Source organism: Pseudomonas sp. GD03903 (genome assembly GCF_029840045.1).
GTDB lineage: Bacteria > Pseudomonadota > Gammaproteobacteria > Pseudomonadales > Pseudomonadaceae > Pseudomonas > Pseudomonas pseudonitroreducens.
This window is the reverse complement of record NZ_JAOCBT010000008.1, coordinates 111612-224511: the sequence shown is the minus strand read 5'-3', so window position 1 is coordinate 224511 and position 112900 is coordinate 111612. Positions and strand designations below refer to the sequence as shown.

The window sequence follows — 112900 nt, the reverse complement described above, 5'->3', positions numbered from 1 at the left end:
GGGCTGGGTCTGGAAGGCGACACCGTGGACTGGGTGAACGACGGCGTGGCCGCCGAGCAGGCCCTGGCGACGGACGAGTTCGACCTGCTGGTGCTCGACCTCGGCCTACCGCGCAAGGACGGCCTGGAAGTACTTCGCGGCCTGCGCCGCCGCGGCAACCTGACCCCGGTGCTGATCCTCACCGCCCGCGACAAGGTGGCCGATCGCGTGGCCGGCCTGGACGCCGGCGCCGATGATTACCTGACCAAACCCTTCGACCTCGACGAACTGCTCGCCCGCGTCCGCGCTCTGACCCGTCGCCATACCGGCCGCGCCGCGCCGCTGCTGCAGCATGGCGAGCTGGCGCTGGACCCGGCCACCCACCAGGTCAGCCTGGCCGGAGCACCGGTGGACCTGGCACCGCGCGAATACGCGCTGCTGCGGCTGCTGCTGGAGCAGCGCGGCAAGGTGCTGTCCCGTGCCCGCCTGGTGGAAGCACTCTATGGCTGGGATGGCGACCTGGAAAGCAACGCCATCGAAGTCCACATCCATCACCTGCGGCGCAAGCTGGGCAACAGCCTGATCCGCACTGTGCGCGGCATCGGCTACGGTATCGACCGCCCCGAAGGCGCTACACAATCTTGAGTGGCAGCGTGCGCCGCGCCGGCTCCATCAGCCGTCGTCTGCTGCTGATGCTGATCGGCGGCGTGTCACTGCTCTGGCTGGTGGCCGGTCTGTTTACCTACCACCTGACGCGCGAGCAGGTGAACCGCCTCTACGACCAGGACATGATCGACTTCGGCCAGGCCGCCCTGAGCCTGGTGGACATCGCCGACGCCATCGACCCACAATCCAGCGATGCCATGGAAGTCCTCGCCCGCAGCCGCAAGGCCATCGAAGGGCTGCCGCTGATACGCCGCGAAGCCACGCTCGGTTACGCCATCTGGTACCGCGGCCAGCCCCTGCTGGCCATCCACAAACCGCCCAAGGGTATCGAGGCCCAGCCTCCAGGGTTTTCCGACCTGCCCAGTGGTGGAGTCAACTGGCGCGTACTGCAGATGACCACGTCGGGCGCCGATGAAGTGCGCATCTGGGTCTTCGAAGACCTCCACTACCGCCACAAGACCCTGCATCTGCTGTTGTTCAGCGCCCTCTTCCCACTGTTGCTGGCGTTGCCGCTGTTTGCCGTCCTGGTGTGGTTCGGCGTGCGCCAGGGCCTGGCGCCCCTGCGCGGGCTGATCGAGCAGGTGCACCAGCGCAGCGCCCGCAGTCTGCATCCGCTAGCGCTGAGCCGGGCGCCGGTGGAAGTCCACAGCCTGGTCAATGAACTCAACCTGCTGCTGGAGCGCCTGAACCTGGCAATGGAGGCCGAACGCCGCCTGACCAGCGATGCCGCCCACGAAATCCGTACACCGCTGGCCAGCTTGCGCACCCACGCCCAGGTGGCGCTGCGCTCCTCCGACCCGGCCGCCCACGCCCACGGCCTGCAGCAGGTCAGCCGCAGCGTCGAGCGGATCAGCGCACTGATGGAGCAGATACTCCTGCTGGCACGGCTCGACGCCGAAGAGTTGCACGAGATATTCGCTCCGGTGGACCTGCGCCTGCTGGCCGAAGACACCATCGCCGACCTTGCACCGCAGGCCATCGACAAGCGGATCGAACTGACCCTGGACAGCCAGGATGCCACCCTGAAAGGCGTCGCCGCCTGGCTCGGGCTGATGCTCACCAACCTGGTCGGCAACGCCTTGCGCTACACCCCCGAGGGCGGCCGCGTGGCCGTCAGCCTGGAGAACAATGGCGACCGGCTGACCCTCTGGGTGCGCGACGACGGCCCCGGGGTGGCGCCGGCCGAACAAGCGGCGATCTTCACCCGTTTCTATCGCAGCCCCAGCGTCGCCAGCAGCAACGGCAGCGGGCTGGGGCTACCCATCGTCAAGCGCATCGTGGAAATCCACCGCGGCCGCATCTCCCTGCACGAAGGGCTGGACGGTGCCGGCCTGGGCGTTTGCGTCGAACTCCCGAGCACCGCCGGGCCGATTCCCTGAACCCCGCGCAAATCAACGCAGTCCACCCTGTACGGCCCGCCATTACGGTCCGCAACAACGATCAAGTTGACAGGAGTACTGCCATGAAACGTGCCGCCCTGTTCATCACCGCCGCGCTGTTGGCCTCGCCGGCGTTTGCCGCCGACCTGTGCAGCGACAACCTGCAGAAAGTCGACGATGCAGTAAAGACCGTCACCAACAACACCCAGGCCCAGGAACAGGCCATGCGCCTGCAGGAAAAGGCCGCCCAGGCCCAGGCCGCAGGTAACACCAAGGCCTGCATCGCGCAGACCGAAAAAGCCCTGCAGCTGCTGAAGAAAAACGCCGGCGACGGCGGAGCCAACGGGTGATGCCCGATGCGGCGGCCGGCTACCTGCCCGGTCGCCGCCCATAAGAACGGCGAAGCCTCTGGCATTCGCAAGGTCGCAGTTCATTCCCCCGCCCCACCCGCTCCCTAAGATGTAGCGATTGCCGACCAGAACAATCACAACCGGAATCGCCATGCCTGTGTCCCGCCTGCTCATCGCCAACCGTGGCGAGATCACCATCCGCATTGCCCGCGCCGCCGCCGAGTTGGGTATCCAGACGCTGGCCATCTACGCCGAGGACGATGCCACCTCGCTGCACACGCGCCAGACCGACCAGGCTGCGGCACTGCAAGGGCGGGGCGCCAGCGCCTACCTCGATCAGCAACAGCTCATCGCTATCGCCCTGGCCCAAGGCTGCGACGCGGTGCATCCGGGTTACGGCTTCCTCTCCGAGAACGCAGAGTTCGCCCGCCGCTGCGACGCTGCCGGGCTGACCTTCGTCGGGCCGGCCGCAGAGATTCTCGACGTCTTCGGCGACAAGGCCCGCGCGCGCGAACTCGCCCGCGACCATGGCGTGGCGCTGGCCGCCGGCAGCAGCCGCGCCACTTCGCTGGAAGACGCCGTACGCTTCTTCGGCGAACTGCCCGCCGGTTCCGGCATGATGATCAAGGCCCTCGCCGGCGGCGGCGGTCGCGGCATGCGCGCGGTGCGCAGCACCGATGAAATTGCCGAGGCCTATGCCCGCTGCCAGGCCGAAGCCCGTGCGGCCTTCGGCGATGATCGGCTCTACGTCGAACGCCTGATCCAGCGCGCCCGCCACATCGAGGTACAGGTGATCGGCGACGGCCGTGCCGTCAGTCACTTGTGGGAACGCGACTGCACCCTGCAGCGGCGCAACCAAAAACTGCTGGAAATCGCCCCCAGCCCCAACCTGCATCCACGCCTGCGCGGCGCCATTCTCGCCGCCGCCGTACGCCTGGCCGAAGCGGTGAACTATCGCGGCCTGGGCACCTTCGAGTTCCTGCTGGACGAGGACAGCGGCGACTTCGTGTTCATGGAAGCCAATCCGCGCGTGCAGGTGGAACACACCATCACCGAAGCCGTGACCGGCATCGACCTGGTGCAGGCGCAACTGCGCATCGCCGCCGGCGCCAGCCTCGCCGAGCTGAACCTGACCCAGGCCGAGATTCCCGCGCCGCGCGGCCACGCGCTGCAACTGCGGATCAACCTGGAGAGCCTCGCCAGCGACGGCACGCCCCACCTGGCTTGCGGCACCCTCAGTGCCTACGAACCACCCAGCGGCCCCGGTCTGCGCGTGGACGGCTACGGCTACGCGGGCTACCGCAACAGCGCAGGCTACGATTCGCTGCTGGCCAAGCTGATCGTCCACGGCAACGGTGGTTATCCACAGCTGGTACAGCGCGCCTATCGCGCCCTCTGCGAATTCCGCCTTGAAGGCGTGGCGAGCAACATCCCGCTGCTGCTCAATCTGCTGCGCCAGCCGGCGGTGGCGGACAACCAGGTGACGACCCGCTTTATCGAAGAACACCTGCCGGCCCTGCTTGGCGCACAGGATCACGCCCACCCGCACCGCTTCTTCAGCCATGCCGGCGCGGCAGCGCAAGCCCTGCGTGCGAGCGCAACACCGGCTGGCTGCACCCCGCTGGCCACACCCGGCGCCGGCGTGCTGGTCAGCCTGAACGTTGCCGCCGGCGATGCGGTAGCCCAGGGCCAGACCATCGCCGTGATCGAAGCGATGAAGATGGAGTTCGAGGTGAAAGCCAGCGCCAGCGGCATCGTCCACAGCCTTGCGGCCGCGCCGGGAACCAGCCTGGGCGAGGGCGAAGCACTGCTGTTCATCGAACCGGCAGACATCCAGGCGCAGGACAACCAGAGCGAGGCCGCCATTGATCTGGACGCGATCCGCGCCGACCTCGCCGAAGTCCTCGAGCGCCATGCCATCGGCCTCGACGAGCGCCGCCCGGAGGCAGTTGCCAAGCGCCACAGGCTCGGCAAGCGCACCACCCGCGAGAATCTCGCCGACCTGCTCGATGACGGCAGCTTCATCGAATACGGCGCCCTGGCCATCGCCGCGCAGCGCCGGCGCCGCAGCGTCGAGGAACTGATCGCCAGCAGCCCGGCGGATGGACTGGTCAGCGGCCTGGGCAGCATCAACGCCGCGCAGTTCGGCGACGAGAAGGCGCGCTGCCTGGTGCTGGCCTACGACTACAGCGTGTTCGCCGGCACCCAGGGCGTGATGAACCACAAGAAGACCGACCGCATGTTGCATCTGGCCGAGCAATGGCGCATTCCGCTGGTGCTCTACGCCGAAGGCGGCGGCGGCCGACCCGGCGACACCGATTTCGTTGGCGTGGCCGGACTGGACAACATGAGCTTCGTCGGCCTGGCGCGGCTGTCCGGGCTGGTGCCGCTGGTGGGCGTGGTGTCCGGCCGCTGCTTCGCCGGCAACGCGGCGCTGCTGGGCTGCTGCGACGTGATCATCGCCACCCGCGACACCAGCCTGGGCATGGCCGGCCCGGCGATGATCGAAGGCGGCGGCCTGGGCAGGTTCACCCCCGAAGAGGTCGGCCCCAGTGACGTGCAGAGCGCCAATGGAGTCATCGATGTGCTGGTGGAGGATGAAACCGAAGCCACCCGTATCGCCCGCCAGTACCTCGCCTACTTCCAGGGCGACACCGCCGACTGGCAGTGCGCCGACCAGCGCCTGCTGCGCCATGCAGTGCCGGAGAACCGTCTGCGCGTCTACGACATCCGCCAGGTCATCGAACAACTGGCGGACAGTGGCTCGGTGCTGGAACTGCGCCGTGGTTTCGCCGCCGGCATGATCACCGCGCTGGTGCGCATCGAGGGCAAGCCTTTCGGCCTGATCGCCAACAACCCCATGCATCTGGGCGGCGCCATCGATGCCGAAGCCGGTGACAAGGCCGCGCGCTTCATGCAGCTGTGCGACGCCTTCGACCTGCCGATCATCTCCCTGTGCGACACCCCCGGCTTCATGGTCGGCCCGGAGGCGGAGAAGACCGGCACCGTACGCCACGTCTCGCGCATGTTCGTCACCGCCGCCAGCCTCAGCGTGCCCTTCTTCACCGTGGTGCTGCGCAAGGGCTACGGCCTGGGTGCGCAGGCAATGGCGGCGGGCAGCTTCCACGCCGCAGTGTTCACCGTCGCCTGGCCCAGCGGCGAGTTCGGCGCCATGGGCCTGGAAGGTGCGATCCGTCTCGGCTACGCCAAGGAGCTGGCCGCCGTGGAAGACGCGCAGGAACGCCAGGCGCTGTTCGACAAACTGGTCGCCGCTGCCTATCGCAACGGCAAGGGACTGAACATGGCGAGCTATCTGGAGATCGACGACGTCATCGACCCGGCCGACACCCGTCGCTGGTTGCTGCGTGGCCTGGCATCGACGCCGAAGCCCGCACCGCGCCAGGGGAAAAAGCGTCCACTGATCGATACCTGGTAGTTCATGGCTTGAGCTGCTCGCCCGATCCGCTAGAATGCGCGGCGTCATTGGGGAGTAGCCGACCGTTTTCGTGAACGGGGGCGACGTCAACACACTTGGCCCGCAGGCCATGGCGTCGTCAGCAGCTTTGCCTGGCAAGACCTTTGACCACGTGATCTCCGCAACGGCCGGGGAGATGCGTGGTCATGGGTACTACACCGGCCGGGAGCTTCACCGTGATGCACCACCCCACTCTTCGCTCCACCTGTCTGGAGCTGCACGCATGCTGACCTTCATCCTCGAACTGCTCGGCATGCTGCTGGTGATCCTGATCGCCGCCGAACTCTTCACCAACGCCCTCGAACACTTCGGCGAACGTCTGGGCATCTCCGAAGGCGTCACCGGCTCGCTGTTCGCCGCCGTCGGCACCGCCCTGCCGGAAACCCTGATTCCGCTGCTCGCCCTGTTCGCCGGTACCAGCAACGTCAGCCTCAACGAGGAAGTCGGCGTCGGCGCCATCCTCGGCGCGCCGCTGATGCTCTCCACCCTCTCTACCTGCCTGATGGCCCTCGCCGCCTGGCGCGCTCGCGGCCTGCTCGGCCGCATCCGCCCCGAGCGTACGGGCATGCAGCGCGACCTGAACTTCTTCCTGGTCGCATTCAGCTTCGCCACCATCGCCATGTTCGTGCCCGCCGAGATGCGCTCCGTACGCATCGGTCTCAGTGTGCTGCTGGTACTCACCTACGTCGGCTACATCACCCTGACCCTGCGTGCATCGCGGAGCCTGGTGGACGACGGCCACGGCACCGAGGCTGACCACCACATGTACCTTTCGCGCATCGGCCTGCCGACCAACCTCGCCACCATCCTGCTGCAACTCCTGCTGGGCCTGGCACTGCTGGTACTGGGCGCCAAGGGTTTCATCCACGGCGTGGAGGGCCTGTCGCACATCCTGGGGATTTCCGCGCTGCTGCTGTCGCTGCTGATCATCCCCATCGCCACCGAACTGCCGGAGAAGATCAACAGCATCCTCTGGGTACGCCGCGGCAAGGACACCCTGGCCTTCGGCAACATCAGCGGCGCCATGGTCTTCCAGGGCACCCTGCTGCCCGCCATCGGCATCCTCCTCACCCCCTGGCAGCCGCGCATCGAAGTACTCACCGGCGTGCTGATCACCCTCGGCGCCGCGTTCTGGTTGCGGATCAACGCCCAGCGCGGCGGCGGCCTGCCGATCTGGGTGCTGATGCTCAACGGTGTGCTGTACGCCGCCTATCTGGGCATCACTTTGTCGCGCTGACGCACTCGGCTGATTGCCTACACTGACAGTCCGGGCTGCCGTTTCGGCGGCAGCCGCACGACTAGCGATACGCCGAAGGAGTGAGCATGAAAATCCTGGTAGTCCTGACCTCCCACGACCAGCTCGGCAGCACCGGCAAGAAGACCGGCTTCTGGCTCGAGGAGTTCGCCGCACCCTACTACGTGTTCAAGGATGCTGGCGCCAGCCTGACCCTGGCCTCACCCAAGGGTGGCCAGCCGCCGCTGGACCCCAAGAGCGACGAGGAAGACGCCCAGACCCCGGCCACCCTGCGCTTCCGCCAGGACAGCGCAGCCCAGGCCGAGCTGGCCAATACCGTGAAGCTCAGCGAAGTGAAGGCCGACGACTACGATGCCGTGTTCTACCCCGGCGGCCACGGGCCCCTCTGGGACCTGGCCGAGGACCGCACATCCGTGGCGCTGATCGAAGCCTTCCACTCCAGCGGCAAGACAGTCTCCGCCGTCTGCCATGCCCCCGCCGTGTTCCGCCATCCCCGCGGGCTCGACGGCCGCCCGCTGGTACAGGGCCGGCACGTCACCGGCTTCTCCAACAGCGAAGAGGACGCCGTGGGCCTCACTGACGTAGTGCCCTTCCTCGTCCAGGACATGCTCAAGGCCAACGGCGCCCGCTACAGCAAGGGCCCGGACTGGCAGAGCCACGTCGAGGTCGACCGCGGCCTGATCACCGGACAGAACCCGGCCTCCTCCGAGGCGGTGGCCGCCGCCGTGCTGAAATTCCTGAGCTGACAAGCCTTTACACCGCCCCGGTGGCTATCGGGGCGGCTTTCCCGTAGAATGAATCCCGACCTTGAAAGGTTTTGGGGCCGATTAGGATTCGACGCCGGTAACAAAACTCGAGGGGCATGCCGAGTAGGTGACAGTTCTCGTAAATCAGCTGCCACAACTTTATAGTTGCCAACGACGACAACTACGCCCTAGCAGCCTAAGTGCCGCTAGCAGACCCTAGGGGATGCCTGTAAACCCGAAGATTAGGTCTGTCATATAGAACAGGATCGCCGCCAAGTTCGCTGTAGACGTAACGGCTAAAACTCATACAGCTCGCTCCAAGCGCCCTGCCACTCGGGCCGCAAGGAGTTAACCTAATAGAGATGGCTAAGCATGTAGAACCGACAGCGGAGAACTGGCGGACGGGGGTTCAAATCCCCCCGGCTCCACCAAATAATCATCTAAAGACGTCCTCGGACGTCTTTTTTTGTGCCTAAAACCCAGTAAATACGGGGCCTCCAGCGTCATCACGATCCGATAGCGTCCAGCAGGATCCATGAGATTCGGTATTCCAAGTGGTATTCCAAGCCATCCGCTGGTAATTTTTGGAATACCGAAACCGTTCTTGGAATACCCCATGTGCGCCCAAGCCACCCGCCTCTCGGACCTCAAGGTCAAAGCCGCCAAGCCTCAAGAGAAGGACTATGTCCTGAGCGATGGTGACGGCCTGCAGATGCGAGTGAGAAGCAATGGCTCCAAGCTCTGGAACTTCAACTACCGGCACCCGGTGACGAAGAACCGGATCAACATGGGCCTCGGGACCTTCCCCGAAGTTTCATTGGCGCAAGCCCGCAAGCGCACTGTTGAGGCACGTGAGCTCCTCGCCCACGGTATCGATCCCAAAGAGAAACGGGACGCCGTGCAGCAAGCCAAGAAAGCAGCGACTGAACACACCTTCCAGAATGTGGCGACGTCTTGGTATGAGCTGAAAAAGGATGCGGTTACACAAGCCTACGCCGAGGACATCTGGCGCTCCCTCACGCTGCACGTCTTCCCCGACTTGGGCACCACTCCGATCTCCGCCATCAACGCTCCCAAGGTCATCAACCTGCTCCGGCCACTTGAAACCAAGGGCAGCCTGGAAACCGTTAAACGGCTGACACAGCGACTCAACGAGATCATGACCTACGGGGTCAACTCGGGGCTGATTCATGCGAACCCGCTCAGCGGGATTCGCTCCGTTTTCAAGAAGCCAAAGAAAAAGAACATGGCGGCGCTCCCCCCCGATGAGCTGAAAGAGCTCATGGTGGCGATCGCCAATGCCAGCATCAAAAGAACAACTCGTTGCCTGATCGAATGGCAGCTTCACACCATGACTCGGCCAGCCGAGGCAGCAACTGCTCGCTGGGCGGACATCGACATCGAGAAGAAGATCTGGACGATTCCCGCTGAACGCATGAAGAAACGCCGTACTCATATCGTCCCGCTCACGGAACAGGCTCTCGCGCTCCTGGAGGCGATCAAACCCTACAGTGGACACCGGGAATATGTGTTCCCTGCAGACCGGAACCCACGCACCCACTGCAATAGTCAGACCGCCAACATGGCGCTAAAACGCATGGGCTTCGAAGGGCGCCTGGTCAGCCACGGCATGCGCTCGATGGCAAGCACCATCCTCAACGAGCATGGCTGGGATCCAGAATTGATTGAGGTGGCGCTTGCCCACGTAGATAAAGACGAAGTCCGTAGCGCCTACAACCGGGCGGACTACATCGAGCGCAGACGGCCGATGATGAGTTGGTGGAGCGAGCACATTCAGGAGGCAGCTACTGGCAACCTGTCGGTGTCAGCTATCAAAGAGAATCGGGATAGAAAAGTCGTTTCGATACGCTGATCAACGGGCTACTACCAACCAAGAGCAGTCATCGAACCCCAGGCCCTACTAGCTAGGCAGCGGTACTAAAACTGAGGGTAGATCAACCGTGATCTACTCCTAGCCCCTGGCCGGCATCAATGCCCAGTGGATAACGCGAGTAAGCGACACTGTCCATAACCCAAGCCCGGCACATCCCTTGGAACGGCCAACAATTAGCATCAACAGGGCATCGGTATTCAGCTTGGAGCCCGAGAGAATCTTGCGCATGGCAGCATCATCTAGATTGGACGCACCGGGTCGATCTTCGGCGTGCGTGTGCCACTCCCCCAGGTAGATCAGCCCCCTCTCACTTTGCTGTTCAATTGCCCGCTGAGCTGCTGCGGGATCAGACCGGTAGCGGTATCGACTACGTTCATCTCCAGGATATGGCCCCGAGGCAGCAAGGACATGCACCCTATCTGGCAAAATAGTCCCGAATAGCTGTCCGCCAGCCTCCTTTGCCCACATTGCAGCCTGGCGATGGCTGCGGACATGGTCGAGCACCACGGGGGTTATCAAGATATCTTGACCCACGCCCTCTAATCGCCCCAGAACACCACCAGCAGCACCATCCTCTCGAAGCCCACTCACCACGCGTACTCTTGAACAGTATTGGCCTTGTCGAAAGCCGCTCTGAGCGTGCCCCCTAGGGGCTCTACACGCTCCCGGCTTCCCATCCAGACTCTTCGGCAGGAGTTCGGGACTCGCCCCAGTAAAGCGTCCAAGGCCAGCCCTGCAGCCATACCAATTGTAGGATGCAGATCCACAGCACCATGCGGCTGGAAAACATTCCCACATCCTGCCTCGACGACGATCGCCCCCGATTCATCCGGCCAGTCAGTGAGCCGAAAAGACGGGCGTTCATCAACGTCGAATTGAGACATTAGCCTTTCAGGACCGTATAGCAACACAGCATGCCCAGCCATCGCGTAGGCCTCCGCCCAGGCACTCAAGTATGCAGGGGGACAGGGCAGTGAAGCGCGCCACGCATCGAGAGCCGCCTCGCCCTCCAAATCGAGACCTGCGGCAATGATCAGATCCGCATCTGCGATTCTGGCTAAGTGCTGAACTGGAAGCCGCTCAAAGCGAGATGGATACGCGTGGTCGAATGTCAAATGAGGAAACTTGCGAGCCAAAGCCCTGGCGAGTCCTGTCACCTTGTCAACACGCAGGCTATCTACTCCAAGAAAATGGCGAGACGCATTGGCCGAGTGAATCTCATCACCATCCACAAATATCAGCTCACCCACCCCCGCCTGGGCAAGAAGATTGGCAACGGCCGATCCAATAGCGCCGCACCCCACCACCACCACCCGCCGGCGGTTGAGCTCAAGGAAGTCCGAAGAATGGTCCCGGCCATGTATCCAGGGTCCGTCCACTCTATTAACCACGACACGTTCGATGGCACGCCCCTTGAACCACCCTCTGATGCGGTCACCCGGCACATGTGTGATGTTACGAAACCCTCTTGTGAGAGCATCTATAGCCCCGCTCTTGTAGATAACGGCCACAAAGGCGGGCCCAGTCGGAGTATGAGCCTCAAGAATGAACAACGGTCTGCGCCCGGGCACCAAGCTTCGCCTCAGCACGTCATCCGTGAGCTCTTGTACCAAGTCCCCCCCTGAGCGTGGGAATTGTGCGGGAGTCAATGGACGGGACAGTTTCAGGAGGGTCGCAGGCAGAATGTCCTTGTCACCAGCATTTACCCCGCAATTGCGGAGCCAGTCCTTGAGCTGCGTCTTATCGTCAGCAACCACGCACTTCCCCGCACGATAATCAAAGTACTGATAGATCGTTCGGGCCTCCCCGCCCGGCTTAAGCAAACTCAGGATCTGTGGGCTGCTACTAGCGCTGACTGCCTGCTGCGCCCAATACGCCAAAAACTCCCTTTCGAACTCTGCCTGACACTCGGTTGCCGAGTAGGTAAGCAGCTCTAAGGCATCAGCAAGGTGCACCCCAATGCGATCAGCCACATCAGCAAACAGGGAGGTCGGACGCAGGCACAATAGGCCGAAGCGCTCCACATGTGGCCACCGAAAATCGCTGCCAGCACCTGGCGCAAACACCCGCGGTTGTGAGTTGGGGAAAGCAGCGTCAATAACGAAGAGCAAGTGGTCCACACCGGCAATGCTCACCTCTCCCGCCTGCAAATCAACCCGCCACCCTGAACGAAACGCCCACAGGAAATCGGCCGAAAGCTCCTGGGCAGTCAGGCGACGCCATGTATCCGGCCTGCACTCCTGCAGGCCGCGCTCGACGAGATCAAATGGAGACGCCACTCAGCCGAACCTACCACCGCCGTCATTGCGACGAGCAGTCTCAACCGAAGTCACCGATAGCGCTGCGTTTGAGGCTTTCGACCGCCCCTCGTCGCCGTCATCAGGTTGGTCCGTGAAGAACGACGTATCGAATACCTCATCCCACGCCTCTCGTGCCTCCTTACGAGCGCAGTCATGCTTGTCCAATACCTTGAGAGTATCTAGTGCCTCCCCCAAGCAATCCCTGAAGAACTCGACCGGACCATCGCCGGCCTCAGCAATGTTGCTCGTCACTACAGGGTGCTTAATTTCGGTCGACCACAGCAGCTTGCTGTGAATCTTCTTCCAGGTCTCCCTGAGCGACACGTCATCACGTTCAGCTTTGCTGACGAAGTGGTCGACGACCAGCTTGGTAATCGCGATGCCGCTGGTGGTTTTGGATTTCCACTTGGCCCTGCGTGCGAATTTCTTGCTGAGCTTCGTCACCCGGCGCATTTGGCTGCCGTCCGCCTCACCGGCATTGAGCTCGCCAACCAAACCGTTGAACCACCGAGTTACTGCTCGCGCATCCGACTCAACCCACTCATCACCGCTGGCCAACTCAAAGCGCTCCTCCTCCTTTCCGAAGAGGTTCGTGGCCTTCACGATACGATAAACCGGCACATCAATGTGATAACCCTCGGCGTATACCTGCCGCACACAATTTCTTTTGACTGTTGCCTCTTGCTTGAATCGACCATCCCACTTCAAGGCATTGCAGACACGTTGGCGGGCAGCCTTGGGAGCTAGAGGCTCTCCGTCGTCATCAGTCAAATCTTCCGAGCGAAAGTAAGCCCCATCATCGATGTCATAGTCGTTGTCATTATCCTGAACCATCGTTCGCATCTGGTAGGAGCCTTGTGACCGAATCTCTTTGGGCTGCGGCTTCTCGGCAGTATCCAGCCCATTTTTCAGACGCGTCCGCCCTGCATCCCGCCGCTTACGCATGTCACCCTGCTGCGCGCTGGATAGCGTGACCTTCTCACGATGAAAGTTGGTCATCTCGCCGTGGCAATCGATGTCGGCCATTTTTATCTCCGGTCAGCTGTTGGCGGAATGTGGCGTGGCTGCTGCAATTGCAGCCTGGAAAGCTTGCATATGAGGATCACGGGCACATGCCGCCCAGGCGTAGTCCACATCAGAGATCGCCTGTCGGGCAAGCGCGTTCAGCACTTTCGGTCTGGCATCGTCCATGTTCGCCAAGTAATTTCTCAACTCGTTCGATGGACATTGGGCCGGTAGACGGAAAGCAAAGCTTCCATCGCCTCGAAGCTGAGCCATCTTGTTCGCCAGGTAGTCGTAGCCCACAGCTTGAGCATTCAGGCTGGCTTCCATGGCCTTAATGCCGAACATCCAACCGAAGGCGTTCCGATTCAAGGAACCTGAGCTGACCTCCTCTCCACCCTGAGAGGGAAGAGTCCCCAGCATGAACAAATGGATAGGGCGTGCCTCTTTTCGATCACTCAGAATCTCAACAGCCTCCATCATTCCGAGCATTCCTGGGTTGTTTGCCCAAAGACCTCCATCAACATATGTGGCCGGGGTAGCTCCGGCGCCTCCCGGCTCTTCGAGCATGGCCATGGAGCGAAGAATCGGCGCGGCAGTAGTAGCCATGCAGATATCAACAAGCTTGCGTGTATTGTCTCGACCATTGAGGCGGGAAAGATGCTGCGTCTTGAAGACCACTGCAGCATGACGATTGAGATCGACCGTTGGGATCGCCAGCGCAATGCCGCGGCCTCGATAAACGCTGTCCACCGTGCGCTCACCGAGCGTCTCCTCCAACGCGGAGCGAAGAGCATCATTGCCCTTCTTCAGGCCGAGCCCTAGAAGCCTGATTGCGTAGCCAGGCAGCGTCTTAGCGCGGAGCCACTGATAGGGGAATATTCTGGGTCCGTTTTCATAGTACAAAGACTGGACCCGCTGTAACGGGACACCAGCAACTAAGGCGCAAGCTACTATGCCACCAGTGCTGGTCCCGACGATGAGGTCGAATGCACTGCCGACATCCAACAAATTACCCACCGTGTCAGCTCGGTTCCGAAGCCGATCCGCGTAGGTTGCAAGGTAGGCAGCTTGGTAAACCCCTCGCATGCCCCCACCATCTAGACATAAAACCCTGAAAGGCTTTTGTTCCTCTTCCATGGTGTCTCCCCCTGATAGCCTTTTGCCCTAGATGGGGTTGTACAGCTGCCATTCAAGTACTTTTCTTCAGTATTTTTGTGCCGCTGCTTGCCCTACAGGGAGCAGCTACTCACCGCTGCCTACTTTCAACCAGTTCCTGCTGATTGTGCCAACAGCTGAAAAATCGGCCATTGAGACCAATACGATTCGAAAAAATCTCAGCCCTACATGACTGCAATGACATCAGCACCAAGGAGGTTAGCCCCATGTCATTGCAGTGCCCTCGCTGTCACTCCCCCAAAGTCGCTTCCTTCCATCACGCCATGAAAGTCGGCGCCGCCATCGGCACCGTGGGTGGTGTTGCGCGCGGCGTCAGCGCTGCCCTGGCAGGTGGCCAGGCTGGCGCAGCTATCGGCGCATTCGCCGGCCCTGTCGGTATCACCCTCGGCTCCGTGTCGGGCGCCATCCTCGGCGGCCTGGCCGGCGGCGTAGGTGGTTGCGCACTCGGTGCTCAGCTGGGTGAGTCGCTCGACCGCCACGTCCTGGCCCACAACCTCTGCCTGCTCTGCGGTCATCGCTTCAATCTGCCGGCCTGATCGCCCCCACACCCTTCTCATTTCAATCGTCCGGTCGGTGCTGCGCCGTGCGCAGCGCTTTATGCCGGCTTACATCCAAAGGAATCACTCTCATGGCACATCTCGTCGAAACCATGGCCTACGCTGGCGCTACCCCGTGGCATGGCTTGGGCAATCAGCTCACTCAGAAACAGCCCATCGAAGTCTGGCAACGCGAAGCCGGCATGGACTGGCAAATCCAGGAAAGCCCGGTGCATTTCAAATCGGACGCCGTCGGCCACCTGGGCGCGATCCATTCGTTCCCCGAGCAAAAGGTGCTCTTCCGCTCAGACACCAAGGCACCGCTCTCGGTGGTCTCGCAGCGCTACCACACCGTGCAGCCAAGGGAAGTGCTCGAGTTTTACCGAGACCTCACCGAAGTCTCCGGCTACGAGCTGGAAACCGCTGGCGTGCTCAAGGGCGGGCGCAAGTTCTGGGCACTGGCGCGTACCGGGCAGGGTGCTGCGCTCAAGGGCAGCGACCAGGTCAACGGCTATCTGCTGTTGGCGACGTCCTGCGACGGCACCCTGGCCACCACGGCAACGCCGACCACCGTGCGGGTGGTCTGCAACAACACCCTGACCATCGCACTGGACGGCACCAGCCGCGCGATCAAGGTGCCGCACAACACCCGCTTCGATCCGAAAGCGGTGAAGAAGCAGCTCGGCATTGCCGTCTCCCAGTGGGACGACTTCATGTACCGCATGCGTGCGCTGGCTGAACGCAAGGTGCTGTGGCATGAGGCCCTGGGCTTCTTTATGTCCGTGATGTGCGAAACCACGCCGACCGCCGCATTGCCGGAGGTACTGCCCAACGAACGTGCCCTGCGCAAAGTCCAAGAGCTGTACGAAGGCCGTGGCCGGGGCAGTCAGCTGGACTCGGCACGTGGCACCGCCTGGGGCCTGCTCAACGCCGTGACCGAGTACGTCGACCACGAACGCCGGGCGCGCAGCAACGAGTACCGCATGGACTCGGCCTGGTTCGGCCAGGGGGCAGTGATCAAGCAACGCGCCCTGGATGCGGCCCTGCAGCTGGTGGCCTGACGGCAATTCCCGCTTCTCGTTATCCCTCTTCGCCCACAGGCTCTGCAGCTAGAGCAGTTGTTCGCAGGTACCGCGGCGTTGGGCGTTCTCTTCCACCCGCCGGGGTTCCGCTCCTGTGGAGTGGGCTCCGGTGTTTCATTGGAGGCCTCTCTCATGGGCTGGCTGTTCTCATCCCGTACCCGGGCAGAGCTGATTCGGGTGCTGACTCAACCTGAAGACCAGGCTCGCGCCCACGTTCGCGTCATCGCCCACACCCTGCGCGGCAACGTGCTGTGGTCGGTCGCCGAAATCACGGCGAAAACCGAAGGCGTTCACCTAGAACTCGCTCCCGGCGAGTCCATGCGCTACATCCGCTGTGATCTGCTGCAACGCAGTGGCGGCACGTGGGGCTACAAAGCCATGGATGAGTCCATGGCGCCGTACTACTACAGCTGTCCGCTGCGCTATCTCGACCTGGCCAAGGAACTCTCGCCCGCCTGGCGCGAGAAGGTTCGTGCCCATCATGCACAGCGACGGCAGTCGCCGACCGCTACAGCCGGTGCTGTAGCCCGGTAAGTGGGGGAGAACCCAGCGCCGCCTGGATGCGTTCCTTCCGTTGATGGCCTGACAGCCATTGCCCACTTCACTCCCCCGATGCCCGGCCGGCTTTGCCGGCCGGGCATTTTTATGTCCGGAGAAAAATCCCCATGACTCATGCCCATTCCACGCCCAACAGGGCACGGCAGCGCCCTGCCCTGCGCCTGGTTGGCACCAAGGACCTGTCTCGCGATGACTGGTTGGCCGTACGCAAGCACGGCATCGGCAGTTCGGACGCCGCTGCCGCGGTCGGCCTCAACCCCTACAAGTCGCAGCTGGAGCTGTGGCTGGAAAAGACCGGCCGCGATGCCGGACTGCCCAAGAGCGATCCCAACGACGAGGACAGCCCGACCTACTGGGGCAACATCCTCGAACCCATTGTCGCCAACCACTACGCCCGGCGTACCGGCAACCGGGTGCGGCGGATCAATGCCGTGCTGCAGCATCCCGATCCGAAGCTGGACTGGATGCTCGCCAATATCGACCGCGAGGTGATCGGCGCCCAGGACGTACAGATCCTCGAATGCAAGACCGCCGGTATCAACGGCGCACGCCTGTGGAAGGACGGTGTTCCGGTCTATGTACAACTGCAGGTAATGCACCAGTTGGCGGTCACCGGAAAGCAGGCGGCCGACGTAGCCGTGCTGCTCGGTGGCCAGCACCTGGAGATCCACCGCATTGAGCGTGATGACGAGCTCATCGCCCGCTTGATCGAGCTGGAGCGCGACTTCTGGGCCTACGTGCAACGCGATACGCCACCGCCGGCGGATGGTTCCGAGTCGGCAGAGCAAGCCCTGCGCTGCCTGTACCCGGAGGACCGCGGTCACATCCTGGACTTCACCCAGGATCTGCCGTTGTCGGCTGCCTTCGACGAGTTGCAGGCCGTCCGCGCCAGCCTGGAGATTCAGGGCAAGCGCGAGGCTGAACTGAAGCAACAACTGCAGCAGGCCATGGGCGATGCCAGCCGGGCCCTATTCGCCAACGGTACGGTGTCCTGGCGCAAGGCCAAGGACAGCGTGGTGCTCGATGTCTCGCGGCTGCTCAAGGAAAAGCCCTACCTGTTGGCGCGCTATCCCACCACAAAGGTCGGCAGCCGGCGCTTCCTGATTACCTGATTTCGATTCCCCCTTGATCACCCCGGCGTATCCCTGTGCCGGGGTGGTCTTTTTTATTCATCCACTGGAGAACCACCATGCTCAAAGGCTTGGCCATTACCCCGCCGGTGCTCGGGCGGATTTCCATCGGCAAGGTCGTCGAGAAGAACGGCAAGCGTCTGCCGGAGAAGGACGATCAATTCACCCTCACCTCGCAGGTCCAGCTCCGCGATGGCTGGCTGGCCCATCCCCTGGACGAGGAGCTACGTAAAGCCCAGGGCGGCAAGATCCGCAGCATTCCGATCCGCCTGTTGTTCAACGCGCCGGAGCTGAACTTCCGTGCCGAGTACTGTCTGTTCGATCGGCAGTCCGGGCGGCCGCTATGTGTCGGCAACGGCGAAACCTGCAAGCGTCGTAGCCAGGACGGCATCACCTCGCTGCCCTGCCCTTCGCCGGATGGCTGTCCGTTGGCCAAGGGCGGTGCCTGCAAGCCCTATGGTCGCCTCAATGTCGCCATCTGCGATGAGGATCCGCTGGGCAGCTTCGTGTTCCGCACCACCGGCTTCAACAGCATCCGCACCCTGGCAGCGCGGCTGCAGTACCTGCAGGCGATCTCGGGCAACCGCCTGGCGTGTCTGCCGCTGGAGCTGCGCCTGCGCGGCAAGTCCACCCGACAGAGCCACGGCTCACCGATCTTCTACGTCGACATCACGGTGCGCAGTGGCCTGTCGATGGAGGAAGCATTGCTGCAGGCCCGGGAGCTCGACGAGGCACGCCAAGCCTCCGGCTTCGACCAAGTGGCACTGGATGCCACTGCGCGGCTGGGCTTTGCCAATGGTGCCTTCGAGGACAACGACGAGGAGACCGGGGCCATCACCGAAGAGTTCTTCCCGGAGCCGGCTCCTGAATCGCCGCCTTCGACCGCGCTAGTAGCGGAACCGCCCACCACACCGAAACCCACCCTGTCGACGCTGCTGAAAGCACGTTCCGAAGCCCGGGCCCAACACGCCGCGGACTGATCCGCGGCATCACCCATCACTCAATCTACGAGGAGGATCGCGCCATGAACCTGGTGCGCTTCATTGGTTTGCTGTTCGTGTTCGTCGGCGTGCTAGCCAGCTGTGCAGTGGCCGTTGCGCTGCTGGTGCTCATGCTGCGCTTTTGGCCGCTGCTCATCATCTTTGGGCTAGCTCTACTGGTACTTCAGCGCGTCATTCGCTCGATTGACGCTCGCCTTAGTCGGCATACCTAAAACGGATCAACAGGACCCAAGGGCTCTTGAACATCCCATTTGAGGATCAGAGGACTCAAACAAGATTAGCGATCAAGCGTCGCGGGCAGCATGAAGACTGGCGAAATGGAGAGGACACGCGCCGATCCATAGCAGAAGCACATTAAGACCGGAGCCTGTCAGCCAAGCGCTCCACTATCTCCATCACCAACTGACGATCCTCTGGAGCCAACGGGGCAAGCAAGTCATGGATCCGTGCCGATTGCTCAGTTGTCCGTGGACTCATCTCCGTCAATAGCTCCGCCAAATCGCATTCGAAAATGCTCGCGAACTCGATTAGGCGCTCGATGTTGGGCTTTCGAAGTCCGCGCTCAATTCGTGAGACCGCTTCATTTCCAATCCCTAACCGAACGCCCACCTCTTCTTGCGTCAGTCCCATTCGTATCCGGTGCTTGGCAATCGCCTTACCAGTGAGCACCGCTAGACGCTTCAAGTCGTTATTGGCCATGAACCCTCCATTCAGCCTGAATGGTTGGCTAACACCCCAATTGACATGAAGAGCCAGAAAAACCGAATATCAACCAACTTGGCCTACAACCAACTCATAGGAGCCTGTAATGCAGGACGCAAAGACCACTATCGAAAGTCCTCTGCTCAACGGAGAGGTAAGGGAGCGTAAAGGCGCCATCGACCAGCAACGAACAACCGTTCTCATCCAACCAGGACGGCAAACCGATGGATCTCATCGTATCTGGCGGAAAGGTGTAGTTCTGCTGTCCGGTCTTGCCATCAACGCCATGGCCACCTGTACCGCACAAGCCGGCACCTACGAATGGACCGCCAGCTACACCCAAGGCGTCGAGGAACACCTGGTCGACGACGGCAACGGCAACCAGTTGAACATCACCTGCCCAGACGATGGAGAAAGCGCGGTCTCCGCCTACGCCACTATCGCCGGCAAGCAGTACTCCTCTGAACATGACGGCTTCGACGTCATCGTCGATGGCACCACCTTCAGCAATCCCTTCTACACCGACTGCGAAGCCTGCAGTGCCAGCTTCCCGGGCTTCTGGGCTGCGCTGCGCAAGGCCAACTCCCTGCAGCTCAGCGTCGGCGGCCAGACGGTGAAGCTCCCAACCCAGAACCTTCCCCAGGTTCTCCAACCCCTGACCAGCAAGAAGAACCTCTGCCGCTCCGGCTGGTAACCCTTCCCACACGACATAGAGACAACACCATGGAACAAGAACACGAATCGACGGACGAGCTGGATGGCCTGCCCGTCAGTCCAGAGGTGATCGGCTGGGGCGTCGCGTCGCTCGTCCTCACCATCATCTTTCTTACCTTCAACACCTCAGCAATGGTGCTGGGCGCCAGCTTCATGCTGAAGCTGCTGGCCGGCCTCGTTGGCCTGATCGCAGGCTGGATCGGCGCCCTGCTCGGCAACGCCATTCGCAAGTTTGCTCAACCCGATGCGATCTACACCAACGGCGGCGCGCTTCACCTGATCTGGTTGAAAGTGTTCTGGCTGATAGGCCCGCAAATCATTGGCCTGATTGTCGGGATCGGCCTCGGCTGCTCCTTGATATTGCGATAAGGACGACAAATGAAGAGCAAGTTCTATCTGGTGCTGGGCCTGCTGGTTCTGGCGGGCTGTTCGGATGACAAGTCCAAGCTACGCGGACAGTTTCTCTCAGGCTGCGTGCAAGGTGGCTCTCCCAAGTCAGTTTGCACATGCGTCTACGACAAGCTGGAAAAGACCTACTCGACCGAGCAGTTGAAGCAGATTCAGGCAGGGCGAAGCCCGCTGGTATCGAACTTCATGCAGGACAGCATCACGTATGCAAAGGCCTGTATAGCGGAGCAGTGACAGCAACCGTGCCGCTCCCGATCACCTCGGAACCGTGAGCACCAACTAACAAGCATCACGCCCCGAACATAACCAACCCCGCACACGGCCATAACTGGCCGTGTGCGGGGCAGGGGTTCTTTTGTTTTTTGAAAACCCAGGAGCTGTCCGTCGAGACACATCCCAGAAGAGCAAAGCACCACAGCCACACACTCAAGGACCTGAACCCATGACCCCGATGTACCGCAAAACCCTGCTCGCCCTGGCGATTTCCGCCAGTGCCCTGCCCCTCGCCGCCCACGCCCTGACGTTGACCAACAGCGGCCTGGATAGCGAAGGCAACACCTACACCGACAGCACCGAAGTCACCGGTGCCTTCACTGGCAGCGACCAGCCCCTTCGTTTCTACAGCGACACCTTCAACCACGACCTGGTGCTCAACGCCCAGGTGCAAGCCACGGGCGATGACCTCAACGGCGTCGACCTGTCCTACGCCGGCGACGAGGACACTCCCTCGCCCATCGGCGCGCCAACCGAGGTGTTCGGCAACCTGCAGAACAAAGGCAGCATTTCGGTGAGCGGCGCGGGCGTCACCGGCCTGCTGATCGATCCGGCCATCATCCACGGCAACCTGGTCAATGAAGGCACCCTGCAGGTGGCCGGCGGTGTCCTCGAGGGCGATGGTATCCGTGGCCTCAAGTTCGCCGGTCAGTCGGTGTTGCAGGGCGACCTGGGCAATGCCGCCAGCGGCAAGATCCTCGCCGATGGCGAAGAAGCCACGGGCATTCAGCTCAAGGGCGGCACCATCGCTGGCAAGCTGATCAACGATGGTCTTATCCAGGTCAGCGGCGCCGGCTCGACGGCAATCCTCGCCACCTATGACGATGACAACGGTGGTCCGGATCGGGTGGACCTCGGCGGGATCGAGAACCATGGCAGCATCCTGGCCAGCGGCGATGATGCAACCGCGCTACGTCTCGATGGCGTGAGCTTTGCCAATGCGCCGGTGCAGATACTCAACACCGGCAGCATCCAGGCTGACGATGCCGCCATCGAGGTGGGGGCCTTCGACATCGACGGTGCGAATGCCAGCAATACCCTGGTCATCCAGAACAGCGGCAATTTGATTTCCCAAGACGAAGCCATCGATGCCTCCCAGGCCAGTGGCGGCGTGCACCTGGTGTGGAATGCCGGCAGCATCACCGGCAACCTGATCGACCTGTCCAACATCGAAGTGAACGGCGACGTGACCTTTAGCGGCACCGACGCCAGCATCGATGGCGCGAACATCCGCCTGAAGGACGGCGGTTGGCTGGATGTCGGCAGCGATGCGGGCAACACGCCGGCACACTTGGAATTCGCTCAGCCGCACACCACCATTCAGGGCAACCTGGATGTGGCCGGCAACTCCTCGCTGGGACTCAACCTGAGCACGGCCACGGATCCGAGCAAGGCCGTGGTCGCGGTATCCGGTACCGCGGAATTCGCCAAGGGCTCGCAGATCCAGCTGGCGACCCAGGGCAGCGACTTCAAGGCCCAGGGCACAACCTACACCTTGGTCCAAGCCGGCACCCTGCAGGATGACGGCGTCAGCGTGACCAGCCGTTCGGCCCTGCTGAACGTCGACACCGTCAGCAGTGGCGACAACCAGATCCTGGCCAAGGTCAGCACCAAGGGCCAGGACGAAGTCGGTGAGGTAATCGGTCAGATTGGCGGTTCAGCCAACGCCCAACGTGCAGGCGCGGCCTTCAGCCAGGTGGTGACCGGTCTGGCGCAGAGCAATCCCAACGATCCGGTGTTCCAGGCTTACGTGAATGCCTCGCAGGATCCGGCAGCGCTGAAGAAGCTGACGGAGCAGCTCGCCCCCGAGGTGAACGGTGGTGCGACCCAGGCGGCCACCAGTGGGCAGACGCTAGTGAGCAACGTCACCGGCAATCGCACCAGCAGCCTGCGCGGTGCGTCCTCGGGTGATGTCCTGCAGAACACCGGCATCTGGGCCCAGGCGTTGTACAGCGATGCCAACCAAGACCTGCGTGATGGCGTGGCTGGTTTCAACGCCTACAGCCGCGGCATCGCCATTGGCGCCGATGGCAAGCTCACCGACCAGTTGACCCTGGGCGTGGCCTACAGCTTCCTGCACTCCAGTGTGAACAGCGACAGCGGCAATACCACCGATGTGGATAGCAATGCCCTCACCCTGTACAGCGGCTTCGAACAGGACAACTACTTCGTCGATGCCAACCTGAGCTATGGCCTCAACGACAACGAGAGCAAGCGCCGTATCGCCGGCACCACGGCCAAGGGTGACTACGACAGCCAGGTCCTGGGGGCCAACGTGGTGGGTGGCTACACCTACCACCTGAACCAGCAGGTCCTGATCGAGCCGCGCCTGGCTGCACGCTATGCCCGCGTCGATATCGATGGCTACCATGAGAAGGGTTCGTCGGCGGCGCTCAAGGTGGATAGCCAGCGCTACGAGGTAGCGGAGCTCGGTGCTGGTGTGCGTGTGGCCGGTGATTTCCAGGTCGGTAACGGCAGCCTGCAGCCGCAGGTCAAGCTGATGGCCTACCATGACTTCGCCGCGGACGAAGCCCAGAGCACCTCGACCTTTACGCTGGGTGGCACGCCCTTCGTGAGCCAAGGTGCCAAGGCAGTCCGCAACAGCTACGAAGCCGGTGTCGGTGCGGACTACCATCTGGGTGCGGTCACGGTTGGTGTCAGCTACGACTACACCGGCAAGACCGACTTCAACGCCGACACCTTCACGGCCAAGGTCCGTTACGACTTCTGATGAGCAACCTCCTTTCCGGCCCACGCACGTGGGCCGGTTTTCTTCGAACCCTATTGGCGCTGCTGGTGGGCGTCCTGCTCGCCGGCTGCCAGTCGCCACGCGAAGCGCTGCAGCAATTGGCGGATGAGCATGGGCGACAACTGGAGATACTGCAGGGGCAGCCGTTCCCGTTGGCAATGCTTCCACCGCAGAGCGCCACGAAAGTCACTCGCCTGCGCGTCTACCTGGAAGGCGATGGTCATGCCTGGGCCACCGCCACGCAACCTAGTCTGGATCCGACTCCGCACAACCTATTGGTGGCGCGGCTGGCCGTGGACGACCCGATGCCAAATGCCTACCTGGCGCGGCCCTGCCAGTTCGTGATGACACAGACCTGCGAACCTGCCCTCTGGACTGATCGGCGCTTTTCCCAGGAAGTGGTCACCAGTCTCGGTCAGGCGCTGGATCAGTTGAAGCAGCGCTATGGCAATCGAGAATTCGAGCTGGTGGGATATTCCGGTGGAGCATCGCTGGCGCTGTTGTTGGCCGCTCAGCGGGATGATGTTGCTCAGGTTCAAACTCTGGCGGGCAACCTCAGCCCGCGGCTTTGGGCAGAACTGAAAGGGCTCTCGCCCCTCAGCGGTTCGCTGGATCCGTTGGACTATCGAGATCAGCTGGCAGCGATACCACAGCGACATCTAGTGGGAGACACAGACGACGTGGTCCCCGCATCGCTGGCTAAGGCCTACCTGGAACAGCTAGGTCCATACGCCTGCAGTCAGGCTGTAATCTCGCCTGCGATAGATCACGAGCAAGGCTGGGAGAGCGCCTGGAAAACATGGCGGGATCTGCCACTGGACTGCAGAAGCGAATAAGTGCAGTGCAGAGTGGACCATTCTATCTATGCTCGACAAAGTTCGAACCACAGATAAACATGCGAGAACTAACTGCCACTGCCTGAACTCACCGCCCTGCCCTTGTGCATAACGCGCCCCTCAAGAAGAGGCAGCGGAGGTAAACGCTCAAACTGCACTATGGGCGGCAAGGTTGCAGTACTGCCCTTTAAAATACAGCAATGGCTGAGTGGCAGCAGCTTCTTGTAAATTCAACGCTTTCACTTCACCAATCACGATCAGGTGATCACCTGCAGCGTGTTCGGCGTGAACTTCGCAATCAAGCCAGTGTAGGCTGCCGACAATAAGTGGATTACCTAGTGGCGATTCCTGCCATTCAACTCCGTGCCACTTGTCTGCGCCTTGCCGAGCGAACTGGTTGGAAATCTTGACCTGCTCGCCTGACAGGATATTGACTGCGAATCGACCGGCCTGACGGATTTTTGGATAGCTGTACGAATTGGACTTTACGCTGAATGACACCAGCGGCGGGCTCATCGACACGCTATAGAACGACTGGCAAGTGAAGCCAATCGGCTCGTCGTCAATGTGAGATGTAATCACCGTGATACCGGATGCATAGTGCCCGAGCGCTTCCCGGAAACTGAATGGCTCGATCGCAGTGCTTGGAATTGACATGGTGGATCCTGAATGTTGGGCGCAGCGTGAACTCTCAAGCAAGTTCAGAAATTGCAGTGCGTTGGAAGGTGCGCGCGGCATATTTCAACAAAGTCAGGGGGCTGGTGTTCAGCCCCCTGAAATGTCTATCGTCTCAGTGTCAGAGCAAAGCTGCTGCGAATTAAGCGGAGAGTTCCCGTCGAACGATTTCTGCGCCAGCACTCAAAGCATTAAGCTTGGCTCTTGCTACTCGACGGGACAGAGGCGCCATGCCGCAGTTGGTGCAGGGGCAGAGCTTGTCTGCGTCGACGAATTGAAGTGCTTTTCGCAGCGTGCTGGCGACTTCCTCTGGCGTCTCGATGATATCGGTTGCCACGTCAATGGCCCCCACCATCACTTTCTTGCCTCGAATGAGCTCTATGAGTTCCATGGGAACACGAGAGTTCTGGCACTCCAGCGAAACGATATCGATATTGGATTTCTGCAGCTTGGGGAAGATCTCTTCATACTGTCTCCACTCCGAGCCAAGCGTCTTTTTCCAATCGGTGTTGGCCTTGATCCCATAGCCGTAGCAGATATGTACTGCGGTTTCGCACTTCAGTCCATCGATTGCCCTTTCCAGCGTGGCGATTCCCCAGTCATTGACCTCGTCAAAGAACACGTTGAATGCAGGTTCATCAAACTGGATGATATCAACGCCGGCAGCTTCCAGTTCCTTCGCCTCCTCGTTGAGGATCTTGGCAAATTCCCAGGCCAGCTTTTCACGGCTTTTGTAATGGGCATCGTAGAGCGTATCGATCATGGTCATCGGGCCAGGCAGGGCCCATTTGATCGGTTGGCTGGTTTGCTGACGGAGGAATTTGGCGTCCTCGACAAACACCGGCTTCTTGCGAGCCACGGCGCCTGCAACCGTGGGGACGCTCGCATCGTAGCGATCACGAATCCGGACGGTCTTGCGGTTCTCGAAGTCCACGCCGTCGAGGTGCTCGATGAATGTAGTGACGAAGTGCTGGCGTGTTTGCTCACCATCGCTGACGATGTCGATGCCCGCTTGCTGCTGCTCCTGCAGAGACAGACGCAAGGCATCCTGTTTGCCATCGCTCAACTCTTCGTCTTGCAGTTTCCAGGGCGACCAGAGTGTTTCGGGCTGGGCCAGCCAGGAGGGCTTGGGGAGACTGCCTGCGGTCGAGGTGGGAAGGATTTTTTTCATAATAAGTATCTTGCACGCCTGGTTCAATTAAAGGGTGTAATTAGCAGACCACTCATCAAGAATGGCTTTATGCGGCTTGATGAACTGCTCTTCGGCAAACTTCCCTTGCTGAATAGCCAGTCGACTGCGCTCCTCTCGATCGTAAACAATTCGAGTGACGGAGTGATCCTGATTCTTCAGATTCGGCTGGTAGCAGTTTCCTGCTACAGCGTTGGCGTTATAGATCTCGGGCCGGTAGATCTTCTGGAAAGTTTCCATCGTGCTGATAGTGCCGATAAGCTCAAGGTTGGTGTAGTCGTTGAGTAAATCGCCAAAGAAGTAGAAGGCCAAAGGTGCAACACTGTTGACCGGCATGAAGTAACGGACCTGCAACCCCATTTTCTTGAAGTAGCCCTCAGTCAAGGACGAGTCACTTGGCTGGTATTCAAAGCCCAATACCGGGTGCTGATTTTCAGTCCGATGATAGGTTTTATTATCCGAAACACTGAGACAGATGACCGGCAGCTTGGCAAAGCTCTGCTTGTAGGCTTCAGATGTCACGAAGTGCTTAAAAATATTCCCATGCAGGTCGCCAAAGTTTTCCGGGATGCTGAAACCTGGCTTGTCCTTGTTGTACTCCAGCAGCAGTACGCTGAAGTCATAATCTCGCACGTAAGAGGAGAAATTGTTCCCAACAATACCTTCGATAGTTTTGTTGGTTTTTTTGTCAAGAATACTTGCTTTCAGTATTTCAATTGCCGGAAAACTACCAGAACCACCTTCGGTCGCGACATTCATCTCGACGGAAACAATTTCAAGCTGGACGGAATAACGGTCCCCAGTGGGATTATCCCAATTCGCCAGCGCATTGAAGCGGTTGTCAATCATCCGCAAGGCATTGCGCAGGTTCTCTTGGCGGCTCTCGCCTCTAGCCAAGTTGGCGAAGTTGGTAGTAGCACGGGTGCTTTCTGCGGGATGATAGTTTTCATCGAAAACAATGCTACTGATCTTAAAGGAGAAATCGTTATTCGTCACAGTCTTGAATCCTGGGCTTGGTGCAACGCCTGAGTTTGTCTCGTACTTTCGGTGTCTTGAAAAACTTTCTTCGAGATTTTTCAGGCAGTAGCTGTGCTGTCTGATATTGAGAGAATTTTATGCCCAAGGGGGACTGTGAAAAAGTTAGATATTCTCACGGGATCATTAGCCAGGCTCATGTTCAGAGGTATGGCTGGGGCCGGCGTTTTAGGTACGCCCCTGATTCCTCAGGGTTCACGGAGTCTCTCCGGCCGAGGATTCAATGGCAAAGGACACGCTCCCTGAAGGTCAATCGGCCTCGATCAGGCGATGACCTATCGTCCGAGATCCAGTCGTCGATTCAGGGCGACTCCAAGGGCTCGATCTTTGCGACCGAAGTTCCTCACTTGCTAGACACGTCGCTGTCAGCCAAAGAAGGGCGCATTCTCCTGCTGGAGTCAGCGACTCAGCGTTGACCGGCCTTGCGTTGAGCCGCACGCTGCCGATGCACGTCGAGACGGATCAAGGTGTCGGTTGGTCTGTCCCGGGCTGAGTGGACACTGACTTAAGGTGGATAATGTCCACCGCAAGGAGTGTTCATGACCCAGACCAGACGACGTTTTCCCGAATCCTTCAAACGCGAGGCGGTAGACCAGGTGCTTGCCGGCACGCCGCTTCGTCATGTAGCCGAGACGCTCGGCATCGCTGAAAGCCTGCTGGGCAAATGGAAGCGCCAGTGCGAGCAGCAAGGTGACGATGCCTTTCCGGGCAACGGCAAGCAGCGTGGTGAGAGCGCGGAGCTGCGTCGTCTACGCCAGCAACTGGCTCAGGTCACCATGGAGCGCGATGTTTTAAAAAAGGCGCTCGCCATCTTCTCGCAGCCCACGAAGTGAAGTTCCGCGCCATCGAGGCGTTGGCTGGTCGCTATCCCGTAGCGCCAATGTGCCGGCTGCTGCGGGTATCCCGCAGCGGCTTCTATGCCTGGCAGCAGCGGCCACCTTCGGCGAGAGAGATGGCGAATCGGCGTCTGAGCAAGGAGATCCGCACCATCCACCATGAGGTGAATGGGATCTATGGCCATCGCCGAATCAAGGCCGAGTTGGCGGCCATGGGGCATGCGTGTGGTCGACATCGGGTTGCTCGACTGATGCGCGAAGCCGGTCTGCGCGTTCGCTCGCGCAAGCGCTGGCGGCTGGTTTCCAGCAGTCGTCATGCTCTGCCGATTGCCCCGAACCACCTGGATCGCCAGTTCGCCTCGGATCGCGCCAATCGGCACTGGGTCTCGGACATGACCTACGTGCGGACGGCCCAAGGTTGGCTGTATCTGGCAGTCGTACTCGATCTCTATTCACGCGCCGTCGTCGGTTGGGCGATGCACCACCGCATGCAGCAGGCTTTGGTACACGCCGCGCTGGAGATGGCCGTTGCACGTCGACAGCCGAAAGAAGAAGTACTGCTGCACTCGGATCGTGGCAGCCAATACTGCGCGTACGACTACCAGGCCTTGCTTCGGCGACATCGAATCGTGCCCAGCCATTCACGTCCGGGGAACTGCTGGGACAACGCCGCGATGGAGAGCTTCTTCCGTTCGCTGAAGGCTGAGCGGGTGTACCTGACGCGCTATGCCAGTTACCACGAGGCGAAAACCGACCTGTTCGACTACATCCGCTTTTACAATCACCGTCGCCGCCACTCGACGCTGGGCTATCTCAGTCCGGTGGAATTTGAGCGGCGCTATGCGAGCAGCAACTCTTAACTATCTGTCCACCAGTTCCGGGACAGACCAAGCTTTGACATCAAAATAATCTCTCAACCTAAGTGAATGACCTACAGAGCATATCCGACTTAAGGAATGATCCAAAATTACTGCTTCTTTCAGCCATGAGCATCTCCTAGCGTTACGAGCGATCCACAGCACGCTGGCAGACGGCTGAACATAACAGCTTCTACGCAACACTAGCGAGCCAAGCGCAGATCACCTCTTTTCCCCCTCCGATGAAACATAGGCGAATTAACCCAAGATGGCGATAATCAGCCTCCATTCCGCGATCTAGGTTTCGTTGATGCCCGAACAGCCCAGCCCTGCCAACGCAGAACAAGCCTCCCCTGACCACCCCCGGCGCTTCCGACGGCCACGCTGGCTGGAATGGCGACAGCGCCTGGCGTTCTGGGTCGGCGCGCTGCTGGTGGGCCTGGTGGCGCTGGCCTTCGCCTGGCTGGCGGACCAGTCTTTCGCCCTGTTCAAGCGCATGCTCGGCATCGCCCCGTGGCTGCCGCTGCTGGTCACCCCGGCGGGTTTCGCCCTGCTGGCCTGGATCACCCAGCGCTGGTTCGGCGAGGCCAAGGGCAGCGGCATTCCCCAGGTGATCGCCGCGCTGGAGTCGCCCTCGCGGCGCTTCCGTGCCCAGGTACTGGCGCTGCCGGTGGCCGCCGTGCGCATGCTCTTCACCCTGGGCGCGCTGCTGGTGGGCGGCTCGGTGGGCCGCGAAGGGCCCACGGTGCACGTCGGCGCCGCGGTCATCTACGCCTTCGGCCGGCGCCTAGGGCTGCATGGCCGGCGCACCATCGCCGGGCTGATCCTCGCCGGCGGCGCGGCCGGCATCGCCGCGGCCTTCAACACCCCGCTGGCGGGCATCGTGTTCGCCATCGAGGAACTCAGCCGCACCTTCGAGCAGCGCTTCAGCGGCCTGGTGCTGACCGCGGTGCTGATCGGCGGAGCCGTCACTCTCGGCCTGATGGGCCATTACTCCTATTTCGGCGAGATCGGCGGCAGCCTGCCGGCCGGCTGGGGCTGGAGCGAGGTGCCGGCCTGCGCCCTGCTCGGCGGCCTGCTGGGCGGGCTCTACGTCAAGCTGGTGCTGCCCACCCAGGCCGGCTGGCTGGGCCGCATGTTTCGCCTGCGCGAGCGCTTCCCGGTACGTTTCGCCGCCGCCTGCGGCCTGTTACTGGCGCTGCTGGGGCTGGCCTCGGGCAACCACGTGTTCGGCACTGGCTACGAGGAAACCCGCGCTCTGCTCGAAGGCCACCCGATGACCGACCAGGGCTTCGTGCTGTGGAAGTTCCTGGCCAACGTGGTGTCCTACCTCTCCGGCATCCCCGGCGGCCTGTTCTCGCCCTCGCTGAGCATAGGCGCGGCCTTCGCCCCGCTGCTGGCGCCGCTGCCCGACGTCAACCCGCAGACCTCCGCGCTGCTGGGCATGGGCGCCTACCTCGCCGGCGTGACCCGCTCGCCGCTGACCGCCTCGGTGATCGTCCTGGAACTCTCCCACAGCCCCGACCTCGTCATCCCCATGCTGGCCGCCACGGTCATGGCCGCCAGCATTTCCGGCTGGATCGCCCCGGTCTCGCTATACCACGCCCTGGCCCGGCAGGTACTGGACAAGATCGCACCGAACAGACCTGATCTCAGCGCAGTCAAGCGCTCTTAGACTTTCGGCCGAAAAACCGAGCAAGCCACGACCAAGCGTTCAAGGGTTAAGCATTCAGGCAAAGAACAAGAACCTAGAATCCGACGCCCCCGCCTGGCGCTGGCCGGCACACCTTCCTCGCCGTCTGTGCCACAGCCCAGACTGCCCCCACCGTCATCAACATCTTCACCGGTGGTGCCAGCGAGGTACACCCGTGTCGGCCTGTCGCAGATATCCAGCCACGGTATCGAAGGCAGCCAGACCTCAGTGCAGGCCACCAAAGCCTTGGTGGAAAACCCCAACCTGCTGCAAGCCCGCCACAGCGAACTGGCCCTTGCCCTTGGCGACTCGGTGGCCGATGCCTGGAAGGGCAAGGCCGATGCCGGCGTCAATACACCGCTGAAGAAGCCACCTGCCATCGCTGGCTGGCCATGGACGATCCGACGCCAAACTCCTACCTGGCGCGATCCTGCCAGTTCGTGATGACACCGACCTGCGAACCTGCGCTCTGGACTGATCGGCGCCTTTCGCAGGAGGTGGTCACCAGCCTCAGCCAGGCCCTGAACCAGTTGAAACAGCGCTATGGCAATCGGGAGTTTGAGCTGGTGGGATATTCGGGAGGCGCGGCACTGGCACTGCTGCTGGCGGCACAGCGGGAGGACGTCACCCAGGTCCAGACCCTGGCGGGCAACCTCAGCCCACGGCTTTGGGCGCAGATGAAAGGGCTATCATCCCTCGATGGTTCACTAGATCCGTTGGACTATCGGGATCATCTGGCATCGATACCGCAGCGACATCTTGTAGGAGACGCAGATGACGTTATCCCAGAATCGCTAGCCAAGGCCTACTTGGCACGCCCCCCCTTATTCCTGTAGTCAGGTCGATCTCTCGCCTGCTACTAGTCACCAGCAAGGCTGGGAGAACGCTTGGAAAAATGGAGGGGTCAGCCGCTAGATTGCAATAGCAATTGATCCCATTGCCACAAGCCGCCTTGGCTAGGGGTCACCCCAAACAGAAAAACCATCGCCACCATGACCAGAGCTACCTGTCGAGACAAGGAGAAATTGGCCGACCCTGTTGAAAAGGTCGGTTTCTGAGAGAACTACTTTTCGACGCCTCAAAAATCATTCAATTCAGGCGTTTCTACGGCAGCTCCGTCTTTCTGAACGATCCAGACCTCAACGCCGATAGGCGCTTTGCCCAATACGTAGCTGCTTCCTACGTAATGAGCAGAACTCTATCCTCGGAAACGGCATCCCATACGGAGTACAACAGTGCAGCGTTCCGCTATCAAGAAGCGGTGATCAGTTAGCTCACAGGAGTTTGGGGTGACAGCACACCCACGGCCATTGGAGAGCTACCAGTTATTCAATCGGCTCGATTAGCTGATGCACGTTTGCCTCATTCTGAGTTGCTCGATGCGACGTATAAGGATATATAAAGCGCAGTTAATCGGTATCATTGCCAGCAGCGCTACCCAATCGCTTCAATGACTTTTTCAATAGCAAGAACCGTGGATGCTGGAGTCCATAATGAACGGATTCCGGAGTTGCTGTAGCAGGCCGACCGCACAAACACCTTCGCCACACCCACATGCATTGATTGCAATTGAAGTCCGCCCTCTTGGAATGACGCCGCAAACGACGAGTGCCCGACCCAGTGTGTTATAGTCAACGCCCCCATCGTCCACTGACAATCGGCATCATTGGCGCCTCGGGCTTCATCGGACGCTACCTGCTGCAGTCCTTGCTTTCCCGGCAATGCCAGATTCGACAGCTACTTCGCTCGGCGGCGACCGCTCCCTCGCAGGATGGCACCCGTCATTACAGTGGCGACCTGAATGCACCAGGAGCGTTGAATGCGTTTCTCGAGGGCACCGACGTTCTGATCAATCTCGCGTGGCCAACCACTGCAGAAGATTCTCCGTACCACCATGCCCGTCAGCTCGCGTCGGCTTGCATCGAAAATGGCGTACAACGACTGGTGCATATCAGCACAGCGATGGTCATAGGTCGTCCCGGCACCAAGTATGTCGATGAGAATACGCCCCCCAATCCGCTGTCCCTCTATGAGAAAAGCAAATTGACGGTAGAACGGGAGTTGGCCACCCACCTTGGTTCCCAGGTCGACCTGGCGATAGTTCGACCGACCGCCGTGTTCGGACCAGGCTCGAAGAACCTCGAGCAACTAGCGCGACGCATGCTCGAGTGGCCGCTCTGGAGCCGCTATCTGCTGCGCTTCGTATACGGACGCCGAAACATGCATCTGGTGCCGGTCGAGGATGTGGTGCGAGCCATAGAACTGCTCGCCTTTCACGACTCCCCACTGCGAGGTCAGGCTTTCATCGTCGCGCAGGATACTCATCCGTCGAACCATTACCAGGGCGTCGACGAACTCCTGGCGCCGGCCTTGGGCGTCCCGCCGCTCCGTTCGAAGGTAAGGATTCCTGCGCCGATGCTGCACGCGCTGCTTCGCCTTTCACGCCGCTCCCAGGACGACCCGCGGCTGCATATCAGCGGGACACGCCTTGCCCACCTTGGCTTCGTCCCGAGCAGGAACTTCGAACGGGCCATCGCGGAATATGGCCAGTGGTACGCCCTGAAGAAGGAACGCAACCCATGAGAATTCTGCTGGTCTGCGACTCCATCGACCCCTCCCTGGGGGGCGGTACCGCTGAGCGCACCTTCCAGTTGGCCAAAGCGCTGCAGGCACTGGGTCACATCGCCATGCTGCTCACCACCGATGTCGGTCTGACAGCCGAACGGCGCGCGCAGCTGGCTGAATTCGAGTGTCTTCTACTGCACAACCTGGGGCGCCGCTTCTACCTGCCGCTGGTATCGCCGGCGCGTATCGGCGATTGGATAGCACGGGCCGACGTGGTGCAGATCACCGGGCACTGGAGCTGGCTGTCGGGGCTGGCCGGCCTGCTCGCGCACAGGCACAACAAGCCCTATTTCTACTGTCCGGCCGGCTCGCTGCCGGTATCGGGTCGCTCACGCCTGCTCAAGAAGTTCTATAACACGGTGATCGGCAACCGACTGGTCCGCGATGCCGAGTGCTGCATGGTGGTGACCGATGCGGAACGCCTGGATTACTTGCCCTACGGTGTGCCAACCGAAGCACCACTGTTGATTCCCAACGGTGTGCATCTGGAAGACCAGCAGAGGGCGTTTCCGCCGACACGTTGGGCACCGGGCAGCGCTGAATCACCTTTGATCGCCTTTCTCGGGCGCCTGGCACCGATAAAAGGCCCTGATCTGCTGCTGGAGGCCTTCGCACAGATCAGGGCGGATTACCCGACCGCGCGCCTGGTCATGGCGGGTTCAGATTTCGGCGAGCGAGCCTCCCTGGAAGTCACAGCACAGCAACTGGACATCGCCGGCCGCGTCGAGTTTACCGGCAATCTGCTGCCAGACAGCAAATACCCGTTGCTGCGCGCAGCAGACTTGCTGGTCATCCCTTCGCGAAAGGAAGCGATGTCCATTGTAGCGCTGGAGGCGGGCCTGATGGGTACGCCGGTGCTGCTCACCGATCAGTGCGGCTTCGACGAAGTCGAGCAAATCGGCGGTGGCCGGGTCGTTCCAGTCGATGCCACCGCCATTGCTGAAGGTATGCGGCAAATGCTGTCGCAACGAGAACTGTTGGCCGTCCAGGGCCAGCAGCTCAGAAAACTCGTGCTGCAGAACTACACCTGGCGCGAGGTGGCCCAGCGCTGCCTGAACGCCTACTCATGCCACTGAGCGACACCCTACTGAACTAGAAGAAAAAAGGATTGGGAATGCTGAAAGACAAATGTTTGCTAATCACCGGAGGGACAGGCTCCTTCGGTAACGCCGTTCTGGACAGTTTCCTCCACAGCGACCTGCGCGAGATCCGCATCTTCAGTCGGGACGAGAAGAAGCAGCACGACATGCGTCTGCGCTACGCCCACCCCAAGTTAAAGTTCTACCTAGGCGACGTGCGTGACTACAACAGCCTCCAGGGCGCCATGCGCGACGTCAACTACGTGTTCCATGCTGCGGCGCTCAAGCAGGTACCATCGTGTGAGTTCTACCCGATGGAGGCGGTGCGCACCAACGTGCTGGGCACCGAAAGCATGCTCAACGCCGCCCAAACCTGCGGCGTGAGCCGAGTAGTCTGCCTGAGCACCGACAAGGCGGTCTATCCGGTCAGTGCGATGGGCATTTCCAAGGCGCTGATGGAGAAGGTGGTCATCGCCAAGGCACGCGAGCTCGACAGCAGCCGCACCACCGTCTGCACCACGCGCTATGGCAACGTGATGGCCTCGCGCGGCTCGGTCATTCCACTGCTGATCGAACAGATTCGCAAGGGTCAGCCGCTCACCCTGACCGATCCTAGCATGACCCGCTTCATGATGACTCTCGAAGAGGCCGTGAAGCTGGTGATGTTCGCTTTCAACCGAGGCTCCAACGGCGACATCTACGTTCAGAAGGCCCCCGCCGCCTCCCTCGCCACTCTGGCCAGAGCGCTGTGTGAACTGTTCGACGTGCCCAATCACCCAATCAAGATCATCGGCACCCGGCACGGCGAGAAGCGCAGCGAAGCGCTCCTGAGCCGCGAGGAGATGACCCAGGCCAAAGACCTGAGCGACTACTACTGCATTCCGCCGGACAACCGCGACTTGAACTACGCCAAGTACTTCGAGCAGGGTGAGATCGAAATCAACCACACCGACGACTACAGCTCGGACAACACCTATCAGCTCAACCTCGAGGAAACCAAGAAGCTGCTGCTGGGCCTTCGCGTGATCCGCAAGGCGCTGAACAACGACGTCGACGAATTGGACTAATCGCCATGAGCCCCCTCATGATCCTCGGCGCCAACGGAATGCTTGGCTACAGCCTGCTGCGCCACCTGAGCGCTAACCCCTCGCGTGTCGTGCACGGCAGCCTGCGAAGCCTTGCTCCGTCCCTGCCGGGCGCCGGTTCGGCGATGCTGCACGGCGGTATCGAAGCCACCGATTTTTCCTGTGTCGAGGATCTGCTGGAGCAGGTGAAGCCCGATGTGCTGATCAACTGCATCGGTCTGATCAAGCAACGCGACAACGCAGTCGATCCCGTGCTCGCTATTGCACTCAACGCAAGCTTTCCCCACCAGTTGGCGGCCTGGTGCGACAGGCACGGCTCACGCCTGATCCACTTCTCTACCGATTGCGTGTTCGCGGGCGACCGAGGGGGCTACCGGGAGAGCGACCCAGCCGATGCGGACGACCTCTATGGCCGCTCCAAGCACCTAGGCGAAGTCGACTACGGCAGGCACCTGACCCTGCGTACCTCACTGATCGGACACGAACTGGCCAGCCAGCTCAGCCTGATCGACTGGTTCCTCAGCACCCAGGGATCGGTTTCCGGCTATGCCAACGTCATCTTTTCGGGACTCCCGACCGTCGAAATAGGCCGCCTGCTGGACGAACGCATTCTTCCCGAGAAAGGCCTGACAGGTCTCTACCATCTCAGCGGCGAGCCAATCGACAAGGACCGTCTGCTGCGAATCGTGGCCAGACACTATGGGCACTCCGTGGATATCCACCGCTGCGAGGAGCCGCGCCTGGATCGATCGCTGAACTCTGATCGCCTGCGCGCAGCACTGGAGTACGCACCGCCGAACTGGGAAGAGCTGGTCACCCGGATGCACGAAGATTACCTGAGATACTACGCCGCATTGCGCAGCGCAGAGGAACGCCATCCATGAAGAAGCTTAAGGTCATGACCATCCTGGGCACGCGCCCGGAGATCATCCGCCTCTCGCGGGTCATCGCACAGCTCGACGAATTCTGCGACCACTGCATGGTGCACACCGGGCAGAACTACGATTTCGAACTGAACGAGGTCTTCTTCAATCAATTGCAGGTCCGCCGTCCCGATCATTTCCTGAATGCGGCCAGGCAAACAGCCGCCGCCACCATCGGGCAGGTCATCATTGCCATCGATCCCATTCTGGAACAGGAAGCGCCGAATGCGATTCTGATCCTCGGCGATACCAACAGCGCCCTCGCCGCGATCGCCGCCAAGCGGCGCAAGATTCCAATCTTCCACATGGAAGCGGGTAACCGCAGCTTCGACCAGCGGGTGCCCGAGGAGATCAACCGCAAGATCGTCGACCACATCTCCGACATCAACCTTACCTACAGCGACATCGCCCGCGAATACCTGCTGCGCGAGGGCGTACCGCCGGACCGGGTCATCAAGACCGGCAGCCCGCTAGGCGAGGTGCTGCACCACTATCGTCAGCAGATCGTTTCGTCGCAGATGCTCCAGGAACTGGAGCTGGAGCCACGCAACTACTACCTGGTCAGCACGCACCGTGAAGAGAACGTCGACAATCCTCGCCAACTTGCCAGCCTGGCATCAGTTCTCAACGAACTGGCGCAGCGGCGATGCGTGATCGTCTCGACCCACCCCAGGACCCGCAAGCGCATTGACGAACTCGGCCTCGAGTTTCATCCCCGGGTACGGCTGCTCAAGCCCCTGGGTTTCCTCGACTATGTCTGGCTGCAGATTAACGCCACCGCAGTCCTCTCCGACAGCGGCACCATCACCGAGGAAGCCTCACTGCTCAACCTGCCAGCGCTGAACCTGCGCGAAGCCCACGAGCGGCCGGAAGGGATGGAGGAAGCCTCGGTAATGATGGTCGGCCTCGACCGGGAACGTGTGCTTCAGGGTCTGAGCATCCTGGAAAGGCAACCGGTCGGCGAGCAGCGCCTGCTGCATCTGGTCGCCGATTATGCGGCGGACAACGTATCGGCCAAGGTACTGCGTATCCTTCACAGCTACGTCGATTACGTGAACCGAACTGTCTGGCGCAAGGAGTAGGTGGTGCGCTGGCTGCTGCTCACCCAGTACTTCTGGCCGGAAAATTTCCGCATCAACGAACTGGCTGCCGAACTCGAGCGTCGCGGGCACCAGGTCACGGTCCTGACCGGCGTGCCGAACTATCCCGAGGGCGTGCTTTACCCGCAGTACCGAGTCTCGCCCGCGAGTTGGCGGCGCATGGGCAACGTCGAAGTCATCCGCGTCCCCCTGGTGCCCCGCGGCCAGGGGGCATTTCGCTTGATGCTGAACTACCTGAGCTTCGCCATGGCCGCCTCGACCCTGGGTGCCTGGAAACTGCGCGGGCGCGAATTCGAGGCGATCCTGGTATTCCAGCCCTCGCCGGCCACCATCGGTCTTCCCAGCGTCATCCTGCGCCGCCTCAAGCGGGCGCCCACGCTGTTCTGGGTCCAGGACCTCTGGCCCGACACACTGCAAGCCATCGGCATCGTGCAATCGGCTCGCGTCCTGCGCTGGATGGACCGGCTACTGGGCTGGGTCTACGCGCGCACCGACCTTCTACTCGCCCAGTCGCAAGCCTTCGTGCCCCGCTTGCGCCAGCAGGCGCCCGAGCATGTTCCCATCAGCTACCTGCCGAACTGGGCGAGCCCTTCCCCTGAAGCATTGCAAGCTTCACCCCGCGCGCCAGTGGCTGAGCGCGCTGTGTTCAAGATCTATTACCTGGGCAATCTCGGCGAGGCGCAGGATTTCCCCACGGTGCTGGACGCCATGGCCCAACTTGCTCACCGCGATGACCTGCACTGGTGCTTGGTCGGCGATGGTCGACTGGCGGGCTGGATTGCCGAGCAGCTCGAAGCGCGTGCGCTCACGAACCGCGTCAGCCTCCTGGGAGCCTTTCCACCCGACCAGATGGAGCGCTTCTACGAGGACGCCGATGCCCTGCTGGTTTCGCTGAAATCCAACCCGCTGTTCGCGCTGACCGTACCGAGCAAGGTGCAGTCCTACCTTGCCGCGGGCGTTCCACTGCTGGCGATGCTCGATGGCGAAGGCGCGCGCATTGTGCGCGACGCCGGCGCAGGCCTCACTTGCGCGGCGGGCGACAGCGCCGGTCTGGTCAGTGCAGTACAAGCGCTTATGACTTTGCCAGCCGAGCAGCGTCAGCTGATGGGTCAGAGCGGGCGCGAGTACAACCGGCGGGAATTCGATTTCCAGCAGTTGGTCGATCGGCTCGAAGGAATGATCAGGACCGTGCCGACATGAGCGCCACGTCCACGCCGATCACCACCAGCAAACGTTCCAGCCTCGCACGCAACAGCGCCATATCCCTGGCCGTTCGCCTGCTCGCGGCGGTCTCGGGCCTGCTGGTCACTACGCTTATCACCCGCACGCTGGAGCCCGCGGCGGCGGGCAGCTATTTCATCCTGTTCAGCTTCTGCTCTATCGGCGCCATCGTCGTCGGCTGTGGGGGCAATCTCAGCGTCGTGCGCCTGGTCTCCGAAGCGATGGCCCTGGGCCGACCGGCACAGGCCCGAGGCGCGGTACGAATGGTCCTGCTACTGCTGGCCATCGCCTCGCTGCTCTTCGCTGCCGTATTGCTGTTGCCGCCGGTGCGTGAGCTGCTGGCGATGCTCCTGAGATTCCCACCGGACGGCCTACTGCTGGTTTTGCTGGTCGTCTGGACGGTCGGCCTGGCGCTGCAATCGGTCCTCGCAGAAGCTTTCCGCGGCCTGCAGGACATCTTTCGTGCCTCGGTGTACGGCGGGCTGTGCACCAGCGTTCTCTGCCTGACGGCGTTGGGCCTCACCGCGCTGTATAGCGTCCCAACGCTGCGACAGACCATAACCCTGGTGGCCGTGGCAGCCCTGCTCGCAGCGCTGATCTGCTCGCTCGCGCTGGGCCGCGCACTGCGCCGCCTGCCTGCGCCCGAGCTGCCGGGTTGGCGATCGCTGCTCGCGCTGTCCCTGCCGTTGTGGGGAACCAACCTGCTGCTCGTCGTCCTGACCCAGGCCGACCTGTGGATTCTCAACCAACTGGCCGACACGGCCGACGTAGCCCTTTATGGCGCCGCCTCGCGCCTGACCCAACTGCTCACCCTGCCCCTACTGGTACTCAACTCGGCCCTCATTCCCATGATCAGTGAGCAGCATGCGCTAGGCCAGCACGCACGCCTGCAAAGCCTGCTGCGTGACTCGGCCGCGCTGGCTGCACTGCCGGCCATCGTGGCGCTGGTCCTGTTCGCTGTCCCCGGGCCGCTGCTGCTGGAGCTGTTCTTCGGTGGCAGTTACCGGGCCGCCCACACGGTGCTGCTGATCCTCGGAGCCGGGCAGTGCATCAACGTGCTTTGCGGCTCAGCCGGCTACGCCCTGATGATGACCGGGCACCAGCGCGACATGTTGTGGATCACCGTGTTCAGTGGCGCGCTCCTGATTCCCCTGGCATTCGTCCTGGGCGACTGGCTTGGCTCCTGCGGCGTCGCCCTGGGCGTCGCCATCGCGCTGGCGGTGCAGAGCGTGGCCATGTGCATCTGCGTAAGAATGCGTCTGGGGCTAGTGACAGTTGCTTCGCCGCAAGGGATGCTACATCCTCTGCGAACCCTGAAGAGACTGCTATGAGCCCGTGCGTCAGCCTGGTCGTACCTGCCTACAACGCAGAGCATTACCTCGCCGAAGCGCTGGACAGCCTGCTTGCCCAAGACTATGGCAACCTCGAGATCATCGTCGTCAACGACGGCTCGACCGACCGGACGGCGTCCATCCTGGAAGGGTATGCCGATCAGGTCGTGGTGCTGCAGCAGAGCAACCAGGGACAATCGGCCAGCCTCAACCGCGCCTGGCAGCAAGCCTCGGGTGACATCCTGGGCTACCTGAGCGCCGACGATCGCCTCGAACCCAACGCCGTCAGCAAACTGGTCGCCGCGTTGGCCGAGGACGAGCAGCGCATGCTGGTCTATCCCGACTACTGGCTGATTGATCACGAGGGTCGGCGACTCAAGCAGATCATCGCGCCGGCGTTCGATCACTTCGAGGTCGTCATCAACGGCTTCTGTCCGGTGGGGCCCGGCGCCCTGCTGCGGCGCTGCGTACTGGAGCAGATCGGTGGATGGGACGCGCGCCTGCGGCTGATTCCCGACTGGGATTTCCTGCTACGCGTAGGGCTGTGCGGCAAGGTCTACCATTACCCGGAAACCCTCGCCGCCTTTCGAGTACACGAGCAATCGCAGACCTTTCGCGCACCCGACGAACAGCGAGCGGCGGAGTATACCATTGCCGTGCAGAGCTTCTTTTCTCGAAGCGATGTGCCAGCCAGCCTTGCACGGCAGCAATTCCGTTCCCTGGCCAATACCCAGGTGCTGACGGCGCGTCTACACCTGCTGGCCAGGCGCTGGCGCAAAGCCGCTGGCGCGCTGATCGAGGCTTCGCGCTGCTGGCCGGGCTGGCCAACTCGCTACCGCAACCTCAAGCTCCTCGCCAACGGCCTGTTCGGCTTGCCACGCTTGCGAGCTAGGAATGCATTGCGCGCCTGGTTGAGGCAGCGGCTCGATCAACCGTCCCGCAGATAGAAGAGCCTTTCCCCGGAAAGCATCAGCCAGAGCAACGCCATGGCGAATGCCGAGGTGGTTTCGCCGATCTGGAACAGCTGGTTGTTGGCCGGCGCGTAGTAGAACAGGATGAGCATCATGTACACCATCGTCAGCCAGACGACGCCCTGACGGTCCAAGCAGCGACGCCAGCCCAGCGATAGCAGGAAGCCGAACACTCCCATCAGGAACAGCGTGCCTCCCAGGCCAAAATCCGAAACCAGCCAGGTATAGAGCGAGTGCCAGAGCATCATCATGCTCCAGCCCTTGCGCTGCTCCAGCACATTGGGCAGCGCGTTCTCGGTGAAGTAATGGGTGCCCAGCAAGGTGTCCATGTTCCGGTTCAGGAACATGGAATTGCCGAAACCGAAGGTGCTCGGCGAGTCCAGCTCCATGCTCGCGGCAAAGGCGTAGTAGCCCTGGCCCATGTAGCGCGTCAGCGACTCATAGGTGACCATCAGCGCGGGCGACAGCAACTGGGCATATTCGCCATCGCGGCGATCGGCCTGGACCGTCACCTGGCCCGCCGGCAGCACCCCGGACTGCCCCACCCCGCCCACCCGTCCCACTTGGCCGGCCGAGAAGAAACCCAGGAACAGCGCAAATGCCAGGACGAACAGCACGAGGTAACGGGGACGGAATACCTGCAGGCGGATGCCGCCGGACCAGCTCGCCAGCACCAGCAGCAACGGCAACGTGATGACGACGTCGGCGATCCCCTTGTTGGTGCCCGTGGCCATGTACACACACATGTGGAATACCACCGCGCCGGTGCCCAGCAAGCGTCGCCTCCGGCCCAGGCTTCCCCAAAGATACACTAGTAGCGGGAAAGTCGAGGTGATGGGAACGGCCAGGAGAATCCGCAGATACTCCGCCCACACATAGGCATTGCCGCCGAGCAGGCGGTAGTAGTTGTCCAGATAGGCCTGCCCTGGATCGCTGATACCGAATAGGATGTCCGGAATTGCGCTGCCCGTGCGGGCCAGGCTTGTGGGAACGGCCAGGGCTAGGCTGATTACCAGGCAGAAATCGAAGAAGCACCGCAGCTTCAAGGGATCGAGCTCAGCACCCTTGGGCGAGGGCGCGCATGCGGCGGCTAGGTAACCGACGAGAAAGCAGGCCTGGGAGGCCAGCAGGAACACCAGCAGCGATTCAGGCTCCTGCACCGGCCACGGCCAGGGGCCGAAGAAGAACAGCAGGACGCTCAACCCCAAGTACGCCTGAAAGAAGAACAGCGGGAACAGCCAGCGCAGCAGCCGGACGCGATCAGTCAGCACGCAGGCGCCTCGTGCCCAGACGCGCCAGCATCACCCGGATCGGCTTGCTCAGCGTGTTGCGCACCAACTGCAGCCAATAGCGTGGATGCATGAAGTCACGGTGACGCGAACAGGCCTCGGCGAAATAGCGCCCGCCCTGCAGCAGGCGGCCACCACGCATCGCATTGCGTGCCATGAGGAAATAGGCGAACGCATAGGCTTCCTGCTTGCGGGAAAGGATGCTCGGCGCAACTTCCCCGGCGTAGTACTCGTCGAGCACCCGGAGATATTCCCGGGATTGTTCGTCCGAGGTCGATCGATAGGAAATGGATTGAGTATGCAGGCGGTAACCGGCCAGCGATTCGGCCTGGAAACAAATGCTCCCTTCGCTGGCCAGGCGCATCCAAAACTCACGGTCCGGCGCCAGGCGCAGGTAGGTCTTCCAGCCGCCCACCCGGCGAAAGGCGTCTGCCCGGAACAAGGCCCCAGGGCCGATGTGGCACTCCTGCCGCACCACCAGTTCATCAAGATCGAAGCCTCGGCAAAGACGGCGTTTGACCACTACCCCCTCCTCGTCGATGAGATCGCAGTCCGGATAGACACAGACCACCGACGAGTCCTCTTCCAGCACCGCCACCAGCCGCGCTATCGCTTCGGGAGCCAGCAGATCGTCCGAGCTCAGGTAGCCGATGTACTTGCCCTGGGCGGCGCTCCAGCCGGCATTCAGCGTGGCGGCCTGCCCCTGGTTGGCCTGGGTCGACCACTTCACACGGCCGTCGTAGCGACGCAGCACCGTCTCGGTATCGTCGCTGGAGCCGTCGTTGATGACGATGTACTCGATGTTCGGATAACTCTGCCCCAGCACACTCTCGAGTGTTGCCTGCAGATAGCGCGCCTGGTTGTAGGTGGGGGTCACCAATGTCACAAGTGGAGCGTGCCTGGACATATTCAGTGCGCCTCGCGATTGCACATGGCCGCCGCGCTGAGCACCGACGCCAACAACGTGCCGGCGATCAGGCCGATCAGCAGAGCCGCTAGCAGCACGAGAACCTTGCGCGGCTTCACAGGCACGTCAGGCGTCAGAGCCAATTGGTCGACCTGCACGGTCTGCGTGGCGTCGGGAAGCTGTATACCGGCTAGGAAAGCCTTCTGCTCCTCCATATCTCGCAGCGAGTCGATGAAAGGATCGTCGGATTGGCGGGCCTCCAGCAGCGCGATCTCCTCGCTGATCGCTTTGGAGCCACGCAAGTAGAGCAGGCTGCCATCAATGAATGACGCTAGGTTGTCCTGGGCGGCGACGCGCGCGGAGCTGGCCTGCGGCGCTTCGAGGCCGACACTGCGAGCGATCTGCAGCGCCTCCTTGAGCGCCTGGATTCGGTCCTGGCGGCGCTTGAGTGCAGTTTCGCGGAGCAGATCGATATGGCGCTGCAGTTGCACGCTGCGCCGGCGGATCGAGGTCTCGATGGTTTCGCGGATTTCCCGGTCGGCCAAACGTCCAGCGTTGCGCACGTAGGCGTTAGCCATCTCAGCGGCCTGCTGTGGCTGCTCGGACAATACGTCGACCTCGAGAATGTAAGGCTTGAGCTTGTCCGGGGATAGCACCTGAAGCTGCCTATCGAATGCCCGACGCAGGGCACCCTCAGGCAGCCGACGCTGCGTATCGCTCAGGCTCGGCAGTACGGTTTCCTTGAAGAAACTCATCCGCAGGTAGTCGCTGAACAGATACTTCTGGAACACGCTGTAGACCGCATTCGTGTCCCACACTGGCAAACCTGCCCGGCCGTTATCCTGGTTGTAGCCGGCTACCGACGCGGGGGTTGGCGGCAACAGTGTGGTCCGCGCTTGGTAGAGAGGCGTCGTGAGGTACAGGTACAACCCCGCGCATGCCAGCGAGACCAAGGTCAGCCCCACAATGCACTTCCAGCGCTGGAACAGGAGCTGCAGATAATCGAAGAGATCAAGATGGGAAGGGGCACCTACAGATCCACGTTGTGTCAGCATGTTCACTAGGATATCTCTTGATTTTCTTGCTTGCTGGATAGTACCGATTTCGTCCGTCATCGTCAGTGATCCTTCTCCAGAGCTGTGCGATTCCAGATATTTAAAAGCAGATACAGGCAGCTCAAAAAGCTCGGAATTCCCCAAAGCCCGCCATGCACTAACTGCCCCGCAACTCAAATCTAGAGAACAGCTTGCGCGCTATCTGGCTAAGTTCTCTGAACTACCACAGACACAGCGAGCGAAGATGGCCAGCCACCACTGCATCGGTGAACACCGACTCCCCTCCTGGACAGCCCCAGTTAAAGGTCGACTCGACGTTGGCCAGAAGCTGGGTATTGGGCAGCGCTTTGCGGTCTAATCAAGCACAATTGGCTGGAATACAGCCGGGCCAATGGGAATGCCTAAACTTCTAGCCTTTAGAAAAAGAGCACCCATGCAACAATGGACAGTACAAATCCAACCGTGCTGCCAAATATCCAGGCGAACCTGATCACCGAAGATCGAGTCGCGCTGGTGACTTCCGTAACGTAAGTGCTCAGGTCCGCAGCACGGAGCGAACGTTTCGCATCCTCTATTGACTCCTCAAGCTTGGCCGTTAGGAAGGCTTTGCCTATAGCGAAAGCCAGAATGTAACTGGCGAGAAAAATGAGCAGATAGCTTGCCAAGCCCCAAAATCCTTCCTTGAAAATATCCACTGCTGCCGCGAATGCTTGTCAGACCTGAAGCCAAGACTCGACCACGTCGCTACCGTATTCAGCCTTCCAAGCCTTCAGCACCTTGTGGTTTCCACCCTTCGTTTCCACCACTTCACCGGTGTTCGGATTCTTGTAGACCTTCACCACACGCTCACGGCGCTTGAATTGCGACGTGCGACCACCGCGGATGCCCGCTGCAGCAGTTACTGATGGATCAAGGATTGCCACGATGTCACGAAGGGACTTGTCGTACTCACCCATCAGCGCCTTCAGCTTTTCCTCAAACTCAATTTCCTTCTTGAGGACTGTATCGTTCTTAAGGAACTCAAGATGAGCCAGTTGGTCAGCAAGAGCCTTTTCTGCGGCACGGAACTCAGCAAGCTTCGACATAAAAATGATCTCAGTAAGAAGGAGTGACCCGGAGAGCATATCCGACTCTGCAGGTCATCCCAACTAGTGGACCTGTGATTTGTGACCGCAAGGAATGCGACCAACGTGTAACGCTCTAGGGAGGGCAGCCTCAGAACAACTTGAGCAGGTAGACGCGCGGCGATTTGCCGTTTTTGCCCTGGAGCTCCTCGGCGGACAACGAGCGGGTCAGCGGAAAGGCCAGCTCCGGGCTCACGTAGGTATAGCTGGCCACCAGGAAGTGTGCGCCGAAGCCGGCCGAGGCCAGGTTCTCGGCATGCATGTAGCGCAGCTCCTCGTTCCACACCTTACCCACGCCCCTGTGGCCGAAGTCCTGCGTCGGCACCGGGTGCTTGGAGAACTCGTGGTAGCGGCTGCATTGCAGTTCCACTTTGCCGACCAAGCCCTTGTCGCCGGCGATTTCCGACGGATCGTAGCCACTCCTGAACTGGCTGCCGCCGACGTCGAACTGTTCGGGGGTAAGCAGCTCATCGCCGAAGCTGGTCTGTCCGGCCAGCGCCAGATGCAGGTTCGGGCCCACAGTGATCCAGCTCATGTCCTGCAGGCGCTGGGTGTCGACCTGCAGCTTGGTGAAGTCGGTCTGGCCCTCGTAGCGCAAGGGGTTACCGATCCCAGCGACAACGATGAGCGAAGAGACTAACAGCAATCCATCACAGCCATGGAGTCGCAAACTCTCTACAAGAATGGCGAACTGCAGATCGATAGTCCATCTTTGATCAGCCACTCATCTCGGCGCACGGCTCAGATCAGCAACACCGCAACCATCTCGCTCGGTCAGCGCAAGAGGCCGAATCTGCAGAGGACAAGGAAGAACAACACTATCGGCTCGAATACTCGGGAGCGAGTAAATGCTAAAACCCACACGGACTTTCGTCCTGATGATGTTACTAGCGTTTGGTGTATCGGCGCTTGCAGGATGGCAATTGCTTACGATGCGAAATGATGTAATTGAAATCACCAATGCAAGCGGCGCCAACGTATTATTGATCATCGAGCGAGAGCTTAATCGTGACTTAGATATGCATGCACAGTCACTTCAGACCATCATCAATGTCATCAAATCGCCATCAGGCTTAGACAATAGTCTTGGGCTTGCAGCCCTTGTCTACGGTCACGTCGCCGGCTCCCCAGGAATGGGCACCATTATTCTAACCGACAAATATGGCCAGCTACTGCAAGATCTCAACCACGACGGAGAAACACAGCAAGATTTGTCCACGCGAGAGTACTTCCAAGTCCATGCCAAGGGTGATCACAGCATTCACCTGAGCCATCCATTTAGGCCATCATACAACAGCAGCATGCGCGTCATTTCGCTGAGCCGCCCCCTAATTGATCAGAATGGAAAATTCGACGGAGTAGTGGCAGCGATCACCAACATACGCAGTCTAGAGGGGTATGCAGAGGACCTCAAAATTAGCCGTGACGATACAATATCAATTCATCTCCTCGACGGCACCCTGCTAGCACAATGGCCGGATAACGCACCTGCCCGCACGCGCGAAGAAACAAGAGCCTTTCAGAATTTTATTAGAAGCGGGCGAGCCAAATTCATCAACGATGCAACGAATACCGCGCGACCATACTGGCAAGGCTATCGGCGCGTGGGTAATTATCCCGCGGTAGTTACTATCGAGCGAGCACGCCGAACCGTACTCCAAACCTGGCTCGCTCGTAGCGTTATCACAATAATTTTTCTGATTGCGTTTAACCTTGCAACAGTAGTTCTCGCGTATCGCCTAACCAGCCATCTCCGCAGGCAGAAAAATGCAGAGAGTCGCCTGAGAGCCGAGGCAAATACCGATGCACTGACAGGCCTATACAACCGCCGCTGGTTCGATGAGCTAATTCGGAAAGAATGGCATCGCCACCTTCGCAACAATCAGAACCTGGCAGTTCTGATGTTAGACATTGACCAATTCAAGGCCTATAACGATCACTATGGCCACCAGATGGGGGATAAGGCGCTGATAAAAGTAGCAAACCAAGTGCGCACCGCAGCTCAGCGCGATGAAGATGGTTCTGCCCGCTACGGTGGCGAAGAGTTCGTGGTTGTACTACCAAACTGCGACTTGACCGGAGCGCTCGTTGTCGCCGAAGCGATTCGTCAAGGCGTAGAAAGCGCGGGGCTACCTCATGCAAAAGGAGACCGCGGCATCGTCACTATAAGCGTTGGTGTAGCCAGCACATCTTCCAACAAGGTAGAAAGTGTGGAGGCTTTGGTGAAGCGAGCCGACGAGATGCTCTATGAAGCAAAATTAGGCGGGCGCAATCGAGTGGAGCCGCACTAAGCCATAACGGAACCAACCACCATAGAACGGCCAGCGCCATTGGGAGAGAGAGGAGGCGCCCAGTTCCTGAAAGCTCTTTTCGTATACCTCCTAGAGATTACAGGGGATGGACATGATAATTATCGCCCTCGCCGTCCACGGAAATTTAATCCTTACACTAACTACTGCGAGTTCAATTATAAATTGCGAAAAACAAACCCAGCCGAAACCTCGGCTTTACTTTAAAGGAATCATCCGTCGCCCTTTATTTTCAACAGGAAGCGCCATCCCGCTTCCACAGGCAATTTAAGAAGGTTGAAACCCAGATCTGGTCGGACGACTAACAGACAACGGATGCGTGCGTTGTAAAAGCAGGGCGATCGCTCACGCGAAAACGGATTTCACACTCTCCCTTGTTGCCGGGGGAGGAGCAGTGAAAGTCTCGGTGTGGTGCACTCGCAATTGGCGACGCGGCTCAAACAGCCCGTTCCGGGGTCGCAGCCGCGTCGTCGTCGGCGCAAACGACTGGATATGGGCTCAGTAGGCCGAGCTGCTTGTAAGGGGGCGAAGAATGCTTGAAAGCTTGGCCGTACGCCTAACTGCCGCTCGTAGTAAGGCCAGGTCGATCGACGCGGCCACGAACAGAGGCTCCAACTCAAGCAATTCGCGAGCCTGCACATCATCGACTATCAGGATACCGGTAACCTTCCCACAAAGGGTGATACGCGTGATGGCAGTCACATCGACTGCGCGCTTCACCTCGGGGTACCACGGCAGCATTGCCCACGATGGTGTCGAGCACCATGCGCATGAGCTCCGTTTCGGGGCCTTACGCTTAATGCGGGCATCGCGGATTACCCTGGCGGTCAGTCGATCTTGTGGCTCTTGCCCCGTCGCCCGCCGGCAATCGGTACTCCACTCACTCCGACTGGACCCGATAGGCCTCGTCGAGAATCCACATTCGCAACCGCCGTTGCATCCGGCGCTCACCAGCCCAACAAAGGCCAATCGCCATTACACTACTACGAATAGGCGGGCTCACTTGAGCCACAATAAACGAAAGGCCCTCGACATCTTGCGAGAAAGGACATGACGTTTAGTGATAACACTCACGCCGGCTGGTCGTTGGCACAATTAGAGGCACTCAACCGGAGTAAAGCCATCGCACGCTTTACCCCGGATGGCACGCTACTCTATGCCAATCAGAACTATAGAAGGTTGCTCGGCTACGAAACAGAGGAAATCCGAGGGCGTCACCACAGTTTCTTCTGCTCGCAAGCGCTGGTGCGAAGTCCTACCTATGGCAGACTCTGGCAGCGATTGAATGCTGGCCAGTCCTGCTCCGAGATGGCCGAACGTATCCGGAGTGACGGCAGGCGCTGCTGGCTGAGCGCAACCTACATGCCGGTATTTGACGACTCGGGCGAGGTTGAACTGATCCTCAAGATCGCCACCGAGGTCACCGATGATCGCCAACCGGCAGGTCTGCAGCAGAGACGACTGGATCACCTTGCCGTTGCCGCAGAGTGCAGCGATACCGCCGTTCTGATCAGCGATAGCGATGCACATATCGCCTACACCAATGGCGGCTTCCAGCGGATGCTCGGCTGGACGGAAGACGAGGCGCGCGGTCGCAACCTGCTGGAGGTCCTGTCCCCGCAACTGGACGCAAGACGTATCGCCCGGCTCGAGGCCGACCTCCAACGAGGCCTTCCCATGCAGCTCGAGGAACTCATCCAGGGCAAACAGGGCCAGCGCTACTGGGTCAAGATCGTCAGCAATCCGATCCTCGATGACCAAGGACGCCTCCAGCACAGCATGACGCTGCTGACCGACATCACCCGAATCAGGATCCACGAAACTCTGCAACAAAAAGCGCTGGAAGCCATGGCACGAGAAAAGCCACTGGCCAAGGTGCTAGAGCTGATCTGTCTGGAGGTAGAGCGCATAGCACCGGAAGTTTCCGCCTCGATCCTTCAAGTTGACGAGCATGATCAGCTACACCCTCTGGCAGCACCCAGCCTTCCGGAAGCCTATTCGAGACAGCTCGATGGCCTGAAAATCGGCCCCAGGGTCGGCTCTTGCGGCACCGCTGCCTGGCGCAACGAGGCCGTCAAGGTCGATAACATCGCCGCGGATCCGCTATGGGCCGACTTCCTTCACCTTGCCCTGCCAGTCGGAATTCTCGGGTGCTGGTCAGCACCGATTCGCAATGCCCAAGGGCGACCAATCGGCACCTTTGCCTTCTATTTCCGCCAACCCCGCAACACGCATACCGAGCTCTTCCATCAACGTCTCGCCGATGCCTGCACGCACCTCTGCGCCCTGGCACTGGAGCGTGAAAGCACCCAGCGACGCATCCGCCAGTTGGCCTTCTACGACAGTCTGACCGGCATGCCCAACCGGAGCCTGCTACAGGCCAACGCCGGACAGAGCATCGCCGCAGCGGCCCGGGACGGCGAACAGTTGGCTGCGCTCTTCATCGATCTGGACCGCTTCAAGCAGGTCAACGACTCGTTCGGCCACCCAATGGGGGACGAGTTGCTGCGGGAAGTCGCCACCCGTATACAGCAGGAACTACGGCCAGTGGACCTAGCCGGCCGGCTGTCTGGCGACGAGCTGGTGGTCATACTGCCAGGCTGCGATGCCGAGCAGGCAACCCCTGTGGTCGAGCGGATTCAGGCACGGATCAACCAACCGATCGCCCTGGGCAATACGAACCTATCTATATCCGCCAGCATCGGCATAGCCCTCTACCCCAGTGATGGCCAGGACTTCGACACCCTTATCCGCTGTGCGGACATGGCCATGTACCAGGCTAAAAGCGGCGGCCGCGGCCGCTTCAGTTTCTTCAGTGCCGAACTGAACAAACTCGCCCAGGAGCGCCTAGCCCTGGAGATCGCCCTGCGGGATGCGCTCCATCAAAACCAGCTGCGACTCCACTATCAGCCGCAGATCGAACTTGGTAGCAAGCGCATGTACGGCGTCGAGGCGCTGGCCCGCTGGACACACCCACAACTGGGGGAGATCCCCCCAACACGCTTCATTCCTCTAGCTGAAGAGTGCGGCCTCATCGCAGAACTCGGCAGGTGGGCATTGAGCGCAGCCTGCAGGCAACTGTCCGAGTGGAGGGCGAAAGGACTACCAGTTCCGGTGGTAGCGGTAAACCTTTCCCCGGTCAGCTTCCACAATCTGGACCTGCCAAACCTGATCGAGGACGCGCTGAGCAGCAACGACCTGACTGCGCAGGATCTGACTCTGGAGCTGACCGAAAACATCCTCCTGGACACCACTCCCACTACCTTGCAGACCATTCACGAAATCCATGCCCAGGGCGTCAAGCTGTCCATGGATGACTTCGGTACGGGTTACTCCAGCCTCAGTTACCTGCGCCGTCTCCCTATTTCCGAACTAAAGCTGGATCGAAGCTTCGTTGCCGACATCGAACTGGAAGAAGAAGCTCGCGCCCTCAGCAATGCGATTTTGGGCATCGGCAAAAGTCTGCACATGACTGTAGTGGCCGAAGGAGTGGAGAACGACTCACAGAGCACGCTACTGCAAGAACAGGGCTATCCGGTCGCCCAAGGCTATCTGTTTTCCCGACCACTCCCGGCCGATGAACTGGAACGCTGGATCATTGCCTGGGAAATACAGCACACGGAAAACCCCAGTGGCGCAGTCTGATGGAGCGGAACCCAAGCGTGGTCAGACGGGCAGGTGAATCTAGCGAGACATGTAACCCAATTGCCATGACCGCGGAATAAAGAAAACTACTGCAGCCAGCATGCTAGCGAGCGCAGCGCTCACGGCCATAGCGGCCAGACCCAGGTGATGTTCCAGGAATGCCCCTACGGCAGCCCCCAACAGCATTCCGCTCCATGGTACCAGTTGCACCCGCCAGCCATTGTATCGCTCCCCCAATAGCCAACGGCCTAGGCCACGGCCAAAACGAGACAGCGCCCCCGTCACATAGGTCAAACCGATGGGTAGGCCATTCACCTGTTCCACAACAGCGTTCAGCATCCCCATCGAGACGATAGCCGCAATGAAGGCTGGGAGATTCCAGTCCACCGGCCAGAGGGCCGCAAACCCCAGCAGAGCAGCGACGACGATGAGTAATGGAGCAGCCCGTCTCTTGAATCCTCGAGCTAGGACGATGCCCAGCGCATTGCCGGCGACGAAGCACACCACGGCGAGCGAAAGGCGCCCCACGGTCGTCGGGTCATGCTCGCTTACCGCGACCGCCAGACGCGTGGTATTGCCGCTCATGAACGACACGAAGTCGCCGGTAGCCAGGAAGCCTATCGCATCGGTCATCCCCGCCAGTACTGACAGGCAAGCGACCAGCCCCAACCCGACGCGCCCACGCAGGACGTGTAGACGCGACCGTTTGGCGCTGCGGAGCTTTGGGGCATGGGGAAGCATTACGGTACAGCCTGGCGGGATGGACAATCGACGAGAGCGGCCAAGATGTCACACCTGCGCAGTGGGCACTTCGTCCTCACTGATGCAGTGTTCGATCTCGGTCACCTTACGCAAGGCAAGATCGGCATCAGGATAGGCGCCAAAAATTCGTCCCTGATAGAAGACTACCCAGACGAAGCCCTGCGGCTCCAACCCCGAGAGATCATGAAGCAACGCCTGGAACCTGGCGGGCAGATCGTCAATGTGCATCTGTGCCATACCGCGCAGGATCATGGCGGACCACCTTACCTAGAGAAAGGATATTTTTGGCTCTTCGCGACCGATGAGCAATACGACAGAAGTTTGCAAATGAAAAATCGCTGCCCCGCAAGAAGGCTGCAACTGCCTAGGATACCCCATCTTGCTTCAGAAAAATGGGGGACCGTTTCTAGGCGGAGATGTTTGTCAGACCCGCGTTCCTCGCCAGACGCTGATGCTTACCCCCTCTGGGGACCATATACCTGGGCAAGGCTCAACCCAATTGGAAAAGCCCCCAAGCAAACAGGGAAACGACAGCCCCAACCAACGAGCCCAAAATACAACCACACTTGATAATCGACGAACGAGTTGCCCTGGTGATCTCCCGAACATAATCGCGCCTATCCGTAGCACGAAAGAAATGCTCAGCGCCCTCTATTGATGCCTCAAGCTTCGCTCTCATCAATGAACTAGCTGCAAAAAAAGCCATGGCATAACTGGCTAGGAAAATGGCGCCATAGATACACAGTCCCAAGAGTTCCTCATTAAAGACATCCATTGAAATCACCAGATTCTGAAAGCCCGGCTCCAAGCTAGCCTGCTTAGCCGAGCATCGATCAGCCATGCCGCCCTCATGTCCGAAGGGAATATCAGCCCTTCGAGCGAGTGATACGCCCGCTTTTTACCTCAGAAGCATACCTTGCCAAGCGATCCTCTCCATTCATGAGTATGCCTACCATGCGAAGGACAGCCCATGCATCAGCCTCATTGCCACTACTGCCGAGGCGTTCTGCAATCTGTACTAAGTCGACCGTCGCCCACTTCAAGTCAGAAGCGATTGATTTGAGATCATGTTTCAAGAGTTGGGTGTGCTTGTTCACAACTCAGATTTCCTGTCATCGGTAAACGTCGACCATAACGCGAGCGCGATATCGTACTGCGCTAGAACCATGCCTGTTGGGCTATGGCACGACTTTCACATAGCCGCGGACTCCGAACAAAGGCCAGAGCGAAAAGAACGCGCCCAACCCGCAAACGGCCCCCCAGAGGTAAACGATGCTTGTTAGGCCTGCTGCCAGGACTCGACCACATCGTTACCGTGCTCGGGCTTTACCAGCCCCCGCCAACGGGCTAACGCATGACCTGCGCAAATCGCGCACTCTCTCCATACTCCCGCCCTCCGCCATCAGTAGGCTCCTGCACTGGTGACAGCGAGGGATCGCCGCAGAGCGCCTCGTGCAGTGCTTCCAGCAGCACCTGCACGCGGGCATCGGCCAGGCTGTAGTAGATCGAGCGGGACTCGCGGCGGGTCTTCACCAGTTGGTTCTGCCGCAGTTCCGCCAGTTGCTGCGACAGGCCGGGCTGGCGCAGGCCGAGGTCGCGCTCCAGTTCCGCCACGGAGCACTCGCCCCGGGCGATCTGGCAGAGCAGCAGCAGGCGCGTCGGGTTGGCCAGCAGGCGCAGCAGCTCAGCGGCGTCGTTGGCGCGCTCCTTCAGGGCTTCCAGGCCCTCGTCGGCCGGGGTTTTCATGGTTTCTTCCAGCGGTAGTACCAGGTTTCGTCCGGGCCGGGTTCGACCTGCAACGCCTCGTGCGCATCCAGGGCCACCGGCTCCAGCAGCGCGCCGCCGGGCTGCCAGCCCTCCGGCGTGGAGGCGGCGTGCCGGTCGGCGGCCTGCAGCGCGGCGACCAGGCGCAGCAGTTCTTCCACCGAGCGGCCGACGTTCATCGGGTACCAGCTCAGGGCGCGGATGATGCCCTCCGGATCGATCACGTAGCTGACCCGGGTGGTCGAGCTGTCCACCGCGTCGGGGCCGACCATGCCGTAGCCGCGGGCGATGGCCATGGAGGGGTCCTCGATGATCGGGAAGTCGATGGCCACGCCGAAGCGCTCGTGGATGTCGCGTATCCACGCCAGGTGCGAGTAGAGGCCGTCCACCGATAGCGCCAGCAGCTCGCAGCCCAGTTCGTCGAAGCGCGGCTTGGCGCGGGCGAAGGCGATGAACTCGCTGGTGCACACCGGGGTGAAGTCCGCCGGGTGGGAGAACAGCAGCAGCCAGCGGCCGCGGTAGTCGCTCAGGGCGACGTCGCCGCGGGTGGTGCGGGCGCGGAACTCCGGCGCACGGTCGTTCTGGCGCAGCGGCGGCATGGAGGGAGCGGAACAGGCATTGGCTTCCACGGTGATCCAGATTCTCGGCTGAACAGGCCCGTCATGCTACCGCCCCGGCCCGGTAGCGTCGACGCCGACACTTCGACGCTTTCATAATTGCACTATTAAAGAAATAGTGTAAGCATTATCCAGATAAATGTCGCAGGAGACGTCCCCCATGTCCGCCCTCCACGCCGATGCCGCCCTGGCCGCCGCCAGCGCACTGGTCGACGACGCCACCAGCGGCCGCGCCCCCGCCCCGCAGGTCACCTCGTTCTTCGACGAAGCCACCTTCACCGTCAGCCATGTGGTGCGCGATCCCACCAGCAACGCCTGCGCCATCATCGACAGCGTGCTCGACTTCGACCAGGCCAGCGGCCGCACCCACCAGGAGTCGGCCCAGGCCCTGGTGGAGTTCGTCCAGGCCAACGACCTGCGGGTGTCCTGGCTGCTGGAGACACACGCCCATGCCGACCACCTGTCCGCCGCGCCGCTGCTGCAGGAACGCCTGGGCGGGCGCCTGGCGATCGGCGAGCGGATCACCCGGGTGCAGCAGACCTTCGGCAAGATCTTCAACGCCGGCAGCGCCTTCGCCCGCGACGGCAGCCAGTTCGACCATCTTTTCGCGGATGGCGAAAGTTTCCGCATCGGCAACCTGCAGGCCATCGCCCTGCACGTGCCCGGGCATACCCCGGCCTGTATGGCCTACGTGATCGGCGATGCGGTGTTCCCCGGCGACACCCTGTTCATGCCCGACTACGGCACCGCGCGCTGCGACTTCCCCGGCGGCGACAGCGCCACGCTGTTCCGCTCCATCCGCCGGCTGCTCGGCCTGCCGCAGCGGGCGCGGGTGTTCCTCTGCCACGACTACAAGGCCCCCGGCCGCGACCACTACGCCTGGGAAACCAGCATCGGCGCGCAGCGCGCCGGCAACATCCACGTCCACGACGGCGTGAGCGAGGCCGGGTTCGTCGCCATGCGCGACGCCCGCGACGCCACCCTGCCGATGCCGCGCCTGATGCTGCCCTCGGTGCAGGTGAACATGCGCGGCGGCCACCTGCCGGAGCCGGAAGACAACGGCGTGCGCTACCTCAAGCTGCCGCTGAACCTGCTCTGAGCCGCCGACGGTGGGCCATGACGGCCGCTGTCCCGCCGCCCTCCCCTTGCCTTGCGCCGCCGAAAGAAGAAGAGGAATCCGCCATGCAACGTCTGCCCCTGGACGATGGCTTTTGCGTCGCCCCGCAACTGAACCCCGAAGACCTTTCCGCCCTGGCCGCCGCCGGCATTCGCAGCCTGGTCTGCAACCGCCCCGACGGCGAGGCCGACGACCAGCCGGGCAGCCAGGCCATGGCCGCGGCCGCCGCCGCCCAGGGCCTGGAGTTCGCCTACCTGCCGGTGACCAGCGGCGCCATCGGCGACGCCGACGTCCACGCCTTCGCCGCCGCCCTGGAGCAGCTGCCCGGCCCGGTGCTCGCCTACTGCCGCACCGGCACCCGCTCGGCCACCCTCTGGGTGCTGTCCCAGGCCGGGCAACGGCCCCTGGACGACATACTCGCCCGCGCCGCCCGGGCCGGCTTCGACCTCGGCCAGCTGCGCCCGCGCCTGCAGGCCGCCGCCAGCCCCCGCCCGGGGCGCGGCGAGCCCACCTATGACGTGGTGGTGATCGGCGCCGGCGCCGCCGGCCTGGCCACCTGCGCCAGCCTGCTCAAGCGCCGCCAGAACCTGAGCATCTGCATGGTCGAGCCGGCCACGGAGCACTACTACCAGCCGGGCTGGACCATGGTCGGCGCCGGCGTCTTCACCCAGGACCGCACGGTGCGCCCGATGGCGGCGCTGATCCCCGACTGCGTGGCCTGGGAACGCTCCGCCGCGGCGGCCTTCGCGCCCCAGGACGAGCGGGTGATCCTGGCCAACGGCGCCAGCCTGAAGTACCGCGTGCTGGTCCTGGCGCCCGGCCTGAAGCTGGACTGGAACGCCATCCCCGGCCTGGCCGACACCCTGGGGCGCAACGGCGTGACCTCCAACTACCGCTTCGACCTGGCGCCCTACACCTGGCAGCTGGTGCGCGGCCTGCACCGCGGCCGCGCGCTCTTCACCCAGCCGCCGATGCCGATCAAGTGCGCCGGCGCTCCGCAGAAGGCCATGTACCTGTCCGCCGACCACTGGCTGCGCGGTGGCCGCCTGGACGGCATCGATATCCAGTTCCACACCGCCGGCGCCGCGCTGTTCGGCGTGGCGGACTACGTGCCGGCATTGATGGAGTACGTCGAGCGCTACCGCGCCCAGCTCAACTTCGGCTCGACCCTGGCGGCCGTCGACGGCCCGGCGCGCACCGCCACCTTCGCCCGCACCGATGCCGACGGCCAGCGCCACGAGGAAGTGCGCGAGTTCGACATGCTCCACGTGTGCCCGCCGCAGACCGCTCCGGACTTCATCCGCAGCAGCCAGCTGGCCGGCGACGGCGGCTGGATCGACGTCGACCCGGTGACCTTGCGCCATGTGCGCTTCGCCAACGTCTTCGCCCTCGGCGACGCCAGCGCCGCGCCCAACGCCAAGACCGCCGCGGCGGCGCGCAAGCAGGCGCCGGTGGTGGCGCAGAACGCCCTCGCCTGCCTCGACGGCCTGCCCCTGACGGCGGCCTACGACGGCTACGGCTCCTGCCCGCTGACCGTGGAGCGCGGCAAGATCGTGCTCGCCGAGTTCGGCTACGGCGGCAAGCTGCTGCCCACCTTCCCGCGCTGGCTGTTCGATGGCCGCAAGCCGTCGCGCCTGGCCTGGCACCTGAAGTCCGAGGCGTTGCCGGGCATCTACTGGAACGCCATGCTCAAGGGCCGCGAGTGGCTCTGCGCGCCCGGCCGGCGCCGCGCCGAACAGTCCGCCTGAGGAAGCCGCGATGCCGACCCTCAGTCTGTTGCAGTACCTGCTCGGCGCCGCCGCCGGATCGCTGGTGGGCTTCACCCTCGGCCTGGTCGGCGGGGGCGGCTCGATCCTCGCCGTGCCGCTGATGGTCTACCTGGTCGGCGTCGACAACCCCCACATCGCCATCGGCACCAGCGCCCTGGCGGTGGCCGCCAACGCCGCTGCCAACCTGCTCAACCATGCCCGCCGCGGCAACGTGAAGTGGCCCTGCGCCTCGCTGTTCGCCCTGGTCGGGGTGGTCGGCGCCTTCTTCGGCTCGTCCCTGGGCAAGGCCTTCGACGGCCAGAAGCTGCTGGTGCTGTTCGCCCTGCTGATGCTGGTGGTGGCGGCGCTGATGCTGCGCGGGCGCGCCAGCGAAGGCGACGCCGCGGTGGCCCTGGGCCGCGGCAACGCCCCGCGGCTGGCGGCTTTCGGCGGCCTGGCCGGCGCCCTGTCGGGGTTCTTCGGCATCGGCGGCGGCTTCCTCATCGTCCCCGGCCTGATGGCCGCCACGCGCATGCCGATCCTCTTCGCCGTGGGCAGTTCGCTGGTGGCGGTGACCGCCTTCGGCCTGACCACCGCGCTCAACTACGCGCGCTCGGGCCTGGTGGACTGGCCGCTGGCGGTGGTGTTCATCGGCGGCGGGGTGGCCGGCGGGCTGTGCGGCGCCTGGCTGGCGACGCGCCTGTCACGCAGCCAGGGCACCCTGAACCTGGTGTCCGCGGCGATGATCGGCGCCACCGCGCTGTACATGCTCTACCGCAGCCTGGGGGCGCTGGGCGTCATATGAACGGCCGGGCTGCGCACCGCTCAAGTGTATTTCGTGAAGATCGCCCGGACCCGCTGCAGCGTCTGCGCCGCGTCCTGCTCCTGGTCCTCGAACGCCTCTTCCAGCAGGCAGGCGAGCAGTTCCTGGTAGGCCTTTTCCAGGGCCTTGCGCGCCGCGCGGAACTGCAGCGCGATGGTCTCGCACTCCTCGCCCCGGCGGATCATCGCCTGCAACCCACGTATCTGGCCCTCGACCCGGGCCAGGCGGTTGAGCATCGCTTCCTGGGGGGTGATATCGCTTTTTCTGCTCACGTGTACCTTCCAACGCGCATCCCGAGGTGAAGGCTCCATGGGGTTCCCATCCACGGCAACCCGGCGCCCGGGCGTGAGGGTAGCGTTGTTCGGCGGGCACAGCCAGCCCGGCGGCGGGGCAGCCGCCGGGCATGGCCCGCGCCCGGCCTCAGGAGCGCTTGCAGCTCCCGCAGGTGCTGATGCCCAGCAGCGGATAAACCGGGCAGAAACGGAAGATGCCGGTGGCCAGAGGCACCACGCCGATCCACCCCCACCAGCCGATCACGCCGGCGAGGCTCAGCCCGATCAGCAGCAGCCCCACGACGATGCGCACCGCGCGATCGATGGTCCCCACATTCACTTTCATGACGATCTCCTTGGTCAGGTCCCGCGCTGGCCATCCAGCGCGGTGAACATGAGCGGCGCGGCTTGCCGGGTCGGTCGCCGGACGAGGGTCCAGGCGCCTGCTGCGTCAATCTGCCATCTCATTGAAAGGGCACTTCCAGAATACCCTATGGGGTATTACAGCAGTCGCTCCGGAGGTGCACAAGTGAGTGCGTCAATCCGCTACCCGAAGCTGGTGAAGGAACTGGCGGCCATCCTGCTGATCAAGCTGGTGCTGCTCTTGGCCATCAAGGCCATCTGGTTCGACCACCCCACCCTTCCCGTCGAGGGCGAACGGCAGGTCAGCGCGCACCTGCTGGGCACCCCCGACCCCGTATCCACCCCCACCTCATCCCCCGCCAAGGAGTCCCCGTGATGATTTCCGAAGCCGTAGTCGACCTGTCACGCCTGCAGTTCGCGATGACGGCGATGTACCACTTCCTGTTCGTGCCCCTGACGCTGGGCCTCGCCTTCCTGCTGGCGATCATGGAGTCGGTCTACGTGATGACCGGCAAGCAGGTGTACAAGGACATGACGCAGTTCTGGGGCAAGCTGTTCGGCATCAACTTCGCCCTCGGCGTCACCACCGGGCTGACCATGGAGTTCCAGTTCGGCACCAACTGGGCCTACTACTCCCACTACGTCGGCGACATCTTCGGCGCGCCCCTGGCCATCGAAGGGCTGATGGCGTTCTTCCTCGAATCCACCTTCATCGGCCTGTTCTTCTTCGGCTGGGATCGCCTGTCCAAGGTCCAGCACCTGAGCGTCACCTGGCTGGTGGCGCTGGGCTCGAACCTCTCGGCGCTGTGGATCCTGATCGCCAACGGCTGGATGCAGAACCCGGTGGGCGCCGAGTTCAACTTCCAGACCATGCGCATGGAGCTGGTCGACTTCGGCGCCCTGCTGTTCAACCCGGTGGCCCAGGTCAAGTTCGTCCACACCGTGGCCGCCGGCTACGTCACCGGGGCGATCTTCGTCCTCGCCATCTCCAGCTACTACCTGCTCAAGCAGCGTGACCAGGGCTTCGCCCGGCGCTCCTTCGCCATCGCCTCGGCCTTCGGCCTGGCCTCGATCCTCTCGGTGATCATCCTCGGCGACGAGTCCGGCTACGAGATCGGCGACGTGCAGAAAACCAAGCTGGCGGCCATCGAGGCCGAGTGGAACACCGAGGAGGCGCCGGCCGGCTTCACCCTGCTCGGCATCCCCGACCAGGAGCAGATGCGCACCCATTACGCGATCAAGATTCCCTACGCGCTGGGCATCATCGCCACCCGCTCGCTGGACAAGGAGGTCACCGGCATCAAGGACCTGCTGGTGCAGCACGAGGCGCGCATCCGCAACGGCATGCAGGCCTACGCGCGGCTGGAACAGCTGCGCGGCGGCGACACGTCCGCGGCCACCCTCGCCGCCTTCGATGATGTGAAGCAGGACCTGGGCTACGGCCTGCTGCTGAAGAAGTACACCGACAAGGTGGTGGACGCGAGCGAAGAGCAGATCCGCCTGGCCACCCTGGACACCATCCCCGACGTGCTCACGCTGTTCTTCAGCTTCCGCGCCATGGTCGCCTGCGGCTTCCTCATGCTCGCCCTGTTCGCCTGCGCCTTCTGGGCCTCGGCGCGCAAGAACGAGGAGCGCAAGCCCTGGCTGCTGAAGTGGGCGCTGCTGAGCCTGCCGCTGCCGTGGATCGCCGCGCAGACCGGCTGGTACGTCGCCGAGCACGGCCGCCAGCCCTGGTCCATCGGCGAGGTGCTGCCGGTGCACCTGTCCGCCTCCAGCCTGGGCACCCACGACCTGTGGGGCTCGCTGATCGCGCTGGTCGCCTTCTACAGCCTGCTGCTGGTGGTGGAGATGTACCTGATGATCAAGTTCGCCCGCCTCGGCCCGTCGAGCCTGCACACCGGCCGCTACCACTTCGAGCAGGGCGCCGCGCAGCGCCCGGCCATTGCCTGAGGAGCCCGCCATGGACTACGAAACCCTGAAGATCACCTGGTGGGTGCTGATCGGCGTGCTGCTGATCGGCTTCGCCCTCACCGACGGCTTCGACATGGGCGCCATGGCGCTGCTGCCCTTCGTCGCCCGGGACGACCACGAGCGCCGCGTGGCGATCAACACCATTGCCCCGCACTGGGACGGCAACCAGGTGTGGTTCATCACCGCCGGCGGCGCGCTCTTCGCCGCCTGGCCGATGGTCTACGCCACCGCCTTCTCCGGGCTCTACTGGGCCATGCTGCTGGTGCTGTTCGCGCTGTTCTGCCGGCCGGTGGGCTTCGACTACCGCAGCAAGCTGGAGAACCCGCGCTGGCGCGCGGCCTGGGACTGGGCGCTGTTCGTCGGCGGCTGCGTCCCGGCGCTGGTGTTCGGCGTGGCCTTCGGCAACCTGTTCCTGGGCCTGCCGTTCAACCTCGACGAAATGATGCGGCCGACCTACAGCGGCTCGTTCTTCGCCCTGCTCAACCCCTTCGCCCTGCTCGCCGGGGTGGTCAGCCTGAGCATGCTCTGCCTGCACGGCGGCGCCTGGCTGATGCTGCGCACCGACGGCGAACTGGCCGAACGCTCGCGCCGCGCCGCGCAACTGTGCGCGCTGGTGTACCTGGCGGCCTTCATCGGCGCCGGGCTGTGGCTCAGCCTGGGCATGCACGGCTTCAGCCTGGCCTCGGCGGTGGACGGCAACGCCGTGCTCAACCCGCTGCACAAGCAGGTGACGCTGGACAACGCCGGCTGGCTGGCCAACTACCACAAGCAACCGCTGACTATGCTGGCCCCGGCGCTGGGCATCCTCGGCGGGCTGCTCGCCCTGGCCAGCGCCAGCGGCAACAGGGGCGGCCTGGCCTTCCTCGGCAGCGCCCTGGCCATCGTCGGCACCCTCTGCACCGCCGGCTTCGCGCTGTTCCCCTTCGTCTTCCCCTCCAGCGAGAACCCGGCGGCCAGCCTGACGCTGTGGGACGCGGTGTCCAGCCACAAGACCCTCGGCATCATGTTCGCCGTGGCCTGCATCTTCGTGCCGCTGATCCTCTGCTACACGCTCTGGGGCTACGTGCGCATGTGGGGCCGGCTGAACCGCGGACACATCGACGCCAACCCCCACGGACTCTACTGAGGAGCGACAAGCATGTGGTACTTCACCTGGATTCTCGGTGTGCTGCTGGCCTGCAGCTTCGGCATCATCAACGCCCTCTGGCTGGAAACCACCCAGGACCTGGACAGCGATGACCGCCGCCAGTCCTGAACGCGCCCTGCGCCGCCGCTGGAGCCGCGCGCTGTCGCTGCTGCTGGCGGCGCCGCTGGCGCTGGTGCTGCTGATCCACCCGGCGCTGATGCTCGACGCCAACGGCGGCTACAGCCACGGCCTGCTGATGCTGGTGATGCTCGGCGTGAGCGGCGGCTTCGTCCACGGCGTGGGCTTCGACCCCCGTGGCCGGCTGTGGGCCCTGCTGTTCGGGCCGGCCGTGGCCTGGCCGCTGATGCTGCTGGGCTATGGCCTGCTGCTCTACGTGCGGACGAGCTGAGGCCGCCCTCTCCTTCACATCGAAAGAACCACGCCCATGCACCACCTGGCCCACTACGCAGCGGCGATCCTGGCTACCTCGACGCAGCCCCGGATCGTCCGCGAAAGCACCACCAGCACCCACTGGCATGAGAATGGCTTTGAAGTCCGGCAGTCGATCTCCACCTACGAGTTCAGCGATGGCGTGATCATCCGCCGCATGCTGGAACGGGACGACTACCCGCCGGATGAAACCCTGCTGTGCGCCGAGTGCTGGATCACCTACGAGGTCGTTCGCGACGGCCCTGCGGCCGCCGTGGTGCAGCCCAGGCGCATGACGTTCGACTCCACGTGCCGCGAGGCCTTCTGGCTGAGGTTCCATACCGCCCCGGCAGCGGGCAGCGGCATCTGCACAACGGAAGGCCCTCAACGCTAGCGGGCCATCCGACGGCACCACAAACCCCATATTCCGGTTCAACTCGACCTGGCAGGTTCGCACATGAAAAGCCTTTCCATCGTCATTCCGTTGCTCGCCATTCTCTTCTCCACGGGCTGCGCCCAGCTGGAGAAGGCCCGGGAGAAGCGCGACGCCGATCCCGCCGCCTACGACGCCCTGGACCTGAACAGGCACTACTTCTCTCAGGATCACCGCGACTGGGTGCAAGGAAGCTGATCCTTGCCAGGGTCCAGCAGGAATCGTCACCACCGGACTCGGTTATCCGATCATCCGGCAATGCGTTCATGCCAGGTGGCAGCGGGGATTGCCGCATGGTAACTCTGGGTCGGTGCGCCATGGTCTCAATTCGAGGGCACGCGCGACCGCCAGGCGAGTCGGCAAGGACGGGCTCCTAGCCCCTATGCAACTAGCCCTCCTCAATCAGATAATAGTCGCAGACCTTGAATTCATTGCGCCTGTCTGCGCCGCCCCCCCCCTTGAACCGCATATGCCATAACACTCCTTGCACCGAGCCTGTACTCAGGGCTTGGGTGCCGGGGTCTGAGGCACATGGCGGCGGCCCCGTCAGTCGTCGAGCCCGGCAAGTTCGCTGAGCAGCCGGTTGACGATGGTGCTGTTGTATTCCATCTCCACAGTGTCGTTCAGCGCCGCGCCTCAGTCGCCTTCCTGCATCGCCTGCAAGGCTTGGTGCGCGCTTTCGTGGACCAGGCGGTGCGGCGTCTCCAGTTGCTGGAAGCTGCGCTGCTGGGCGAAGTGTCGCAGGGTTTCGGCGTCCTGGCTCCAGCGGCCGAGGCGGCAGTCCTTGTGGCTGCTCAGGTGCACGTCGGTGCGCTGCAGGAACAGCGCGCGGTAGACGGCGAACTTGAACAGCGTGTGGTCCAGCTTGACCGCCTCGCAGAACGAACTCAGCGCCACCGAGTTGATCAGCGCCTTCATGTGCTCGCTCAGCACCACGGTCTCGTCGATGGTCTGCGCCGAGCGCGACAGTTCCGAGGACAGGTGCGAAGCCTCCCGCGACAGGCGGCCGATGGCCTGGCTGGCGTTCTGGGTTTCCTGGCCGATGTTGCCGACCAGCGCGCCGATTTCCTGGGTCGCCTCGTGGGTGCGCTTGGCCAGGGCCCGCACCTCGTCGGCGACCACCGCGAAGTCGCGGCCCTGGTCGCCGGCGCGCGCGGCCTCGATGGCGGCGTTGAGCGCCAGCAGGTTGGTCTGGTCGGAGATGGCCTTGATCAGGTCGACGATGGCGCCGATGTTGCCGACCTGGCACTGCAGCTTGTCGACGATCTCGACGCTGACCAGCCCCTGCGCCGACATGTCCTGCAGGGAATGGCCGATGGTCCCGAGCAGGGCGCTGGTGTCGTTGAAGACGTTGGTGTGCCGGTGCAGCTTCTGCACTTCCTCGCCGAGCATCTGCGCCTTCTGCACCACGCCGTCGCGGGTCTGGGTCAGCGAGTCGGCGAAGCCGTCCATCTTCTCGAACAGCTGCTTGCGGAACTGCTGGATGCCGTTCTCGCCGCGGGCGGCCTCCTGCTCCTGCGGCAGCTGCGCCTTGAGCGTGTCGAGCTCGCGCCGCAGCTGCTGGTTGGCGCTGGCCAACTGGCTGACTTCCGATTCGAGTTGTTCACAACGGATGCGCCACTTGCGGTCGAACATCTGGTAAGTCTCCAGCTATGCAATTCGGTTGGGGGTCAGGCCGGGCTCGGCAGGCTGACGTAGTCGGGGTAGGCAGCCAGCTCCAGCAACTGCGCGATGGGCAGCGGCGCGGCCAGCCACTGGCCCTGGCCGTCGTCGCAGCCTTCCTCGCGGAGGATGGCCAGTTGTTCATGGGTTTCGATGCCCTCGGCGACCACCCGCATGCCCAGGGCCCGGGCCAGGCTGACGATGGCCCGGATGATCTCGTGGTCGGCGGCGGCGCCGGGCAGTTCGAGGACGAACGAGCGGTCGATCTTCAGCTTGTGGAAGCGCAGGCTCTTCAGGCGCCCCAGCGAGGAATAGCCGGTGCCGAAGTCGTCCATCGCCAGGTGGATGCCGGCGGCGTGCAGTTCCCGCGAGCGCTGCGTCGCCCGCTCCAGGTCGCTCATCGCCACGTCCTCGGTGATTTCGATTTCCAGGCGCTGCCGGGGCAGGCCGCTGGCCTGGAAGCTGCGTTCGAGCATGGCCAGGAAGCCGTCGTCGTAGAAGGCGTCGGCGCCGACGTTCACCGCCACCGGGACGTCCAGCAGGCCGCGGGCGATCAGGCGGGCGTTGTCAGCGCAGGCCTGGGCGACCACCCAGCGGGTCAGCTCCGGCATCAGGCCGTAGCGCTGCGCCACCGGGATGAACTGGTCCGGCAGGGTCAGCTTTGCCGGCGGGAAAAATATTTTGTCGAGTACGGCAAGGCCCCGCCTTAATGGCAAAGTAGGAAAAAACAGAAAGAAGATTTGGGGCGGGGTCCCGGGAGCGGTCTGTTGGAATGCTGAGCATTATTCCCGACGTGCTGGAGGGGCAGCGCATCCTTGTCGTCGATGACGTCGAGAGTGAGCGCCGGCTGCTTGCCGAGTACCTGCAGCAGCGGGGATGTCGCGTGTATCTGGCGGTGAACGGCCAGGACGCCTTCAAGAAGATCCAACTGGTCAACCCGAGCCTGGTGCTGATGGACGTGCTGATGCCCGTCTGGGACGGCCTGACCTGCTGCCGGATGCTCCAGGCGAACCCGCAGACCCGGCACATCCCGGTGGTGTTCCTGACCGGCGCGAGCATGCCCGAGCAGCGCGTCCAGGGCCTACTCTCCGGCGCGGTGGACTACATCAGCAAGCCTTTCAGCCTGGAAGAAGTGCGCCTGCGCCTGACCATCCACCTGCGCGGCGGCGGTCCGGCGCGCCAGGCCGCGCCCGCATTGCCCAGCCAGGCCGGCAACCTCGACCGCATCCTGTTCCAGTCGGCCCGCCAGTTGCTGGTGCGCTCGCTGTCGCACACCCCGGAGCTGCAGGAACTGGCGGAGGCGGTGGGGACCAACAGCAAGCGCCTGAACGAGGCCTTCCGCCAATGCGTCGGAGTGACCGTCTTCGAATACCTGCGCGAAGAGCGCATGAAGGAAGCCTGCCTGCTGCTTAGCAATACCGGCCTGTCAATCCAGGCCATCGCGTTGGAGGTGGGCTTCACCAGCGGGGCGAATTTCCCCACCGCCTTCCGCGACCGCTACAGCCTCTCCCCCAGTCAGTTCCGGCAGGCGCGCCTGGACCTGGAGACCGGTGATGCGCCCTAATCCGCGGCGTGCCTGCGCGGCCTTCATCGGGGCCCTCTCAGTGCTGCTGGTGCTGGGCGGGACGATGTTCGCCAATCGAGACCACCAGCAGGAGCCCTACCTCAAGCTGACCGCGCGCGCCCAAGTCCTGGAGGAAGCCCGCGGCCAGGCGCTGACCACCGTGCAGGCCTGGCACCAGGCGGGCTGGCAGCCGGCGACCGCGGACAACCTGGCGGCTCCCCGGAGCCTGTCGACCCTGTGGCTGCGCCTGCCTCTGAGCAACCTGGGGGCGACGACCTGGGAGCGCTGGCTGGAGGTGACGCCGTGGCGCGTCGGCGAGGTCGACCTGTACCAGTTCCGGCGAGCAGGTGCTCGGGCATTGGCACATCGGCATGTCGGTGCCCCTGGGCGAGCGCTCGGTGCATAGCCGGCGCAACCTGCTGCCGGTGAAACTGGCGCCCGGCGAAGAACGCCAGTTGCTGCTGCGGGTGCGCAGCGAAAGCCGCCCGACCCTGGCTCTGAAATCCTCGACACCGAGCGGCGCCAGAACGCCCGCCTGGAAGAGGCGGTCTCGCGGCGCACCGCGGAGTTGCAGGCGGCGCTGCTCAAGGCCAAGGACGCCACGCTGGCGAAGACCGACTTCCTCGCCCGGGTCAGCCACGACCTGCGCTCGCCGCTGACCTCGATCATCGGCTACGCCCAGCTGCTGCAGGGCGAGGGCGGGCGCAGCACGCGCAAGGCCGGGGTGATCCTGCGCAGCGCCGGGCACATGCTGACCCTGGTCAACGACCTGATCGACCACGCCCGCGGCGTTTCCAGTGACCAACTGGACGTCGCGCCCGTCTACGTCCACGGTCTGCTCGACGCGGTGGCGCTGGACGCGCGGGTCCTGGCGCAGCGCAACGACAATGCGTTCCGCCTGGTCCTGTCCGGCGATTTCCCCACGGTGTTGCGACTGGATGCCAAACGGCTGCGCCAGGTGCTGATCAACCTGCTGGACAACGCGGCCAAGTTCACCCACCAGGGACGGATAACTCTGCAAGTGCGCATCGCCGAACATTCTCCACAGGCCAGCCTGGTGCAGCTGCACTTCTGCGTGAGCGACACCGGCTGCGGTATTCCCGCCGAGGACCTGCCGAAGCTGTTCCGGCCGTTCTTCCGCAGCGACGCCTCCGACGTCGAGGGCGCCGGGCTGGGCCTGGCCATAGTCGAGCACTGGGTGCAGCTGATGGGCGGCCGGGTCACGGTGGACAGCACTCCCGGCGAGGGCACCCGAGTCTCCTTCGAGTTGACCCTGCCGCTCGGCACCGAGCAGGACATGAGCCGGCCGCAGCTGTTCGACCTGTCGATGAAGGCCCTGCCGGTTCAGGGCGAGGGGCGCCTGCTGTGGGTCGTCGAGGACAACGCCGACATCCGCGAGATGCTGGTGGACCAGTTGGAGGCCAGCCACTTCGAGGTCGAGGCGGCGGTCGACGGCGAGGATTGCCGGACGCGCCTGATGGCCGCCGGCGGCCGCCGTCCGGACCTGGTGCTGACGGACTACCTGATGCCCCGCTGCAACGGCGGCGAGCTGCTCCTGGCGTTGCGCGAGCGCTGGCCGGAGCTGCCGGTGGTGGTGCTGCCGGCGACCCAGCAGACCATGCAGCCCCTCGGCCAGGCCGCCGGCCTGCAGTTCGACGCCAGCCTGGTGAAGCCGATCAGCCTGGCCGACCTGGGCGCCACCCTGGCCCAGCTGCTGCGCCTGCGCTGCGGGCCGGCCGTGGCGGAGAGAAAACATGATCGCCGTCAGCACGACCTGGCCGGACAGTTGGAATCCTTGACTCCTGAGCAGCAGCAATGCCTGTGGGCCCTGGTGGAAGCGGGAGCCGTCACCGACCTTATGGAGTGGACCCAGACACTTGCCGCCGGCTTCCACGGCCTGGCGGTCCATTTGCGGGAGCTGGCCGAAACGGGCGATCTCGACGCCATACAGAACCTGATAGAACCACTTGGAAGTGCCAACTGAGGCTGCCTTTACTGCAAACCATGAACATCACCACGATTCACTCTTCGCTTGCGTCACCTCGGTTACACGGAACCGAAGGTGGCTGATAGCATCGTTCTAGTATCAAGGTAGTTCGCATGAAACGGATCGATAACTCACCCAAAAGTTACACCCGAGCTTCCCCATAACCACCTCGGGGGCAACTTCCGAGATGACTTCCGCGCGTGAAAGACGGGCTTCTAAACCAATCGCCTGCGAGAAGTCCGACCAATACGAAGCGCCCTGGCCCCCACAGGCTTCACTCGCAACGACTGACCATCCTCGATCAGGTAGTGGCAGGCGTCGACGACGTTCTGCTTACCTGTACCGTCGCGATGCTTGAACATCCCTACCCCGCACCGCTCCTCATACTGTGCCTTGTCATGGTTGCAGCTGTGGAAGTACCCCCAGCCATCCGTGATCCTCTCCCACAGTTTGCCGATAGCTTTAGCCTTGACGATGTCCATGAGCACCCTCCGGCCATCGAAGAAAAAGGCTGCATGGATGTGATAGCCCATGTCCTCCCCTTGCTCCACAGCACAGATGTAGCCTGTCTCGTGCTGGAAGACCGGATCGTATTCCCTAGCCCGGATCAGCCTATCCAGATCCTCAAAGACGTCCTCTACCTTCAAGCGAGCACGTGCTGCCTCCCGGTAGTACAGGTCCACCCTCACCACCACGGTACGAGAGCGGCTATCCATCACCCGCTCCACGTATTCAGTCACCGTCTGCCGATTCCCCTTTTCCCGGTAAGCACGATCACTCTTCCCACGCTTGAACCACTTGGTCTGTACGTGCACCTGGATCCTCTCCACGAGCCAGTTGTAGGTCTGGGCCTCTGACAGGAGTCCTCCCTCGCTCTCGTCCATGCACGTCATCCCGAACATCCCTAACTCGATGCCGATGTCGTAGCACGCTTCCTTGAACGCGATCAGGTGTTCACTCAGGGCATACGTCTCGTCATGCACCAGGTGATACATCTGCCGAATGTGATCGAAATACCGAGAGAGCCTAGTCCTCTTGATGACTTCATCCCCCTGTGCGTCGTAGCTGATCCTGAATGCAGGGCCATCGTGACGGATCACTGCATTCACGAGTCGTTCGATCTGGATAGCGATGTCGGATTGGGAGAGGTGTTTGGCTGCTTGATTGGTCATGGTGTGTACCTGGTTGTTGGAAGACATACCAAGTACGGAGTGGGTATTTTTAAACTGGTGAGGTGGGTAGCTAGGTGTCTGGTATCTAGGTGGAGTGGGAGAGAGGTGAATGGATTGGATAGGTTGATAGAGATGGTTAGCGATGGAGTAGATGAATGGATTGGATAGATTGCTAGAGATAGTTAGTAGCTATATCAATAAACCCCACTATCCTGTTTGCAAAACACCAAGCGCCATCGAGCATTCAGACGAAGAATATCAAGCGTAGTCGGGAGAAATCCTAGAACAGAGCACTGAGAGTTATCTGAGAAATAGCACCAGTCCAACAGGTGCTTGCTGCTCCCCTCGATGCCGTCCAGAGCCCCTACAGGCAGGAGATGCTATTGCTCTATGGTGTAGTGAGCATCCGAGCCTATGGGGTAGGAATCTAGAGACAGAAAGATCAGGAGTGGCTCAAATCCAAGGGTAGTGAATAGCTAGTAAAAGCATATTACCCACACCGCACAGGATCCTCTCGGATACGCCGTGATCGAAGGGTGTTTTTCACCGAGTACACTGGGAAATTCTTCTCCGCACCTACTCCGGAAATAAACCATCGATCATCCATCCTGGCACAGCCGGCAATCAAACTGCGTACCCTCCCGATGGTCCCGGCAATGAGGAGCAGCATTGACGGTCCACCAGGAGGGTTAAGGCGCACTGCCGCCCATTCGGCATAAACACCATGACCAGCCGCAGCCGGTCATGGTGCCGATGCTTAATGATTAGCCGGCCACACCCAAGCGGCCAAATCGGACGGGAGAGTCACTGACCGAGTCGCGCTCCTCGATCCTGGCCAAGATCCAGTCGTACACTTCGCTATCGACCCAACCGACACAACGGTCACCCAGCGAGACGGGCTTTGGGAAGGTACCCTCCCCGATGTACTTGTAGATGGTCGACCGTGCCAGGCCGGTCGAATCGATGACCTCTTTCAGGCGGATGATCCTCATGAGCAGGCTCCTCTGTTAGCTCAGAAGATCTGCACACCGAGGATTTTTTTACTGCGCCCGAATCTTTCTCGCCTTGGGCGGCAAGGTGGCCAACCCGAACCTCAATCGACTCTTCAGGGTTATTTCAGTCTCATCATTCGCCAGCCCTACTTTCAAACTTCCCCGAGGGCCCTCGAAAAACACCGTGAAGCGGCCGAGATCCACAAGCGCCGGCTGGAGCATGAGCGTAATGGCTCTGTATCCGGTCCGCCGCTTCGCCGGAAGAATCCGAACATCCGCCGACTCGAAGTCCACCCAGTTAGCCTGGCCAAATCGCGCCCGGTACTCACGTGCGATATCCATCGCCAGCGAGTAGATGCTCTCGCAGGTTTGCTCGGCATCACCACCTGATCCATCTTTCAGCTTACTCGGAGCTTCGCTGCTGGCGCCCTCCTTCGACTCAGTGTCGGTTTCACTTATCGTCGCAGACGGTAGCTCCCTGATGAAGTCCTTCTTAATCAACGCCATCAGCTCAGCATCCTCAATTTGCGCCCCAGAACCCAAGCCTCGCCAGTGGCGAGATAGCAGGTAAGAGGCGTACCTATAGAGCAGAAGCTGGAACAGGGAGAAGACTCCCCACTCCTGCCCAGCCAAGAGCTGGAGAAGGCTGCTGGGTGTCTCTACCCCGTCGAGCTCTCCCTTCATGGCATTCGCACAATCACCTTGAAGAAGGTCAGCATGGCTGTACCTCTTACCCTCCAGGTCACGAGTGATGTGTACGGCAATAGCTCCCTGCGGCCTGAGAGCATCGATATTCAAGAAGTAGGTGCTGTTGACCTTGCGTAAGGCGAAAACCTTGCTCGAAAGACCAGCCACATAACGACGAATCAACCCAAGATGCATCAGGCGGAAGAGGCGATTTTTGATTTGCGTAGGTCGCATGCCCGTGAGCTGAGCCAGTTCGGGGAATCCAATCTGCACCTCACCAAACTGATCAGCGCGAGACAGCAAAACCGCAAAAAGCAGTCGATTACGAATGCTCAGCCGCCCACGGCTACCTGGCGGCGGGCGCCTCCCCTTTTTAGGCTCCGCCGCAGCCACCTCCTCTTCACCTGGTTCGTCCTGTTTGCCGCCCTCGTCGCCCTCGCCAGGTTCACGTCCGAGTACAGGAAAAACCATGTCCGCGCCCGAGAACAGCATCTGCAACAGCTCAGCATGTTGAGGGTAGGAACCATCCCCTACCAATGCGTCCACATGACACGAACCTAGCGTGTAGGTAACCGTTGCCCTTCCTCCGCTTCCTGCTCGGGCTGGAGCATCACGCTCCATGGCACCAGCGTCGACTAGCTCACTCAATGCGGCAGAGACGACTCTCTCCGCCACATGGAGCCTCTTCGCAAACGGCTTCACTCTCAGCTCGCTCGCTGGACCTAGCCAGCACCCTGGATCCCTGGCAATGACCTCCAATATGAAACGAGCATCAGGTGAGCATGAAAAGTCTGTATCCAATAAGCTTTCGAAGAGAAGAGCCATTTCAAATTTCTCTCCAATGCACGGTTTTTACACCCTGTATTATTCATACATACGAACAATAACAACTCATATAACACATCACAACACAACTGACCAAACATCAAAACGTTACTAATAACGGTTTTGTACCATCTTGCATATCGCAACCGTAACGGTTATTTTCGAAAATTCTAGCTAGGCGTGAGTCGCCCTCTTTGGAGGATGTAATGTCAGAGAATGAGAAACCGCTGAGGTGGCTGCGCCGGCAGGATGGTGAGTGGGAATGGGCAGCCGATTACTTGGTGCAACGGCTCGATTCCGAGCACCTAAAGTCGATAGCGCCCAATCCGACCAATCGACTGGGAACCTACGAAAACGTAGTTTCTGCCATCAGAAAAATCCGGAAAGATGACCCTGAGCTTGTCATCAGACTGCAGGGCGCTGTACGGCAACGTCGGTACCGGTCCGATAGCAACGGCAGGAAGCCGCTGACGTTCACCCTTAGCAAAGAAACCATCTCTAGGTTGAAGCATCTTGCCAAGCGGCAAGAGACAAGCGAAACGGCCGTAATCACCGCACTTATAGATAAGGCAGGGCAAGCGGCCGAAGCCGAGAAGAACTACGAAAAACAGCTTAAGGAATCAATTTCAAGGGAGCGCAAAATTGCCGGCCAGATAACGGCGTCCATGAGGGCTCAACGGGACGAAGCACTGAAACACGTAGAGCGATACCTGAAGCTGCTCGCCCAGTGGGAACTGATGTGGCCAGACGAAAAGCCCCCAGCAGCCAGCGATGAAGACATCAACAAACTCATTGAGGCCAGGATGAAAGACCTTAAAGGCTCGCTGGCCTACATAGCCCTCAGAGACGACCTGACCACCGAACGCCTCACCTGACGAGCCATGAAAGCTAGAGACCCGCACCAAGCCGCGCTAGATGCCTCCAGTTCAAATCCAGCCATGCGGTATTCCAAATGGTATTCCACAGAATTTCTTAACCGGATTTTTTATTTACATTTCAGCTAGATAGAAAATCATTTCAGATTACCCCGGCCCACCAAATCCAAAGAAAAAGGCGCTGAGCCTCAAGCCCAGCGCCTTTTTTCTTGCCCGCGATTTGCCTAGAGCGTCAGGAACCCCAGGCGTGGCATCAGCGGTTCGGCCTGTTCTTCCGGCACCACTTCAACGCAGGGTTTGCGCAAGCGCAGGCGTTCGGCGTTGCACAGCAACGGACCGTCTTCGTCTTCGGCGCCGAAGGGATCGTCGATCAAAACGCCCTTGATCAGGCCCTGGCGGAACAGTTCACGGATGGCGAAAAGGTTGGCCTCGCGCGGGCCGGCAAGCTCACCGATGGATTTGACGTCGGTTTCCGTGAGCTGGCTGAGCACCGCGGTCAGCTGGGCCTGGGAGGGTTTGCGGCTCATGGGGTACTCCAGGGCGAAGCGCGATCAGCATGACTATCGGGGGCAAATGTTAACGCTGGATTAGCGCTCTGACAGGCTGACCTCGATCAAGCCTGCCGCCGATTTCTTCAGTTTCAGTCCCGCGAAACACCGAGCTCCAGCAGGGCAAGGCGCTCTTCCAGGGCGGCGATGCGCGCTTCCAGTTCAACCAGGCGGCCTTCGTCGTGGCCGCCACCGTCGCTGCGTTCGCTGGAGGCGCGGCTGCCGCTGGCAGCGATGGCCGCTTCACGGTCTTCCTCGGTGCCCAGCAGATGCATGTAGCGGTCTTCACGCTGGCCGCTCTGGCGCTCCAGTTGCGCGGCCATGCCGCGGCCGGCGAGGCGTTCGAGCTGGTGGCGGACTTCCTCGGTGTCGTCGAAGTCGTGCATGCGCTGGCTGCGGGTGAGCAGTTCGTTGAGGGTCTGCGGGCCGCGCAGGAACAGCAGGCCGAGCAGGATGACCTGTGGTTTGACCAGCTCCAGCGCCTTGTCCAGCCGCTGTTCCCAGCGGTCGGCACGGCTGCCCATGACCAGCCGGGTCATCTCGCGCCCTTCCAGATGACGCAGGGATTGGCCGACCTGGCCGGGGGTGACATTCATCACCGGGTCGCGGCTGGTCTTCTGATTGCAGGCGGTGACCAGGGCATTCAGGGTCAGCGGGTAGGCTTCAGGCGTAGTGAGCTGCTTTTCGATCAGGCATCCGAGCACGCGAGCATCCACGGCGCTGAGCGGTTCGAAGTCGGGCAGGGTGTCGAGCGACTGGCTCATGGCGTCTTCCGTCAGATTGGCAACCGCCCTAGCCTAGCCAATTGCGCGGCGTTTGGCAGCCTCAGGCTGCACCAGCCAGACGGCGGTTCAGCGGTCGTTCAATGACCGCCCAGTGGGAAAAGGACGCCGCCAGCTCCTCCTCGCGCCCCTGGGCATCACGTCCGAGGGTGCGCCGTGCAAGGTCGCCAGCGAACCAGTTGGCCGTATTGGCGGCGACCACTCGGCCTTCGCCATTGACCACCAGTGCCTCGTTTCCCATCTGCATCAGGCTGTTCAGCAGTACGCCCTCGAACTCGTGGAGGGCGATATCGGCGGCGGCAACGCCGATGAAGCGTCCATCCACCTGGATGGGCACGGAGAAGGCGAGGATATACAGATCGGTGCCGTAGAGGTCGACGAAGGGCCCGACCACCGAGGGTTGTCCACTGGTACGCGGACGCGAGAACCAGGGCATGTTGAGGTAGTTGTAGAAGCTCTCGCTGCGCCGGTTGAAGTTCAGGCTCATGGGCACGACCTTGTCGCCACGCCCGTGGTACCACCACTCCAGGTACATCTCCTGGTCGGCCAGTTCGCCCGGTTCGATCACTACGCCGGTGCCGTGCAGCCGCGTGCCATCATGGGTGAGGTCATGCTGGATCCGCGGACGCAGCGCGCCGAGGTCCTTCGAGGAAGGGCGCTTGCCCTCCTGCGCCAGTTCGCACCAGATCGCCACGACCTCGCCGGCCAGCTCGTCGAGGCGCTGGAAAACGTTACGGATGGAAGCGTCGATGCGCTGGGCGCAGCGCTGCAGTTCGTCCGTGGATTGTTCGCTGGACATGACCGGGGCCTCGCTCTTCTTGTTTTTGCGCGAACCAGAGAGGTTCGCTGAATCGGTTCGGTGTGCCATTGCGCACGCCCAAGCGGGCGCGCCGTGAAAGCAGCAAGCGCTGTGCCAGTCAGCCGTCGTCGGCCAGCAGGCTCAGGCGCAGGTTGATCAGGCGCTTGATGCCGCGGGTGACATGGGCTTCGGCCAGTGCGCCGGCCAGGTTCGAGTCGCCGGCGCTGATCGCTTCGAGGATGGCGCTGTGCTCCTGCTCGATGGCTGCCGGACCAGGAAATCCATCCACCGCCAGCCACAGCCATTCGCCGATTTCCGCCTGCAGGCGCGTCTCCGCGTGGGTCAGGCGCACGGACTGGGCAGCGACAGCAATCTCGATATGGAAACGTGCATCGGCGCGGCGCTGCTCCTGGCGCGTGGAGGCGCAGGCCAGGGCATCAAGGTACTGGGCGATGCGCGCCTGCTCGTCGGATGTGGAGCGCTGGGCGGCCAAGCGTGCAGCGGCACCGGCAATGGCGACGTGCTCGTCACCCAGGTCACGCAGCTCCAGCGCACTCATCTGGCGCAGCTGACCGAGCAGAGCCTCTTCCGAAGTGTGCTGCGGCGAGCAGACGAAGCTGCCGCCGTTGCGCCCGCGGCGCGTCTCGATCACGCCGCGCTCGCGCAATTCCGCCAACGCATCGCGCAGGGTCACGGTGGCGACGCCGAACTGCATCGCCAGTTCACTTTCGCTGGGCAGTTGCTCGCCTTCGGCATACAGACCGAGGTCGACCATTTCCACCAGCCGGCGTGCAACTTCCTCGGTGCGCCCTTCCTGGCGCAGGCGCATGAAGCTGGCGGGACGGACTTTCCTGAATTCGTTCATAGGCGGCAGTGCGAGGGGCGCGGACGCTTCCTGCGCGGAATCTTCCTGTTCTGGCGGTGACGACGAAGTCTATCTGCAGGCTGGCAGCGGCTTCGCTCAAAACTATGTCTCCATATTTTTAAATCGCTTTCCGGACTTTCAGCAAGGTCTTTTGCCATGAAATGCCCATTGAAGTGCTCATTTTTCGCCCCGTATTGGCAACCGGAAAATCTTAAGATATGGTTTCAAATGTATTTGCCAGAGACGGCCAACCAGCTGTCCCCGCCCACAACAGCAAGAACGAGGAGCGATACGCATGAGCCAGCCAACCCGCGCCGAATGGGAAGCCCGCGCCAAGTCCCTGAAGATCGAGGGCCGCGCCTTCATCCAGGGCGAGTACCTCGCCGCCGCCTCCGGCGACACCTTCGATTGCATCAGCCCGGTGGACGGCCGCCTGCTGGCCAAGGTCGCCAGCTGCGACGCCGCCGACGCCGAGCGCGCTGTGCGGAGCGCCCGCGCCACCTTCGACTCCGGCGTCTGGTCGCGTGAGGCGCCGGCGACCCGCAAGGCAGTGATGATCCGCTTCGCCGCGCTGCTGGAAGAGCACGCCGAGGAGTTGGCGCTGCTGGAAACCCTGGACATGGGCAAGCCCATCGGCGACTCGCTGAACGTCGACCTGCCGGGCGCCGCCGACTCGTTGCGCTGGAGTGGCGAGGCCATCGACAAGGTCTACGACGAAGTGGCCGCCACCTCCCATGACCAGCTCGGCCTGGTCACCCGCGAGCCGGTAGGCGTGGTCGCCGCCATCGTGCCGTGGAACTTCCCGCTGATGATGGCCGCGTGGAAACTCGGCCCGGCGCTGGCCACCGGTAACTCGGTGATCCTCAAGCCGTCCGAGCGCTCGCCGCTGACCGCCATCCGCATCGCCCAGCTGGCCATCGAAGCGGGCATTCCCGCCGGCGTGCTGAACGTGCTGCCGGGCTATGGTCACACCGTCGGCAAGGCCCTGGCGCTGCACATGGACGTAGACACCGCGGTGTTCACCGGCTCCACCAGGATCGCCAAGCAACTGATGGTCTACGCCGGCGAGTCGAACATGAAGCGCGTCTGGCTGGAAGCCGGCGGCAAGAGCCCGAACATCGTCTTCGAAGATGCCCCGGATCTGCAGGCTGCCGCCGAAGCCGCTGCCGCCGCCATTGCCTTCAACCAGGGCGAAGTGTGCACCGCCGGCTCACGCCTGCTGGTGCAGAAGTCGATCAAGGCGAAGTTCCTGCCGCTGGTGGTCGAGGCCCTCAAGGGCTGGAAGGCCGGCCACCCGCTGGACCCGGAAACCAACGTCGGCGCGCTGGTCGACGGCCGCCAGTTGGAACAGGTGCTGGGCTACATCCAGGCCGGCCAGGACGAAGGCGCGAAGATTCTCACCGGCGGCAAGCGCGTGCTGGAGGAAACCGGTGGCACCTACGTCGAGCCGACGCTGTTCGATGGCGTGAGCAACGCGATGAAGATCGCCCGCGAGGAAATCTTCGGCCCGGTGCTCTCGGTCATCGAGTTCGAGGATGCCGAGGAAGCTATCCGCATCGCCAACGACACCCAGTACGGGCTGGCGGCGGCGGTGTGGACCCGCGACATATCCAAGGCCCACCTAACCGCCCGTGCCCTGCGCGCCGGCAGCGTGTGGGTGAACATGTACGACGGCGGCGACATGACCGCGCCCTTCGGCGGCTTCAAGCAGTCGGGCAATGGCCGTGACAAGTCGCTGCACGCCTTCGACAAGTACACCGAGCTGAAGGCGACCTGGATCAAGCTGTAACGCGATCCAGAAGACGAGAGGTTTGGAGCAAGACGGCGCGCGGGTAAATCGCGCGCCGAACAATAACAACAACGCTTTCCGTTGCACCCGATTGGCTGCCGACGCGAAAACCTCAGACAGGAACCCCACGATGAACAGCTCGATCCAGCCAGGCGCCGCCCTGGACCGCGACGCGGAGCAACTCCGCGCGCTGGGCTACACCTCCAATTTCGAACGCAGCATGACCCTCTGGCAGAACTTCGCCCTGGGTTTCACCTACCTCTCGCCGGTGGTCGGCGTGTACACCCTGTTCGGCCTGTGCCTGGCCGCGGGCGGGCCGCCGATGTTCTGGTCCTACCTGCTGGTGGGCATCGGGCAGATGCTGGTGTGCCTGATCTTCTGCGAAGTCGTCTCGCAATTCCCCATCTCCGGCGGCGTCTACCCCTGGGCGCGACGCCTGGTGGGCAAGCGCTGGGCGTGGATGGTCGGCTGGATCTACTCGGTGTCGCTGTGCGTGACCATCGCCGCCGTGGCCCTCGGCGCCGGCCCGTACATCGCTACCCTGCTCGGCTTCGAGTCCACACCGGTTACCAACACCTTCGTCGCCCTGGCGCTGACAGTGATCGCCACCCTGCTCAACCTCTCCGGCACCAAGCTGCTGGCCCGCGTGGCCATGTTCGGCTTCATTTGCGAGCTGCTCGGCGCCCTGGTGATCGGCACCTACCTGCTGATCTTCGAGCGTCACCAGCCCTTCTCGGTGCTGTTCAACACCTTCGATATCCGCATCGACGGCAGCTACTGGCCGGCCTTCCTCACCGCCTCGCTGGCAGGGATGTTCCTCTACTACGGCTTCGAGGCCTGCGGTGACGTCGCCGAAGAAACCCCGAACCCCAGCCGGCGGATTCCCAAGGCCATGCGCATGACCATCTGGATCGGCGGCGGCGCGGCGATCTTCGCCGCCCTGGCGCTGATCCTCGCGGTACCGGACATGCAGGCGGTGATCTCCGGCGCCGATAAAGACCCGATGACCACCATCCTCGACAACGCCTTCGGCGTGACCGGCGCACGCCTGGTGATGGCGGTGATCATCGTCTCGTTCGTCTCCTGCGTGCTCAGCCTGCAGGCCGCCGCCAGCCGCCTGCTGTACTCCTACGCCCGCGACGAGATGGTGATGGGCAGCGGTCTGCTCAAGCGCCTGTCGCCCAATACCCATGTACCCGTTGCGGCGCTGATCGCCTGCGGCGTGATCCCCAGCGTGATCGTCTGCGCCGGCTTCTACCTGCAGAACGCCATCGCCATGGTGGTGAGCTTCGCCGCCATCGGCATCTACCTGTCGTTCCAGATGATCGTCGGCGGCGCCCTGTTCGCCCGTCTGCGCGGCTGGAAGCCAAGCGGCGCCTTCACCCTGGGCAACTGGGGCTGGATCGTGAACATCCTGGCGCTGACCTACGGCGTGCTGGCGATCATCAACATGTCCTGGCCGCGCACCCCGGATGCGCCCTGGTACCTGAACTACGGGATCATCCTGGTGGGTGGCATCGTGATCCTGCTGGGCCTGGCCTACATGGCGCTGTTCCGCCCGTATGACAAGGGCACCGCGCCCCACGGGGATGCGTGGAAGCTGCATCAGCAGTAAGTGTTGGAGTGAAATGAAAACGCCCGGCAAGGATGCCGGGCGTTTTTGTTTCTGCGGAATTTTTGGTGTAGGAGCGAGCTTGCTCGCGAACGGGTTCACCGGGAAATTCGGCATTGAGCGGGTTCGCGAGCAAGGGTTCAGGCGAGCTCTTCGGTTTCGGGCCAGAGGCGCTGTCCTGCGCCGGGTGTTTCCATCCACTGCTTCAGCGAACGCGTCGGCAGGTCGAAGTACTCCCGGGTGCGCGAGTAGCCATGCCCACCCATGCGGCCGATGGCGTCGAGGCCGAGTTGGTCGATGTACAGCGTGGCCGGGTCGATCAGGTCGTCGCGCACGTGGGCCATCAGCACTTCGCCGAGGATGATTTCCCGCGATTGGCCGATGGACAGCGCCATCATCCGTCGGCATTCCAGCGCTACCGGTGCCTCGCCGATGCGCGGGCAGCCCACACGGGTACCGGGGATGGCGGTGAGGCCGGCGGCAACCAGTTCGTCGAAGCCCGGCTCGAAGGGCACGGCACAAACGTTCATCGCCTCCACCAGCGCGTCGGAAACGATATTCACGGTGAACTCCTGGTTCTGCCGGATGTTCAGCGTGGTGTCCTTGGGGCTCAGGTCGCTGTAGTTCTCCACGCCCAGGGCGAGGATCGGCGGGTCGGCCGAGAGTGCATTGAAGAAGCTGAAGGGCGCGGCGTTGGCGCGGCCTTCGGCATCGATGGTGGTGACCAGGGCGATCGGCCTAGGCACCACGCTGCCGATGAGGATCTTGTATTTCTCGCGGGCAGACAGCTGCTGGAAATTGAAGCTGAGCATGGGGGTTCCTTCAGAAGGCACTGGGCGCGTGGGCGTCGAGCAAGGGCGCAGCAGCGCTATAGGTGTCGGCAAAGGGAATCGCGGAGTGGAACAGCGTGCGCCACGGCGGGTTGCCGAAAGCGCGCTCGGCGTGGTGCTGCATCTGCTTCTGGAACAACGCGTCGGCGCGACGTTGCAAGTCGGCGTAATCGACACCGGTCACCTGGCCGCCCTGCATCACGCAGCGGCCATCGATGAAGCTGGCAATGCAGTCGTCGCCACGGCCGGCAGTAAACAGGTTCTTCAGCGGGTCGAAGAACGGCCCCTGATGGAAGTCACCGAGGCGGAACACAGTGATATCCGCGCGGGCGCCAGGAGCGAGACGGCCGAGGTCATCACGGCCCAGCGCCTGGGCGCCACCGAGAGTTGCTGCGTTGTAGAGGTCGAGCATGCGCGTGTGCTCGGCATCGCCTTCTTTTACCCGCGAAATGTTCAGGCCCTGGCGCAGGTTATCGAGCATGTCCGCCGGGAAGGTATCGGTGCCCATGGCGAGGTTGATACCGCGTGCGCGGTAGGCACCGAAGGAGTCCAGCGCATCGCCTTCGCGGGCGAACACCACGGGGCAATGCACGAGGCTCGCGCCGGTATCGGCGAGGCGCTGCAACTCGTGCTCGCCGCTGTGCAGGATGCCGTGGGGCAGCACGCTGCGCGGGTTGAGCAGACCGTAGCTGTCCAGCCATTGCAGGGACGAGGTGTCGCGCAGACGGCGCACCAGTTCGACTTCGTAGCGCGACTGGCAGCAATGCAGGCGCAGCGGCGCATCCAGTTCGCGCTGCACGGCGGCGGTGCGCTCCAGCAGTGCGGGTGTGCAGGTTTCGATGCGGTCCGGAAGCAGCGCACCGCGCACCAATCCGTTGTGCGCGCCATCGAAGTCGCGGAAGAAACGTTCGGCTTCCCGTAGCCCGGCAAGGCCGGCGGATTCGTCCCAGTGCTGCGCAGGGCTGCCATCGGCGCGAGCATAGGTCATGCCGCTCATGTAACAGGGGCCGAGATAGGTGCGCAGGCCGAGCTCGCCGGAAAGCGCAGCGACTCCGGCAAATTCGTCGTAGTGCTCGGCCCAGCGCCGGTAGTACATCGAGGTGATCGGCATGGCGGTGGTGATGCCGTTGCGGATCAGCTGGGTGAAGGCGTAGCGGTATTTGAACAGCTCCTCCTCCGGGCTGTAGCACTCGCTCGGCCCGGCGCGCAGGTAGTCTTCGGACCAGACGCGGCCCATGTTCCACTCGGCGCCGTTATCCAGGGTGAGCACGGTGGAGTCCAGATCGCCGAGTGCATCGAGATCGATGAAGCCAGGGCCGATCAGCGCGTGGCCGTAGTCGATCCACTGGCTGACTTCGCCGGGAAAACCGCGGCCGACAAAGACGATCTTCGCGCCTTCGAACACGACTTCGCCGTGACGCCAGAGCACGTGTTGGCGACCGTCGAAGCCGACCACGAAGCTGGCTTTCAGACCAATGCGAGAAGTGCTCACAGACCCCGCTCCTGCAGACGAGAGGCCAACAGGCGACCCTGCTCGGCAATCAGCCTGCCAGACTTGAATACCTGGCGCTGCGCCGGGCGCGCGACCACGGCTTCACCGAGGGTCTGCACCGGCAACAGGAGGAAGTCCGCCGCCGCGCCGAGTTCAAGGCGCGCGGGCTCGCGACCCAGCGCCCGGGCACCGTTGGCAGTGGCCGCGCCGAATGCAGCGGCGAGGTCGTCGTCCTTGCACAGGTCGAAGCGGAAGGCCAGCAGCATGGCGCGTTCGAGCATGTCGCCATTGCCCATGGGCGACCAGGCATCGCGGATGCCGTCGCTGCCCAGGCACAGGTTGACGCCGGCTTCGCGCAGGGCAAGGAACGGCGGCACCGGGGTGTCGGCCGGCGCAGAACTCATCAGGGAAATACCCAGTTCGGAGAGCCGCTCGGCCAGCGGTTCGACCTGCTCCCACGGTGCCATGCCCAGGCAATAGGCGTGGCTGATCATGACCTTGCCCTGCAGACCGTGACGCTCGGTGTACTCAGCGATGCGGGCGATCTGCCAGAGGCCCAGCTCGCCTTTGTCGTGCAGGTGGATGTCCACGCCACGCCCGAACTCCACGGCCAGGCCGAAGACGATATCCAGCTGCGCGATGGGATCGTCGTCGATGCCGCAGGGGTCCAGACCTCCGACGTTTTCCACACCCAGCTGCATGGCTTCACGCATCAGCTCGGCGGTGCCGGGGCGACTGACCAGGCCAGTCTGCGGGAAGACCACGAACTGCATGTCGATCAGGTCGGCGTAGCGCTCGCGCAGCGCCTGCATGGCGACCACGTGGCGCAGGCCCAGCTCGGGATCGATGTCGACGTGACAGCGGAAAGTCAGCGAACCACGGGCGATGCACTGTTCCAGCAGCGCGCCGGCACGCTCGGCAATCGGCGCTTCGATCTCGCGCAGCACGCGGCGCTCGTTGGCGATGTAGTCCTTGAGCGTGGGGCCGGCGCTGTTCGGACGCCAGGGTTGGCCCCAGAGGGTCTTGTCCAGGTGGCAGTGGCTTTCCACCAGCGGCGGCACGAGCAATTGGCCGGCGCCGTCGATCTCGCCCGGCTGGATGTCGGCGCCGCTTGCCGGGCGGCGCTCGGCGATGCGGCCATCACGAATGAGGAAGTCTTCCGCGGCGTTGCCCAGCGGGCGGATGTTGCGCAGCCAGTAGCTGTCGGTCATGGGGACCTCGAAACAGGAAGTTGGATCGGTGCTGTTTTGTAGGATGGGTGGAGCCTGCGATACCCATCGTTTTGCCGGTCGCATGGGTATCGCTCCGCTCCACCCATCCTACGAAGAGCGAAAAACGAGCACGAGATTCGGGTGAGGACTCAGCCCTTGAGCTTGGACCAGATGCGGTCCTGCAGCTCGCGGGACTTGTTGCTGCATTCCTTTTCCAGGCGCAGGCGCTGTGCGTATTCCTCGGGCATGTTGATCGCGTCCATGACCTTCCACTTGGCGTCGAGCAACTGGTCGGTCTGGATGCCGTTGGAATAGGCGATGGCGTTGGTCACTGCGGCAGCGTTCTCCGGCTTCATCATCCAGTTGATGAAGACCTTGGCGTTCTCCGGGTGCGGCGCGCTTTTCGGCACGGCGAAGTTGTCCTGGAAGGAGGCCACGCCCTCGCGCGGGTAGACATACTTGATGGTGCTCTTCTGCAGCGTCGCGCGCGCGGTGGAACCGTTCCAGTTCTGCATCAGCACCACTTCGCCGGAGGCCATGCGGTCCACGGTGTTGTCCGAGCTGTACATCTTCAGGAAGGGCTTCTGCTTCTGCAGCAGTTCGAGAATCTTCTTCGCGTCCTGCGGGTTCTCGGTGCACTCGTCGACGTTCAGGTAATGCGCGGCGGCGTTGATCAGGCTGCTCGGCGTATCCAGTGCGGCGACCTGGCCCTGCAGCTCCGGACGCGGTTCGAAAAACTCCTTCCACGAATCGTCCAGCTTGCCGCCCGGCACCCGCGCGCTGTCGTAGGAGAAGCCGGTGGTGCCCCACAGGTAGGGCGCCGAGTACTTGCGGCCCGGATCGAAGGCCGGGTCGCGGAACGCCGGTTTGACGAACTGGAAGTTGGCCAGCTTGGGCGTGTCGATTTCCAGCAGCAGGTTCTGGTTGATCAGTGTCTGCATGATCGAATGCGACGGCACGATCACGTCGTATGCCGCACCGCCGGCCTGCAGTTTCGCCAGCAGGGTTTCGTTGCTGTCGTAGCCGTCCATGGTGACCTTGATGCCGGTCTCCTTCTCGAACTTGGCCAGCAGTTCCACCGGGTAGTAGTCGGTCCAGTTGTAGAAGAACAGCTGCTTGGGCTCCTCGGCCTGGGCAACGCCCGCGGCCAGCAGGGCGAGGGACAAACCGGCAAGGCCGTGACGCAGGGCATTCAACTTCATAGGGCTCTCCGAAAAGCTAAAGGTCAGGGTCGGCAGTCGTTATCAGGCGTCCGGTTTGCCGCGCTGGCCGAGCCAGTACGACAGCACCACGAGGACGATGGAAATCACCAGCATCAGGGTCGAGATGGCATTGATCTCGGGCGTCACCCCGGCCTTGATGGCCGAGAAGATGTAGACCGGCAGCGTCGTCGAGCCAGGGCCGGCGACGAAGAAGGTCATGATGAAGTCGTCGAGGCTGACCACGAACGCCAGTACAGCGCCGGACAGCACCGCCGGCCACAGCAGCGGCAGGGTCACCCGGCGGAACACCTGGTAGGGGCTGGCGTAGAGGTCGCCGGCGGCTTCCAGCAGGCTCTTGTCGAGGTCGTTCAGGCGCGCGCGGATCGGCAGGTAAGCGAACGGAATACAGAAGCCGACGTGGGCGACGATCACCGTCATCAGTCCGAGCTTGATACCCAGCGACATGAACAGCAGCAGCGTGGCCACCGCAATGACGATCTCCGGCAGGATCAGCGGCAGGTTGATTCCGCCTTCCACCATCCGCCGCCCGTAGAACGGCCGCGAGGTTGCCAGCGCCGCCGCCAGGGCGATCGCCGTGGACAGCACGGTAGCGAAGCCCGCCACCACCAGCGAGTTGAAGGCCGCCGCCTGGATCGAAGGGTTGGCGACGATCTTGCCGTACCAGGCGAAGGAGAACTCGGTCCACACCGTGGCCGAACGGTTGGCGTTGAAGCTGTAGGCGATCAACACAAAGATCGGCAGATACAGGTACGCCAGCACCAGCAGGCTGGTCTCGCGGGTGCCGGGGAGTTTCTTCAGGTGCTGGGCGATCATGCGGAAGCTCCCAGGTGGACGGCCTTGGCGGCGCGGCGGCTATAGAGGGCGAACGCGATCAGCGCGAGCAGCATGATCGCCAGCAGCAGGAACGACAGCGAACCGCCCAGCGGCCAGTTGCGCGCGGTGCCGAACTGCTGCTGGATCAGGTTGCCGATCATCAGCGTCTTGCCGCCGCCGAGGATGGCGGGGGTGATGAACGCGCCCAGGCTAGGCACGAACACCAGCAGCGAGCCGGCAATCACGCCGGGCATGGACAGCGGCAGGATCACCCGGCGCAGCGCCTTCCAGCGATTCGCGCCAAGGTCGTAGGCGGCTTCGACCAGGCGCCAGTCGAGCTTCTCCAGCGTCGAGTAGATCGGCAGGATCATGAATGGCAGGAAGCTGTAGACCAGGCCGACGCAGACCGCGAAGTCGTTGTACAGCAGGGTGATGCCACCGGCCTGGGGGAACAGCGCGTTGACCGTCTGGGCGATCCAGCCGTGTTCGCGGAGGATGATCAGCCAGGCGTAGTTGCGGATCAGCAGGTTGGTCCAGAACGGAATGGTGATCAGCAGCACCATGAGGTTGCGCGAACGCTCGCTCAGGCTGGTCATCCACAGCGCCACCGGGAAGCCGAAGAGGAAGCACAGCAGCGTGGTGCCGCCAGCCTGGAACAGTGAACGCAGCAGCGCCTGGGCGTAGACCCAGTTGAGCTCCAGGTTGCCGTCGAAATCCTCCTGGAAGAACAGCTGCACGTAGCTCTGGATCTGCCAGTCGGCGTGCCAGTTGACGCCGCCATAGAGGTTGCGCGGCAACAGGCTGATGTAGCCCATGATCGCCAGCGGAATGGCGATCAGCCCGAGCAGCGTCAGCGCCACCGGGCTGAGCAGCAACAGGCGTCGGGTAGTGGGCGACTCCTTCATGCTCAGGCCTCCATCAGCAGGCAGGCCTGGGGCGGCAGGTGCACCGCCACGGCCTCGCCGACGTCGCGGGCGCGGCCGCCCTCGTTGCTCTCGCGCAGGGTGATCTGCGAGGCATCGGGCAGGCGGCAGCGATACAGCGTGGCAGTGCCGACGTACATCACCGTCTCGATCACCGCGCGCAGGTGGTGCGGCTGCGACGGGTCGACCAGCTTGGAACGTTCCGGGCGGAAGGCCAGCTGCACGCTGGCGCTGCTCAGACCTGCCGGCAGCTCACAGGGAATCTCTGCGGCCATGGCGTTGGGGTGGAAGCCGCCCTGGCGCATCTGCCCGGGGAGGAAATTGATGTCACCGATGAACTGCGCGACGAAGCGATGCGTCGGGCGTTCGTAGATCTCGTTGGGCGTGCCGATCTGCATGATGTTGCCGTGGGACATCACGGCGATGCGGTCGGACAGGGTCAGCGCCTCCTCCTGGTCGTGGGTGACGAAGATGAAGGTGATGCCCGCCTCTTCCTGCACGCGCTTGAGCTCGACCTGCATTTCCTTGCGCAGCTTCAGGTCCAGGGCGGACAGCGGTTCGTCGAGCAGCAGGACCGAAGGCTTGGGCGCCAGCGCACGGGCCAGGGCCACACGTTGTTGCTGGCCGCCGGAGAGCTCGGCCGGTTTGCGCCGGGCGAGGTGTTCCATCTGCACCAGCGCGAGCATTTCCTTCACCCGCTTCGGAATCTCCGAGCGCTGTAGGCCCTGCATTTCCAGTCCGAAGGCGATGTTCTCGCTCACCGACATGTGCGGGAACAGCGCGTAGCTCTGGAACACGGTGTTGATGCGGCGGCGGTACGGCGGCAGGTCGTTGACCCGCTCGCCGCCGACAAGGATGTCGCCGGAGGTGACATTCTCGAACCCGGCGATGCTGCGCAGCAGCGTGGTCTTGCCGCAGCCGGACGGCCCCAGCAGGGTGAAGAATTCGTTATGGGCGATGTCGACCGACACTTCGTTGAGGGCGGGAGCGACGTTGGGATCATCGGTGTAGCGCTTGCTGACCCGACGCACCTCGACTGACGACGAGTGATTCATTTTGGTGCATTCCTCTTGTTTTTGTATGCAATATTTGAATGCAATCTAGAAATAGCTGATGTATTTTTCTTCTGCAACTGGTTTTGCACGGACGGTTTTGCGGCATCCTTTGAAGGGTCAAGCAAGAGGCGGAGTCGCTCATGACGGAGAAGCACCCCGAATCCACGGTGGAACGCGTCTACCAAGGGGTTTACGAGGCGATCAGCAAGCGCAGCCTGCGCCCGGGCATGAAGCTCGGCGAGGCGGCATTGGCGGATTTGTTCAAGGTCAGCCGCACTTCGGTGCGCGCGGCGCTGAAACATCTGGAAGCGGATGGGCTGGTATCCAGCGCGCTCAACAAGGGTGCATGGGTGTCATTGCCCAGCGACGAGGAGATCCGCTCGCTGTTCGAAACACGGCGGCTGATCGAGATCGGCATCGTCAGCGAACTCTGCCGCCGCGCAGACAGCGCGATCATCCAGGACCTGCGCGAGCACGTGGCGCTGGAAGAGGCGACCCATGACCATGACCACGCGCGGTTCGTCCACCTGTTGGGCGAATTCCACCTCAAGCTGGCGGCGGCACTGAACAACCCGGTGCTGCTGGATTTCTTCCGCAAGCTGATCGAGCGCGCCTCGCTCTACGCCACTACCCTGGACGACGACCAGCACGAAACCTGCCGCGGCAACGAGCACCAGAAGTTGATCGAGTACATCGAAGCGGGCAACCAGGCGGCGGCCATCGAGCTGACCTGCATGCACCTGAACGCCATCGAGCAGGCGATCATCAAGGCAGCAGGGAACCTCAAGGCGGACTATCACCCGCTCAAGCATCTGATTGGTGGCTGAAACTTTGTGTAGGAGCGAGCTTGCTCGCGAACAGAAGCTCCAGGCCAGCTCCAGCCCCAACGCTTGCACCGAACTGTCCCTCTCCGTGAACGGCGAGGGAGCGAATTGCGGTGCCAACCGGGAGCGCTGGTTCGCGAGCAAGCTCGCTCCTACGAAGAACCAAACAAAACGCCCGGCATTGGCCGGGCGTCTGCTTTCAGGCAGTCGGGCCGCCCGTAATCCGGTCGAAGCCCCGGCGGATCTCCTCTTCGGGCAGGTTGTCACCGATGAAGACGATCACGCTCTCGCGCTGCTCGTTGCCCTTCCACTCGGTGTCCCAGTCGAACCCATAGAGCCGCAGCACGCCCTGGAATACCAGGCGGCGTTCCTCCCCGGCGATGTTCAGCACGCCCTTGTAGCGCAGCAGCGAGTTGCCGTGCCATTGCAGCAGGTCGTCCATGAACTCGCTGAGCCGCTCGATATCCAGTGGATTGTCGCTGCGCAGCACCAGCGTGGAGATGCGGTCGGTAGTGTCCGCCGCCGGTCGCACCGGGCGCAGCAGCGGGCGCAGGCCGACGTCGGCGTTGAGGTTGAAGCCGCGCACGTCGAGCAGGCGTTCCAGCTCGATGGCGCCGTGCTCCACCGCGTGGATTTCGGCGCGTCGATTGATGCGCTGCAGGCGCTCCACCAGGGCCTCGTATTGCTCCGGCGACACCAGGTCGCGCTTGCTCACCAGGATACGGTCACCGAAGCCGACCTGGGCCTGGGCGATGGCTTCCTGCAGGTGACGGTCGGCGTTGGCGGCGTCCACCAGGGTGATGATGCCGTCGAGCAGATAACGCTCGCGCAGGGTCTCGTCGACGAAAAACGTCTGCGCCACCGGGGCCGGATCAGCCAGGCCGGTGCACTCGATCACCAGGCGGTCGAAATCCAGCTCGCCGTTGTCGCGGCGCTCCAGCAGGACGTAGAGCGCACGCTCGAGGTCGCTATTGATGGTGCAGCAGACGCAGCCGTTGGACAGCGTCGTCACCTGTACCGCGTCGTCGCCGAGCAATTGGGCATCGATGGGTGTCTCGCTGAATTCGTTCTCGATCACGGCGATCTTCAGGCCGTGTTCGGCCTTGAGGATGTACTTGAGCAGGGTGGTCTTGCCGGCCCCAAGGAAACCGGTGAGAACAGTCACCGGAATCTGCGGCACGCTTGCGGAATCGGTCATGGGAACTTCCAGGCAATCGGAAAAGAAAACGGGCCGCGATCGCTCGCGGCCCGCAATTCCATTTATGAAACGCCGACGAGGCAAGGCGCCAGTGGCGGGAAAAAGCGGAGTCTACTTCAATAGACGAGCACTTTTCCCGCCGCTGGCAACGCAGCATCGGCCACGCAGCCAGTTTCATCGCATCAGCAGCAGCGGATCGGCCTTCCCTTGCCACCACCGTAGCGCGCTTCCTGACGCTCGCGGAAGAACTCCTCGTAGGTCATCGGAGTCTTGTCCGGGTGCTTGTTCTGCATGTGCTGAACGTAGGTGTCGTAATCGGGCATGCCGACCAGCATACGTGCGGCCTGTCCGAGATACTTACCCATGCGGCTGAGGTCATTGAACATGGTGAACCTCCGTCAGGCGTCCGGGATCGGCTGGAACGGAGCCTCCTTGTCGGTGCGCTCCTTCTTGGTCCAGGCGCTGGCGCCTACCTTGATCGCGTACACCAGCACACTGAACACCACCAGCAGGAACAGCACGGTGAGGCCGGCGTTGATGTAGGCGTTCATCATCACGTGCTGCATCTGGCCGATGTCCTTGGCCGGGGCGATGATCTGCCCGGCGTCCAGGCCGGCGGAGTACTTCTTGCCCAGGGCGATGAAGCCCACGGCCGGGTTGCTGTCGAACAGCTTGATCAGGCCCGCGGTGGTGGTGCAGATCAGCAGCCAGGCGGCCGGCAGGGCGGTCACCCAGACGTACTGCTGGCGCTTCATCTTGATCAGCACGACGGTGGCGAGCATCAGCGCGATACCGGCAAGCATCTGGTTGGAGATGCCGAACAGCGGCCACAGCGTGTTGATGCCACCCAGCGGATCGACCACGCCCTGGTACAGCAGCCAGCCCCACAGCGCGACGCAGCCGCCGGTGCCGACGATGTTGGCGGTCCAGGATTCGGTCTTCTTCAGCGCCGGGACGAAGTTGCCCAGCAGGTCCTGCAGCATGAAGCGCCCGGCACGGGTGCCGGCGTCCACCGCGGTGAGGATGAACAGCGCCTCGAAGAGGATCGCGAAGTGGTACCAGAAGGCCATGGTGTTCTCACCCGGCAGCACCTGGTGAAGGATGTGCGCGATACCCACGGCGAGGGTCGGCGCACCACCGGCACGGGCCAGGATGGTGGTCTCGCCGATGTCCTTGGCGGTCTGGGCCAGCACTTCCGGGGTGATGGTGAAGCCCCAACTGCTGACGGTCGCGGCCACCGCGGTGACGTCGGTGCCGACCACGGCCGGCGGGCTGTTCATGGCGAAGTAGATGCCCGGCTCGATGACCGAGGCAGCGACCATCGCCATGATGGCCACGAAGGACTCCATCAGCATGCCGCCGTAGCCGATATAACGGGCGTCCGGCTCGCGGTTGAGCAGCTTGGGCGTGGTGCCCGAGGAGATCAGCGCGTGGAAGCCGGACACGGCGCCACAGGCAATGGTGATGAAGAGGAACGGGAACAGGCCGCCCTTCCACACCGGACCGGTGCCGTCGGTGAACTGGGTCAGGGCCGGCATCTTCAGCTCCGGCGAGACGATCACGATGCCGATGGCCAGAGCGATGATGGTGCCGATCTTGAGGAAGGTCGACAGATAGTCACGCGGCGCCAGCAGCAGCCACACCGGCAGCACCGAGGCGATGGCGCCGTAGGCGATCAGCATCCAGACGATCTGCACGCCATGGAAGGTGAACACCGGGGCCCACTCGGGGCTGGCGGCAATCTGCCCACCGAGCCAGATGGAACCCAGCAGCAGCACGATACCGACCACGGAAATCTCGCCGATGCGGCCCGGGCGGATGTAGCGCATGTACACTCCCATGAACAGCGCGATCGGGATGGTCGCCAGTACCGTGAACATGCCCCACGGGCTTTCGGCAAGGGCCTTCACCACGATCAGCGCGAGCACCGCGAGGATGATGATCATGATCAGGAACGCGCCGAACAGAGCGATGGTCCCCGCCACCTGCCCCATTTCCTCGCGGACCAGTTCACCCAGCGAGCGCCCGTTGCGGCGGCTGGAGATGAACAGAACCATGAAATCCTGCACGGCGCCGGCCAGCACCACGCCGGCGATCAGCCAGAGCGTGCCGGGCAGGTAGCCCATCTGCGCCGCCAATACGGGCCCGACCAGCGGGCCGGCGCCGGCGATGGCGGCGAAGTGGTGACCGAAGAGGATGTGCTTGTTGGTCGGGACGTAGTCCAGGCCGTCGTTGTTGAGGACCGCGGGGGTCGCTCGGTTGGGGTCCAGTTGCATCACCTTGGTGGCGATGAACAGGCTGTAGTAGCGGTAGGCGACCATATAGATGGCGACGGCCGCGACGACGATCCACAGTGCGTTGATGGCTTCGCCGCGGCGTAGCGCCACGACTCCCAAGGCAAATGCACCAACTATCGCCACCGCCAGCCAGGCGAGGTGACGTAGCAGGCTGTTGTTATTGTTCATAGCGAGGCTTCCGACAGTTTGAAGGCGAGAATTCGCAGAAAAATTCTAGTCTTTTCCAGCGACCCATTCATACGACCTTAGTCTAGAGCGGTTACGCGCTTATTGCCGGAGGTCAACGCGTTCCGACCCTGGAGTCAGGAAATGAAAAGGCCCGCTTGTGGCGGGCCTTTTCATGCTGCGACAGATCGTCAGGCAGGCTGCTTGGCGTACTGCGCCAGCGTCTGGTCACGGCTCATCACCGCCAGGGTGTTGTTCAGCACCTGCTCGCCGGTGGTGTCCTTGGAGGTGAAGATCTCACCGAAATGCTGCTGGGTGACCTGTGCGAAATGCGCGCGATCCTGGGTTGGAATGCCGAGCAGGACGGCGTAGGCATCCAGTGCTTCACCATGCCCCTGCGCCATGTTCTCGGCGATGTTGTCGAGCATGCCGTTCATGGCGAAGATCGAGCGGCCGCCGTAAGTGATGCGCTGATTGGCGTCGCAACCGTTGGTCCCCGAAGTCAGGCCGAAGGTGGCATTGCCCGAAGTACCGTTGGTGGTGGTGGCCAGCAGATGCGGGAACAGGCCGCGCTGACCGTCGAAGGCCATGTTGCCCCAACCGCAGCCCTTGCCGCTCTGCCCTGCTTCGTCAGCTTGCGCCAGCAGGCTGGCGGCGCTAAGCACTCCAATGATCAAACCCTTGCTCACGAGCTTCTTATCCATGTTCTGCACTCCGCAGTTGGTATTGGATTAACGCTCATGGAGCTTTGGCGAGGGCTGGCACCCTGTCAAACCTGCGTGGGATGTGTCTGACGGACGAAACCTCGGCAATCGACGTGCGACGCGTTTCCCGTGGCTTCTGTCTATAGTGAGGCAAAGCGGAAACGGCCGGAGAGCCACGACATGACTGACGATCACGACGAGCGCCGGCGCTTCCAGCGCATTGCCTTCGACGCCGGCACGGAGATCAGCCAGGGCGACCAGCGCTGGAAGGTGACGCTGCTGGACCTGTCTCTGCAGGGGCTGCTGGTGCAACGCCCGGAGCACTGGAACATAGTTGCCGCGGAGCCGGTGCAGGTGCGCATCTACCTGGGCTTCGACGTCAACGTCTATATGGAGGCCGATCTCGCCTGGGAGCGTGAGGGCCTGCTGGGCTTCAACTGCCGGCACATCGACCTGGATTCGATCAGCCACCTGCGCCGCCTGGTCGAACTGAACCTGGGCGACGAGTCGCTGCTGGAGCGGGAGCTGACGTTGCTCAGCGAGCACTGAACGACCGTGCCAACGTCGCGCGATCGCGGACGGAGCCCGCTCCTACACCAAGGTTGGCATTTTCGTAGGAGCGGACTTTGTCCGCGATCGCCTATCACCAACGCCGAAGCGAATCTATTCGAACAACGCGTCCAGCGCCTGCTCCAGGCGTGTTACCGCGATCACCTGCAGGCCGGGCGGTGACTCCTTCGGCGCATTGCCCTTGGGCACGATGGCGCGCTTGAAGCCGTGCTTGGCCGCTTCCTTCAGGCGCTCCTGACCGCTAGGCACCGGGCGGACCTCGCCAGACAGGCCGACCTCGCCGAATACCAGCAACTGGTGATCCAGCGGGCGGTTGCGCAGGCTGGACATCACCGCCACCATCAACGCCAGGTCCGACGCTGTTTCCAGAACCTTCACACCGCCAACTACGTTGAGGAAAACGTCCTGGTCGTAGGTCGGGATGCCACCATGGCGGTGCAGCACTGCCAGCAGCATGGCCAGGCGATTCTGGTCCAGGCCCAGCGTCACCCGGCGCGGGTTGGCCAGGTGGCTGGTGTCGACCAGCGCCTGCACTTCCACCAGCATCGGCCGCGAGCCTTCCCAGGTTGCCATGACTACGCTACCCGGCACGGACTCCTGGGCACGGGTGAGAAAGATCGCCGACGGGTTGGAAACTTCCTTCAGCCCGCGGTCGGTCATGGCGAACACGCCCAGTTCGTTCACCGCACCAAAGCGGTTCTTCACCGCCCGCAACAGGCGCAGGCGGCCGTCGGATTCACCTTCGAAATACAGCACGGTGTCGACCATGTGTTCCAGCACCCGCGGGCCAGCCAGCGAGCCCTCCTTGGTGACGTGACCGACCAGGAAGATCGCGGTGCCGCTCTGCTTGGCAAAGCGCACCAGCAGTGCCGCACTCTCGCGCACCTGGGCGACACCGCCGGGCGCGGATTGCAGCTGTTCGGTGAAGATGGTCTGGATCGAGTCGATCACCATCACCTTGGGCTGCTCCTGGCGCGCCGTGGCAATGATGGTCTCGATGCAGGTCTCGGTCATGACCTTGAGCTTGTCTTCGGGCAGGCCCAGACGGCGGGCGCGCATGGCGACCTGCTGCTGGGATTCCTCGCCGGTGACATAGAGTGCCGGCAGGCGCGTGGCGATGTTGCAGAGGGTTTGCAGAAGGATGGTCGACTTGCCGATACCGGGGTCGCCGCCGATCAGCACCACCGAGCCGTCGACCAGGCCGCCGCCCAGGGCGCGATCCAGTTCCGCCGATGCGGTGGAGAAACGCGGCATCTCCTCGACGCTGACTTCGGCGAGGGTCTTGATGTTGGCCTGCTGGCCGGCCCAACCGCCACGGCCGGAAGAACTGCTGCCCGAGCCGCCGGTGGGCGTGGTATCGATGACGGCCTCGACCAGGGTGTTCCAGGCGCCGCAGTCAGGGCATTGCCCGGCCCATTTCGGGTAGGTGGCGCCGCACTCGGTGCAGCCGTACATGCGCTTGGCCTTGGCCATGAGGGACTTCCGTCGAATACAAAGCCCGCATCATAGCCAATTGGGCCAAGCGCTTCAGCCCGCCAGGCGGCGGTACTGGCTCTCCATGTCGTGCTTGAGGCTCTCGCGGCGCATCAGCAGCGAAGCGAGGGTGCAATCAGGGCGTTCGATGCCCTCCTCCACACGTCCGATGCGCTGGTCGAGCAATTCGTACTGCAATTTCATGCGCACCAGGCGCTCCTGGGCGCGCAGGGCTTCGACGTTACGCTTTGAGGGCTTGGTGACGGACTTGCCAGAGGACGAAATGGATGTACGCATGGCGGTGGCACCGGTTGGAAAAGGATGACAGGAGCCTACGCCTCGCTCCGTCCAACACCCTTGACTCTGGTCAAGCTCAACCGGATCGCTTGAGCAGGTCGGCAATCTCGTCCTTCAGCGTCACGCGTTGCAGTTTGAGGGAGTTGAGGGCGAGGTCGTCCATCGCCTCGCGGCCGTCTTCGATGTCATAGATCTTCTTGTCCAGCTCTTCGTAGCTGGCGGCCATGCGGGTGAAATTGGCGTCTTTCCCGTGCAACCGGGTCATCAGTGCCTTCTGCTCGGGAAATTCGCGGGACAGGGGATGATGCTCGAGCGGCATGGCGGGCCTCCTTCTGTGGATGCGTGGGCGTGGATAGGTTGCCCGGTAAGCCTAGACCAGGTTGTGAACCCGCCCACCGCCGCCGGTCATGCGGCATGAATTGGACCGCGCCGGGGTGTTCAGACGGCGACAGGCCGCTAAACTGCGCCTGTCCCCCTCTATTGCGTAACAAGGAGTCTGTGCATGAGTCTGCTTAGCGAGTTCAAGGCCTTCGCCGTCAAGGGCAACGTGGTCGACATGGCCGTCGGTATCATCATCGGCGCCGCATTCGGCAAGATCGTCTCTTCCTTCGTCGGCGACGTGATCATGCCGCCTATCGGCCTGCTGATTGGCGGCGTGGACTTCTCGGACCTGGCGATCACCCTGAAGGCCGCCGAAGGCGACGTGCCTGCCGTGGTGCTGGCCTACGGCAAGTTCATCCAGACCTGCCTGGACTTCATCATCGTCGCCTTCGCCATCTTCATGGGCGTGAAGGCCATCAACCGACTCAAGCGCGAAGAAGCCGTGGAGCCCAGCGTTCCCCCGGTACCGACACCGGAAGAGACGCTGCTCACCGAAATCCGCGACCTGCTCAAGCAGCAGAACAACCGCGCGCCCTGAGCAGATCGCTGATCCGGCGGGGCGCCGCCCCTTCCGGCGTCAGCCCGGCGGAGTCAGCAGCACACGGCCGATGCGTCGCTCGCTGACTTCCGTTACCTCCAGGCGCCAGCCGCCCAGCTCCAGCGTGTCGCCCTTGGCCGGCAAGCGGCCAAGGTGCTTGAGCGCCAGCCCGCCGAGGGTCTGGTATTCCGCCGTCGGGCGGGCGTGGAAGCCGACTCGTTCGGCGAGCGCCGACAGGGTCACGGCACCATCCACCCGGTAGGCGCCCGCCTCCGCCTCGATGTCCGTACCGGACACCTCGCTGGCATCGGGCAGCTCACCGGCGATGGCCTCCAGCACGTCGGTCATGCTGAGCATGCCCTCGAAGCCACCGAACTCGTTGACCACGAAGGCCAGGTGGGTCGAGGCCTCGCGCATCTGTTCCAGCGCGCCCAGCACGGTGCTGCTGTCCGGCAGGCTCAGCGGCTCGCGCAACAGCGGCAGGACGTCCAGCTCACGGCCCTGCAGCAGCGCCGAGAACAACTCCTTCTTGTGCACGTAGCCCAGCGGCTCGTCGATGTTGCCTTCGCGAATCACCAGCAGGCGCGAGTACGGCGACTCCAGCAGCGCGCGGCGGATGTCCTCCGGGCTGTCGGCCACATCCACACGGTGTACGCGCTGGCGGTCGATCATCACGGCTTTCACCGGACGCTCGGCCAGGCCCAGCACGCCGCTGATCATCACCCGCTCGCGGCGGTCGAACGGAGCGTCACCGCCATCGTCGGGCCCCACCAGGTCGGCGATTTCCTCGCCCACCTCGTCGGCCTGCACCTTGCCACCCATCAGGCGCAGCACGGCGTGGGCCGTGCGCTGGCGCAGTCCGCGCTGGCCGCGCAGGCTCTTCTGGCGCTTCCAGCGCACCAGTTGGTTGGCCATCTCGATCAGCAGGCTGAAACCGATGGCGGCATACAGGTAGCCTTTCGGGATATGGAAGCCCAGGCCTTCGGCGGTCAGGCTGAAACCGATCATCAGCAGGAAGCCCAGGCAGAGCATGATCACCGTCGGGTGCTCGTTGACGAAACGCGTCAGCGGCTTGCTGGCAACCATCATCAGGCCGATGGAGAAGATGACCGCGATCATCATCACTTCCAGCTGGTCGACCATGCCCACGGCGGTAATCACCGCGTCGAGGGAGAACACCGCGTCCAGCACCACGATCTGCGCCACCACCGGCCAGAAGGCGGCATACACGCGCTTGCCGTTGGAGGTGTGCACACGGCCTTCCAGGCGCTCATGCAGCTCCAGGGTCGCCTTGAACAGCAGAAACAGGCCACCGAACAGCATGATCAGGTCGCGGCCGGAGAAGCTCTTGCCGAATACCTCGATGAGCGGCTCGGTGAGCGTGACCAGCCAGGAAATGCTCGCCAGCAGGCCCAGGCGCATCAGCAGCGCCAGCGACAGGCCGATCAGCCGCGCGCGGTCGCGCAGGTGCGGCGGCAGCTTGTCCGCGAGGATCGCGATGAAGACCAGGTTATCGATGCCGAGTACCAGCTCGAGCAGGATCAGGGTGAGCAGGCCAAGCCAGGCCGTGGGATCCATCAGCCATTCCATGCCGACTCACCTCGCTGGGTGCGCGCCATGGCAGGCCGGGAAGCGGCATCCGCGAACGCGGGTGCCGGGGGAGGTTCGCCGATCACGGGCTCTACGGGGGTAGGCACCGGGGTCGGCTTCGTACTTTGACTGTCCATCGAGGTCCGAAAAAGAGGAAACGGACGCCTATCCTAAGGGCAAAGGCGACTCGCCCTCAGCGGACAATCTTTTCAAAATCTATCGAGCGGTACTTACCAATAGTTTTCCACGGCGATCTGGCCGGGCTTGCGCGTCAGCGCCAGGCTCATGCCGCGGGCCTTCAGCACGGCGCGGGTGTCTTCGATCATCTGCGGGTTGCCGCAGAGCATCACCCGCGAATGTTCCGGGGTGAGTTCCAGACCGGCGGCGCGCTCCAGCTCGCCGTTCTCGATCAGTGTGGTGATCCGCGCATTCAGGCAGCCGGGCACCTGCTCGCGGGTGACCACCGGGATGAACTGCAGCTTGTGGATATGTTCGGCCAGGTGTTCCATCGCGCCGAAGCTGGCAATCAGGTCGCGGTAGGCCAGCTCCTTTTCCTCGCGGGCGCTGTACACCAGCTTGATGGTCTCGAAGCGTTCCCACACTTCGAAGTCCTGCAGGATCGACAGGAACGGCGCCAGGCCCGTGCCGGTCGCCAGCAACCACAGGTCACGGCCATCGGGGAAACGGTCGAGGGTGAGGAAGCCGAACGCCTGGCGATCCACCAGCAACTGGTCGCCGACGCGCAGGCGGCTGAGCTCGCTGGTGAACTCCCCGCCAGGTACGACGATGGAGAAGAACTCGAGGAACTCGTCGTGGGGCGCAGAGACCATCGAGTAGGCACGCCAGACGATACTACCGCTGGGCTTGTATACGCCCAGGCGGGCGAACTGCCCGGCGCGGAAGCGGTAGCCACTGTCACGGGTGGTGCGCAGGGTGAACAGGCTCGGGGTGAGCGTCTGCACTTCCAGCAGGGTCTGGCGGGTGAACTTCTCTTCGCTGGCGGTCATCGTCCGCTCCTTGGCAGGGAACGGCCCATTTTCCCGTATTCAGGGCAATAGAAACACCCGCAAGGCTTGTGGCTATCCCGCAAGATCGCCACAAACCTGCGCTGGATCAGCAGATCAATGCTTGCGGTTCACCACCTGGGCGGCGCGCAGCACATCGGTGCCGATCTCGCCTTCGAACTGCTTCCACAACGGCTGCATGGCGGTGCGCCAGGCGTCGCGCTCGGCCGGGCTCAAGGTGATGATGCGCGCCTTGCCGTTGGCCACCACGTGCTCGCGTTCCTTCTGGTTCAGCGCTTCGGCGTCCTTGTTCACCTCGACGGTGACTTCTTCGATGATGCTTTCCAGTTGGGTGCGCACCGGGTACGGCATGCTGTTCCAGAACTTCTGGTTGCTGATCACCATGTAGCTGAGTACACCGTGGTTGGTCTCGGTGATGAACGGCTGCGCGCTGTCGAGTTTCTGGCTGCCGATGTTCGACCAGGTGTTCTCGGTGCCCTGCACCTTGCCGTCCTGCAGCGCCTTGAGGGTCTCGGCGAAGGGCATCTTCACTGCCGTGGCGTCGAGCAGGCCGAATTGCGCGGTGATCACCGAAGACGGCTGGATGCGGAAGGCCAGGCCCTTGGCATCGACCGGCGCGCGCAGCTCGCGGTTGGCGGAAAGCTGCTTCATGCCGTTGTTCCAATAGCCCAGGCCATAGATGCCCGAGCGCGCCATGGAGTGCAGCAGCTCACGACTCTTGTCGCGTTTCTGGAAGCGCTTCACCGCCTCCAGGTCATCGAACAGGAACGGCAGGTCGAAGACTTCGAGCTGCTTGGTGTAGCCCTCGAACTTCGACAACGACGGCGCCAGCATCTGCACCTTGCCGTCCTGCAGCGCCTGTAGCTCGTCGGCATCGCCGAACAGCGTGGAGTTGGGGAATACCTCGACCTTCACCTGGCCGCCCAGGCGCTCTTCCACCAGTTTCTTGAACAGCAGCGCGCCGCGGCCCTTGGGTGTGTCGTCGGCAACGACATGGGAGAACTTGATCACGATGGGCGCATCGGCGAAGGCCGCTTGAGCCACGAGGAAAAGGGCGGACAGGGCCACCCCGAGCAACGACTTGTACATCGACATCCTTATGCAATGGCAATAGCCCGGCGCGCGAACGAACGTCGCGTGTCGAGGATTCGTGAAGACTTGGAGTGGTGGCCGTCGGTCGGCGGAGGCGTGCTCCGGGATCGGGCCCTACCGGGTCGCCTGGAGCGCCCGGTTATTATTGGGAGGCCGCCGCGCAGCGATGGAAAGACGACAGCGGGCGGATAGGTCATAATTTTTCGGTATAACGCCGCCCTGCACAAGCAGATGATGGCCAACTGCTTCTCAGTTTGATGACAATCTCGTTGCAATCAGCCTCGTCTCATTGCGACTTCCAGCTTCATCTGTTCCCAGACCTTCTTCGTTCGAGAGTCCCATGCCCGTCCTCGCCAGCCCCTTCGCCCAGCTCGACCTGGTCCGCCACCCCGAACAGCGCGAAGACCCGCTGCAGGCCTTCGATGCGGCCGACGAGTACCTGCTCGCGCACCTGCACGAGCAAGGCGTTGGCGCAGGCAGCCGGGTACTGCTGCTCAACGACAGCTTCGGCGCCCTTGCCGCCAGCCTCGCGCCCCACGTGCAACTGACCAGCAGCAGTGATTCGCACCTGGGTTTCATCGCCCTGCAGCGCAACCTGGAACGCAACGGCCTGACCGGCGCGCCGCTGAGTTTCGTGCCCTCCAGCGAAACGCCGCAGGGCCCGTTCGACCACGTGCTGGTGCGCGTGCCGAAGACCCTGGCGCTGCTGGAAGAACAGCTGATCCGCCTGCACGGCCAGCTCGCTCCAGGCGCCAAGGTGGTCGCTGCCGGGATGATCAAGCACCTGCCGCGCGCCGCCGGTGACCTGCTGGAGAAGTACATCGGGCCGATGCAGGCCTCGCTGGCGGTGAAGAAGGCCCGCCTGCTGGTGGCCACCGCCGAGCAGCGCCCTGCCCCCACTTCGCCCTACCCCACGCGCTATCGCCTGGACAAACCGGTGCTGACGCTGATCAACCACGCCAACGTGTTCTGCCGCGACGGCCTGGACATCGGCACTCGCGCCTTCCTCCCGCACCTGCCGCAGATCCACCACGCCGTGCGCGCCGCCGACCTGGGCTGTGGCAACGGCGTGCTGGGCATCGCCTTCGCCCTGCTGAATCCGCAGGCCGAGCTGACGCTGGTGGATGAGTCGTACATGGCGGTGCAGTCCGCCCAGGAGAACTGGCAGGCCGCCCTCGGCGACCGGCCTGTGGATATCCATCCCGACGACGGCCTCGCCAGCCAGGCCACCGACTCCCTGGACCTGGTCCTGTGCAACCCGCCGTTCCACCAGCAGCAGGTAGTCGGCGACTTCCTCGCCTGGCGCATGTTCCAGCAGGCGCGCGCGGCGCTGGTTACGGGCGGCGAGTTGTGGATCGTCGGCAACCGTCACCTGGGCTACCACGCCAAGCTCAAGCGGCTGTTCCGCGGCGTCGAGCAAGTGGCGGCAAATCCGAAATTCGTGGTGCTGAAAGCGACCAAATAAGCTGGCGGGATTGCTCCGGCCCGCGCGCCGGAGCAGCATGGATCGCCCTCGCCAGGATGCATGCCATGACCGCACAAGAACCCTCCCCTTCCCAGCCGGAGCTGATCCGCACCGCAGATGGCGTCAACCTGGCGCTGCGCCTCGTGGGCCCTGCCGATGGCGTGCCCATCGTGCTGACTCACGGCACCTTCTCCAACCACCGCAGTTGCCTGGGCCTGGCCAACTACCTCGCCGGGCAAGGGTTCGCCTGCTGGCTGTTCGAATGGCGCGGACATGGCGACAGTGAGCGCAATGGGTTTATCCACAGTTTCGATGATGTGGCCGAGCAGGACGTACCGGCGATTCTCGACGCGGTGAGCCTGCGCAGCGGGCAAACGGCGCTGCACTGGATCGGCCATTCCGGTGGCGGGCTGATCGTCACCATGTGGGCGGCGCGCAACCCCGAACTGGCGCAGCGGCGGCTGCGCTCGACGGTGCTGATCGGTTCCCAGGCCACGGCGGCCGGGGCCAGTCTTTCTCATCGGCTCGCCGTGCTCGGCTACGACTGGCTGCTGCGCTGGCGGCGCGTCGCGCCGAGCCGGGCGAAGAGCGTCGGGCCGGAGGCGGAGAGCGCACGGCTGATGCGCCAGTGGTGCCAGTGGAACCTGCGGCGACGTTTCGATTCGCTGGCGGGCTTCGACTATCTGGCTGGACTGGCGAACGTCGATTTACCGGTGCTGGGCGTGGCGGGCAGCGGCGATACCTTCATCGCGCCGGTTGCCGGATGCGAAGCGCTGGTGAAAGCGTTCGGCGGCAACGACGCGAGGCTGGAGCTGTTCGGACTGGCGACCGGCGCGCGGGAGGACTACAGCCATAACCGCCTGCTGCTGTCGCGCAATGCCAGCCAGGAAATCTGGCCACGAATTGCTGATTGGCTGAAGCGGCACTGAAGCCGCGAGATTCGGTGCCGCCGGGGTTCGCGAGCAAGCTCGCTCCTACACGGAGCACGCCCTTGCGTACCTGTAGCGCAGTAGGGCGCATAACCTGGAACAGGTTATCCGCCGGCATCTGCTCGGCGGATAACGCTGCTGCGTTATTCGCCCTACGACACGGGGTGCCGCCGGGGTTCGCGAGCAAGCTCGCTCCTACACAGAGCGCGCCCCTACATACCTGTAGCGCAGTAGGGCGCATAACCTGGAACAGGTTATCCGCCGGCATCCGCTCGGCGGATAACGCTGGCGCGATATTCGCCCTACGACACGGGGTGCCGCCGGGGTTCGCGAGCAAGCTCGCTCCTACACAGAGCGTGCCCTTGCATACCTGTAGCGCAGTAGGGCGCATAACCTGGAACAGGTTATCCGCCGGCATCGGCTCGGCGGATAACGCTGCTGCGTTATTCGCCCTACGACACGGGGTGCCGCCGGGGTTCGCGAGCAAGCTCGCTCCTGCGAAGAGCACCACGGCGCCAACCTGTAGGAACGAGGGGACGCCCAGTCCTTGCTCGCGAACCTGTCAGGAACGCAGGGCGTCAGGGGTATCGACGTCGCGCAGCACGCCTGCGTCGGCAACGTTCAGGGTGAGGCAGTGATCGCGATGCGCCTGAACCAAGGCTCGGGCGCCTTCGTCGCCAGTGAGTTGGGTTAACGCCGGCCAGAACTCGCGGCCGAACAACACGGGATGGCCGCGCTGGCCATCGTGAAGCGGGAAGAGAATGGTCGAGGGGCTGGCCGCTTCCGTTAATGCACGCAAGGTTTGCGGGGCGATCCACGGCATGTCGCCCAGCAGGATGGCGACCGCCTCTGCCTGAGAGTCGTTCAGCGACGCTGCGCCGGCCGCCAGGCTGTGCCCCATACCGAGCGCCGCATCCAGGCTGTGGATAACCCGGCAGCCGGCGGGCAGGTCGAAATCCTCGGCCCGCTCGCCGTCACGCAGCACCACCCGGACTTCATCGAACACCGCCAACGCGCATTCGACGCTATGCGCCAGCAGGCTGCGCCCATCAGGAAGAGCCGCGCGGCGCTTGTCCGCGCCAAAACGCGAGCCCTGGCCGGCGGCCAGGACCAGCGCGACAACCGTCACAGCGCCTCGCGGGCGACACCGCTGCGCGTGCGCAGGATGTCGGCGAGCACCGCCAGGGCGATTTCCGCCGGGGTCTTGCTGCCCAGGTTGAGACCGATGGGCGCATGCACCCGCGCCAGCTCCGTCTCGTTCAGGCCGCCGACCCGGTGCAGGCGTTCGCGGCGCTTGTCGGAGGTGGTGCGCGAGCCCATGACACCGATGTAGAAGGCCTCGGTGCGCACGGCTTCGAGCATCGCCAGGTCATCGATCTTCGGGTCGTGGGTCAGCGCGACCACGGCGGTGTCCGCGTGGCAACCGCCGTTGGCAATGAACACCGAGGGCAACTCGCGGCGGATTTCGATGCCCTCGAGGACGACGCCATCCAGCGCTTCTTCGCGTGGGTCGCAGAGGATCACCTCGAAGCCAAGGCCCTTGCCGAACTCCGCGCAGAAATGCGCCACGCTGGAATAGCCGGCCAACAGCAGACGCTGAGCCGCGCCGACGCGCAGGCGCACGCTGGCTTCGTCACGTTCCACGCGCGGGCCATGCTCGTGGTCATCGCTCAGGCGGCGGCGGCCGTCGCGCAGGTTCACTTCACGCAGCAGGCGACGCTGGCCGAGCAGCGCCGACTCCAGCTCACGCAAGTGCGCCTGCACGTCGCAATCGGGCGCGAGGTTTTCCACCAGCACGTCGAGGATGCCACCGCAGGGCAGGCGGATATTGCTGCGGGTATCGGTGCCGTCGCCGTAGCGCACGACGACTACCGGCTCACTGAACTCGCCTTCGGCGACGCGTTCGAGGAAGTCATCCTCGACGCAGCCGCCGGACAGCGAACCCACCCACTGGCCGCTGGCGTTGACCGCCAGCAGCGAGCCCGGCGCACGGGGCGCCGAGCCGTAGGTGAAGAGCACGCTGCACAGCCATACACGCTGCCCGGCATTGGACCACTGGAGTGCCTGCCGGACTACTTGCAGATCGAGATGCTGCACGACTCACTCCGCTTTGAGTTGAGCGACCTGTTGTACGCCCATGTCACCCGGCAGGCCACCCCAGGCCTGGCGCAGGTAGTTGATGAGGTCGGTGAGCTGCTCGTCATTGAGCTTGTCGGCGAAGCCCGGCATCGGCTGCATGCGCTCGAAGCCGGTGAACTGCTGCTCGCGGATACCTTCGACGATGACCTTGGCCAGGTTGCGCGAATCGGCCAGGCGCAGGGTGGTGTTGCCCTGCATGGCCACGGCGATGTGCGGCTTGCCCTCGCCATCGTTGCCGTGGCAGCCGGCGCAGACGTTGAGGTACTGCTGGCGGCCACGCTTGGCGCTGTCGCTGAGCTGCTCCTCGGCCACCGCCTTGACTACCTTGGCCTGCGGCGGCTGTTCGCCGAGCAGGTAGGTGGACATCGCGGCTAGGTCCTCGTCACCCAGGTGCTGGGTGCTCAGGTGCATCACCGGGAACATCTCGTTGAACATGCTGCCCTGCGGGCTCATGCCGTGCTTGAGGAAGCCGGTCAGGTCGGCGCTGGTCCAGCCGCGCTCGGCCAGGTCCTGGGCCAGCAGGCTCGGCGCGCTGTAACCGTTGAGCAGGCCGCCGGTCAGGCGCTTGTCCTGCTCCAGGGCGCCGATCTGGTTGCGCGGGGTGTGGCACTCGCCGCAGTGGCCGAGCACTTCCACCAGGTACTGGCCGCGCTTGTACGGCTCGCTCTTGCCCTCGGTGTTTTCCAGCTGGAGGCTCTTGCCGTAGAGCATGTTCCAGCCGCTCAGGCCCAGGCGCACGTTGAACGGGAAGCTCAGGCTGGTTTGCGGCGCGGCGCGATGCACCGGCGTCTGGCTCATCAGGTACGCGTAGAGGGCATCGCTGTCCTCGCGCTTGATGAGGTGGTACGAGGTGTAGGGCATGGCCGGATAGAGATTGGCGCCGTCCTTGCGCTTGCCCTCGGTAAGGGCGGCGAAGAACTCGTCGGCGCTGTAGTTGCCGATGCCGAAGTCCTTGTCCGGGGTGATGTTGCTGCCGTAGATGGTGCCGAACGGCGAGTGGATCGGCAGGCCGCCGGCAAACGGCGCGCCGCCCTCGGCGGTGTGGCAGGCCATGCAGTCGGCGGCGCGGGAGACGTACTCGCCGCGCTTGATCAGCTCCTGGTCAGCGGCTTGTGCACTGATCGCCAGGCCGAGGCCGACAGCCAGCGCGAGGCCGGAAAGAATGCGCTGCATGCTCAACCCTCCTTGACCAGGCCGAGATCGGTCAGCACTTCGCGGGTGGCGTCGTAGTAACGCACGTACCCGGTGCAGCGACAGATGTGGTGGCCGAGGCTGGCCTCGATGGTCGATTCCAGTTCGCTCTTCTTCAGCGGCTGGCGCTGGGCCTTCTCCACCAGCACGGTGGCGGCGTTGACGAAGCCAGGCGCACAGTAGCTGCACTGGAAGGCGAAACGGTCGACGAACTTCTGCTGGATCGGGTTCAGCTCCTTCACCGAACCGTCTGCCTCACGCTTGGCGTGGCCCTCGATGGTGCGCACCTTCTTGCCTTCGAAGTAGTGCGCGCCGGTGATGCAGGTGCGGACTTCCTCGCTGGTGCCGTCGGGGTTGTCGACGATCACCACGCAGGCATGGCAGATGCCCTGGCCGCAGCCCAGGCGCGAACCGGTGAGGTTCTGGTATTCGTGCAGGTAGTCGATCATCGGCAGGTCCTCGGGAACCTCGACCGGACCGACGGTTTGACCATTCAGGGTCAGGTTGAGCGGACGGTTAGCCATTGAGGGCCTCCTTGATGCGAGCGGGAGTGATGGGCAGGTCGCGGACGCGTTTGCCGATGGCGTGGGCCACGGCGTTGCTGATGGCGCCAACCACCGGGATCATCACCACCTCGGCGATGCCCTTGGACGGGTCGCTGGGCGACAGCGGCGGAAGGATTTCCGAACTCTGCTGCCAGACGGCCACGTCTTTCGCCTTCGGGAGACGGTAGCGGTTGAAGTTCCAGTCGCCCTCGCCCGGCCCCCCCTCATACAGCGGCATATCTTCCAGCAGTGCATGGCCGATGCCCATGGCAGTGCCGCCTTCGATCTGGCCTTTCACCAGTTCCGGAACCAGTACACGTCCGCACTCGATCCAGCTGTGGTGGTTGAGCACGCTGACTTCGCCGTTGCCCTTGTTCACCTTCAGCTCGACGATGGTCGCCACCGGGCTGTAGTAGGTCACGGCCGCATTGTTCAGCTGCACCGGCGGATAGGCCACGTTCTGCCGATCCAGCAGGTGGAAACCGGCGCTGTTCATCTGCGCCTTCTTCACGCCCGGCGCGCCGTCACCGTATTTCACGGCCAGGGCGTCCAGCGGCAGGCGATCGCGCACGCCATCGATGACGTAGTCGCACTCCGCCCAGCTCCAGCGGTTGAAGCCGTGGACGGTGGCACCGGTAACCAGGCCCTTCTCGTGGGCGACCTGCGCCAGCTCGGCGAAGGACAGCGGTTGCAGGCCGTTGGCGGTGAGCTGGCCGTCGACCCAGTGAGCATCCTCGCGGCGCACCACCAGCGGGTTGGCGGCGCCGTTGAACGGGCCACGACGCCAGATTTCCAGGGCCGCCGGCCACAGGCCGTGGTTGAACAGCACGCGCGCCGCTTCACGGGTGGCGTGGCTGAAGTAGTAGGCCGAGTTGGTCGCCGACGACGCCGAGGCGTACTTGCCGACCCAGCGCGGGTTGCGCAGCTTCTCGTCCTGGGTCGGCTGGCTCATGGTGTAGGGGTCTTCACCACTGATCAGCTGCAGTTCCGGCCACTCGGTTTCGGCGGTCTTCATCTCGTCCGCCGGCTTGCCGAGGAAGTCGGCCACCACCAGCGCCTGGGAAGTGGACATGCCAGTGCCGATCTCGATGCCGATGTGGCGCATGTGCACCTTGCCGGTGGCATCGAACTCGATGCTCGCCATCGGCGCTTCGGAGCCAGTGCCGAAGTCCTTCTGGCAGATGGCGAAGCCGACGCCGTACCAGTGGTCCGGGTCCTTGGCGTCCATCTCCTTCTTGCGTGCATCGCGGGTCTTCCACCACTCGTGGGCGGCGGCCTTGTCGAGGATTTCGTGCAGGCGCAGCGCACCGGCAGGGATAGCGCCCTGGGTGTTCTTCATGCCCGACTTCAGCGCGTTGACGCGGCGCAGTTCGATGGCATCGACGCCCAGGCGACCGGCGATCTCGTCCACCATCATCTCGGTGGCAGCCATGCTCTGCAGGGTGCCGTAGCCACGCATGGACCCGGCCTCGACGGCGCGGGAATGGTAGGCGGTCACCTGCAGGTCATTCTGCGGCATGTAGTAGATCGACTGCGCAGCAGTGGCGCCCACGGCGGCCACGGACGGGCTGTAGTTGATGCGGCCGCCGCCGTCCACGCTCATCTCGGTGCGGAAGATCTTGAAGGTCATGTCCTTCTTGTCCACCGCGAGCTGGTAGCGGATGTCGAACGGGTGGCGCTTGATGCCGCTCTGGAACTGCTCGTAGCGGTCGTTGGCCAGGCGCACCGGGACACCGTTGCCGTACAGCGCAGCCAGGGCCGCGTAGTAGACGAAGATGTTGTGATCCTTGGAGCCATAACCCACGGTGTAGCCGGGGTGCATGTTCAGCTTGGCCAGGCCGAAGCGCGACGGGGCGATCATGTGCGCCGTCTCGTAGGCCGCTTCGAACGGGCACTGGGTGGCGACCACGAAGTGCAGGGTCTTGCTCGCCGGGTCGTACCAGCCGTTGCCGTTGTCCGGCTCCAGGGCGGCCGGCTCGATGGACGGGGTCTTGTAGCGTTCGTCGAAGACCAGCCAGTTCTCCGGCGGGTTTTCGATCTGGTCCTTGATCTTCTGCGCGTAGAACAGGCCCTGCTCGGTGAGGTCACCGTGCTGGTTGGGCTGCTGGTTCCACACCGGTTTGCGCTCGCGGATCATCGGGAAGAGGATCGAGTCCTTGAGGCTGGAGAACTCGTCCGGATCGGCCGAAGTCGCCCCGCCGACGCGTACGTAGCGGAAGCTGCCGTAGGGGTCGCCCTGGTACAGCGGCGCCTGCGCGCCGTAGCGGATCGCCTTGTCGTTGAACTTCATCTTCAGCTTGGCCTGGCGGAAGCGCTCGAAGTCGTTCCAGATCAGGATCGCCACCGGGTGGCCGATGAACATCGGCACCTTGCCGCGCGGCAGCAGTGGGTCCGGGGCGTGGGCTTCGGGGAAGACGATGCCGTCCTTGTCCAGGTCCTCGGCGGTGACGACGCGGTCCGGCTGCAACTCGGCACCCAGCCAGGCGAGGTCGATGCCGTCGAAGATGCGATCGGCCTTGATGGTCTTGAGCAGCATGGCGTGGCCCTGCTGCTGCGGCCAGCCGGGCATGTCCTTGGCGCGGATGTCGCGGGCGAACACCTTGTTGCCGCAGACTTTGGACAGCGCATCGTTACGGAAACGCGCCTTGCCGTCGTGGCCCATCCACTGCTGGGGGGAGACGGTGACGGAGTTTTCCATCAGGGCAGCGAAGGCCCGGCTGCCGAGCGGCGCCATGGTCACGCTGACACCGGCAATCAGCCCGCCTTGCAGGAAGGCGCGCCGGGAAATATCACGGTTGGACATGGTTCATCCTCTGGACGGTGAAGACCCGCCCATGTGGTTTTTTTCGGTGCTGGAGAGAGTTCGGAGGCCGCGGAATCGCGGGCGTCTCGGGGATGGCGCCGGAGGAGAGATCCTGCAGGAAAACCTGACTCTTCTGTCAACTTTAACGCACCTCAGGGGCACGAGGCAAAGTCAATCGGGCAACTTGTCGCGCCGCTGAAAATTTTAGTCGACGGTTCGCGACTATTCGCCAATTGTGGAAATCGTCGACGACAAGCGGAAAAGTGTTACGCCGTGCTACGCTGCACAACCCTTGCTTAGCCTCCTAACGACCTCCCAGAAAAGCCTCCAAGATGACCGCCGAAGCCACGTCCCTGCTGCGTCACCGCCCCTTCCTCGCCTTCTGGCTGGCCCGCGTCTGCACCGCCAGCGCCTTCCAGATGATCACCGTGGCCATCGGCTGGCATATCTACGAACTGACCCACAACGTGCTCGACCTGGGCCTGGTCGGGCTGGTGGAGTTCACTCCGCGCGTGCTGTTCATGCTGCACACCGGCCACGTTGCCGACCGTTACGACCGCCGGCGCATCGCCTCGCTCTGCCAAGTCGGTCAGGGGCTGATCGCCGTGGCGCTGGTGGTGGGCGCCAGCACCGACAACGTGACCCGCGAGATGATCTTCGTGATGGCCTTCCTGCTCGGTACCGCGCGGGCCTTCGAGATGCCGACCACCCAGGCGCTGCTGCCGAATATCGTGCCCACGGCACTCTTCCCCCGTGCCGTCGCCGCGTCCGCCTCGGCCATGCAGGCGGCGACCATCGCCGCGCCGGCCTTCGGCGGCTTCCTCTATGCCTTCGGCGCGTTCTGGGTCTATACACCGACCGCAATCCTTTACTTCATCGCCTGCACCCTGGTGCTCACCCTGCCCTCGCGCCAGGCGCCAGCCACGCAGGGCAAGGCCACATTGGAATCGCTGCTGGCGGGCATCCGCTTCATCCGCAGCCGCCCGGACATCTTCGGCGCCATCTCCCTGGACCTGTTCGCCGTGCTGCTGGGCGGCGCCACCGCGCTGCTGCCGGTATTCGCCAAGGACATCCTGCTCACCGGCCCCTGGGGCCTGGGCCTGCTGCGCTCGGCGCCAGCGGTGGGCGCGCTGCTGATGTCGTTCTGGCTGGCGCGCTTCCCCATCGAGCGCAACGTCGGGCGGATCATGTTCACCGCCGTAGGGGTATTCGGCGTCACCACTATCGCCTTCGGCCTGTCGACCTCGTTCTGGTTCTCGCTGGCCGTGCTGGTGGTGCTGGGCGCAGCGGACATGATCAGCATGGTCATCCGTGGCGCTTTCGTGCAGTTGGAAACCCCGGACGAAATGCGCGGCCGGGTCAGCGCGGTGAACGGCCTGTTCATCGGCGCCTCGAACCAGCTGGGCGAGTTCGAGTCCGGCGTCACTGCACACTGGCTGGGTACCGTGCCGGCGGTGGTGCTTGGCGGAGTCGGCACGCTGGTCGTCACCGGCGCATGGATGAAGCTGTTCCCCACCCTGGCCAAGCGCGACAAGCTGCACTGAGTTTGCTGCTGCGCTACAGCGAACCTCAGCTGGTCGAGGACGGAGTCCGCTCCTGCAGTCACCGGATAGCACCGTCGTAGGATGGGTGGAGCTTGCGATACCCATCAACGTTTTCGCGCATTAATCGATGGGTATCGCTTCGCTCCACACCATCCTACGAGCTGGGCTCCCCTTCGCTTCCACGAGAAGTCCAGGTAAAAAAATCCCCCGCAGGAAGCACCGGCGAGGGATGTGGGAACGGGCGCCGCGGACAGCGCCCGGATGGGATCGATTGCGCGAGCTAGTGCGGCGTGCCCAGCCCCGCCGCGCTCATGAACAGGCGCATCAGCCAGGCCGCGACACCCAGGCCGGCGACGCTCAGCGCCCAGATCAGCACCAGCCAGCCCAGCCGCTTGCGCAGCGGCGCCTTCTCCTGCTCTTCATGGGTCATGCCGCGCACCTCTAGTGGTAGCCGTCGCCGTGCTTCACCTTGCCGCGGAACACGTAGTAGCTCCAGGCGGTGTAGACGAGGATGAAGGGGATGATGAACAACGCGCCCACCAGCATGAAGCCCAGACTCTGCGGTGGCGCCGCGGCATCCCAGATCGACATCGACGGCGGGATGATGTTCGGCCACAGGCTGATGCCCAGGCCGCTGTAGCCCAGGAAGATCAGCGCCAGGGTGAGCAGGAATGGCTTCACGTGGTCGTTGCGCGCCACCGAGCGCAGCAGGCTGTAGAAGGTCAGCAATACCAGCAGCGGCACCGGCAGGAACCAGAACAGGTTCGGCAGGCTGAACCAGCGCTGGGCGATCTCGGTGTGAGCCAGTGGAGTCCACAGGCTGACAATGCCGATCACCGCCAGCAGCACCAGCGCCAACGGCCGGGCCAGGTCATGCATGCGCTCCTGCAGCTTGCCTTCGGTCTTCATGATCAGCCAGGTGCAGCCCAGCAGGCTGTAGGCGACCACCAGGCCAAGGCCGCAGAACAGCGGGAAGGGTGCCAGCCAGTCCAGCGAGCCGCCGGCGAACTGGCGGTTCTCCACCGGGATGCCCTCGATGAAGGCCCCCAGCGCCACGCCCTGGAAGAAGGTCGCCACCAGCGAGCCGACAATGAACGACTTGTCCCAGATGTGTCGCTTCGCCGGCCGCGCCTTGAAGCGGAACTCGAAGGCCACGCCGCGGAAGATCAGCCCGACGAGCATCAGGATCAGCGGCAGGTACAGCGCCGAGAGCACCGCCGAGTAGGCCACCGGGAAGGCGCCGAACAGCGCCGCGCCCCCCAGCACCAGCCAGGTCTCGTTACCGTCCCAGACTGGCGCCACGGTATTCATCATGACGTCGCGGTCGCCTTCGTCCTTGAAGAAGGGGTAGAGCATGCCTATCCCCAGGTCGAAGCCGTCCATCACCACGTACATCATCACGCCGAAGATGATGATGATCGCCCAGATCAGCGGAAGATCGATTCCCATGGCTCAGTTCCTCCCCGCTTCGGTGGTGTCATCGTCATCAAGGCCCTCTTCGGTGGCCGACAGCGGTCGTGCCGCGGTGCGTTTCTGGCCGGCGCCGCCATGGCTGGTCTCGCGGCCTTCGTGGGTGACCGGGCCCTTGCGTACCAGGCGCATCATGTAGCCGATGCCGACGCCGAACAGGCTGAAGTACACCAGCACGAACATCACCAGGGTCAGGCTCATCTGCGTGACGCTGTGGTTGGATACCGCATCACTGGTGCGCATCAGCCCATAGACGACCCACGGCTGGCGGCCGATCTCGGTGGTGAACCAGCCGGCGAGAATCGCGATCAGGCCGGACGGCCCCATCCACAGCACCAGCTTGAGGAAGGCGCGACTCTCGAACAGCCGCTTGCGCCAGCGCAGCCAGGCGCTCCACAGGCCGACCAGGATCATCAGCATCCCCAGGCCGGCCATGATGCGGAACGACCAGAAGACGATGGTGGAATTGGGCCGGTCGGCTTTCGGGAAGTCCTTCAGCGCCGGGATCGGCTCGGTCAGGCTGTGATTCAGGATCAGGCTGCCGAGCACCGGGATTTCGATCTTGAAGCGGGTTTCCTCACGCTCCATGTCCGGCCAGCCGAACAGGATCAGCGGGGTCGGTTCGCCGCTGCTGTTGTCCCAGTGGCCTTCCATCGCGGCGATCTTCGCCGGCTGGTGCTTGAGCGTGTTGAGGCCGTGGGCGTCACCGACCATGGCCTGGATCGGCGCAACGATCAGCGCCATCCACATGGCCATCGAGAGCATCTTGCGGATGGCCGGGTTATCGCGGCCGCGCAGCAGGTGCCAGGCCGCCGACGCGCCGACGAAGAAGGCGGTGGCAACGAACGAGGCAATCGCCATATGCAGCAGGCGATAGGGGAAGGACGGGTTGAAGATGATTGCCAGCCAGTCCACCGGCACCACGATGCCATTGATGATCTCGTGGCCCTGCGGGGTCTGCATCCAGCTGTTGGAAGCGAGGATCCAGAAGGTGGAAATCAGTGTGCCGATCGCCACCATCACCGTGGCGAAGAAGTGCAGCCCCGGGCCGACGCGGTGCCAGCCGAAGAGCATGACGCCGAGGAAGCCGGCCTCGAGGAAGAACGCGGTGAGCACTTCATAAGTCAGCAGCGGGCCGGTGACGCTCCCGGCGAAGGCCGAGAAGGCGCTCCAGTTGGTGCCGAACTGGTAGGCCATGACGAGGCCGGAGACCACGCCCATGCCGAAGTTGACGGCGAAGATCTTCGACCAGAAGTGATAGAGGTCGCGGTAGACCTCCTCGTGGGTCTTCAGCCACAAGCCTTCGAGCACCGCCAGGTAGCTGGCGAGGCCAATGGTGATGGCAGGGAAGATGATGTGGAAGGACACGGTAAAGGCGAACTGGATCCGGGCCAGGTCGAGCGCCTCTAATCCGAACATGACGATTCCTCTTCAGGCTGACGCCACCCCCACGGAAGGGTCTGGCACCTTGCCTTGCGCATGCGCAGGGCGTTCTTGCGTGATGTCTTTGTTGCTGGGCGAATCTTTTTCGAGCCACCGATCTGCTGTCGGTTCGGGTTCTTTTCGCCGCTCATTCAGAATGGACCACCATCTGCATTGACGCCGCTCAAGAAAACGTCTCGATCTTACGCGCCCAGGTGGCATGGGTTGGAGTGGTGGGTTGCCGCGCGACGGGGTGTCGCGCGACAGGTTGTCTCAGTCTATCCGTATGAACAAAATCGAATATGAAAATGAAAAATTAATATTTTATTGGAATAAAAAGAGCAGGTAACTTTCGCTGCAACCGCTGCCGAGTGAGCCGCGGACAAAGACTCCACCGCCCGTACGAAGGCCCCATCCCGGCCGGCCCGGACGCCAGCGGTCATCTGCCCCACAAGGACATCGCAATGAAAAAGCTGCTGCTTCTGACCGCCCTCACCGCCGCCTTCAGCACCTCGGCCTTCGCCGATGAAAAGCTCATTGTTGCCGCCACGCCGGTCCCCCACGCCGAGATCCTCGAACTGATCAAGCCGACCCTGGCCAAGGAAGGCGTGGACCTGGAGATCAAGGTCTTCACCGACTACGTGCAGCCCAACGTGCAAGTGGCCGAGAAGCGCCTGGACGCCAACTACTTCCAGACCAAGCCGTACCTGGACAACTTCAACAAGGGCAAGGGCACCAACCTGGTCACCGTGACCGGCGTGCATGTCGAGCCCTTCGGCGGCTACTCGAAGAAGTACAAGTCCATCGACGAACTGCCGGACGGCGCCACCGTCGCCATCCCCAACGAAGGCAGCAACAGCGGCCGTGCCCTGCTCCTGCTGCAGAAAGCCGGTGTGATCAAGCTGAAAGACCCGAGCAACGCCCTGGCTACCCCCAAAGACATC

General features: G+C 62.8%; 108 protein-coding genes, 1 other RNA gene, 2 pseudogenes and 1 riboswitch (2 of these 112 only partly in view). Of the genes and pseudogenes, 57 read left to right on the top strand and 54 right to left on the bottom strand.

The genetic code is table 11. From position 1 onward, the window contains the following. The 8 genes from N5C91_RS15370 to N5C91_RS15335 all read left to right on the top strand — a co-directional run. Positions 1-624, top strand: the 3' portion of a protein-coding gene (locus N5C91_RS15370; protein WP_236175230.1) for a response regulator. The gene continues 54 nt to the left of window position 1, outside the view; only the last 624 of its 678 coding nucleotides appear in the window; its start codon lies off the left edge, out of view; the stop codon is at positions 622-624. A 47-nt stretch (positions 625-671) separates the two neighbouring features. Beyond that, on the top strand, positions 672-2024 hold the full coding sequence (locus N5C91_RS15365) for an ATP-binding protein (protein ID WP_279830383.1): 1353 nt from the start codon (positions 672-674) through the stop codon (positions 2022-2024). An 83-nt stretch (positions 2025-2107) separates the two neighbouring features. After that, on the top strand, positions 2108-2374 hold the full coding sequence (locus N5C91_RS15360) for a hypothetical protein (protein ID WP_279830333.1): 267 nt from the start codon (positions 2108-2110) through the stop codon (positions 2372-2374). 151 nt (positions 2375-2525) lie between these two features. Beyond that, entirely contained in the window at positions 2526-5810 is a 3285-nt protein-coding gene (locus N5C91_RS15355; protein WP_279830332.1) for a carboxyl transferase domain-containing protein, read from the top strand. Between the two features lie 37 nt (positions 5811-5847). Then, a riboswitch (yybP-ykoY riboswitch) is annotated at positions 5848-6020 on the top strand. A gap of 52 nt (positions 6021-6072) precedes the next feature. Continuing rightward, positions 6073-7086, top strand: a complete 1014-nt coding sequence (locus tag N5C91_RS15350) for a sodium:calcium antiporter (RefSeq protein ID WP_236175233.1) — start codon at positions 6073-6075, stop codon at positions 7084-7086. An 86-nt stretch (positions 7087-7172) separates the two neighbouring features. Next, entirely contained in the window at positions 7173-7850 is a 678-nt protein-coding gene (locus N5C91_RS15345) for a type 1 glutamine amidotransferase domain-containing protein (RefSeq protein ID WP_236175234.1), read from the top strand. Between the two features lie 73 nt (positions 7851-7923). Next, positions 7924-8281: a transfer-messenger RNA gene (gene ssrA, locus N5C91_RS15340) on the top strand. Between the two features lie 185 nt (positions 8282-8466). Beyond that, a complete protein-coding gene (locus N5C91_RS15335) occupies positions 8467-9723 on the top strand; it encodes an integrase domain-containing protein (RefSeq protein WP_117341300.1) in 1257 nt (418 codons plus the stop codon). Between the two features lie 608 nt (positions 9724-10331). Here N5C91_RS15335 and N5C91_RS15330 read toward each other — a convergent pair. The 3 genes from N5C91_RS15330 to N5C91_RS15320 are packed head-to-tail and all read right to left on the bottom strand — an operon-like array spanning position 10332 to position 14186. Next, a complete protein-coding gene (locus N5C91_RS15330; RefSeq protein WP_279830328.1) occupies positions 10332-12023 on the bottom strand; it encodes a ThiF family adenylyltransferase in 1692 nt (563 codons plus the stop codon). Then, positions 12024-13070: a cyclic GMP-AMP synthase DncV-like nucleotidyltransferase gene (locus tag N5C91_RS15325; protein WP_279830326.1), complete on the bottom strand. Its 1047-nt coding sequence runs from the start codon at positions 13068-13070 to the stop codon at positions 12024-12026. Between the two features lie 12 nt (positions 13071-13082). Further along, the gene (locus N5C91_RS15320; protein ID WP_279830324.1) at positions 13083-14186 is read right to left on the bottom strand and encodes a patatin-like phospholipase family protein; all 1104 of its coding nucleotides are present in this window, start codon (positions 14184-14186) and stop codon (positions 13083-13085) included. Between the two features lie 245 nt (positions 14187-14431). On the opposite strand from N5C91_RS15320, the gene N5C91_RS15315 reads away from it, so the two are divergent. From N5C91_RS15315 to N5C91_RS15290, 6 genes are all read left to right on the top strand, one after another. Next, entirely contained in the window at positions 14432-14761 is a 330-nt protein-coding gene (locus N5C91_RS15315; RefSeq protein WP_023094888.1) for a hypothetical protein, read from the top strand. A 92-nt stretch (positions 14762-14853) separates the two neighbouring features. After that, the gene (locus N5C91_RS15310; protein ID WP_279830322.1) at positions 14854-15822 is read left to right on the top strand and encodes a DUF932 domain-containing protein; all 969 of its coding nucleotides are present in this window, start codon (positions 14854-14856) and stop codon (positions 15820-15822) included. A 153-nt stretch (positions 15823-15975) separates the two neighbouring features. Continuing rightward, positions 15976-16377, top strand: a complete 402-nt coding sequence (locus N5C91_RS15305) for a hypothetical protein (RefSeq protein WP_279830320.1) — start codon at positions 15976-15978, stop codon at positions 16375-16377. Positions 16378-16508: 131 nt separating this feature from the next. Next, the gene (locus N5C91_RS15300) at positions 16509-17513 is read left to right on the top strand and encodes a lambda-exonuclease family protein (protein WP_279830318.1); all 1005 of its coding nucleotides are present in this window, start codon (positions 16509-16511) and stop codon (positions 17511-17513) included. A gap of 77 nt (positions 17514-17590) precedes the next feature. Beyond that, entirely contained in the window at positions 17591-18511 is a 921-nt protein-coding gene (locus tag N5C91_RS15295; protein ID WP_279830316.1) for a hydrolase or metal-binding protein, read from the top strand. 44 nt (positions 18512-18555) lie between these two features. Further along, the gene (locus N5C91_RS15290) at positions 18556-18744 is read left to right on the top strand and encodes a hypothetical protein (RefSeq protein ID WP_279830314.1); all 189 of its coding nucleotides are present in this window, start codon (positions 18556-18558) and stop codon (positions 18742-18744) included. A gap of 142 nt (positions 18745-18886) precedes the next feature. Here N5C91_RS15290 and N5C91_RS15285 read toward each other — a convergent pair whose 3' ends face one another. Continuing rightward, positions 18887-19231 carry a helix-turn-helix transcriptional regulator gene (locus tag N5C91_RS15285; protein WP_155664719.1) on the bottom strand — a complete coding sequence of 115 codons (345 nt, stop codon included), beginning with the start codon at positions 19229-19231 and terminating at the stop codon, positions 18887-18889. Between the two features lie 289 nt (positions 19232-19520). On the opposite strand from N5C91_RS15285, the gene N5C91_RS15280 reads away from it, so the two are divergent. The 5 genes from N5C91_RS15280 to N5C91_RS15260 all read left to right on the top strand — a co-directional run bounded on the left by N5C91_RS15280 (position 19521) and on the right by N5C91_RS15260 (position 24214). Beyond that, positions 19521-19928: a hypothetical protein gene (locus N5C91_RS15280; RefSeq protein ID WP_279830312.1), complete on the top strand. Its 408-nt coding sequence runs from the start codon at positions 19521-19523 to the stop codon at positions 19926-19928. Between the two features lie 29 nt (positions 19929-19957). Next, positions 19958-20317, top strand: a complete 360-nt coding sequence (locus N5C91_RS15275; RefSeq protein WP_279830310.1) for a hypothetical protein — start codon at positions 19958-19960, stop codon at positions 20315-20317. A gap of 9 nt (positions 20318-20326) precedes the next feature. After that, positions 20327-20590, top strand: a complete 264-nt coding sequence (locus tag N5C91_RS15270) for a hypothetical protein (RefSeq protein ID WP_279830308.1) — start codon at positions 20327-20329, stop codon at positions 20588-20590. A 208-nt stretch (positions 20591-20798) separates the two neighbouring features. Next, positions 20799-23360: an autotransporter outer membrane beta-barrel domain-containing protein gene (locus tag N5C91_RS15265; RefSeq protein WP_279830307.1), complete on the top strand. Its 2562-nt coding sequence runs from the start codon at positions 20799-20801 to the stop codon at positions 23358-23360. Beyond that, positions 23360-24214 (top strand): alpha/beta hydrolase, encoded by an 855-nt coding sequence (locus N5C91_RS15260; protein WP_279830306.1) that lies wholly within the window; start codon positions 23360-23362, stop codon positions 24212-24214. Before N5C91_RS15265 ends, N5C91_RS15260 begins: the two co-directional genes overlap by 1 nt. A gap of 147 nt (positions 24215-24361) precedes the next feature. On the opposite strand, the gene N5C91_RS15255 is transcribed toward N5C91_RS15260, so the two are convergent. From N5C91_RS15255 to N5C91_RS15245, 3 genes are all read right to left on the bottom strand, one after another. Beyond that, complete coding sequence (locus N5C91_RS15255; protein ID WP_279830305.1) at positions 24362-24871, bottom strand: flavin reductase family protein; 510 nt, start codon at positions 24869-24871, stop codon at positions 24362-24364. A gap of 160 nt (positions 24872-25031) precedes the next feature. Further along, positions 25032-26060 carry a methionine synthase gene (locus N5C91_RS15250; RefSeq protein ID WP_279830304.1) on the bottom strand — a complete coding sequence of 343 codons (1029 nt, stop codon included), beginning with the start codon at positions 26058-26060 and terminating at the stop codon, positions 25032-25034. A gap of 27 nt (positions 26061-26087) precedes the next feature. Then, positions 26088-27074: a DUF1852 domain-containing protein gene (locus N5C91_RS15245; RefSeq protein ID WP_279830303.1), complete on the bottom strand. Its 987-nt coding sequence runs from the start codon at positions 27072-27074 to the stop codon at positions 26088-26090. A 578-nt stretch (positions 27075-27652) separates the two neighbouring features. Between N5C91_RS15245 and N5C91_RS15240 the strand changes: the two genes are divergently transcribed. From N5C91_RS15240 to N5C91_RS15180, 13 genes and pseudogenes are all read left to right on the top strand, one after another. Next, complete coding sequence (locus tag N5C91_RS15240; RefSeq protein ID WP_279830302.1) at positions 27653-27946, top strand: transposase; 294 nt, start codon at positions 27653-27655, stop codon at positions 27944-27946. Continuing rightward, entirely contained in the window at positions 27943-28809 is an 867-nt protein-coding gene (locus tag N5C91_RS15235) for an IS3 family transposase (RefSeq protein WP_279830301.1), read from the top strand. Before N5C91_RS15240 ends, N5C91_RS15235 begins: the two co-directional genes overlap by 4 nt. A 307-nt stretch (positions 28810-29116) precedes the next feature. Beyond that, positions 29117-30481, top strand: coding sequence for a chloride channel protein (locus tag N5C91_RS15230; protein WP_279830300.1), 1365 nt, complete (start codon positions 29117-29119; stop codon positions 30479-30481). Between the two features lie 93 nt (positions 30482-30574). Then, positions 30575-30883, top strand: a pseudogene (locus tag N5C91_RS15225) (TAXI family TRAP transporter solute-binding subunit); the annotation flags it as partial. Between the two features lie 2 nt (positions 30884-30885). Beyond that, a pseudogene (locus N5C91_RS15220) lies at positions 30886-31431 on the top strand (alpha/beta hydrolase); the annotation flags it as partial. A 676-nt stretch (positions 31432-32107) separates the two neighbouring features. Next, positions 32108-33082 carry an NAD-dependent epimerase/dehydratase family protein gene (locus N5C91_RS15215; RefSeq protein WP_279830299.1) on the top strand — a complete coding sequence of 325 codons (975 nt, stop codon included), beginning with the start codon at positions 32108-32110 and terminating at the stop codon, positions 33080-33082. Next, positions 33079-34200 (top strand): glycosyltransferase family 4 protein, encoded by a 1122-nt coding sequence (locus N5C91_RS15210; protein WP_279830298.1) that lies wholly within the window; start codon positions 33079-33081, stop codon positions 34198-34200. The genes N5C91_RS15215 and N5C91_RS15210 overlap by 4 nt, the downstream gene beginning before the upstream one ends. A 38-nt stretch (positions 34201-34238) precedes the next feature. Next, positions 34239-35270, top strand: a complete 1032-nt coding sequence (locus tag N5C91_RS15205; protein ID WP_279830297.1) for a polysaccharide biosynthesis protein — start codon at positions 34239-34241, stop codon at positions 35268-35270. 5 nt (positions 35271-35275) lie between these two features. Next, complete coding sequence (locus N5C91_RS15200) at positions 35276-36172, top strand: SDR family oxidoreductase (protein ID WP_279830296.1); 897 nt, start codon at positions 35276-35278, stop codon at positions 36170-36172. Next, positions 36169-37293 carry a UDP-N-acetylglucosamine 2-epimerase (non-hydrolyzing) gene (wecB, locus tag N5C91_RS15195; RefSeq protein WP_279830295.1) on the top strand — a complete coding sequence of 375 codons (1125 nt, stop codon included), beginning with the start codon at positions 36169-36171 and terminating at the stop codon, positions 37291-37293. The genes N5C91_RS15200 and wecB overlap by 4 nt, the downstream gene beginning before the upstream one ends. Before the next feature lie 3 nt (positions 37294-37296). Beyond that, the gene (locus N5C91_RS15190; protein WP_279830294.1) at positions 37297-38511 is read left to right on the top strand and encodes a glycosyltransferase family 4 protein; all 1215 of its coding nucleotides are present in this window, start codon (positions 37297-37299) and stop codon (positions 38509-38511) included. Continuing rightward, positions 38508-39863 (top strand): lipopolysaccharide biosynthesis protein, encoded by a 1356-nt coding sequence (locus N5C91_RS15185; RefSeq protein ID WP_279830293.1) that lies wholly within the window; start codon positions 38508-38510, stop codon positions 39861-39863. The genes N5C91_RS15190 and N5C91_RS15185 overlap by 4 nt, the downstream gene beginning before the upstream one ends. Continuing rightward, on the top strand, positions 39860-40810 hold the full coding sequence (locus N5C91_RS15180) for a glycosyltransferase (protein ID WP_279830292.1): 951 nt from the start codon (positions 39860-39862) through the stop codon (positions 40808-40810). Before N5C91_RS15185 ends, N5C91_RS15180 begins: the two co-directional genes overlap by 4 nt. Here the strand turns inward: N5C91_RS15180 and N5C91_RS15175 are convergent. The 6 genes from N5C91_RS15175 to N5C91_RS15150 form a co-directional block, all read right to left on the bottom strand. Continuing rightward, complete coding sequence (locus N5C91_RS15175; RefSeq protein ID WP_279830291.1) at positions 40792-42105, bottom strand: hypothetical protein; 1314 nt, start codon at positions 42103-42105, stop codon at positions 40792-40794. The genes N5C91_RS15180 and N5C91_RS15175 overlap by 19 nt on opposite strands. Further along, positions 42095-43000 carry a glycosyltransferase gene (locus tag N5C91_RS15170; protein WP_279830290.1) on the bottom strand — a complete coding sequence of 302 codons (906 nt, stop codon included), beginning with the start codon at positions 42998-43000 and terminating at the stop codon, positions 42095-42097. The genes N5C91_RS15175 and N5C91_RS15170 overlap by 11 nt, the downstream gene beginning before the upstream one ends. 32 nt (positions 43001-43032) lie before the next feature. Further along, the gene (locus tag N5C91_RS15165) at positions 43033-44145 is read right to left on the bottom strand and encodes a Wzz/FepE/Etk N-terminal domain-containing protein (RefSeq protein WP_279830289.1); all 1113 of its coding nucleotides are present in this window, start codon (positions 44143-44145) and stop codon (positions 43033-43035) included. A 356-nt stretch (positions 44146-44501) separates the two neighbouring features. Then, positions 44502-44750: a hypothetical protein gene (locus tag N5C91_RS15160; RefSeq protein WP_279830288.1), complete on the bottom strand. Its 249-nt coding sequence runs from the start codon at positions 44748-44750 to the stop codon at positions 44502-44504. A 48-nt stretch (positions 44751-44798) separates the two neighbouring features. Next, positions 44799-45170 (bottom strand): histone-like nucleoid-structuring protein, MvaT/MvaU family, encoded by a 372-nt coding sequence (locus tag N5C91_RS15155; protein ID WP_279830287.1) that lies wholly within the window; start codon positions 45168-45170, stop codon positions 44799-44801. Between the two features lie 130 nt (positions 45171-45300). Further along, positions 45301-45807: a ShlB/FhaC/HecB family hemolysin secretion/activation protein gene (locus N5C91_RS15150; RefSeq protein ID WP_279830286.1), complete on the bottom strand. Its 507-nt coding sequence runs from the start codon at positions 45805-45807 to the stop codon at positions 45301-45303. A gap of 250 nt (positions 45808-46057) precedes the next feature. Here N5C91_RS15150 and N5C91_RS15145 point away from each other — a divergent pair, with 250 nt between their 5' ends. Both N5C91_RS15145 and N5C91_RS15140 read left to right on the top strand, forming a co-directional pair. Further along, complete coding sequence (locus N5C91_RS15145) at positions 46058-47500, top strand: diguanylate cyclase (RefSeq protein ID WP_279830285.1); 1443 nt, start codon at positions 46058-46060, stop codon at positions 47498-47500. A gap of 1068 nt (positions 47501-48568) precedes the next feature. Further along, positions 48569-51163 (top strand): EAL domain-containing protein, encoded by a 2595-nt coding sequence (locus N5C91_RS15140; RefSeq protein WP_279830284.1) that lies wholly within the window; start codon positions 48569-48571, stop codon positions 51161-51163. A 39-nt stretch (positions 51164-51202) separates the two neighbouring features. Here the strand turns inward: N5C91_RS15140 and N5C91_RS15135 are convergent, their stop codons facing one another. From N5C91_RS15135 to N5C91_RS15110, 5 genes are all read right to left on the bottom strand, one after another. Then, positions 51203-51904, bottom strand: coding sequence for a YoaK family protein (locus tag N5C91_RS15135; protein WP_279830283.1), 702 nt, complete (start codon positions 51902-51904; stop codon positions 51203-51205). Positions 51905-51952: 48 nt separating this feature from the next. Further along, positions 51953-52177 carry a hypothetical protein gene (locus tag N5C91_RS15130; RefSeq protein WP_194488943.1) on the bottom strand — a complete coding sequence of 75 codons (225 nt, stop codon included), beginning with the start codon at positions 52175-52177 and terminating at the stop codon, positions 51953-51955. A 238-nt stretch (positions 52178-52415) separates the two neighbouring features. Then, the gene (locus N5C91_RS15125) at positions 52416-52766 is read right to left on the bottom strand and encodes a hypothetical protein (RefSeq protein ID WP_279830282.1); all 351 of its coding nucleotides are present in this window, start codon (positions 52764-52766) and stop codon (positions 52416-52418) included. Between the two features lie 506 nt (positions 52767-53272). Continuing rightward, a complete protein-coding gene (locus N5C91_RS15115; RefSeq protein ID WP_279830281.1) occupies positions 53273-53671 on the bottom strand; it encodes a metalloregulator ArsR/SmtB family transcription factor in 399 nt (132 codons plus the stop codon). After that, on the bottom strand, positions 53668-54318 hold the full coding sequence (locus tag N5C91_RS15110) for a peroxiredoxin (protein ID WP_253410666.1): 651 nt from the start codon (positions 54316-54318) through the stop codon (positions 53668-53670). The genes N5C91_RS15115 and N5C91_RS15110 overlap by 4 nt, the downstream gene beginning before the upstream one ends. Positions 54319-54466: 148 nt before the next feature. On the opposite strand from N5C91_RS15110, the gene N5C91_RS15105 reads away from it, so the two are divergent. The 3 genes from N5C91_RS15105 to N5C91_RS15095 all read left to right on the top strand — a co-directional run bounded on the left by N5C91_RS15105 (position 54467) and on the right by N5C91_RS15095 (position 57976). Next, positions 54467-55405, top strand: coding sequence for an MBL fold metallo-hydrolase (locus N5C91_RS15105; RefSeq protein ID WP_279830280.1), 939 nt, complete (start codon positions 54467-54469; stop codon positions 55403-55405). An 83-nt stretch (positions 55406-55488) separates the two neighbouring features. Further along, a complete protein-coding gene (locus N5C91_RS15100; RefSeq protein WP_279830279.1) occupies positions 55489-57171 on the top strand; it encodes a TIGR01244 family sulfur transferase in 1683 nt (560 codons plus the stop codon). A 10-nt stretch (positions 57172-57181) separates the two neighbouring features. Then, positions 57182-57976: a sulfite exporter TauE/SafE family protein gene (locus N5C91_RS15095; protein WP_279830278.1), complete on the top strand. Its 795-nt coding sequence runs from the start codon at positions 57182-57184 to the stop codon at positions 57974-57976. A 20-nt stretch (positions 57977-57996) separates the two neighbouring features. Here N5C91_RS15095 and N5C91_RS15090 read toward each other — a convergent pair whose 3' ends face one another. Both N5C91_RS15090 and N5C91_RS15085 read right to left on the bottom strand, forming a co-directional pair. Then, positions 57997-58230 (bottom strand): metal-sensing transcriptional repressor, encoded by a 234-nt coding sequence (locus tag N5C91_RS15090; protein WP_009623131.1) that lies wholly within the window; start codon positions 58228-58230, stop codon positions 57997-57999. 184 nt (positions 58231-58414) lie between these two features. Beyond that, on the bottom strand, positions 58415-58612 hold the full coding sequence (locus tag N5C91_RS15085; RefSeq protein ID WP_279830277.1) for a DUF2892 domain-containing protein: 198 nt from the start codon (positions 58610-58612) through the stop codon (positions 58415-58417). 183 nt (positions 58613-58795) lie between these two features. Between N5C91_RS15085 and cydP the strand changes: the two genes are divergently transcribed. The 7 genes from cydP to N5C91_RS15050 all read left to right on the top strand — a co-directional run bounded on the left by cydP (position 58796) and on the right by N5C91_RS15050 (position 62786). Next, a complete protein-coding gene (cydP, locus tag N5C91_RS15080) occupies positions 58796-59005 on the top strand; it encodes a cytochrome oxidase putative small subunit CydP (RefSeq protein WP_279830276.1) in 210 nt (69 codons plus the stop codon). Further along, positions 59005-60579, top strand: coding sequence for a cytochrome ubiquinol oxidase subunit I (locus tag N5C91_RS15075; RefSeq protein ID WP_279830275.1), 1575 nt, complete (start codon positions 59005-59007; stop codon positions 60577-60579). The genes cydP and N5C91_RS15075 overlap by 1 nt, the downstream gene beginning before the upstream one ends. 10 nt (positions 60580-60589) lie before the next feature. Next, positions 60590-61726 (top strand): cytochrome d ubiquinol oxidase subunit II, encoded by a 1137-nt coding sequence (cydB, locus tag N5C91_RS15070; protein WP_253410678.1) that lies wholly within the window; start codon positions 60590-60592, stop codon positions 61724-61726. Positions 61727-61738: 12 nt separating this feature from the next. Further along, the gene (gene cydX / locus N5C91_RS15065; protein WP_009623142.1) at positions 61739-61855 is read left to right on the top strand and encodes a cytochrome bd-I oxidase subunit CydX; all 117 of its coding nucleotides are present in this window, start codon (positions 61739-61741) and stop codon (positions 61853-61855) included. Beyond that, complete coding sequence (locus N5C91_RS15060; protein ID WP_279830274.1) at positions 61836-62135, top strand: cyd operon YbgE family protein; 300 nt, start codon at positions 61836-61838, stop codon at positions 62133-62135. Before cydX ends, N5C91_RS15060 begins: the two co-directional genes overlap by 20 nt. Before the next feature lie 36 nt (positions 62136-62171). Beyond that, positions 62172-62549: a hypothetical protein gene (locus N5C91_RS15055; protein WP_194489132.1), complete on the top strand. Its 378-nt coding sequence runs from the start codon at positions 62172-62174 to the stop codon at positions 62547-62549. 63 nt (positions 62550-62612) lie between these two features. Continuing rightward, complete coding sequence (locus N5C91_RS15050) at positions 62613-62786, top strand: hypothetical protein (RefSeq protein WP_194489131.1); 174 nt, start codon at positions 62613-62615, stop codon at positions 62784-62786. A gap of 438 nt (positions 62787-63224) precedes the next feature. Here N5C91_RS15050 and N5C91_RS15045 read toward each other — a convergent pair whose 3' ends face one another. Beyond that, positions 63225-64223 (bottom strand): methyl-accepting chemotaxis protein, encoded by a 999-nt coding sequence (locus N5C91_RS15045; protein ID WP_279830273.1) that lies wholly within the window; start codon positions 64221-64223, stop codon positions 63225-63227. A 35-nt stretch (positions 64224-64258) separates the two neighbouring features. Continuing rightward, a complete protein-coding gene (locus N5C91_RS15040; protein ID WP_279830272.1) occupies positions 64259-64966 on the bottom strand; it encodes an EAL domain-containing protein in 708 nt (235 codons plus the stop codon). Positions 64967-65022: 56 nt separating this feature from the next. Here N5C91_RS15040 and N5C91_RS15035 point away from each other — a divergent pair, with 56 nt between their 5' ends. From N5C91_RS15035 to N5C91_RS15025, 3 genes are all read left to right on the top strand, one after another. Continuing rightward, on the top strand, positions 65023-65814 hold the full coding sequence (locus N5C91_RS15035; RefSeq protein ID WP_279830271.1) for a DNA-binding response regulator: 792 nt from the start codon (positions 65023-65025) through the stop codon (positions 65812-65814). Between the two features lie 64 nt (positions 65815-65878). Next, positions 65879-66220 (top strand): 7TM-DISM domain-containing protein, encoded by a 342-nt coding sequence (locus tag N5C91_RS15030; RefSeq protein WP_279830270.1) that lies wholly within the window; start codon positions 65879-65881, stop codon positions 66218-66220. A gap of 162 nt (positions 66221-66382) precedes the next feature. Then, complete coding sequence (locus N5C91_RS15025) at positions 66383-67798, top strand: hybrid sensor histidine kinase/response regulator (protein WP_279830269.1); 1416 nt, start codon at positions 66383-66385, stop codon at positions 67796-67798. Between the two features lie 218 nt (positions 67799-68016). Here N5C91_RS15025 and N5C91_RS15020 read toward each other — a convergent pair whose 3' ends face one another. From N5C91_RS15020 to N5C91_RS15010, 3 genes are all read right to left on the bottom strand, one after another. Continuing rightward, complete coding sequence (locus N5C91_RS15020; protein WP_279830268.1) at positions 68017-68973, bottom strand: inovirus-type Gp2 protein; 957 nt, start codon at positions 68971-68973, stop codon at positions 68017-68019. Positions 68974-69737: 764 nt separating this feature from the next. After that, on the bottom strand, positions 69738-69965 hold the full coding sequence (locus N5C91_RS15015; RefSeq protein WP_023082732.1) for an AlpA family transcriptional regulator: 228 nt from the start codon (positions 69963-69965) through the stop codon (positions 69738-69740). Between the two features lie 48 nt (positions 69966-70013). Continuing rightward, a complete protein-coding gene (locus N5C91_RS15010) occupies positions 70014-71198 on the bottom strand; it encodes a hypothetical protein (protein WP_209416258.1) in 1185 nt (394 codons plus the stop codon). Positions 71199-71683: 485 nt separating this feature from the next. Between N5C91_RS15010 and N5C91_RS15005 the strand changes: the two genes are divergently transcribed. After that, positions 71684-72352 (top strand): hypothetical protein, encoded by a 669-nt coding sequence (locus N5C91_RS15005; protein ID WP_279830267.1) that lies wholly within the window; start codon positions 71684-71686, stop codon positions 72350-72352. 224 nt (positions 72353-72576) lie between these two features. Here the strand turns inward: N5C91_RS15005 and N5C91_RS15000 are convergent, their stop codons facing one another. The 4 genes from N5C91_RS15000 to N5C91_RS14985 all read right to left on the bottom strand — a co-directional run bounded on the left by N5C91_RS15000 (position 72577) and on the right by N5C91_RS14985 (position 75346). Then, on the bottom strand, positions 72577-72879 hold the full coding sequence (locus N5C91_RS15000) for a hypothetical protein (RefSeq protein ID WP_236175662.1): 303 nt from the start codon (positions 72877-72879) through the stop codon (positions 72577-72579). A 113-nt stretch (positions 72880-72992) separates the two neighbouring features. Next, positions 72993-73664, bottom strand: coding sequence for a DUF480 domain-containing protein (locus N5C91_RS14995; protein ID WP_279830266.1), 672 nt, complete (start codon positions 73662-73664; stop codon positions 72993-72995). Positions 73665-73725: 61 nt separating this feature from the next. Next, the gene (locus tag N5C91_RS14990; RefSeq protein WP_279830265.1) at positions 73726-74481 is read right to left on the bottom strand and encodes a cache domain-containing protein; all 756 of its coding nucleotides are present in this window, start codon (positions 74479-74481) and stop codon (positions 73726-73728) included. 118 nt (positions 74482-74599) lie between these two features. After that, positions 74600-75346, bottom strand: a complete 747-nt coding sequence (locus N5C91_RS14985; RefSeq protein WP_236175659.1) for an FCD domain-containing protein — start codon at positions 75344-75346, stop codon at positions 74600-74602. Between the two features lie 295 nt (positions 75347-75641). Between N5C91_RS14985 and N5C91_RS14980 the strand changes: the two genes are divergently transcribed. Next, positions 75642-77135, top strand: coding sequence for an aldehyde dehydrogenase (locus N5C91_RS14980; RefSeq protein WP_279830264.1), 1494 nt, complete (start codon positions 75642-75644; stop codon positions 77133-77135). Between the two features lie 130 nt (positions 77136-77265). Next, positions 77266-78750, top strand: coding sequence for an amino acid permease (locus tag N5C91_RS14975; protein ID WP_279830263.1), 1485 nt, complete (start codon positions 77266-77268; stop codon positions 78748-78750). A 137-nt stretch (positions 78751-78887) separates the two neighbouring features. On the opposite strand, the gene N5C91_RS14970 is transcribed toward N5C91_RS14975, so the two are convergent. The 7 genes from N5C91_RS14970 to N5C91_RS14940 all read right to left on the bottom strand — a co-directional run bounded on the left by N5C91_RS14970 (position 78888) and on the right by N5C91_RS14940 (position 86294). Next, entirely contained in the window at positions 78888-79559 is a 672-nt protein-coding gene (locus N5C91_RS14970) for a flavin reductase family protein (RefSeq protein ID WP_279830262.1), read from the bottom strand. 10 nt (positions 79560-79569) lie between these two features. Next, positions 79570-81069 (bottom strand): amidohydrolase family protein, encoded by a 1500-nt coding sequence (locus tag N5C91_RS14965; RefSeq protein WP_279830261.1) that lies wholly within the window; start codon positions 81067-81069, stop codon positions 79570-79572. Further along, positions 81066-82280 (bottom strand): amidohydrolase family protein, encoded by a 1215-nt coding sequence (locus tag N5C91_RS14960; protein WP_279830260.1) that lies wholly within the window; start codon positions 82278-82280, stop codon positions 81066-81068. The genes N5C91_RS14965 and N5C91_RS14960 overlap by 4 nt, the downstream gene beginning before the upstream one ends. A gap of 149 nt (positions 82281-82429) precedes the next feature. Next, positions 82430-83482, bottom strand: a complete 1053-nt coding sequence (locus tag N5C91_RS14955; protein ID WP_279830259.1) for an extracellular solute-binding protein — start codon at positions 83480-83482, stop codon at positions 82430-82432. Positions 83483-83524: 42 nt separating this feature from the next. After that, a complete protein-coding gene (locus N5C91_RS14950; protein ID WP_045216633.1) occupies positions 83525-84316 on the bottom strand; it encodes an ABC transporter permease in 792 nt (263 codons plus the stop codon). Further along, a complete protein-coding gene (locus tag N5C91_RS14945; RefSeq protein WP_279830258.1) occupies positions 84313-85221 on the bottom strand; it encodes an ABC transporter permease in 909 nt (302 codons plus the stop codon). The genes N5C91_RS14950 and N5C91_RS14945 overlap by 4 nt, the downstream gene beginning before the upstream one ends. Positions 85222-85223: 2 nt before the next feature. Then, complete coding sequence (locus N5C91_RS14940) at positions 85224-86294, bottom strand: ABC transporter ATP-binding protein (RefSeq protein WP_045216629.1); 1071 nt, start codon at positions 86292-86294, stop codon at positions 85224-85226. A gap of 140 nt (positions 86295-86434) precedes the next feature. Here N5C91_RS14940 and N5C91_RS14935 point away from each other — a divergent pair, with 140 nt between their 5' ends. Then, positions 86435-87121, top strand: coding sequence for a GntR family transcriptional regulator (locus tag N5C91_RS14935; protein ID WP_236175639.1), 687 nt, complete (start codon positions 86435-86437; stop codon positions 87119-87121). A 196-nt stretch (positions 87122-87317) separates the two neighbouring features. Here N5C91_RS14935 and yjiA read toward each other — a convergent pair whose 3' ends face one another. From yjiA to N5C91_RS14915, 4 genes are all read right to left on the bottom strand, one after another. After that, positions 87318-88316 (bottom strand): GTPase, encoded by a 999-nt coding sequence (gene yjiA, locus N5C91_RS14930; RefSeq protein WP_279830257.1) that lies wholly within the window; start codon positions 88314-88316, stop codon positions 87318-87320. Positions 88317-88498: 182 nt separating this feature from the next. Continuing rightward, a complete protein-coding gene (locus N5C91_RS14925) occupies positions 88499-88702 on the bottom strand; it encodes a YbdD/YjiX family protein (RefSeq protein ID WP_015478970.1) in 204 nt (67 codons plus the stop codon). Between the two features lie 12 nt (positions 88703-88714). Continuing rightward, positions 88715-90781, bottom strand: coding sequence for a carbon starvation CstA family protein (locus N5C91_RS14920; protein WP_236175637.1), 2067 nt, complete (start codon positions 90779-90781; stop codon positions 88715-88717). Between the two features lie 188 nt (positions 90782-90969). Further along, a complete protein-coding gene (locus N5C91_RS14915; protein ID WP_236175636.1) occupies positions 90970-91482 on the bottom strand; it encodes a DUF3015 domain-containing protein in 513 nt (170 codons plus the stop codon). Between the two features lie 180 nt (positions 91483-91662). Here N5C91_RS14915 and N5C91_RS14910 point away from each other — a divergent pair, with 180 nt between their 5' ends. Beyond that, entirely contained in the window at positions 91663-92031 is a 369-nt protein-coding gene (locus N5C91_RS14910; protein WP_184592153.1) for a PilZ domain-containing protein, read from the top strand. Between the two features lie 114 nt (positions 92032-92145). On the opposite strand, the gene radA is transcribed toward N5C91_RS14910, so the two are convergent. The 3 genes from radA to N5C91_RS14895 all read right to left on the bottom strand — a co-directional run bounded on the left by radA (position 92146) and on the right by N5C91_RS14895 (position 94141). Continuing rightward, positions 92146-93525, bottom strand: coding sequence for a DNA repair protein RadA (gene radA / locus N5C91_RS14905; RefSeq protein WP_279830256.1), 1380 nt, complete (start codon positions 93523-93525; stop codon positions 92146-92148). A gap of 54 nt (positions 93526-93579) precedes the next feature. After that, complete coding sequence (locus N5C91_RS14900; RefSeq protein WP_236175635.1) at positions 93580-93822, bottom strand: hypothetical protein; 243 nt, start codon at positions 93820-93822, stop codon at positions 93580-93582. 76 nt (positions 93823-93898) lie between these two features. Next, positions 93899-94141 carry a DUF465 domain-containing protein gene (locus N5C91_RS14895; protein ID WP_054906513.1) on the bottom strand — a complete coding sequence of 81 codons (243 nt, stop codon included), beginning with the start codon at positions 94139-94141 and terminating at the stop codon, positions 93899-93901. Positions 94142-94324: 183 nt separating this feature from the next. Between N5C91_RS14895 and mscL the strand changes: the two genes are divergently transcribed. Next, positions 94325-94741, top strand: coding sequence for a large-conductance mechanosensitive channel protein MscL (mscL, locus tag N5C91_RS14890; protein ID WP_024764778.1), 417 nt, complete (start codon positions 94325-94327; stop codon positions 94739-94741). Between the two features lie 39 nt (positions 94742-94780). Here the strand turns inward: mscL and N5C91_RS14885 are convergent, their stop codons facing one another. The 3 genes from N5C91_RS14885 to N5C91_RS14875 form a co-directional block, all read right to left on the bottom strand. After that, positions 94781-96331 carry a TerC family protein gene (locus tag N5C91_RS14885; protein WP_279830255.1) on the bottom strand — a complete coding sequence of 517 codons (1551 nt, stop codon included), beginning with the start codon at positions 96329-96331 and terminating at the stop codon, positions 94781-94783. Positions 96332-96561: 230 nt separating this feature from the next. Further along, on the bottom strand, positions 96562-97338 hold the full coding sequence (locus N5C91_RS14880) for a ferredoxin--NADP reductase (protein WP_236175633.1): 777 nt from the start codon (positions 97336-97338) through the stop codon (positions 96562-96564). A gap of 114 nt (positions 97339-97452) precedes the next feature. Then, positions 97453-98445 (bottom strand): TRAP transporter substrate-binding protein, encoded by a 993-nt coding sequence (locus N5C91_RS14875; protein ID WP_279830254.1) that lies wholly within the window; start codon positions 98443-98445, stop codon positions 97453-97455. A gap of 343 nt (positions 98446-98788) precedes the next feature. Here N5C91_RS14875 and N5C91_RS14870 point away from each other — a divergent pair, with 343 nt between their 5' ends. Continuing rightward, positions 98789-99913, top strand: a complete 1125-nt coding sequence (locus N5C91_RS14870; RefSeq protein WP_279830253.1) for a class I SAM-dependent methyltransferase — start codon at positions 98789-98791, stop codon at positions 99911-99913. A gap of 65 nt (positions 99914-99978) precedes the next feature. Then, positions 99979-100842: an alpha/beta fold hydrolase gene (locus tag N5C91_RS14865; RefSeq protein ID WP_279830252.1), complete on the top strand. Its 864-nt coding sequence runs from the start codon at positions 99979-99981 to the stop codon at positions 100840-100842. A gap of 562 nt (positions 100843-101404) precedes the next feature. Here the strand turns inward: N5C91_RS14865 and N5C91_RS14860 are convergent. Genes N5C91_RS14860 through N5C91_RS14840 form a run of 5 tightly spaced genes read right to left on the bottom strand, consistent with a single transcriptional unit; the run spans position 101405 to position 107520 of the window. Next, positions 101405-101971: a nucleotidyltransferase family protein gene (locus N5C91_RS14860; RefSeq protein WP_236198927.1), complete on the bottom strand. Its 567-nt coding sequence runs from the start codon at positions 101969-101971 to the stop codon at positions 101405-101407. Continuing rightward, a complete protein-coding gene (locus tag N5C91_RS14855) occupies positions 101968-102939 on the bottom strand; it encodes an XdhC family protein (RefSeq protein WP_236198928.1) in 972 nt (323 codons plus the stop codon). Before N5C91_RS14855 ends, N5C91_RS14860 begins: the two co-directional genes overlap by 4 nt. 3 nt (positions 102940-102942) lie before the next feature. Further along, positions 102943-104154, bottom strand: coding sequence for a cytochrome c (locus tag N5C91_RS14850; protein WP_236198929.1), 1212 nt, complete (start codon positions 104152-104154; stop codon positions 102943-102945). A 2-nt stretch (positions 104155-104156) separates the two neighbouring features. After that, positions 104157-104696: a (2Fe-2S)-binding protein gene (locus N5C91_RS14845; protein WP_017520662.1), complete on the bottom strand. Its 540-nt coding sequence runs from the start codon at positions 104694-104696 to the stop codon at positions 104157-104159. Next, positions 104689-107520, bottom strand: a complete 2832-nt coding sequence (locus N5C91_RS14840) for a xanthine dehydrogenase family protein molybdopterin-binding subunit (protein ID WP_236198930.1) — start codon at positions 107518-107520, stop codon at positions 104689-104691. Before N5C91_RS14840 ends, N5C91_RS14845 begins: the two co-directional genes overlap by 8 nt. A gap of 332 nt (positions 107521-107852) precedes the next feature. Here N5C91_RS14840 and N5C91_RS14835 point away from each other — a divergent pair, with 332 nt between their 5' ends. Then, positions 107853-109064, top strand: a complete 1212-nt coding sequence (locus tag N5C91_RS14835; RefSeq protein WP_236171426.1) for an MFS transporter — start codon at positions 107853-107855, stop codon at positions 109062-109064. Positions 109065-109344: 280 nt separating this feature from the next. On the opposite strand, the gene N5C91_RS14830 is transcribed toward N5C91_RS14835, so the two are convergent. The 3 genes from N5C91_RS14830 to N5C91_RS14820 are packed head-to-tail and all read right to left on the bottom strand — an operon-like array spanning position 109345 to position 111953. After that, a complete protein-coding gene (locus N5C91_RS14830; protein ID WP_037007166.1) occupies positions 109345-109494 on the bottom strand; it encodes a DUF2474 domain-containing protein in 150 nt (49 codons plus the stop codon). Between the two features lie 11 nt (positions 109495-109505). Next, entirely contained in the window at positions 109506-110513 is a 1008-nt protein-coding gene (cydB, locus tag N5C91_RS14825; RefSeq protein WP_236198932.1) for a cytochrome d ubiquinol oxidase subunit II, read from the bottom strand. 3 nt (positions 110514-110516) lie between these two features. Continuing rightward, complete coding sequence (locus N5C91_RS14820; RefSeq protein ID WP_279830251.1) at positions 110517-111953, bottom strand: cytochrome ubiquinol oxidase subunit I; 1437 nt, start codon at positions 111951-111953, stop codon at positions 110517-110519. A 467-nt stretch (positions 111954-112420) separates the two neighbouring features. On the opposite strand from N5C91_RS14820, the gene N5C91_RS14815 reads away from it, so the two are divergent. Then, positions 112421-112900 carry the 5' portion of a MetQ/NlpA family ABC transporter substrate-binding protein gene (locus tag N5C91_RS14815; protein WP_279830250.1) on the top strand. Its footprint extends 300 nt past the window's final position, so 480 of the gene's 780 nt are visible here — the first part of the coding sequence; its start codon is at positions 112421-112423; its stop codon lies off the right edge, out of view.

Bases quoted from the DNA above. Each gene is read 5' to 3' on its own strand.
- N5C91_RS14975 (WP_279830263.1), top strand. From the start codon at position 77,266: ATGAACAGCTCGATCCAGCCAGGCGCCGCCCTGGACCGCGACGCGGAG.
- N5C91_RS15035 (WP_279830271.1), top strand. From the start codon at position 65,023: ATGCTGAGCATTATTCCCGACGTGCTGGAGGGGCAGCGCATCCTTGTC.
- wecB (WP_279830295.1), top strand. From the start codon at position 36,169: ATGAAGAAGCTTAAGGTCATGACCATCCTGGGCACGCGCCCGGAGATC.
- N5C91_RS15320 (WP_279830324.1), bottom strand. From the start codon at position 14,186: ATGGAAGAGGAACAAAAGCCTTTCAGGGTTTTATGTCTAGATGGTGGG.
- N5C91_RS15335 (WP_117341300.1), top strand. From the start codon at position 8,467: ATGTGCGCCCAAGCCACCCGCCTCTCGGACCTCAAGGTCAAAGCCGCC.
- N5C91_RS15285 (WP_155664719.1), bottom strand. From the start codon at position 19,231: ATGGCCAATAACGACTTGAAGCGTCTAGCGGTGCTCACTGGTAAGGCG.
- N5C91_RS14895 (WP_054906513.1), bottom strand. From the start codon at position 94,141: ATGCCGCTCGAGCATCATCCCCTGTCCCGCGAATTTCCCGAGCAGAAG.
- N5C91_RS15115 (WP_279830281.1), bottom strand. From the start codon at position 53,671: ATGAAAACCCCGGCCGACGAGGGCCTGGAAGCCCTGAAGGAGCGCGCC.
- N5C91_RS15310 (WP_279830322.1), top strand. From the start codon at position 14,854: ATGGCACATCTCGTCGAAACCATGGCCTACGCTGGCGCTACCCCGTGG.
- N5C91_RS14820 (WP_279830251.1), bottom strand. From the start codon at position 111,953: ATGTTCGGATTAGAGGCGCTCGACCTGGCCCGGATCCAGTTCGCCTTT.
- yjiA (WP_279830257.1), bottom strand. From the start codon at position 88,316: ATGACCGATTCCGCAAGCGTGCCGCAGATTCCGGTGACTGTTCTCACC.
- N5C91_RS14995 (WP_279830266.1), bottom strand. From the start codon at position 73,664: ATGAGCCAGTCGCTCGACACCCTGCCCGACTTCGAACCGCTCAGCGCC.
- N5C91_RS15125 (WP_279830282.1), bottom strand. From the start codon at position 52,766: ATGGCTGATCGATGCTCGGCTAAGCAGGCTAGCTTGGAGCCGGGCTTT.
- N5C91_RS15255 (WP_279830305.1), bottom strand. From the start codon at position 24,871: ATGTCAATTCCAAGCACTGCGATCGAGCCATTCAGTTTCCGGGAAGCG.
- N5C91_RS15265 (WP_279830307.1), top strand. From the start codon at position 20,799: ATGACCCCGATGTACCGCAAAACCCTGCTCGCCCTGGCGATTTCCGCC.
- N5C91_RS15345 (WP_236175234.1), top strand. From the start codon at position 7,173: ATGAAAATCCTGGTAGTCCTGACCTCCCACGACCAGCTCGGCAGCACC.
- cydX (WP_009623142.1), top strand. From the start codon at position 61,739: ATGTGGTACTTCACCTGGATTCTCGGTGTGCTGCTGGCCTGCAGCTTC.
- N5C91_RS15275 (WP_279830310.1), top strand. From the start codon at position 19,958: ATGGAACAAGAACACGAATCGACGGACGAGCTGGATGGCCTGCCCGTC.
- N5C91_RS15000 (WP_236175662.1), bottom strand. From the start codon at position 72,879: ATGAGCCGCAAACCCTCCCAGGCCCAGCTGACCGCGGTGCTCAGCCAG.
- N5C91_RS15005 (WP_279830267.1), top strand. From the start codon at position 71,684: ATGTCAGAGAATGAGAAACCGCTGAGGTGGCTGCGCCGGCAGGATGGT.
- N5C91_RS14955 (WP_279830259.1), bottom strand. From the start codon at position 83,482: ATGAAGTTGAATGCCCTGCGTCACGGCCTTGCCGGTTTGTCCCTCGCC.
- N5C91_RS15140 (WP_279830284.1), top strand. From the start codon at position 48,569: ATGACGTTTAGTGATAACACTCACGCCGGCTGGTCGTTGGCACAATTA.
- N5C91_RS14900 (WP_236175635.1), bottom strand. From the start codon at position 93,822: ATGCGTACATCCATTTCGTCCTCTGGCAAGTCCGTCACCAAGCCCTCA.
- N5C91_RS14845 (WP_017520662.1), bottom strand. From the start codon at position 104,696: ATGGCTAACCGTCCGCTCAACCTGACCCTGAATGGTCAAACCGTCGGT.
- N5C91_RS15305 (WP_279830320.1), top strand. From the start codon at position 15,976: ATGGGCTGGCTGTTCTCATCCCGTACCCGGGCAGAGCTGATTCGGGTG.
- N5C91_RS15360 (WP_279830333.1), top strand. From the start codon at position 2,108: ATGAAACGTGCCGCCCTGTTCATCACCGCCGCGCTGTTGGCCTCGCCG.
- radA (WP_279830256.1), bottom strand. From the start codon at position 93,525: ATGGCCAAGGCCAAGCGCATGTACGGCTGCACCGAGTGCGGCGCCACC.
- N5C91_RS15020 (WP_279830268.1), bottom strand. From the start codon at position 68,973: ATGACCAATCAAGCAGCCAAACACCTCTCCCAATCCGACATCGCTATC.
- N5C91_RS15045 (WP_279830273.1), bottom strand. From the start codon at position 64,223: ATGTTCGACCGCAAGTGGCGCATCCGTTGTGAACAACTCGAATCGGAA.
- N5C91_RS15155 (WP_279830287.1), bottom strand. From the start codon at position 45,170: ATGTCGAAGCTTGCTGAGTTCCGTGCCGCAGAAAAGGCTCTTGCTGAC.
- N5C91_RS15280 (WP_279830312.1), top strand. From the start codon at position 19,521: ATGGCCACCTGTACCGCACAAGCCGGCACCTACGAATGGACCGCCAGC.
- N5C91_RS14920 (WP_236175637.1), bottom strand. From the start codon at position 90,781: ATGAACAATAACAACAGCCTGCTACGTCACCTCGCCTGGCTGGCGGTG.
- N5C91_RS14865 (WP_279830252.1), top strand. From the start codon at position 99,979: ATGACCGCACAAGAACCCTCCCCTTCCCAGCCGGAGCTGATCCGCACC.
- N5C91_RS15015 (WP_023082732.1), bottom strand. From the start codon at position 69,965: ATGAGGATCATCCGCCTGAAAGAGGTCATCGATTCGACCGGCCTGGCA.
- N5C91_RS14985 (WP_236175659.1), bottom strand. From the start codon at position 75,346: ATGAACGAATTCAGGAAAGTCCGTCCCGCCAGCTTCATGCGCCTGCGC.
- N5C91_RS14875 (WP_279830254.1), bottom strand. From the start codon at position 98,445: ATGTACAAGTCGTTGCTCGGGGTGGCCCTGTCCGCCCTTTTCCTCGTG.
- N5C91_RS15205 (WP_279830297.1), top strand. From the start codon at position 34,239: ATGCTGAAAGACAAATGTTTGCTAATCACCGGAGGGACAGGCTCCTTC.
- N5C91_RS15100 (WP_279830279.1), top strand. From the start codon at position 55,489: ATGCAACGTCTGCCCCTGGACGATGGCTTTTGCGTCGCCCCGCAACTG.
- N5C91_RS15315 (WP_023094888.1), top strand. From the start codon at position 14,432: ATGTCATTGCAGTGCCCTCGCTGTCACTCCCCCAAAGTCGCTTCCTTC.
- N5C91_RS14915 (WP_236175636.1), bottom strand. From the start codon at position 91,482: ATGGATAAGAAGCTCGTGAGCAAGGGTTTGATCATTGGAGTGCTTAGC.
- N5C91_RS15295 (WP_279830316.1), top strand. From the start codon at position 17,591: ATGCTCAAAGGCTTGGCCATTACCCCGCCGGTGCTCGGGCGGATTTCC.
- N5C91_RS14850 (WP_236198929.1), bottom strand. From the start codon at position 104,154: ATGCAGCGCATTCTTTCCGGCCTCGCGCTGGCTGTCGGCCTCGGCCTG.
- N5C91_RS14910 (WP_184592153.1), top strand. From the start codon at position 91,663: ATGACTGACGATCACGACGAGCGCCGGCGCTTCCAGCGCATTGCCTTC.
- N5C91_RS14925 (WP_015478970.1), bottom strand. From the start codon at position 88,702: ATGTTCAATGACCTCAGCCGCATGGGTAAGTATCTCGGACAGGCCGCA.
- N5C91_RS15095 (WP_279830278.1), top strand. From the start codon at position 57,182: ATGCCGACCCTCAGTCTGTTGCAGTACCTGCTCGGCGCCGCCGCCGGA.
- N5C91_RS15180 (WP_279830292.1), top strand. From the start codon at position 39,860: ATGAGCCCGTGCGTCAGCCTGGTCGTACCTGCCTACAACGCAGAGCAT.
- N5C91_RS15355 (WP_279830332.1), top strand. From the start codon at position 2,526: ATGCCTGTGTCCCGCCTGCTCATCGCCAACCGTGGCGAGATCACCATC.
- N5C91_RS15300 (WP_279830318.1), top strand. From the start codon at position 16,509: ATGACTCATGCCCATTCCACGCCCAACAGGGCACGGCAGCGCCCTGCC.
- N5C91_RS15230 (WP_279830300.1), top strand. From the start codon at position 29,117: ATGCCCGAACAGCCCAGCCCTGCCAACGCAGAACAAGCCTCCCCTGAC.
- N5C91_RS15145 (WP_279830285.1), top strand. From the start codon at position 46,058: ATGCTAAAACCCACACGGACTTTCGTCCTGATGATGTTACTAGCGTTT.
- N5C91_RS15185 (WP_279830293.1), top strand. From the start codon at position 38,508: ATGAGCGCCACGTCCACGCCGATCACCACCAGCAAACGTTCCAGCCTC.
- N5C91_RS15250 (WP_279830304.1), bottom strand. From the start codon at position 26,060: ATGAAAAAAATCCTTCCCACCTCGACCGCAGGCAGTCTCCCCAAGCCC.
- N5C91_RS15325 (WP_279830326.1), bottom strand. From the start codon at position 13,070: ATGGCCGACATCGATTGCCACGGCGAGATGACCAACTTTCATCGTGAG.
- N5C91_RS15240 (WP_279830302.1), top strand. From the start codon at position 27,653: ATGACCCAGACCAGACGACGTTTTCCCGAATCCTTCAAACGCGAGGCG.
- N5C91_RS15090 (WP_009623131.1), bottom strand. From the start codon at position 58,230: ATGCTCAACCGCCTGGCCCGGGTCGAGGGCCAGATACGTGGGTTGCAG.
- N5C91_RS15055 (WP_194489132.1), top strand. From the start codon at position 62,172: ATGCACCACCTGGCCCACTACGCAGCGGCGATCCTGGCTACCTCGACG.
- N5C91_RS15135 (WP_279830283.1), bottom strand. From the start codon at position 51,904: ATGCTTCCCCATGCCCCAAAGCTCCGCAGCGCCAAACGGTCGCGTCTA.
- N5C91_RS15260 (WP_279830306.1), top strand. From the start codon at position 23,360: ATGAGCAACCTCCTTTCCGGCCCACGCACGTGGGCCGGTTTTCTTCGA.
- N5C91_RS14950 (WP_045216633.1), bottom strand. From the start codon at position 84,316: ATGATCGCCCAGCACCTGAAGAAACTCCCCGGCACCCGCGAGACCAGC.
- N5C91_RS15270 (WP_279830308.1), top strand. From the start codon at position 20,327: ATGAAGAGCAAGTTCTATCTGGTGCTGGGCCTGCTGGTTCTGGCGGGC.
- cydB (WP_253410678.1), top strand. From the start codon at position 60,590: ATGGACTACGAAACCCTGAAGATCACCTGGTGGGTGCTGATCGGCGTG.
- N5C91_RS14870 (WP_279830253.1), top strand. From the start codon at position 98,789: ATGCCCGTCCTCGCCAGCCCCTTCGCCCAGCTCGACCTGGTCCGCCAC.
- N5C91_RS14970 (WP_279830262.1), bottom strand. From the start codon at position 79,559: ATGCTCAGCTTCAATTTCCAGCAGCTGTCTGCCCGCGAGAAATACAAG.
- N5C91_RS15105 (WP_279830280.1), top strand. From the start codon at position 54,467: ATGTCCGCCCTCCACGCCGATGCCGCCCTGGCCGCCGCCAGCGCACTG.
- N5C91_RS15030 (WP_279830270.1), top strand. From the start codon at position 65,879: ATGTTCGCCAATCGAGACCACCAGCAGGAGCCCTACCTCAAGCTGACC.
- mscL (WP_024764778.1), top strand. From the start codon at position 94,325: ATGAGTCTGCTTAGCGAGTTCAAGGCCTTCGCCGTCAAGGGCAACGTG.
- N5C91_RS14945 (WP_279830258.1), bottom strand. From the start codon at position 85,221: ATGAAGGAGTCGCCCACTACCCGACGCCTGTTGCTGCTCAGCCCGGTG.
- N5C91_RS14940 (WP_045216629.1), bottom strand. From the start codon at position 86,294: ATGAATCACTCGTCGTCAGTCGAGGTGCGTCGGGTCAGCAAGCGCTAC.
- N5C91_RS15075 (WP_279830275.1), top strand. From the start codon at position 59,005: ATGATTTCCGAAGCCGTAGTCGACCTGTCACGCCTGCAGTTCGCGATG.
- N5C91_RS15130 (WP_194488943.1), bottom strand. From the start codon at position 52,177: ATGATCCTGCGCGGTATGGCACAGATGCACATTGACGATCTGCCCGCC.
- N5C91_RS14880 (WP_236175633.1), bottom strand. From the start codon at position 97,338: ATGACCGCCAGCGAAGAGAAGTTCACCCGCCAGACCCTGCTGGAAGTG.
- N5C91_RS14885 (WP_279830255.1), bottom strand. From the start codon at position 96,331: ATGGAATGGCTGATGGATCCCACGGCCTGGCTTGGCCTGCTCACCCTG.
- N5C91_RS15165 (WP_279830289.1), bottom strand. From the start codon at position 44,145: ATGACGGACGAAATCGGTACTATCCAGCAAGCAAGAAAATCAAGAGAT.
- N5C91_RS14960 (WP_279830260.1), bottom strand. From the start codon at position 82,280: ATGACCGACAGCTACTGGCTGCGCAACATCCGCCCGCTGGGCAACGCC.
- N5C91_RS14990 (WP_279830265.1), bottom strand. From the start codon at position 74,481: ATGTCCAGCGAACAATCCACGGACGAACTGCAGCGCTGCGCCCAGCGC.
- N5C91_RS15200 (WP_279830296.1), top strand. From the start codon at position 35,276: ATGAGCCCCCTCATGATCCTCGGCGCCAACGGAATGCTTGGCTACAGC.
- N5C91_RS15365 (WP_279830383.1), top strand. From the start codon at position 672: ATGCTGATCGGCGGCGTGTCACTGCTCTGGCTGGTGGCCGGTCTGTTT.
- N5C91_RS15290 (WP_279830314.1), top strand. From the start codon at position 18,556: ATGAACCTGGTGCGCTTCATTGGTTTGCTGTTCGTGTTCGTCGGCGTG.
- N5C91_RS14830 (WP_037007166.1), bottom strand. From the start codon at position 109,494: ATGACCCATGAAGAGCAGGAGAAGGCGCCGCTGCGCAAGCGGCTGGGC.
- cydB (WP_236198932.1), bottom strand. From the start codon at position 110,513: ATGGGAATCGATCTTCCGCTGATCTGGGCGATCATCATCATCTTCGGC.
- N5C91_RS14835 (WP_236171426.1), top strand. From the start codon at position 107,853: ATGACCGCCGAAGCCACGTCCCTGCTGCGTCACCGCCCCTTCCTCGCC.
- N5C91_RS14840 (WP_236198930.1), bottom strand. From the start codon at position 107,520: ATGTCCAACCGTGATATTTCCCGGCGCGCCTTCCTGCAAGGCGGGCTG.
- N5C91_RS15060 (WP_279830274.1), top strand. From the start codon at position 61,836: ATGACCGCCGCCAGTCCTGAACGCGCCCTGCGCCGCCGCTGGAGCCGC.
- N5C91_RS14935 (WP_236175639.1), top strand. From the start codon at position 86,435: ATGACGGAGAAGCACCCCGAATCCACGGTGGAACGCGTCTACCAAGGG.
- N5C91_RS15085 (WP_279830277.1), bottom strand. From the start codon at position 58,612: ATGAAAGTGAATGTGGGGACCATCGATCGCGCGGTGCGCATCGTCGTG.
- N5C91_RS15210 (WP_279830298.1), top strand. From the start codon at position 33,079: ATGAGAATTCTGCTGGTCTGCGACTCCATCGACCCCTCCCTGGGGGGC.
- N5C91_RS15050 (WP_194489131.1), top strand. From the start codon at position 62,613: ATGAAAAGCCTTTCCATCGTCATTCCGTTGCTCGCCATTCTCTTCTCC.
- N5C91_RS15350 (WP_236175233.1), top strand. From the start codon at position 6,073: ATGCTGACCTTCATCCTCGAACTGCTCGGCATGCTGCTGGTGATCCTG.
- N5C91_RS14980 (WP_279830264.1), top strand. From the start codon at position 75,642: ATGAGCCAGCCAACCCGCGCCGAATGGGAAGCCCGCGCCAAGTCCCTG.